Origin of the sequence: Natrinema altunense (assembly GCF_000731985.1) — an archaeon.
Taxonomy (GTDB): domain Archaea; phylum Halobacteriota; class Halobacteria; order Halobacteriales; family Natrialbaceae; genus Natrinema; species Natrinema altunense.
In genome coordinates, this window is record NZ_JNCS01000002.1 from 225,255 (window position 1) to 338,610 (window position 113,356).

Annotated in this window: 107 protein-coding genes, 2 tRNA genes, 1 other RNA gene and 3 pseudogenes (2 of these 113 only partly in view); 66 read left to right on the forward strand and 47 right to left on the reverse strand. The window is 65.2% G+C overall.

The window, feature by feature from the left end; translation table 11 throughout:
• The 3 genes from ALTAJ2_RS05340 to ALTAJ2_RS05350 form a co-directional block, all read right to left on the reverse strand.
• A protein-coding gene (locus ALTAJ2_RS05340; RefSeq protein ID WP_007108209.1) for an ABC transporter substrate-binding protein crosses the window boundary here: on the reverse strand, positions 1-602 show its beginning. The gene continues 1,105 nt to the left of window position 1, outside the view; 602 of the gene's 1,707 nt are visible here — the first part of the coding sequence; the start codon lies at positions 600-602; its stop codon lies beyond the left edge, outside the window.
• 231 nt (positions 603-833) lie between these two features.
• Entirely contained in the window at positions 834-1,688 is an 855-nt protein-coding gene (locus tag ALTAJ2_RS05345; RefSeq protein WP_007108210.1) for a phosphatase PAP2 family protein, read from the reverse strand.
• A gap of 5 nt (positions 1,689-1,693) precedes the next feature.
• Positions 1,694-3,493, reverse strand: a complete 1,800-nt coding sequence (locus ALTAJ2_RS05350; RefSeq protein ID WP_239647699.1) for an ABC transporter substrate-binding protein — start codon at positions 3,491-3,493, stop codon at positions 1,694-1,696.
• A gap of 211 nt (positions 3,494-3,704) precedes the next feature.
• Here ALTAJ2_RS05350 and ALTAJ2_RS05355 point away from each other — a divergent pair, with 211 nt between their 5' ends.
• The 3 genes from ALTAJ2_RS05355 to ALTAJ2_RS05365 all read left to right on the forward strand — a co-directional run bounded on the left by ALTAJ2_RS05355 (position 3,705) and on the right by ALTAJ2_RS05365 (position 5,239).
• Positions 3,705-3,983, forward strand: coding sequence for a ribonuclease P protein component 4 (locus tag ALTAJ2_RS05355; protein WP_007108212.1), 279 nt, complete (start codon positions 3,705-3,707; stop codon positions 3,981-3,983).
• A 96-nt stretch (positions 3,984-4,079) separates the two neighbouring features.
• Positions 4,080-4,328 (forward strand): YhbY family RNA-binding protein, encoded by a 249-nt coding sequence (locus ALTAJ2_RS05360; RefSeq protein ID WP_007108213.1) that lies wholly within the window; start codon positions 4,080-4,082, stop codon positions 4,326-4,328.
• The gene (locus tag ALTAJ2_RS05365; RefSeq protein WP_007108214.1) at positions 4,325-5,239 is read left to right on the forward strand and encodes a mechanosensitive ion channel family protein; all 915 of its coding nucleotides are present in this window, start codon (positions 4,325-4,327) and stop codon (positions 5,237-5,239) included. Before ALTAJ2_RS05360 ends, ALTAJ2_RS05365 begins: the two co-directional genes overlap by 4 nt.
• Before the next feature lie 435 nt (positions 5,240-5,674).
• On the opposite strand, the gene ffs is transcribed toward ALTAJ2_RS05365, so the two are convergent.
• Positions 5,675-5,988: signal recognition particle sRNA (ffs, locus tag ALTAJ2_RS18505), an RNA gene on the reverse strand.
• A gap of 199 nt (positions 5,989-6,187) precedes the next feature.
• Here ffs and ALTAJ2_RS05370 point away from each other — a divergent pair.
• Complete coding sequence (locus tag ALTAJ2_RS05370) at positions 6,188-6,598, forward strand: hypothetical protein (protein WP_007108215.1); 411 nt, start codon at positions 6,188-6,190, stop codon at positions 6,596-6,598.
• On the opposite strand, the gene ALTAJ2_RS05375 is transcribed toward ALTAJ2_RS05370, so the two are convergent.
• Positions 6,545-6,973: an Hsp20/alpha crystallin family protein gene (locus tag ALTAJ2_RS05375; protein ID WP_239647700.1), complete on the reverse strand. Its 429-nt coding sequence runs from the start codon at positions 6,971-6,973 to the stop codon at positions 6,545-6,547. The two genes, ALTAJ2_RS05370 and ALTAJ2_RS05375, sit on opposite strands and share 54 nt — an antisense overlap.
• A gap of 172 nt (positions 6,974-7,145) precedes the next feature.
• Between ALTAJ2_RS05375 and ALTAJ2_RS05380 the strand changes: the two genes are divergently transcribed.
• Together ALTAJ2_RS05380 and ALTAJ2_RS05385 are read left to right on the forward strand one after the other, a co-directional pair.
• Complete coding sequence (locus ALTAJ2_RS05380; protein ID WP_007108216.1) at positions 7,146-7,469, forward strand: DUF5798 family protein; 324 nt, start codon at positions 7,146-7,148, stop codon at positions 7,467-7,469.
• A gap of 95 nt (positions 7,470-7,564) precedes the next feature.
• The gene (locus ALTAJ2_RS05385) at positions 7,565-8,545 is read left to right on the forward strand and encodes a PLP-dependent cysteine synthase family protein (protein ID WP_007108217.1); all 981 of its coding nucleotides are present in this window, start codon (positions 7,565-7,567) and stop codon (positions 8,543-8,545) included.
• 24 nt (positions 8,546-8,569) lie between these two features.
• Here the strand turns inward: ALTAJ2_RS05385 and ALTAJ2_RS05390 are convergent, their stop codons facing one another.
• The 4 genes from ALTAJ2_RS05390 to ALTAJ2_RS05405 all read right to left on the reverse strand — a co-directional run bounded on the left by ALTAJ2_RS05390 (position 8,570) and on the right by ALTAJ2_RS05405 (position 11,062).
• A complete protein-coding gene (locus ALTAJ2_RS05390; protein WP_007108218.1) occupies positions 8,570-8,980 on the reverse strand; it encodes a CoA-binding protein in 411 nt (136 codons plus the stop codon).
• Between the two features lie 81 nt (positions 8,981-9,061).
• Positions 9,062-9,694 (reverse strand): RAD55 family ATPase, encoded by a 633-nt coding sequence (locus ALTAJ2_RS05395; RefSeq protein ID WP_007108219.1) that lies wholly within the window; start codon positions 9,692-9,694, stop codon positions 9,062-9,064.
• A gap of 173 nt (positions 9,695-9,867) precedes the next feature.
• A complete protein-coding gene (locus tag ALTAJ2_RS05400; RefSeq protein WP_007108220.1) occupies positions 9,868-10,722 on the reverse strand; it encodes a geranylgeranylglycerol-phosphate geranylgeranyltransferase in 855 nt (284 codons plus the stop codon).
• A gap of 157 nt (positions 10,723-10,879) precedes the next feature.
• On the reverse strand, positions 10,880-11,062 hold the full coding sequence (locus ALTAJ2_RS05405) for a DUF7511 domain-containing protein (RefSeq protein ID WP_007108221.1): 183 nt from the start codon (positions 11,060-11,062) through the stop codon (positions 10,880-10,882).
• A gap of 151 nt (positions 11,063-11,213) precedes the next feature.
• Here ALTAJ2_RS05405 and ALTAJ2_RS05410 point away from each other — a divergent pair.
• Positions 11,214-11,288, forward strand: a tRNA-Arg gene (locus ALTAJ2_RS05410).
• Between the two features lie 171 nt (positions 11,289-11,459).
• On the opposite strand, the pseudogene ALTAJ2_RS18510 reads toward ALTAJ2_RS05410, so the two are convergent.
• From ALTAJ2_RS18510 to ALTAJ2_RS05425, 4 genes and pseudogenes are all read right to left on the reverse strand, one after another.
• Positions 11,460-12,095 (reverse strand): annotated as a pseudogene (locus ALTAJ2_RS18510) (IS6 family transposase).
• 120 nt (positions 12,096-12,215) lie between these two features.
• Entirely contained in the window at positions 12,216-12,686 is a 471-nt protein-coding gene (locus ALTAJ2_RS05415) for an SMI1/KNR4 family protein (RefSeq protein WP_049899840.1), read from the reverse strand.
• On the reverse strand, positions 12,679-14,139 hold the full coding sequence (locus tag ALTAJ2_RS05420) for an eCIS core domain-containing protein (protein ID WP_160163676.1): 1,461 nt from the start codon (positions 14,137-14,139) through the stop codon (positions 12,679-12,681). The genes ALTAJ2_RS05415 and ALTAJ2_RS05420 overlap by 8 nt, the downstream gene beginning before the upstream one ends.
• 217 nt (positions 14,140-14,356) lie before the next feature.
• Positions 14,357-14,688, reverse strand: a pseudogene (locus ALTAJ2_RS05425) (hypothetical protein).
• A 485-nt stretch (positions 14,689-15,173) separates the two neighbouring features.
• On the opposite strand from ALTAJ2_RS05425, the gene ALTAJ2_RS19595 reads away from it, so the two are divergent.
• Positions 15,174-15,347 (forward strand): hypothetical protein, encoded by a 174-nt coding sequence (locus ALTAJ2_RS19595; RefSeq protein WP_168713800.1) that lies wholly within the window; start codon positions 15,174-15,176, stop codon positions 15,345-15,347.
• Positions 15,348-15,543: 196 nt separating this feature from the next.
• Here the strand turns inward: ALTAJ2_RS19595 and ALTAJ2_RS05430 are convergent, their stop codons facing one another.
• The 5 genes from ALTAJ2_RS05430 to ALTAJ2_RS05450 all read right to left on the reverse strand — a co-directional run bounded on the left by ALTAJ2_RS05430 (position 15,544) and on the right by ALTAJ2_RS05450 (position 21,674).
• Complete coding sequence (locus ALTAJ2_RS05430; protein WP_007108226.1) at positions 15,544-15,855, reverse strand: hypothetical protein; 312 nt, start codon at positions 15,853-15,855, stop codon at positions 15,544-15,546.
• Positions 15,856-16,012: 157 nt separating this feature from the next.
• On the reverse strand, positions 16,013-16,660 hold the full coding sequence (locus tag ALTAJ2_RS05435) for a MaoC family dehydratase (protein ID WP_007108227.1): 648 nt from the start codon (positions 16,658-16,660) through the stop codon (positions 16,013-16,015).
• Positions 16,661-16,872: 212 nt separating this feature from the next.
• Complete coding sequence (locus tag ALTAJ2_RS05440; protein ID WP_007108228.1) at positions 16,873-17,700, reverse strand: alpha/beta fold hydrolase; 828 nt, start codon at positions 17,698-17,700, stop codon at positions 16,873-16,875.
• A gap of 99 nt (positions 17,701-17,799) precedes the next feature.
• Positions 17,800-19,383 carry a uracil-xanthine permease family protein gene (locus ALTAJ2_RS05445; protein WP_007108229.1) on the reverse strand — a complete coding sequence of 528 codons (1,584 nt, stop codon included), beginning with the start codon at positions 19,381-19,383 and terminating at the stop codon, positions 17,800-17,802.
• 65 nt (positions 19,384-19,448) lie between these two features.
• Positions 19,449-21,674, reverse strand: coding sequence for a VWA domain-containing protein (locus ALTAJ2_RS05450; protein WP_007108230.1), 2,226 nt, complete (start codon positions 21,672-21,674; stop codon positions 19,449-19,451).
• Between the two features lie 34 nt (positions 21,675-21,708).
• Between ALTAJ2_RS05450 and cobN the strand changes: the two genes are divergently transcribed.
• From cobN to ALTAJ2_RS05465, 3 genes are all read left to right on the forward strand, one after another.
• Positions 21,709-25,599 carry a cobaltochelatase subunit CobN gene (gene cobN, locus ALTAJ2_RS05455; RefSeq protein ID WP_050031433.1) on the forward strand — a complete coding sequence of 1,297 codons (3,891 nt, stop codon included), beginning with the start codon at positions 21,709-21,711 and terminating at the stop codon, positions 25,597-25,599.
• Between the two features lie 69 nt (positions 25,600-25,668).
• Positions 25,669-26,415 (forward strand): precorrin-8X methylmutase, encoded by a 747-nt coding sequence (locus tag ALTAJ2_RS05460; protein ID WP_007108232.1) that lies wholly within the window; start codon positions 25,669-25,671, stop codon positions 26,413-26,415.
• Positions 26,412-27,197, forward strand: coding sequence for a cobalt-precorrin-7 (C(5))-methyltransferase (locus tag ALTAJ2_RS05465; RefSeq protein WP_007108233.1), 786 nt, complete (start codon positions 26,412-26,414; stop codon positions 27,195-27,197). Before ALTAJ2_RS05460 ends, ALTAJ2_RS05465 begins: the two co-directional genes overlap by 4 nt.
• 229 nt (positions 27,198-27,426) lie before the next feature.
• Here the strand turns inward: ALTAJ2_RS05465 and ALTAJ2_RS19600 are convergent, their stop codons facing one another.
• The 4 genes from ALTAJ2_RS19600 to ALTAJ2_RS05480 all read right to left on the reverse strand — a co-directional run bounded on the left by ALTAJ2_RS19600 (position 27,427) and on the right by ALTAJ2_RS05480 (position 30,255).
• Positions 27,427-27,594, reverse strand: a complete 168-nt coding sequence (locus ALTAJ2_RS19600) for a hypothetical protein (protein ID WP_007108234.1) — start codon at positions 27,592-27,594, stop codon at positions 27,427-27,429.
• Between the two features lie 90 nt (positions 27,595-27,684).
• Positions 27,685-28,563: a DUF7351 domain-containing protein gene (locus tag ALTAJ2_RS05470; RefSeq protein WP_007108235.1), complete on the reverse strand. Its 879-nt coding sequence runs from the start codon at positions 28,561-28,563 to the stop codon at positions 27,685-27,687.
• A 92-nt stretch (positions 28,564-28,655) separates the two neighbouring features.
• Positions 28,656-29,663, reverse strand: coding sequence for an NADP-dependent oxidoreductase (locus ALTAJ2_RS05475; protein WP_007108236.1), 1,008 nt, complete (start codon positions 29,661-29,663; stop codon positions 28,656-28,658).
• On the reverse strand, positions 29,656-30,255 hold the full coding sequence (locus tag ALTAJ2_RS05480) for an NADPH-dependent FMN reductase (RefSeq protein ID WP_007108237.1): 600 nt from the start codon (positions 30,253-30,255) through the stop codon (positions 29,656-29,658). The genes ALTAJ2_RS05475 and ALTAJ2_RS05480 overlap by 8 nt, the downstream gene beginning before the upstream one ends.
• 314 nt (positions 30,256-30,569) lie before the next feature.
• On the opposite strand from ALTAJ2_RS05480, the gene ALTAJ2_RS05485 reads away from it, so the two are divergent.
• From ALTAJ2_RS05485 to ALTAJ2_RS05640, 32 genes are all read left to right on the forward strand, one after another.
• Positions 30,570-31,877, forward strand: coding sequence for a cobyrinic acid a,c-diamide synthase (locus tag ALTAJ2_RS05485; RefSeq protein ID WP_007108238.1), 1,308 nt, complete (start codon positions 30,570-30,572; stop codon positions 31,875-31,877).
• A gap of 150 nt (positions 31,878-32,027) precedes the next feature.
• Complete coding sequence (locus tag ALTAJ2_RS05490; RefSeq protein WP_007108239.1) at positions 32,028-33,374, forward strand: RDD family protein; 1,347 nt, start codon at positions 32,028-32,030, stop codon at positions 33,372-33,374.
• Positions 33,375-33,401: 27 nt separating this feature from the next.
• Positions 33,402-34,181 (forward strand): 3-oxoacyl-ACP reductase family protein, encoded by a 780-nt coding sequence (locus tag ALTAJ2_RS05495; protein WP_007108240.1) that lies wholly within the window; start codon positions 33,402-33,404, stop codon positions 34,179-34,181.
• 230 nt (positions 34,182-34,411) lie between these two features.
• The gene (gene cbiT / locus ALTAJ2_RS05500) at positions 34,412-35,017 is read left to right on the forward strand and encodes a precorrin-6Y C5,15-methyltransferase (decarboxylating) subunit CbiT (protein WP_049899845.1); all 606 of its coding nucleotides are present in this window, start codon (positions 34,412-34,414) and stop codon (positions 35,015-35,017) included.
• Positions 35,014-35,820 carry a cobalt-factor II C(20)-methyltransferase gene (locus tag ALTAJ2_RS05505; RefSeq protein ID WP_007108242.1) on the forward strand — a complete coding sequence of 269 codons (807 nt, stop codon included), beginning with the start codon at positions 35,014-35,016 and terminating at the stop codon, positions 35,818-35,820. Before cbiT ends, ALTAJ2_RS05505 begins: the two co-directional genes overlap by 4 nt.
• Entirely contained in the window at positions 35,817-36,737 is a 921-nt protein-coding gene (locus ALTAJ2_RS05510) for a cobalt-precorrin-4/precorrin-4 C(11)-methyltransferase (RefSeq protein WP_007108243.1), read from the forward strand. The genes ALTAJ2_RS05505 and ALTAJ2_RS05510 overlap by 4 nt, the downstream gene beginning before the upstream one ends.
• A 3-nt stretch (positions 36,738-36,740) precedes the next feature.
• Positions 36,741-37,730 carry a cobalt-precorrin 5A hydrolase gene (cbiG, locus tag ALTAJ2_RS05515; protein ID WP_007108244.1) on the forward strand — a complete coding sequence of 330 codons (990 nt, stop codon included), beginning with the start codon at positions 36,741-36,743 and terminating at the stop codon, positions 37,728-37,730.
• Positions 37,727-38,623, forward strand: a complete 897-nt coding sequence (locus ALTAJ2_RS05520) for a precorrin-3B C(17)-methyltransferase (protein ID WP_007108245.1) — start codon at positions 37,727-37,729, stop codon at positions 38,621-38,623. The genes cbiG and ALTAJ2_RS05520 overlap by 4 nt, the downstream gene beginning before the upstream one ends.
• A 17-nt stretch (positions 38,624-38,640) precedes the next feature.
• Entirely contained in the window at positions 38,641-39,681 is a 1,041-nt protein-coding gene (gene cobJ, locus ALTAJ2_RS05525; protein WP_007108246.1) for a precorrin-3B C(17)-methyltransferase, read from the forward strand.
• A gap of 37 nt (positions 39,682-39,718) precedes the next feature.
• Positions 39,719-39,985 carry a ferredoxin gene (locus tag ALTAJ2_RS05530; RefSeq protein WP_007108247.1) on the forward strand — a complete coding sequence of 89 codons (267 nt, stop codon included), beginning with the start codon at positions 39,719-39,721 and terminating at the stop codon, positions 39,983-39,985.
• Positions 39,982-40,674, forward strand: coding sequence for a hypothetical protein (locus tag ALTAJ2_RS05535; RefSeq protein WP_007108248.1), 693 nt, complete (start codon positions 39,982-39,984; stop codon positions 40,672-40,674). Before ALTAJ2_RS05530 ends, ALTAJ2_RS05535 begins: the two co-directional genes overlap by 4 nt.
• A 30-nt stretch (positions 40,675-40,704) precedes the next feature.
• Positions 40,705-41,937, forward strand: a complete 1,233-nt coding sequence (locus ALTAJ2_RS05540) for a CbiX/SirB N-terminal domain-containing protein (RefSeq protein WP_007108249.1) — start codon at positions 40,705-40,707, stop codon at positions 41,935-41,937.
• A 43-nt stretch (positions 41,938-41,980) separates the two neighbouring features.
• On the forward strand, positions 41,981-42,352 hold the full coding sequence (locus tag ALTAJ2_RS05545) for a DUF3209 family protein (RefSeq protein WP_007108250.1): 372 nt from the start codon (positions 41,981-41,983) through the stop codon (positions 42,350-42,352).
• A gap of 2 nt (positions 42,353-42,354) precedes the next feature.
• Positions 42,355-43,632, forward strand: coding sequence for an outer membrane protein assembly factor BamB family protein (locus tag ALTAJ2_RS05550; protein ID WP_007108251.1), 1,278 nt, complete (start codon positions 42,355-42,357; stop codon positions 43,630-43,632).
• 108 nt (positions 43,633-43,740) lie between these two features.
• Positions 43,741-44,856: a hypothetical protein gene (locus ALTAJ2_RS05555; RefSeq protein WP_007108252.1), complete on the forward strand. Its 1,116-nt coding sequence runs from the start codon at positions 43,741-43,743 to the stop codon at positions 44,854-44,856.
• Positions 44,853-45,302, forward strand: coding sequence for a hypothetical protein (locus ALTAJ2_RS05560; protein ID WP_007108253.1), 450 nt, complete (start codon positions 44,853-44,855; stop codon positions 45,300-45,302). The genes ALTAJ2_RS05555 and ALTAJ2_RS05560 overlap by 4 nt, the downstream gene beginning before the upstream one ends.
• 44 nt (positions 45,303-45,346) lie before the next feature.
• On the forward strand, positions 45,347-46,156 hold the full coding sequence (locus ALTAJ2_RS05565) for a hypothetical protein (RefSeq protein ID WP_007108254.1): 810 nt from the start codon (positions 45,347-45,349) through the stop codon (positions 46,154-46,156).
• Between the two features lie 70 nt (positions 46,157-46,226).
• Positions 46,227-47,078, forward strand: a complete 852-nt coding sequence (locus ALTAJ2_RS05570) for a hypothetical protein (RefSeq protein WP_049899850.1) — start codon at positions 46,227-46,229, stop codon at positions 47,076-47,078.
• Positions 47,079-47,176: 98 nt separating this feature from the next.
• Entirely contained in the window at positions 47,177-47,425 is a 249-nt protein-coding gene (locus ALTAJ2_RS05575; protein WP_007108256.1) for a hypothetical protein, read from the forward strand.
• A gap of 224 nt (positions 47,426-47,649) precedes the next feature.
• Complete coding sequence (locus tag ALTAJ2_RS05580; RefSeq protein WP_007108257.1) at positions 47,650-48,567, forward strand: substrate-binding domain-containing protein; 918 nt, start codon at positions 47,650-47,652, stop codon at positions 48,565-48,567.
• A 36-nt stretch (positions 48,568-48,603) separates the two neighbouring features.
• On the forward strand, positions 48,604-49,275 hold the full coding sequence (locus ALTAJ2_RS05585; protein ID WP_007108258.1) for an ABC transporter permease: 672 nt from the start codon (positions 48,604-48,606) through the stop codon (positions 49,273-49,275).
• A 49-nt stretch (positions 49,276-49,324) separates the two neighbouring features.
• Positions 49,325-50,128 (forward strand): ABC transporter ATP-binding protein, encoded by an 804-nt coding sequence (locus ALTAJ2_RS05590; protein ID WP_007108259.1) that lies wholly within the window; start codon positions 49,325-49,327, stop codon positions 50,126-50,128.
• A 63-nt stretch (positions 50,129-50,191) separates the two neighbouring features.
• Positions 50,192-50,974: a TOBE domain-containing protein gene (locus tag ALTAJ2_RS05595; protein ID WP_007108260.1), complete on the forward strand. Its 783-nt coding sequence runs from the start codon at positions 50,192-50,194 to the stop codon at positions 50,972-50,974.
• Positions 50,975-51,053: 79 nt separating this feature from the next.
• Entirely contained in the window at positions 51,054-51,476 is a 423-nt protein-coding gene (locus ALTAJ2_RS05600) for a universal stress protein (protein WP_007108261.1), read from the forward strand.
• 50 nt (positions 51,477-51,526) lie between these two features.
• On the forward strand, positions 51,527-52,027 hold the full coding sequence (locus tag ALTAJ2_RS05605) for a universal stress protein (protein WP_007108262.1): 501 nt from the start codon (positions 51,527-51,529) through the stop codon (positions 52,025-52,027).
• Positions 52,028-52,129: 102 nt separating this feature from the next.
• On the forward strand, positions 52,130-54,130 hold the full coding sequence (gene acs / locus ALTAJ2_RS05610) for an acetate--CoA ligase (protein WP_007108263.1): 2,001 nt from the start codon (positions 52,130-52,132) through the stop codon (positions 54,128-54,130).
• A gap of 133 nt (positions 54,131-54,263) precedes the next feature.
• Positions 54,264-56,477 carry a bacterio-opsin activator domain-containing protein gene (locus ALTAJ2_RS05615; RefSeq protein ID WP_007108264.1) on the forward strand — a complete coding sequence of 738 codons (2,214 nt, stop codon included), beginning with the start codon at positions 54,264-54,266 and terminating at the stop codon, positions 56,475-56,477.
• Positions 56,478-56,744: 267 nt separating this feature from the next.
• Positions 56,745-58,724, forward strand: a complete 1,980-nt coding sequence (gene acs / locus ALTAJ2_RS05620; RefSeq protein ID WP_007108265.1) for an acetate--CoA ligase — start codon at positions 56,745-56,747, stop codon at positions 58,722-58,724.
• 69 nt (positions 58,725-58,793) lie between these two features.
• Positions 58,794-59,246, forward strand: coding sequence for a DUF4212 domain-containing protein (locus ALTAJ2_RS05625; protein ID WP_007108266.1), 453 nt, complete (start codon positions 58,794-58,796; stop codon positions 59,244-59,246).
• Positions 59,243-60,988, forward strand: coding sequence for a sodium:solute symporter family transporter (locus ALTAJ2_RS05630; protein ID WP_007108267.1), 1,746 nt, complete (start codon positions 59,243-59,245; stop codon positions 60,986-60,988). The genes ALTAJ2_RS05625 and ALTAJ2_RS05630 overlap by 4 nt, the downstream gene beginning before the upstream one ends.
• 2 nt (positions 60,989-60,990) lie before the next feature.
• A complete protein-coding gene (locus ALTAJ2_RS05635; protein ID WP_007108268.1) occupies positions 60,991-61,452 on the forward strand; it encodes a universal stress protein in 462 nt (153 codons plus the stop codon).
• Between the two features lie 85 nt (positions 61,453-61,537).
• Positions 61,538-61,756, forward strand: coding sequence for a hypothetical protein (locus ALTAJ2_RS05640; RefSeq protein WP_007108269.1), 219 nt, complete (start codon positions 61,538-61,540; stop codon positions 61,754-61,756).
• A gap of 53 nt (positions 61,757-61,809) precedes the next feature.
• Here ALTAJ2_RS05640 and ALTAJ2_RS05645 read toward each other — a convergent pair whose 3' ends face one another.
• A complete protein-coding gene (locus tag ALTAJ2_RS05645; protein ID WP_007108270.1) occupies positions 61,810-62,037 on the reverse strand; it encodes a hypothetical protein in 228 nt (75 codons plus the stop codon).
• Between the two features lie 86 nt (positions 62,038-62,123).
• Positions 62,124-62,597 (reverse strand): cupin domain-containing protein, encoded by a 474-nt coding sequence (locus tag ALTAJ2_RS05650; RefSeq protein ID WP_007108271.1) that lies wholly within the window; start codon positions 62,595-62,597, stop codon positions 62,124-62,126.
• A gap of 160 nt (positions 62,598-62,757) precedes the next feature.
• Here ALTAJ2_RS05650 and ALTAJ2_RS05655 point away from each other — a divergent pair, with 160 nt between their 5' ends.
• On the forward strand, positions 62,758-63,324 hold the full coding sequence (locus tag ALTAJ2_RS05655; protein WP_007108272.1) for a tRNA (cytidine(56)-2'-O)-methyltransferase: 567 nt from the start codon (positions 62,758-62,760) through the stop codon (positions 63,322-63,324).
• A 10-nt stretch (positions 63,325-63,334) separates the two neighbouring features.
• Here ALTAJ2_RS05655 and ALTAJ2_RS05660 read toward each other — a convergent pair whose 3' ends face one another.
• Positions 63,335-63,991 (reverse strand): hypothetical protein, encoded by a 657-nt coding sequence (locus ALTAJ2_RS05660; protein ID WP_007108273.1) that lies wholly within the window; start codon positions 63,989-63,991, stop codon positions 63,335-63,337.
• Between the two features lie 131 nt (positions 63,992-64,122).
• On the opposite strand from ALTAJ2_RS05660, the gene ALTAJ2_RS05665 reads away from it, so the two are divergent.
• Entirely contained in the window at positions 64,123-65,700 is a 1,578-nt protein-coding gene (locus tag ALTAJ2_RS05665) for a class I adenylate-forming enzyme family protein (protein WP_007108274.1), read from the forward strand.
• Positions 65,701-65,721: 21 nt separating this feature from the next.
• Here ALTAJ2_RS05665 and ALTAJ2_RS05670 read toward each other — a convergent pair whose 3' ends face one another.
• On the reverse strand, positions 65,722-66,732 hold the full coding sequence (locus ALTAJ2_RS05670) for an MBL fold metallo-hydrolase (protein ID WP_007108275.1): 1,011 nt from the start codon (positions 66,730-66,732) through the stop codon (positions 65,722-65,724).
• A 245-nt stretch (positions 66,733-66,977) separates the two neighbouring features.
• Here ALTAJ2_RS05670 and tfe point away from each other — a divergent pair, with 245 nt between their 5' ends.
• From tfe to ALTAJ2_RS05685, 3 genes are read left to right on the forward strand one after another with little or no spacing between them, the layout of a single operon-like run.
• Entirely contained in the window at positions 66,978-67,502 is a 525-nt protein-coding gene (gene tfe / locus ALTAJ2_RS05675; RefSeq protein WP_006186554.1) for a transcription factor E, read from the forward strand.
• Complete coding sequence (locus ALTAJ2_RS05680; RefSeq protein ID WP_007108276.1) at positions 67,502-68,188, forward strand: DUF2110 family protein; 687 nt, start codon at positions 67,502-67,504, stop codon at positions 68,186-68,188. The genes tfe and ALTAJ2_RS05680 overlap by 1 nt, the downstream gene beginning before the upstream one ends.
• Position 68,189: 1 nt before the next feature.
• On the forward strand, positions 68,190-68,960 hold the full coding sequence (locus tag ALTAJ2_RS05685) for a DUF5803 family protein (protein WP_007108277.1): 771 nt from the start codon (positions 68,190-68,192) through the stop codon (positions 68,958-68,960).
• Between the two features lie 152 nt (positions 68,961-69,112).
• Here ALTAJ2_RS05685 and ALTAJ2_RS05690 read toward each other — a convergent pair whose 3' ends face one another.
• Positions 69,113-69,568, reverse strand: a complete 456-nt coding sequence (locus ALTAJ2_RS05690) for a chemotaxis protein CheW (RefSeq protein ID WP_007108278.1) — start codon at positions 69,566-69,568, stop codon at positions 69,113-69,115.
• A gap of 232 nt (positions 69,569-69,800) precedes the next feature.
• On the opposite strand from ALTAJ2_RS05690, the gene ALTAJ2_RS05695 reads away from it, so the two are divergent.
• The 9 genes and pseudogenes from ALTAJ2_RS05695 (at position 69,801) to ALTAJ2_RS05735 (ending at position 80,452) form a co-directional block, all read left to right on the forward strand.
• Positions 69,801-70,589, forward strand: a complete 789-nt coding sequence (locus ALTAJ2_RS05695; RefSeq protein ID WP_007108279.1) for a chemotaxis protein CheW — start codon at positions 69,801-69,803, stop codon at positions 70,587-70,589.
• A 135-nt stretch (positions 70,590-70,724) separates the two neighbouring features.
• Positions 70,725-71,087 carry a chemotaxis protein CheY gene (gene cheY / locus ALTAJ2_RS05700; RefSeq protein ID WP_006181855.1) on the forward strand — a complete coding sequence of 121 codons (363 nt, stop codon included), beginning with the start codon at positions 70,725-70,727 and terminating at the stop codon, positions 71,085-71,087.
• Positions 71,084-72,301 carry a chemotaxis-specific protein-glutamate methyltransferase CheB gene (gene cheB / locus ALTAJ2_RS05705; RefSeq protein ID WP_049899856.1) on the forward strand — a complete coding sequence of 406 codons (1,218 nt, stop codon included), beginning with the start codon at positions 71,084-71,086 and terminating at the stop codon, positions 72,299-72,301. The genes cheY and cheB overlap by 4 nt, the downstream gene beginning before the upstream one ends.
• Positions 72,294-75,728 carry an ATP-binding protein gene (locus tag ALTAJ2_RS05710; RefSeq protein ID WP_007108281.1) on the forward strand — a complete coding sequence of 1,145 codons (3,435 nt, stop codon included), beginning with the start codon at positions 72,294-72,296 and terminating at the stop codon, positions 75,726-75,728. Before cheB ends, ALTAJ2_RS05710 begins: the two co-directional genes overlap by 8 nt.
• 34 nt (positions 75,729-75,762) lie before the next feature.
• On the forward strand, positions 75,763-76,368 hold the full coding sequence (locus ALTAJ2_RS05715) for a chemotaxis protein CheC (protein ID WP_006186561.1): 606 nt from the start codon (positions 75,763-75,765) through the stop codon (positions 76,366-76,368).
• Positions 76,365-77,631 (forward strand): annotated as a pseudogene (locus tag ALTAJ2_RS05720) (chemotaxis protein CheC). The gene ALTAJ2_RS05715 and the pseudogene ALTAJ2_RS05720 overlap by 4 nt, the downstream one beginning before the upstream one ends.
• Positions 77,628-78,143 carry a chemotaxis protein CheD gene (locus ALTAJ2_RS05725; protein WP_007108283.1) on the forward strand — a complete coding sequence of 172 codons (516 nt, stop codon included), beginning with the start codon at positions 77,628-77,630 and terminating at the stop codon, positions 78,141-78,143. The pseudogene ALTAJ2_RS05720 and the gene ALTAJ2_RS05725 overlap by 4 nt, the downstream one beginning before the upstream one ends.
• Positions 78,140-79,048, forward strand: coding sequence for a CheR family methyltransferase (locus ALTAJ2_RS05730; RefSeq protein WP_007108284.1), 909 nt, complete (start codon positions 78,140-78,142; stop codon positions 79,046-79,048). Before ALTAJ2_RS05725 ends, ALTAJ2_RS05730 begins: the two co-directional genes overlap by 4 nt.
• Before the next feature lie 114 nt (positions 79,049-79,162).
• On the forward strand, positions 79,163-80,452 hold the full coding sequence (locus ALTAJ2_RS05735; RefSeq protein WP_007108285.1) for a hypothetical protein: 1,290 nt from the start codon (positions 79,163-79,165) through the stop codon (positions 80,450-80,452).
• 100 nt (positions 80,453-80,552) lie between these two features.
• Here ALTAJ2_RS05735 and ALTAJ2_RS05740 read toward each other — a convergent pair whose 3' ends face one another.
• The 7 genes from ALTAJ2_RS05740 to ALTAJ2_RS05770 all read right to left on the reverse strand — a co-directional run bounded on the left by ALTAJ2_RS05740 (position 80,553) and on the right by ALTAJ2_RS05770 (position 90,399).
• The gene (locus ALTAJ2_RS05740) at positions 80,553-81,344 is read right to left on the reverse strand and encodes a DUF7289 family protein (RefSeq protein WP_007108286.1); all 792 of its coding nucleotides are present in this window, start codon (positions 81,342-81,344) and stop codon (positions 80,553-80,555) included.
• Positions 81,341-81,856: a DUF7266 family protein gene (locus tag ALTAJ2_RS05745; protein ID WP_007108287.1), complete on the reverse strand. Its 516-nt coding sequence runs from the start codon at positions 81,854-81,856 to the stop codon at positions 81,341-81,343. Before ALTAJ2_RS05745 ends, ALTAJ2_RS05740 begins: the two co-directional genes overlap by 4 nt.
• Before the next feature lie 74 nt (positions 81,857-81,930).
• Positions 81,931-83,283 carry a bactofilin family protein gene (locus ALTAJ2_RS05750; RefSeq protein ID WP_007108288.1) on the reverse strand — a complete coding sequence of 451 codons (1,353 nt, stop codon included), beginning with the start codon at positions 83,281-83,283 and terminating at the stop codon, positions 81,931-81,933.
• Positions 83,277-83,897, reverse strand: a complete 621-nt coding sequence (locus ALTAJ2_RS05755) for a DUF7288 family protein (protein ID WP_007108289.1) — start codon at positions 83,895-83,897, stop codon at positions 83,277-83,279. Before ALTAJ2_RS05755 ends, ALTAJ2_RS05750 begins: the two co-directional genes overlap by 7 nt.
• 4 nt (positions 83,898-83,901) lie before the next feature.
• Positions 83,902-84,429 carry a DUF7287 family protein gene (locus ALTAJ2_RS05760; protein ID WP_007108290.1) on the reverse strand — a complete coding sequence of 176 codons (528 nt, stop codon included), beginning with the start codon at positions 84,427-84,429 and terminating at the stop codon, positions 83,902-83,904.
• A gap of 1 nt (position 84,430) precedes the next feature.
• Positions 84,431-86,503: a type II secretion system F family protein gene (locus ALTAJ2_RS05765; RefSeq protein WP_007108291.1), complete on the reverse strand. Its 2,073-nt coding sequence runs from the start codon at positions 86,501-86,503 to the stop codon at positions 84,431-84,433.
• Complete coding sequence (locus tag ALTAJ2_RS05770) at positions 86,500-90,399, reverse strand: ATPase, T2SS/T4P/T4SS family (RefSeq protein WP_049899861.1); 3,900 nt, start codon at positions 90,397-90,399, stop codon at positions 86,500-86,502. Before ALTAJ2_RS05770 ends, ALTAJ2_RS05765 begins: the two co-directional genes overlap by 4 nt.
• Before the next feature lie 186 nt (positions 90,400-90,585).
• On the opposite strand from ALTAJ2_RS05770, the gene ALTAJ2_RS05775 reads away from it, so the two are divergent.
• On the forward strand, positions 90,586-91,353 hold the full coding sequence (locus ALTAJ2_RS05775; protein WP_007108293.1) for an SDR family NAD(P)-dependent oxidoreductase: 768 nt from the start codon (positions 90,586-90,588) through the stop codon (positions 91,351-91,353).
• Positions 91,354-91,516: 163 nt separating this feature from the next.
• Entirely contained in the window at positions 91,517-92,758 is a 1,242-nt protein-coding gene (locus tag ALTAJ2_RS05780; RefSeq protein ID WP_007108294.1) for an acyl-CoA dehydrogenase family protein, read from the forward strand.
• A 163-nt stretch (positions 92,759-92,921) separates the two neighbouring features.
• On the opposite strand, the gene ALTAJ2_RS05785 is transcribed toward ALTAJ2_RS05780, so the two are convergent.
• Both ALTAJ2_RS05785 and tatA read right to left on the reverse strand, forming a co-directional pair.
• Positions 92,922-92,994, reverse strand: a tRNA-Arg gene (locus ALTAJ2_RS05785).
• Between the two features lie 14 nt (positions 92,995-93,008).
• Positions 93,009-93,335: a twin-arginine translocase TatA/TatE family subunit gene (tatA, locus tag ALTAJ2_RS05790; RefSeq protein ID WP_007108295.1), complete on the reverse strand. Its 327-nt coding sequence runs from the start codon at positions 93,333-93,335 to the stop codon at positions 93,009-93,011.
• A 292-nt stretch (positions 93,336-93,627) separates the two neighbouring features.
• Between tatA and ALTAJ2_RS05795 the strand changes: the two genes are divergently transcribed.
• Positions 93,628-94,107 (forward strand): redoxin domain-containing protein, encoded by a 480-nt coding sequence (locus tag ALTAJ2_RS05795; protein ID WP_007108296.1) that lies wholly within the window; start codon positions 93,628-93,630, stop codon positions 94,105-94,107.
• A gap of 64 nt (positions 94,108-94,171) precedes the next feature.
• Positions 94,172-94,987: an HD domain-containing protein gene (locus tag ALTAJ2_RS05800; RefSeq protein WP_007108297.1), complete on the forward strand. Its 816-nt coding sequence runs from the start codon at positions 94,172-94,174 to the stop codon at positions 94,985-94,987.
• Positions 94,988-95,201: 214 nt separating this feature from the next.
• Here the strand turns inward: ALTAJ2_RS05800 and ALTAJ2_RS05805 are convergent, their stop codons facing one another.
• From ALTAJ2_RS05805 to ALTAJ2_RS05835, 7 genes are all read right to left on the reverse strand, one after another.
• Positions 95,202-95,426, reverse strand: coding sequence for a helix-turn-helix domain-containing protein (locus ALTAJ2_RS05805; protein ID WP_007108298.1), 225 nt, complete (start codon positions 95,424-95,426; stop codon positions 95,202-95,204).
• Between the two features lie 353 nt (positions 95,427-95,779).
• A complete protein-coding gene (locus ALTAJ2_RS05810) occupies positions 95,780-97,084 on the reverse strand; it encodes a 5'-deoxyadenosine deaminase (protein ID WP_007108299.1) in 1,305 nt (434 codons plus the stop codon).
• Between the two features lie 81 nt (positions 97,085-97,165).
• Entirely contained in the window at positions 97,166-99,004 is a 1,839-nt protein-coding gene (locus ALTAJ2_RS05815; RefSeq protein WP_007108300.1) for an FAD-binding protein, read from the reverse strand.
• Positions 99,005-99,006: 2 nt separating this feature from the next.
• Positions 99,007-99,879 carry a succinate dehydrogenase/fumarate reductase iron-sulfur subunit gene (locus ALTAJ2_RS05820; protein ID WP_006186579.1) on the reverse strand — a complete coding sequence of 291 codons (873 nt, stop codon included), beginning with the start codon at positions 99,877-99,879 and terminating at the stop codon, positions 99,007-99,009.
• A 1-nt stretch (position 99,880) separates the two neighbouring features.
• Entirely contained in the window at positions 99,881-100,246 is a 366-nt protein-coding gene (locus ALTAJ2_RS05825) for a succinate dehydrogenase hydrophobic membrane anchor subunit (protein ID WP_006186580.1), read from the reverse strand.
• Positions 100,246-100,677, reverse strand: a complete 432-nt coding sequence (gene sdhC, locus ALTAJ2_RS05830) for a succinate dehydrogenase, cytochrome b556 subunit (RefSeq protein WP_006186581.1) — start codon at positions 100,675-100,677, stop codon at positions 100,246-100,248. Before sdhC ends, ALTAJ2_RS05825 begins: the two co-directional genes overlap by 1 nt.
• A 162-nt stretch (positions 100,678-100,839) precedes the next feature.
• Positions 100,840-101,934 carry a succinylglutamate desuccinylase/aspartoacylase family protein gene (locus tag ALTAJ2_RS05835; RefSeq protein ID WP_007108301.1) on the reverse strand — a complete coding sequence of 365 codons (1,095 nt, stop codon included), beginning with the start codon at positions 101,932-101,934 and terminating at the stop codon, positions 100,840-100,842.
• A 182-nt stretch (positions 101,935-102,116) separates the two neighbouring features.
• On the opposite strand from ALTAJ2_RS05835, the gene ALTAJ2_RS05840 reads away from it, so the two are divergent.
• From ALTAJ2_RS05840 to katG, 5 genes are all read left to right on the forward strand, one after another.
• Positions 102,117-102,869, forward strand: coding sequence for a GNAT family N-acetyltransferase (locus ALTAJ2_RS05840; protein ID WP_007108302.1), 753 nt, complete (start codon positions 102,117-102,119; stop codon positions 102,867-102,869).
• Between the two features lie 355 nt (positions 102,870-103,224).
• Positions 103,225-104,694, forward strand: coding sequence for a flippase (locus ALTAJ2_RS05845; protein WP_007108303.1), 1,470 nt, complete (start codon positions 103,225-103,227; stop codon positions 104,692-104,694).
• 85 nt (positions 104,695-104,779) lie between these two features.
• Positions 104,780-106,126, forward strand: a complete 1,347-nt coding sequence (locus ALTAJ2_RS05850) for a RimK family alpha-L-glutamate ligase (protein WP_007108304.1) — start codon at positions 104,780-104,782, stop codon at positions 106,124-106,126.
• A gap of 91 nt (positions 106,127-106,217) precedes the next feature.
• The gene (locus ALTAJ2_RS05855; RefSeq protein WP_007108305.1) at positions 106,218-106,475 is read left to right on the forward strand and encodes a PRC-barrel domain-containing protein; all 258 of its coding nucleotides are present in this window, start codon (positions 106,218-106,220) and stop codon (positions 106,473-106,475) included.
• A 289-nt stretch (positions 106,476-106,764) separates the two neighbouring features.
• Complete coding sequence (gene katG / locus ALTAJ2_RS05860) at positions 106,765-108,903, forward strand: catalase/peroxidase HPI (RefSeq protein WP_007108306.1); 2,139 nt, start codon at positions 106,765-106,767, stop codon at positions 108,901-108,903.
• A 99-nt stretch (positions 108,904-109,002) separates the two neighbouring features.
• Here the strand turns inward: katG and ALTAJ2_RS05865 are convergent, their stop codons facing one another.
• The 4 genes from ALTAJ2_RS05865 to ALTAJ2_RS05880 all read right to left on the reverse strand — a co-directional run.
• On the reverse strand, positions 109,003-110,286 hold the full coding sequence (locus ALTAJ2_RS05865; RefSeq protein WP_007108307.1) for a hypothetical protein: 1,284 nt from the start codon (positions 110,284-110,286) through the stop codon (positions 109,003-109,005).
• Between the two features lie 228 nt (positions 110,287-110,514).
• The gene (locus tag ALTAJ2_RS05870) at positions 110,515-111,105 is read right to left on the reverse strand and encodes a DNA-3-methyladenine glycosylase family protein (RefSeq protein WP_007108308.1); all 591 of its coding nucleotides are present in this window, start codon (positions 111,103-111,105) and stop codon (positions 110,515-110,517) included.
• Positions 111,106-111,171: 66 nt separating this feature from the next.
• A complete protein-coding gene (locus tag ALTAJ2_RS05875) occupies positions 111,172-113,052 on the reverse strand; it encodes an L-aspartate oxidase (protein WP_007108309.1) in 1,881 nt (626 codons plus the stop codon).
• 283 nt (positions 113,053-113,335) lie between these two features.
• Positions 113,336-113,356 carry the final stretch of a heavy metal translocating P-type ATPase gene (locus tag ALTAJ2_RS05880; RefSeq protein ID WP_007108310.1) on the reverse strand. The gene runs 2,436 nt beyond the window's last position, so only the last 21 of its 2,457 coding nucleotides appear in the window; the start codon falls outside the window, past its right edge; its stop codon occupies positions 113,336-113,338.

Genomic DNA, 113,356 nt, shown 5'->3' on the forward strand with positions numbered 1-113,356 from the left:
CGAAGCGTATCGACGCCCGCGGCCGGCTCGAGGCCGAGATAGCCGTGGCGCGTCGCGAGGTGACCCTCGTCCCAGCCGTCGAACCGGTCCGTCCTGACGATCCGATGCTCCTCGGGGACACAGAGCGGGACGAACGGCTGCTCGGTCGCGATCGCCTCGAGCATCGCCGTGACCGCCTTGCGGCGCGCGTCACCCTCAGCGGTTCGCTGCGCCACGAGGTGGTCGTCGATGGTTCGGTCGGTGAAGCCGAACGGGTTCTGCCACCCCGATTCGTCGATGTACCGCGAGTACAACGCCTCGTAAAGGAAGTCGGGGTCGGTCCCGCCCGGATGGTGGCCGATACAGATCTCGAACTCGTGGTCGTACAGTACCGCTCGGCGGAACTCGATGTCCGAGCGCAGGTCGAGGGACACGTCGACCCCGACGGCCGTGAGGGTTTCCTCGAGATGCCGCGCGATGCGGATGGCCTGTCTGTCCGCGTCCGCGGGGACCGTCGTGATCGTCACGGAGAGCTGTTGGATGTCGTCCGTTCTGACGATGTTCCGGACCTGTCGAAGACAGCCGCTGCTCGAGACCGTCAGTCCCGCGGTCGCCGCCAACATGGCTCGCCGACCGAGGGACTTGCTGTCACCGCCGCGGCGCTCTCGATTCGGGGCGGTCCGTCTCCTGTTCATTTCGTTCGTCTATCATAGTTGGCGAGCCACGTTATAACAGTATTGTGCTCTTCCACCAGCACGCGACCGCCGTAATCGCGGTACCGGACGCGGTCGGAGCCGCGCCGTGGCTCTCGGCGCACGTTCACCGCCCGGACGTGTGACTCGCAGTTACTCGCTTCATTCCTGCCACGGTATCCGGTCCTCGAACTGCTCGAGGCGATCACCGAGGAGTTCCGATACCGACCAGCGACCGACGAGCCGGTCGGAGAGGACGACACAGAGCGCTGCAAGCAGCATTCCGGCGACGACGTCGATCCCCCAGTGGATGCCGAGGAACATCGTCGAAATCGCGACGCTGGCCGCCAGCGCGACCGCGACGGGGAACCACTTCGGAAACGTCGAGCGCGTTATCGCCGCGAACGTGGCGACGGTCGCCGAGAGCGACGTGTGAAGCGACGGGAAGACGTTGGTGTTACTGTTGACCTCGCGGGTGAGGTACTGAACCTGTGGCTTGTTCTCGAACAGCATCGTTTCCGCCACTTCGTGCGGCATCACGTTTCGAGGGCCGTACGCGATGACGAAGATGTAGAGGACGAGTCCGATCACGTAGTTGAGCGCGTACGCCGTTAACAGCCGGCGGAACATCCGCGTATCCGGCAGCGTGAAGTACGCCAGAACCGGGAAGACGATCAGGAAGACGTAGCCGTACACGTAGATCGACGAGAAGTACGCCGTCGTCTCCGGTGTTGCGATCGACTGGAAGAGCAGGATGAACTCCCCCTCGATGTTGTAAAAGCTCGCGGTGAGGTGAAACCCGATCTCCCGCGAGAGACGCGGTGCACGCTGTCTGGCGAAGCGGTTGATCAGCAAGACGACGAGTAAGACCGCGATCGTCGGTGCTGCCGTTTTGAGGCGAGTCCGCCACTCCGATCGCGTCCGCACGAGGCGCTCACGGCCGACGAAGAGAGCGAGCGAGATCGGGAGGAGAATCCCGACTACGACGACGAGCTGAATCAGCACCTCGGCGAGCATCGCTCCTAATAGCCCCCAAGCAGTCGCCCGTTATCATCGTATCGGAACCCAGCTCGTTCGAAGGCCACTTTCGCGGCTTCGACGTTGAGATCGCCGTCAGCGCCGGCAAACGGTGTCACTGGATCGTCGCCGTCCCACTGGAGTCGCTCCGGAACCCACTCGTCGCTGACGGGCGTCGCTACGGGCGTTGCGTTCCCGTAGAACACGTCCGTTACGATCCCTTCCTTGTCGATCAGTTGCGTAATCGCCCTGCGAACGTGTGGGTTGCTGAAGGGTGCGTTCCGGACGTTGAACCCGAGGTGATAGAACGTACGCGATGGGGATCGGAGTCGCTCGAGATCCGACGAGTCCGGGACCCTCGGCAACGAATGCGGACTGAGCATCGTCGCCGTGACGTCCGCGCCGCCGTCTTCGATGCGGGTAATCGACGAGTTGCTCGACGGATCGACGGAGAACCGCACCTCGTCGACCGTCGGCTCGGGGAGGTCGACGCCGTCCCGAAGCGTGAAGTGGTCCTCGAAGCGTGTGAGGACGAGCGACTCGTCCTCGGATCGACTCTCGAACTCGAATGGGCCGCTCCCGATCGGTGGGATGTTGTCGCCCGAGACGACGGCCCACCGTCCCTGTGGTGCGGTGAAATCGCCGCCCGTGGCGTGCTGATCGATCAACTCGAGCCAGACGTGTCTGGGCAAGACCGGTACGGTAAACGCCCGCTCGATGGCCTCTCGACCGCCCGACGCGGTGATCGTGACCTCGTAGTCCCCGTCGATGCTCACGGTTTCGATTACGTCTGCCCGGCCCCGATACCGCGGTGCCGGCGACCGAACCGGTGCTCGTCCCCACGACGTATCGTTGAGGAACTTATACGTGAAGGCGACGTCCGCGGCGGTCACGGGTTCCCCGTCGTGGAAGTGACACCCCTCTCGGAGCGTGACCGTGACCGTTCGCGTCGCTTCTCCGTCCGCCATCTCGGAGTCCGACTCCGCCGTCGTCTCCGCGATGTCCCACGACTCGGCGAGCCACGGTTGGACGTCGCCCCCGTGTTCGGTCCCCAGGGAGTCATAGAGCAGGTCGATGGTCGTCCCGCGGTTCCGGAACGTCGCCGAAAGCGGGTTGAGGTTCCGGGTGATCCGACTGTCGGTGACGAGCGCGTGCAATCGGTCGACGCCCGCGGCCGGCTCGAGACCGAGATAGCCGTGGCGCGTTGCGAGGTGGCCCTCGTCCCAGCCGTCGAACCGATTCGCTCGGGCGACGCGGTGCTCTTCGGGGATACAGATCGGGTCGAAGGGCTTCGCCCGTGCCAATCCCGTCAGGACGGCCTCGACGTGTCGCTTGCGCTCGTCGCCGTCGGTTCGACGCTGGTGCTCGAGATGCGTATCGAAGGCCATATTGGTGAACCCAAAGGGGTTCTGCCAGCCGGCCTCGTTTGCGTACGTGGAGTGGAGGGCTTCGTAGAGGAAGTCGGGATCGTAGTCGGCAGGATGACGGCCGACGTAGCAATCGAAATCGTGCTCGATCAGGACGGCTTCCAGCAGTTCGGACTGCGATCGCATGTCGAGCGAGACATCGATACCGACCTTCTCGAGGTTCGCCTCGAGCCGACGGGCGATACGGACGTTTTGCCGATCCGCGTCCGCCGGGACCGTCGTGATCGACAGCGAGAACTGCTCGTCACCGCCCTGATCGACGACGCTCTGGACGCGGTCGATACAGCCGCTCGTCGCGAGGGTCGCGCCGGTTACGCCGGCGGCCAGAAACGACCGTCTGCTCACGCCGTCGTCGGGCGGGGAGGGATTCCAATTCATACTGTTATGTAACACCCAATCTCATCTGATATATAACAATATTGCGTACTCCATCGAACACGAGGCCGAGTAAAGAATCTTTTCAATCAACAGCACAGTCGCCACGGCTGTGGGAAGCGTGCGATTCGCTCGCGGGCCGTCGGCGAAGGCCCGCGCTCTCATCCCGTCGTCGGAGCGCAACATCAATAGGCCGACCGACGAAAAGGCGGGTATGGATATCGCCGCCGAACGGATCGAGCGCCTGCACAGCCTGGCTCGAGCGGCGGCGGCGGACGGCGCGGACGACCGGGCTCGATACTACGTTCGGCTCGCTCGGCGGGTCGCGGAGCGAAACCGGCTGACGCTGCCGCGGGCGTTTCGCCAGTTCACCTGTGACCGGTGTGATACGTACCTTCGCCCGGGGAAGAACGCCCGTGTGAGGGTCCGGGACGGCCACGTCGTGATCACCTGCGACTGCGGTGCACACGCCCGGTATCCCTACGAGGGGTGATCGCCGTTCCACGCTCCAGGTCGGGCCCGACCGCCCGGTTCTCCGATCGCTACCGAATCGAGAAGATTGAAGCGCCTCGGTTCGTTACTCGAGGCCATGGATACACAGGAACTCAAGCAGCGAGCACACGATCTCGACGTGACCGTCTGGGTCGGTAAGAGCGGCGTCGACGCCGTCGTCGACGAGCTCGACGATCAACTCTCGAATCGCGACCTCGTGAAGGTCAAATTCCTCCGCGCCGCCCGTGCGGGGAGTTCGACCGAGGAGAAGGCGGCCGATCTCGCCGACCGCGTGACCGCCGAATTGATCGAGACGCGCGGTCACACGGCAGTCCTCCATCGATGAGCGGCTGGGTCGAACTGCTTCCACAGGCCCTCGGACCGATCGGTCGCGGCCTCGCCGGGTTCGGGTTCACCGCCGCGCAGGCCGCCGCCGCGGAGAGCGCGATCAAGTTCGTCATCGCGCTCGTCGTGATCTGGCTCGTCGGCCGAATCGTCCTCCTGCCGCTCGTTCGCCGAGCGCTCGACCGACGTGAGATCGACGAGCACGCCCAGAACCCGCTGTTGATGCTGACGCGGTTCGGCATCGGCTTCGGTGCCGTCGCGGTCGCCTTCGGGTTCGCCGACTACGGGAACTTCCTCGTCTCGATGGCCGGCATCGCGGCGGCCGGGGCGCTCGCCATCGGGCTCGCGATGCAGGACGTGATCTCGAATTTCGTCGCCGGCGTATTCATCTACACCGACAAGCCGTTCCGTATCGGCGACTGGATCGAGTGGGACGACGGCACCTACTCGGGTACCGTCGAAGACATCAGTCTTCGCGTGACCCGCGTCAGAACGTTTGACAACGAACTGCTGACCGTTCCCAACTCGGCGCTTACCGATGGGGTCCTCAAAAATCCGGTCGACGCCGACAAGCTCCGGCTGAAGTTCGTCTTCGGGATCGGCTACGACGACGATATCGAACGGGCGACCGAAATCATCGTCGAGGAAGCCAAGCGCCACCCCGACATCATGGACGACCCTGCACCGTCGGTGCGACTGACGGAACTCGGCAACTCCGACGTGGGCCTCCAGTCGCGGTTCTGGATCGTGAACCCGTCCCGCGCCGACTTCGTCCGGACGCGAGGCGAGTACGTTACCGCGGTCAAACAGCGCTTCGACGAGGAGGGGATCGACATCCCCTACCCCGTCCGCACGCTCGAGGGCGGACTCAACCTCGAGAGCGGCCAAAGCGTCGTACAGCCGGCCGAATAACGGGACTCGCAGGGACTGCCGGGTCGGTTCGTCGACGGCGGTCGAAGTGTCGATCGTTGCGTTTGTCGGCGGGTCGAACGCGAACGGGTCCGACGAATGCACCGAGAACGGCAGTCGACCCCCGAAATGTCACTGGGGTATTAGCTCCGGACCGTAATAGTAACAGCACCTCCGCCGACTTTTGTGCTACGATTCGAAGCTCGGGACGCTCGATCTCCGGCCGGGAGCACGGCTCGAACGACGGTGAGAGCAGTGCGAGCCGGAGGCGGGCAGGCTACTGCCCGTCCTCAGCCGCGAGCGACTGGAGAGCGAGCGGGCCGTCGACTGCGGTGAGTGAGGACTGGAAGGACGACCGAACGGCAGGAGGCGTGTTTGAACCGTTACCGAGCGAGCACGGCGCGCAGCGCCGCCGCTCGCCAGAGTGAAATGCCGTATGAATGCGGACGACCGCGGTTGCCCGGCGTTCCGGCCGGGGGAATCTCGGTTGCCTTCTCCACCCCGCGACCCGTCGAGCGACAGGTGTCCGGCGGTCCACTGCTCGCTTCCGCGCCTGATGGGCTGTCGCCGACTAACCACGATGGGTCGTCCCTGCGGACGGCCATCGTAGACCGCTGTCCCCGACGGACGAGGCTTCTCTGTTGGCTCCCGAGGCCCCGGTCGGTCTGACCGGACGCCCGCGGTGTTCGGTCCCCGCTAATGACCATAGCGCGGGTAACGAGCAGGGCCAAACTGCCCGACCTAGTCCATTCCGTAGTAGACGACTGATACTTAAGGGCCTTTCGCATTTTCAGTCGCCGGATACTGATCGAAATCCACCCGACGGATATCCGACCAACGAGGCCGGAGTCGTAATGCCAAAACTACAACCGATAAATATGTCTACTATCTACGGCCACCCAGCCCTCCCGATTTGCGCCAGTTTCACATCGGCGCAAATTCCTCCACTCCTTGGCCGTCGGTACGCTCCTGACACTGCAAGGCTGTCTCAGACCGCTCCTCGAGAGTCAGGAAGAGACGGATCCCGAGACGTACATCGATATTATGAACCTCGAAGGGGCGCCACTGCAAGCCGATCTCGTCGTCCGAGACGAGTCCGACGAGCGATTACACGACGCCACCCTCGAGATTGACGCGCGAAACCATGGCAAAACGGAGTCGTTTTCGGGCCAGGCGCGTACCGTCGAGTACACGATCGAAGAAACGCGACGCGACGCCGTCACGACCGAGACCGTCGACCTCCCGCCGGATCCGGGGAAGTTGCTGACCGACGACTACGAACAGAAGAAAATTCTCTTTCACTATACGTCACAGAGCGGTCTCGAGTACGTCCCCATCGAAACCGAGACTGACGCGTCCTGAAGTTCCTCGCTCGGGGCTCTCCAACGAGGTTGAAGGACGACCGGAAACGGCGACTCCGGTGAGGAATTCTCGAGCGCTTGCTCGAAGTGGTCGGCGGCGATCTCCTCGTCGTCGACCGTCTTGGGGAAGGAACCGGCGGTGGTCGGTCTTCTTGCGCCCGTGGTTCTCGTCGGTCTGTTCGGCGGTGACGTTCAGCACGCCGTCGTCCCACGCCACCTCGATCACCTCGGTCTCGAAGCCCCGCATGTCGATCGTGAGGACGAACTCGTCGTCCTTCTCGTATAGTTCGTAGTCGCTCCCGCCGGTGTCTCCGAATCGCTGGGACGGGATGTCGAGGCCTTGCATCCAGGTGCTGGGTGGGCTCGCTCGCACCATCGCTGATCACCTCGAGCATGATCGATGCTTGTTAACAGCCCACAATAAATTTGACTAATCATGTGGAATCTTAACTATTGCCATGGGCCTTGACGGGACGATCGCGGCTCGGCCGCGTTCTCGAGGGCGGTGGAGGAAAAGGCCCATTAGTACGTCGACACATCGTCTACCCATGGGACTCGGCAGCACTGCGAAGAAGATTCAGACCCTTTCGGATCGGGCCGAAGCGATGTACAAGCAGGTGAAGAAACTCCAGCAGCGGATCACCGGACTGGAAGAGGAGATGGACGAAACTCACACCACGGTCACGCGCATGGACCACCAGCTCACCGAGCAACGCGCGCTCTTGCTCGCGATCGCCGACGAGCAGGGTCTCGACGGCGAGCAGATTTTGGCCGACGCAGCGATCGACGAAGCCGAACGCGACGGGACGACGGAGGCCGACGACGGACCTGCGGCCGCCGAAGACGGGGCGACCGACGCCACGGCCGAATAGCGATCACACCGCGTCGAGCGCCGTCCGACCCCGGTTGCGTCCCCGAATTTCCCGCTGCGAAAAGCCTAACAACGCGGGCAACTTTTGCCGAATCGATGACGACCCACGACGAGCCGGTGGACTCGGTGCTCGAGACGATCGGCCGAACTCCGCTCGTTCGGCTCCAGGACGGACCCACGGACGTACCGATCTACGCGAAACTCGAGTCGTTCAATCCCGGAGCGAGCATCAAAGACCGGATCGGACAGTACATGCTCGAACGGATGCTCGAGCGCGGCGATGTCTCGCCGGGCGGGACGATTATCGAGCCGACGGCCGGCAACACGGGTATCGGGCTGGCGGTCGCGGCCGGACAACTGGGACTGGACGCGATTTTCGTCGTTCCCGAGCGGTTCAGTCTGGAGAAACAGCAGTTGATGTCGGCACTCGGCGGCGAGGTCATCAACACCCCCACCGAAGACGGGATGGATCGCGCGATCGAGCGCGCACACGAACTCGCGTCGGAACTCGATAACGCGGCCGTTCCCCAGCAGTTCTCGAATCCGCTGAACACCGAGGCACACTACGAACTGACGGCTCCCGAAATCTTCGACGCGCTGGACGGCGAGGTGGGAGCGGTCGTCGCCGGCTGTGGGACCGCTGGTACCCTCATGGGGATCGCCCGCTACGCCCTCGAACAGGACCCCGAGACCCACGTCGTCGCCGTCGAGCCCGAGGGGTCCGTCTACGGCGAACTCATCGGTGAAGGCCGCGACGAGGGCGAGTACAAGACCGAAGGGATCGGCACGCACGATACCGATACCAACGAGCTGTTCGATCCGGAACTGGTCGACGACATCGATGCCATCCCGGATCAGGACGCCCACGACGAACTCAAACGCCTCGCTCGCGAGGAGGGCCATCTCGTCGCCTCGAGCGCTGGTGCCGCGAGCGTGGCCGCGAAACGAGTCGCCCGCCGGATCGACGATGGTGACCTCGACGTCCCCCACGAGACGGTCGTCACGCTGTTCCCGGACTCGAGCGAACGCTACCTCTCGAAGGGCATCTATCGCTCGTTCGAGGAGTGGTCGTCGTAGAGCCGTCGACCGTCGAACACCCGTCTAGGCGACGAGCCGCCGGTGTTGGACCTTCATACACCGGTCCTGGACGACGTCCCGATCCTCGGACTCCGCGCGGGCCGCCGCCTCGTCGTCGCGAATCCCCTGCTGGGTCCAAATGACCGCCACGTCATCGCGCTCGAGGGCCGCGTCGACGATCCCGCTGACTTCCTCGCTGGGCCGGAAGATACAGACCACGTCGATCGCCGCTTCGACATCGGCCAGCGAGTCGTACACCTCGCGGCCGAAAATCTCGTCCGCGTAGGGGTTGACCGGGATCACGTCGTAGCCGTGATCGAGCAGGTACTTCGGCACGTCGTGGGCCGCTTTCCCGGGCGTACTCGAACAGCCGACGACGGCGATCGTTTCGTACTCGAGAATTTCCGCTATCTCCGCCGTGGATTCGACTGGCATACGTGAGCGTACGGGATCAAGGTGCTAAACGTCTCGGGGTACGGGACGGACCCGCGTGGCCGCGGACCGCCGTCTCAAGCCTTACGTCGACAGCCCGGCCGTCCGGATCGCGGGCTCTTCGCCGTCGGCCGTCTCCTCGAGTTCGATGACGGCGTCGAAAAGCTGTTTGAGCGTGTTCATCGTCTGATCGTCGTGAGACGTCGAGTCGATGACGTAGATACCGAGCGCATCGGCGCTCTGAATCCGGCCGGTAAACACGTGGAGGAACCGGAAAACGGTCTGGAGATCGGAGTACATCAGCAGCGTCGAGACGGAGTGGAGGAGGACGCGGTTTTCGGTGTGACCGCGGGTCTCGTAGAACTCCTGCAGGAACTCCGAGAGCTTGATCCCGATTCCGGTCATGTCGACGGGCGAGGAGGCGTACTTGATCCGCGGATCGTCGTCCGTCGTTCCGATGCCGCGCTGTTTCGTGACGCAGTCGACGATCCCGATATCCGGTTCGACGCCCTCGGCGACGTGGTCGTCGAAACTTCCGAGAACCTTGTCGGCGCTGTCCTTCGTAGTGACGACGATCGATCCGTCACCGCGGTTTGCGCCGCTCCCGAGGATATCGAACGCGATCCGTCGTTTCCCCGTCAGTGGCGGGCCCGCAACGAGTACGTTTGTCCCCGGCTCGAGTTCGGCGTCCGGAAGGACATCTGCGAGGTCATACATACGGGATACTCACATCGCCGTGGCGACGAGCTGGTACCACAGCCCACTCCGAAAGCCGGCGCGTTGTATGGAAATACGCAAAGCGGTTTATAGTACTTTTGATTATAAAACACACTGAGCACGTGTGTGGACGGGTCGAACCCGTCTTTCGTCGGCACTGTCATTTTTTCACGTTACACCGTTAGCGAAACGTCGAGGGCGGCACGGCCGACAATAAACGCCAGCGAGGCGAGGAACATCCCGTACTTGAGACGCGATTGCCCGACGGTCGGGTCCTCGAAGCTCTCGTAGGCCGCGGCGAGCATGACGGCATCGGCCGGCACGACGACCAATAGGTAGGCGATGCCGAACTCCCCGCGGAGGAACGGGACCGGACTCGCGACGACCGCGAGGACGAGGAGAACGGCGGCGACGACGAGCGCGCGGCGTTCACCGATCGCGATCGGGAGCGTGTTCAACCCCTCCTCGCGGTCCCCCTCGATGTCCTCGACGTCTTTGATGATCTCCCGGGTCAGCGTCGCCGTCCCCGCGAGCACGAAGAGGACGACCGCCGGGCCGATTTCGCCGACCGCCGCAGCCCCGAAGAGAAACGTGCTTCCGACCAGATAGGCCACGAGCGCGTTTCCGAGACCGGGCAGCCCCTTGAAGACCTCGGTGTACGCGATCAGCGCGAGGAGATTGATGGCCGCGATGGCGATCGCCCGCACCGGTAGCGTGAGCGCAAGCGCGACCGCCCCGGCAAAGAGGACGACGCTAAAGACGAGCGCACCGCGCGGACTTACCGCACCGCGGGGAATCGCCCGCTCGGGCTGGTTGATCCGATCGATCTCCCGATCGAAGTAGTCGTTGATCGCGTTTCCCGCACCGACCGCCAACCCCGTGGCGGCGACCGCCGCGACGACCGCCACCGGCTCCTCGCCCACCCCGCCCGCAACGAAGGCCCCGATAAACGTCAACACGCTCGCCGCGATCACGTTCACCGGCCGCATCAACTCGAGCATCCCGCGACCCGTCTCGCCGACAGTCATACGCGGGACTGGTCATGCGTGGTGGTTAAACGGTCCGGTCCGCCGTCGTGGGTTTTGGACGGTCACCGCTCACACGGTGTTCGAGAACGATCGAACGGCGACGAAAACACGGCTCGCGTGGGTCGCCCGCCTCGACCGGCCATCACCTGCCGGCGTTTCAGCGCCACTCCTCGAGATCACAGAGCACGTCGCCCTCGACCTCGAGCCACTTGCTCACCTGCTCGTCCCCGCTGGCGTCCGCGGGCACGGCCGTCCAGCTCCCCTCGTCGTCCGAGAGGAGCTCGAGCGGCGTCGCACCGGCCTGCGCCTCGTCTGAAACGGTGGCGTCGGTGTCGGTCATGACACACGTAGCAGTTGGAACTACATAACAAAGACCCCCGACGCCAATTATCATCGGCTGAGAACGACCGGACGGTGTGTGTGTGTCGTTGCCTGTCGAAATCGGTGCAAATCGAGTGACTTATACGGAACCGGCCGGAACAACACGATGCGGGCGCTTAGCTCAGTCTGGACAGAGTACTTGGCTTCGGACCAAGCTGTCACGGGTTCAAATCCTGTAGCGCCCATCCTGTTCCTGCCCGTTTCGGGACCAATATTACTCGGACAGTAGATGTTCTGAGAGTGCCGTTTTCGCCACTTCAGCCTGTTCTAAATCAAGGGGCTAAATCGGATACAACTTGCTGATTGTTTAATCGTTGGATGTGAACCCCGGTATTCGCCATCCGCCGAGGCATTGTTCAGATTAGCTGGTTCCAGCAGTATGCGTAGCTCTGTAGCCATGTTTCAGCGGTTGCTGGATCGGCGTTTCTGAAGCAGTTACCAAACTATGAGGTACGTCGTTTTATGTCTTGGAAAAGACGTTCAACGGCGTTCCGATTTCCATGTTTTTCGTATCGAAATCGGAGCACGAGGTGATGAAGTGCAGCTTTGAGCCACGGAGCTGAATCAACGAGAAATACGGCGACTTGGACATTGTGCTGCTCTCTCAGTTCATTCAGAAAGATCTCAATAAGTACAGTTGTACGCGCTGAATAGAGCTTAACATGGAGAAATTCGTTCGTTTCGGGATTGACAGCAGCGTACAGCCAGTAGCACTGATCGTCAAGTTAGATCACGGTTTCGTCGAGCGCAACGTGATCCGGCTGGCTTCCCGTTGTTGGCTGTAAATTTGCTTTCTGTACCCAATTATGGATCGGCGATCTCGCCCGCTCGACACCGAACCGTTCTAAGACTGAAACAGTATCTGTAAGTGACAGTCTCGACAAATCAATCTGGATTCTCAATCGCATCAGCTTGCGCGATGTCGCCTCTCGCTCCACAAAATCTAATTGAATGCCACTACTAGAGCCGTTGAAGCGGCTGAGTTCGGGCATGGATACCTAGAATTCTGACCGCCTCGCCTTTCCGATCTTATCTGAACAGCGCCTCTCGCTTAACCGCCACTTCGATTGGATGATCAACCCCTCTACAGTTCGGAGAGCGAGGTATTGAGATCAGTCATTACGGATGCGCCCATGACGCTTTATCTCTTCGAAGAGCCATTCGGAGAAAGAATCGGCTTTTTGCTCTACCTCCCCATGAGACATGAAGACGTACACGGGTGGATCATCCCCCTCCTCCGTATTGAAGAAGTAAAATGAATATCCTTGATGACCCATAAACACGAAATCATTAGTGTCAAATTCAAAATCAACCTCACCTTCTTTGATTTCCATCTCAGCAAACTCTTGCTGACGCTTCATTTCAGGATATGCGAACTCGCTTCCTCGACGAAACCCATTGGGATCTTTCCCGATGTGTTTCATACAGGACCTGTACACCTCTGGAAGCTCTATACCACGGTTCGCTTCGAGTTCTTGTATCTCCTCTTCTGTACATCCCTCGATTTGGTCTTCTGATCCAAGTTCATTTTTGACGAGTAATTCAACTGCTTGTCTTCCGACCGTCTTAGTATCCTCAGTCATCGTCTTCCTCCAAGTTTTCACAATTGCTTACGACAGTCTCAATTCCATCAAATTGCTCTTCAACTTTCGCCTTCCCCCCTTCCCATCCAAGTATCGATAGTATTCTGTCACAGGAAATACAAGGCGCTCGTTCAGTGAACAGTGTTATTCTCCCATCTGCTTCTTCTAAGTCAAAGCTACTTGCAGTGTGTTCGAGAATCTTTACTTCGCTGTCCCACATATTTTCGGCGAGTAGATTCTCGTCAGTTCTGTGATCGAATTCTCTCTCATCCTGAAATGGACCGGGAAGTAGCGGGTTATTCTCGTTATCCTCGTTTGATCGCCTTTTCCCACTGCTAGCAGCCGCCCAGAATGAGGATCCGTCTATCTCTATTTTTGCAAACGCAACGTTACGTCGGATATCGCCTACACTATCGGTCTCGTCTCTCGTGGGTAACGGTGCAACCTCTTCTCTCAACCCTCTCGTTATCTTCTCTCCAGCGTTGGGGGTGATCTTGTGCATACCAGCGTCTTCATCGTACTCGAGCAGGTCCGTTTCATCTTCGAGGTATGTATGAGCGTACTCGTTGATATCAAATCCAGCTGCCCACTTTTCCATCGAATCGTGGGTGACTTGCTGATTGTTTAATCGTTGGATGTGAACCCCGGTATCCGCCATCCGCTGAATTCCCAAATCCTCACCTGTCACCACACGTTTGGCAGTTTCCTCGGCCTCACGTTCGAGACGATCATCGGGATCGATCTCGAGTGCAGCATCCTGAGGCAGCATCGAAAGGGCACCACCCGTCTGCTGTCGGACGTGTGCGAGTTCGTGGGCGATGAGGTGTTGGCCGTCCGGAGAGTCGGGCTCGTACTCGCCGCTATTGAATGTGATGTGGGTGCCGACAGTGAACGCCCGCGCATTGAGTTCCTCACAGGCGTTGGCAGCGCTGGCTCCGGTGTGGATCGTGACATCGCTGAAGTCTTCGCCCATGCGCTCTTCCATCAGGTGCTGAAGTTCCGGGTTCAGCGACCGTCCCGACGACGAGATCACGTCCCGTACTGACTGAAGAACTCCAGTATCACCGGCGCTGTCGGTATTGCTGTGTTTCTGCGTGTTGCGATGGACGGATTTGGCGTTCTGGCGCTCGATGTCCGTGGGGACCTCGGGCGGACGTTCGTTCTGCCGTTCCCGGAACGCCTCCATCTCCTCGAAATCACCCAGAATTTCGATAGGCATTCCTTCCTCAATTCTTCTTCTGGTAAGCCCGATACCGCTCCTATGGACCATCTGCTGGATCTTCTCGATCTGGCCTTCAGCGTACGGCTCTACACCGTACCGCTCCTTGCACTCCTTGGGCGAGATATCCGGTCCCGACGAACTGGTACTCTTCGACGTGGATCGATATAACCGGTTCCCAGATGACGACGATGTCCGGCTCTTACTGCTTTTATTCAGCCGCCTGCGGGGCATACGTACACACTCTTGCGGCCTGTTATAAGGTCTTCCTTGGATGCATGGATGCAGTCGAGTGAATCTCATACAATAGTCTCGGTGATGAACTACCGCCGAGAATCAGCATATCGCTGCTACTCACACTTGGAAGCTGACACCCAAGTCTCACAGGAAGAATTTACGCCACCCGTATGGGACGATATGAGTTGGCTCTCGCTGTGATCAAACGATCGTCTTAGAAGACCACATCGATCGATATTTTTGCTTGCTCGGTTCCACGGTGATCTCCTCCCCCATGCCATCGAAGGAGCGGTAGGTCACTTGACGGACCATCTTGTCTTTGAGGACTGTGCAACCCGATTGCCCGTGTGACTGGTAGACGACAAAACAGTACCAGCCGTTGTGCCGACGGAGTTTCTCGTGGTACTCGCGGTAGACCTTCCAGTCCCCGGGCTGTCCATCGGCGTGTTCGTGCATCGTTGATTTGATTTCGACCGGCTTCCCGCTCCTGAACCGAGCATCGTGACGGCTGGCCCGCTCGAGGTCGAACCGTCGCTTCTCGGCCATCCGCTTTCGCGGAGTGCCCAAGTGATTCGCCCGCTTCGAGCGGAAGTTGGGGCTGTTTGACGCCAGCGACGAAAACCACAGCAGTATCGTGATCGTGTTTCTCGAGTGCGTCGTGTGCGACTCGTTCCGAGAATAGAGGCAGCCATCGTCAGCGAGCCGAAACTAGAATCGTTGGAGGGCGTACGACTGGGTCTGCGTAGCTGGGCCGTCGGGGAGTCCGGTCTCTTTCCCGGTAGCTAACAGTAGATATAAGTAACTCGTCCATCATAATTAGCATGGAAGCCACGCTCCATGTGTCGCAGGGGACATGCGCGCAAATGTCCCGGGTGGTGGAGCACCCGAGACGTGGCTTCCAAATCCCGCCACGGGATTTGCAAGCATGATTCCGTACATTCTACCGGGATATAAACGTCCCGCACGACGATCGGACGTATCGCCTCGAGGAGCTGCGCGACCAGGATGCAGACGTATTTCGGAGGGAGGGCATGTCCGATAGCCGCGACGCGGGCGGTGACACGCCGCCGGAGTGTCCCGACTGCGGGGAGCCGATGCTCGGGATGCGGGTCGTCGGGCCGACGGTGGCCTACGCCATGCCCTGTGGCTGTTCGTTCGCGCCCGGACTGCTCGCGGACGGGTTCGAGAACGAGCCGGGTCGCTGAAGCCGCCTCACACCCGATCGGACGACGGCTGTGCGATCGGGTCCGTGACGGCTATCGGCTCGCGCCCGCCGCTCGAGTCGCGGCGGACGGTCGGGCCGCCGACGGCGGTCGGTCGACACCCCATTCCCTTCGAACCCACCACCGAACGGCCGCGGTCGGCGATCGGCCCGTGAGCGCGACGCGAGCGCGCGCAGCCTTAGTTTTCGAGCCACGACGCGAGTCGATCGGCGACGGCCGTCGCGATGGCCGCGCCGATTCGGTCGGCGGATTCGGAGCAGTCCCAGACGTGGGCTCCGGTTCGGGTGACGGTCACCCAGTCGACGTAGCCGTGGCGGTCGAGTTCGAGCAGGAGGGACTCGAGCACGGCGTCGTCGGGACGACAGCCCAGCGCGTCCTCGATGGCCGCGGCCAGTTGGCCGGTCGTCGCGACGATGCCGGTTTCGCGGTCGATATCGTGGGTCTGCGGGCCGAGTGACGGGGTTGGCGGGGATGGCAGTCGATCGGTCATGGTCCGACACCGGGCGTAGCGGTAATAGGGCTGCCGGTCGGCACGGACACGAGGGAGCGGCGGGAACCGAAGCGCCGCGGTCGCGGGACAGCTCGAGAGACCGGACAATGCGTGTCGCAGCCGCTATCCCCACGGCGACCTCGACCCGACGCCCACCTTACGTCTCGGGCAGTTCGTTGATGATGACGACTGCCTCGCCGTCGATGACCGTCTCGTCAGCTTCGTCGACGACCCTCGTGTGCAACCGATAGCGGTCGCCACCGAGGGCCTCGACGATCTCGCACTCCGCCGTGACTCTCCCGCCGATCCGGACCGGACCCGTGAACTCGAGGGTCTGGGAGAGGTAGACCGTCACGCCGGGGAGCCGGGCCAGCGCGGCGCTGATCGTCCCGGCCACGAGCGTGCCGTGGGCGATCCGGCCGCTGAACTGGGTATCCTCGGCGAAGTCCGATTCGAGGTGGAGTCGGTTGGTGTCGCCGGAGACCTGTGCGAACGCGGTCACGTCGGTGTCCGCGATCGGCTTGCTGAACCGAACGTAGTCGCCGACGCCGAGCGAGTCGTAGTCGTCGGTCGAGCGCTCCATGACCCAGGTTTCGTCGCCGAACGAGACTTCGGCGGTTGGCGACGGCATCGTCGTCTCGGCCGCCGCTGACGCGTCCGTCCCCGCGGAACTGAACCCCATCGCGGCGAGGAGCGCGTTGTTCGCCTCGAGATAGCTATTGACGACGTGTTTCGAGATGTTGGACCACTGCTCGGCCGCTGGTGTGGCGGTGGCGCTGTCGGTGTCCGGACATTGGCTGCTCATGGGTGTGAATCTGGGACCGTCCCGATCGACGGGAGTCGATTCCGCATACAGCTAGTACGGTCCCCGTCTTCGAGATGTCGCCAAAGCATGTTGGGTGGCCGACGGGAAATTTCTCGAGCGGTGACTGATCCGGCAATGAACACCCGATCGGTCCGATTCGAACCGTCCTGCGACGCCCCACGGCGTTCCCCCGCGACGGCTTGCGGCCGGAGCTAGGCCGCGGGAAGCCGGTCGAGAAAGTCGGCCGTGATCGCGTTGAACGCCAGCGGCCGGTCCTGATTGACGAGGTGGCCGGAGCCGGCGAGTTCTCGCTGGTCGCCGTCGGCGACCGCCGCGGCGATCTGCCGGCCCTGTCGCTTGACCAGCGGCGCTTCCTGCTCGCCGTGGACCACGAGCGTCGGCGTTTCGACACCGGTCAGCGCCGGCGGATCGTACCGATAGAGCGCATCGAAGATCTTCCGGAACTCGGTCGACGGGATGTTGCCGACCGCCTCGAGCGCCTCGGCTCTGACCGCGGGGTCGACCGACAGCCACCGCTGGCCGGTCGTCGCCTGAATCGAGGACAGCATCGACCGGAACGTCCCTTTCGAGCCCGAGATCGACAGCGACATGGAGAGTGCCGGCAGCGGCGACCAGAACGACTTCAGTCCTGCCGGCAACTCGATCGGCGGCATCGACCGCACCGCGCCGCCGAGGATCGCGCCCGCCGCATCGTCCGGATGGCGGTCCAGGTACTCCTGGACGACCATCGAGCCCAGCGAGAGACCACAGAGGGTCGGCCGCTCGAGGTCGAGCGCCGACAGCAGGGCCTCGAGATCGTCGGTGAAGAGGCCGATCGAATACTCGTCCGGGTCGGTGCTGCCGGTCTCGCCGTGGCCCCGCACGTCGAGCGTGACGACGCGGTAGTCGTCGGCGAAGCGTTCGACCTGGGGGTCCCAGGCCCGGCCGTTCAGCCAGCCGCCGTGGACGAACACCAGCGGCGGGCCGTCGCCGCTCGTCTCGTACCAGATGGTCCCGTCCGCGAGTTCGAGTTCCGCCATACGCCCTCTGGAACGCGCGTGCTCTTACACTACCGGGTTGCGTTCGACGTGTTGCGAGGCTGCCAGAAGAATACCGGGGTCGAACGAGCGGCGACGCGGTCAGTCCTCGGTGCCCGCCTCGGTCCGCACCCAGCGGTCCCAAAACGAGTCGAAATCGGTCTCGTCCTCGGTGATCCGGTCCCACTCCGCGAGCCCGCGTTCCTCTCGAGAGCCGGGGATCGTGTTGTCGAGCACGAGCGCGGCGAGGCCGCCGACGGCCATGCCGGTCGAGCCGATGATGAAGACGGTATCGACGACGGCCTGTGCGGCGGCTTCGATCCAGATCGCACCCGATCCGCTCGTGCCGACCAGCGAATCGACCGTCGCCTCGAGCCCGACGGCCTCGCGGAACGCAAGCGTGCTCTCGAAGTTGCCCATGTACGCCGGGATCGCCAGCCCGACGAAGAGGGCAAAGCCGATGACGAAGGTGTTGCGCGAGGAGTCCAGATCGACGTGGCGCAGGTTCGAGACCCCGACGGCGACGATCTGGCCGAACATGGCGATGAAGAGGCCGCCGACGATCGGGTCCGGGATCGTCGCGATCAGTTGGCCGAAGTAGCCGATAAAGCCGACGAACAGCATGACGACGGCCCCGATCTGGACGACGTACCGCGAGGCGACGCCGGTCAGGCCGATCGCGCCGATGTTCTCGGAGTAGGAGGTCGAACCGCCGGTCCCCATCACGCCGGCGAAGACGTTCATCAACCCCTCCATGCCGATGCCGTGGTTGATCCGCTTCCCGCTCGGCGCGCCCGAGCCGGTGATGTTCGCCACCGCGTAGTAGTCGCCGATGCTCTCGACGATCGAGGCCAACACGCCGGCGAACATCCCGACGACGAACGCGGTCGTCACCTGTGGCACGCCCCACTGGAAGGGGTAGATCGGCAACAGCAGTCGAGTGTCCGCGACCTGCTCGAGGTCGACGAAGCCGGGATGACTCCCCCCGATGACGCCGGCGACCGAGAGCGCCGCCGCGACGACCCAGGCGATGACCAGCGCTAGAATGACCGGATACAGACGGAACGCCCTGTGTTTGACGTCGAGATACTGCGAGAACAGCAGGATGAGGCCGAGCGTGAGGCCGAGCAGCCACCAACTCTGATCGGGCGTCGTGATCTGCGGTGCGCTGAACAGCGACAGCCCGATCAGTGCGATCGTCGGCGCGATGACGACCGGGGAGAGGAACCGACGGAGTTTCCCGACCAGTCCGAAGTACCCCATCGCGACCTCGACGACCGCAGCGACGATGATCGCCCCCTGTAACTGCAGCAACGCGGCCTCCCAGCCCGAACCCCCGGAGACGCCGCCGGCGGTGACGACGCCGACGATCGCAAGCGCGGGGGCGAGCATCGAGAACGGCGCGCCCTGCACGATCGGGTACCGGTTCCCGAACGTCGTCTGCGCCAGCGTCGCGATCCCGGAGACGACGAAGAACGTCCCGATGAACCGCGCGGTCACGCCGGGATAGTCCGTCATTCCCATGGCACTCGCCAGGATCAACGGCACCGCGATGTTCGCACCCACCATCGTCAGATAGTGCTGGATGCCCAGCACGATCGATTCGCCGAGCGGCGGCTGCTCGTCGATTCCGTACTCGATATCGTCGCCGACGGGGCCGTCGGCGACTGGCTCGTCCCCCGTCATCGATTCTCGTCGGATAACGACGGAGGGTGTTCAAAGGGGTGTTGGTCCGTCCCTGGCGGTCCCGCCTATCGTCGTGTCTCGTCCGCGGCGGTCTCGGCGGCGGCTCGAACGGTCTCGACCGACAGCGAGTCGAGATCGACCAGTTCGCCGTCGGTTTCGGTCGCGACCAGTTCCGAGAGGCCGGCCCGGGACTCCTCGCCCGCGTCGACCACGATCACGCGGGCGTCGCTGGTCGCGAGCGCTCGAGCAGCCGTCCGCGTCGCCGCCGTCGGACTCCCGTCGGCGACGTTCGCCCGCCCGTCGGTGACGAGGACGACGACCGAGGCGTCGGTATCGGCGCGCTCGAGCACTCGGCGCGAGGTCTCGAGGCCGGCCGGAAGCGGCGTCCGGTCGCCGGAGGGGAGGTCCTTGAGGTGCCGGGCGGCCAGCGAGACGCTATCGGTCGGCGGCAGCAAGACGTCGGCGTCTTCGCCGGCGAACGCGACGAACGAGACCTGATCGCGGTGTTCGTAGCTGTCCCGCAGGAGTTCGAGCACGACGCCTTTCGCGGTGCGCATCGCCGGTCGCATCGAGGCGCTGGCGTCGACGGCGAAGACGATCGTCACCGATGTGTCGCCGGTCCGGACCGACTGCCGGAGGTCGTCCTCGCCGACGCGGGACGCCCCGCGAGCGGCGGCCGACCGGACCGACGCCGCGGCGTCGATCGAGCCCTCGCCCGAGGCGGGTTCGGTACGCACGCGAGCGCCCCGGTTGTCCGTACTCGGCGACGTGCTCGCACGGGAACCGGTCGCGGTCGCCGCTTCACCGTCGACGGTCGGCGACTCGAGGTCGGGCGCGGCCGCCTCGCCGACCCCGGCCCGCTGCTGGCCGGGCACGAGCGGCTGGGCAGTTTCCTCGTCCCCGTCGTCGGGTGACGCCTCCGAATCCGACTCCTCGTCGCTCGAGCCGTCCTCGGACCCGCCGTCGCCGGTTTCGGCGGGCGACTGGTCCGCCGAGTCGGGTCGGTCGCCGTCGTCGGGGCGGCGCTCGGGACCGTCGTCAGTGCCGGCGCTGTCTTCGTCGTCGGAACCCGCCCCGTCGCTCGAGTCCTCACCGTCCGCGCCGTCGTCGTGCCCGTTTCCCTCGTCGCGATCACCCCGGTCGTCACCGTCGTCCGGATCGGACTCGGCGTCGCCGTCCTCGCCGTCCGCTTTCTCCGCGCTGTCACCGTCGTCCGCGTCACCTCCCTCTTCCCCGTCGGCCTCGTCCGGCGACGCCTCGTCGAACCGATCCTCGAGCAGGTCATCGAGGTCGGGCTCGTCCTCGAAGGGCGTACTCCGGAGTCGGTGGGGCAGCGCGTAAGTCGCGGCTTCGTGGACATCGGACTCGATCACCATCTCGCGGCCCTCGAGCGCGGCCAGCGTCATGGCGGTCCGAGCCGTGGCCACGTCGCCCCGATGACCGTCAACGCCGGCCTCGAGACAGAGTTCGGCGATTGCGGCCTTGAAATCGCTCGGGAGATCGACGCTCGAGAGGCGGTCCCGGGCCGCGGCGAGATCGTTTCGGAGGGCCTCCACCGCGTCGGCGTACTCCCGTTCTGTGGCCGGTTCGGTGCCGCCGTCGGCCTCGAGCGCGCGGTCGATGATCTCGACTCGATCGTCGATCTCCCGGCAGCCCTCGACGCTGGCCTGGAGGGCAAAGCGGTCCCGCAACTGCGGGCGCAGGTCGCCCTCCTCGGGGTTCATCGTGCCGATCAGGGTGAACTCGGCCGGATGTGAGACGCTGATCCCGTCGCGCTCGACGGTGTTGACGCCGCTTGCGGCGGCGTCTAAGATGACGTCCACGAGGTGGTCGTCGAGCAGATTGACCTCGTCGACGTAGAGGAGGCCCCGATGGGCGCGGGCCAGCAGGCCGGGATCGAAGTCGGCCTCGCCGGCCAGCGCGTCCTCGACCGAGAGGGTGCCGACGACTCGGTCCCGTGTCGCTCCAAGCGGAAGCGTGACGAGCGGGACCGGTCGCGTCTCGACCGGCAGGTCCGCGGGATCACGTTCGCGGCAGTCGTCACACTGCAGGTCGGGATCGTCGGGCGAACAGCCGTACGGACAGTCCGCCACGGCCCGCTGGTCGGGCAGGAGATCGACGAGCGCCCGAACCGCGGTCGACTTCGCGGTCCCTTTCTCGCCGACGATCAGGGCTCCGTCGAGGCCGTCGTTGGCCGCGACGGCGAGCAGCACGCGCTTTAGCTCGTTCTGTCCGACGATCGCCGGAAACGGGAGTGACGACAGCTTTTTGCCCCCGGCGTTTACAACCATGCTTGAGCTAATACAACAGAGGTTTAAAAGTACGATGACACGGATCGGGATCTATACTGCGACGGAGAACGAACTCGGCTCGATCGGCCGGGCCGCCCAGCGACTCGAGGACGTTGACCTGGTCGTCCGCTCGGAGAGCGACCTCGAGGACGAGGCCGACGTCGAGGAGTTCGTCGAGGAATTGCACGACGCCGCGGCGGCGATCTTCTGGCTGCACGGGGCCGAAGACAGCATGCCGGGCTACGACTACGCGACGGGTGCGCTCGCCGAGGCGGGCGTCCCGCTGATCGTCAAGGCGACCGGCGACGCCTTCGCGTTCGAAGACACGACGGTCGCGGACGCCCACCGGGACCGGGTCTACGACTACCTCGAGAAGGGTGGCACGATCAACGTCGCGAACCTGTGTCGGTTCCTCGCCGCCGAGTACGAGGGCCACGATGTCGAATACGACGAGCCCACGGAACTCCTCACGGAGGGCGTCTATCATCCCGACCACCCGGGGATCGAGTACGAGGACCTGCTCGCGACCCACGACCCCGACGAGCCGACGGTCGCGGTCTGGTTCTACGAATCCCACTGGACCCACGAGAACACCCGGTACGTCGACGCGCAGGTCCGAGCGCTCGAGGAACAGGGGGCTAACGCCCTGCCGATCTTCTGTAATCCAGCGACCGACACCGACGAGCAGGAAGACGCGGAGTGGGTGACGGACAACTGGCTCCTCAACGACGCGGGCGAGCCGATCGTCGACGCCGTGCTGTCGTCCTTTATGTTCTCCCTCTCGATGGACGAGCGCGGCCGCAGTGCCGACGACGAAGGCAGCTCCGCGGAGGACGTCTTCCTCGACCGGCTCGGCGTGCCCGTCCTCCAGACGGTCACGACGATGCGCTCGCGCTCGCGCTACGAATCCAGCGACACGGGCGTGATGGGTTTCGAACTCGCGCTCTCGGTCGCGCTGCCGGAGTTCGACGGGAACGTGATCACGCACCCCATCTCCGGCAAGGAACGCACCGACGACGAGGCCGGCATCGGCTCCGCGCCGAAACACCACTTCCCGATCGAAGACCGGATCGACCACGCGACCCGGCTGGCCGTCAACTGGGCCGAGCTGCGCCACACGCCCAACGAGGACAAGCAAGTCGCCGTCGTCCTCCACAACTACCCGCCGAGCGACGACGGGATCGGGACTGCGTTCGGTCTCGATTCGCCCGAATCGACGGTGAACTTGCTCGAGGAACTCGCCGCCCGCGGCTACGATTTAGGCGACGAGATGCCCGAGGACGGCCAGACGCTGGTCGAGAAACTGACCGCCCAGCTCACGCTCGAGGACCGGTGGGTCGCCCCGGAGGACGTCCGTGATCTCTCGGTCGACGTGGTTTCGCCGGACACATACGCGGACTGGTTCTCGGAGACCGACGGGCGGTTCCAGGAAAACATCATCGAGGAGTGGGGCGACGTACCGGACCGCCCGTTCGCGATTCCAGGCGTCGAGTTCGGTAACGTCCTCGTTACCGTCCAACCCCCACGCGGGTTCGGCATGGACCCCTCGAAGGTCTACCACGACTCCGATCTCCAGCCGCCACACGACTACTTCGCCTTCTACGGTTGGCTTCGAAATACGTTCGAGACCGATGCAGTGGTTCACCTCGGAACCCACGGCAGCCTCGAGTGGCTGCCCGGGAAGACCGTCGGGCTGAACGGCGAGAGCGCGCCCGACCAGCTGGTGGACGACGTCCCGAACGTCTACCCGTACATCGTCAACAACCCCGGCGAGGGGACCCAGGCCAAGCGCCGTTCCTACGCCGCGATCGTCGACTACCTGACCCCCGTCATGCGGAACGCGGGCACCTACGACGAGTTATCGGAACTCGAGGAGCTGGCGAATCAGTACCGCGAGGCCGGGATGGAAGACGCCCGCGCCGACGACGGCCAGCACCTCGAAGACCTCATCCGCGAAAAAGTCGACGAACTCGATCTCGCCGTCGAGTTGGGGATCACGGGCTCTATCGACGAGCAAGTCGCCGTCCGCGGCCCCGACGAGGCCGGCTCGACGCTTGCGGAGGGTAACGTTGCCGGCGACGAGGTCGATATCGACGAACTCGTCGAACGCGTCCACGAGTACCTCACCGACGTCAAGACGACCCAGATCCGGCTGGGGCTGCACACGATGTCCGAGCCGCCGGCCGACGAGCGCCTCGTGGAGTACCTGGTCGCGCTGACCCGCCTCGAGAATCCCGGCGCGCCGAGCCTGCGCGAGAGCGTGGCGGGCGCGTTGGGCGTCGACTACGAGACGATGCTGAACGCGCCCGGCGAGTACGACGAGGCGCTGGGGATGACCTACGCCGAGGCCGCCGACGAGGTCTACGAGACCAGCGTCGACCTGATCGAGACGCTCGCCGAACACGACTTCGACATTCCGGTCTCGGAGCGTGAGGCCGGCCCCGACGACGAGGTGAACATGAACCTCCTCGTCGTCGACCTCGAGACGATCGGCGATGGGCGCGCGAAATCCGGTGCGCACAACGATCTCCGGGAGGCCCTCGCGTACATTTGCGAGGAAGCTCAACCCCGCGTGCAGGGGGCCGAAGACGAGATCCCCAGAACTGCCGACGCCCTCTCGGGCGAGTACGTGCCCCCGGGCGGCTCGGGCGCGCCGACCCGCGGCGGCGTCGACCTGCTACCGACCGCGCGGAACTTCTACACGCTCGACCCGCGCAAGGTACCGGCCAAGGCCGCCTGGCAGGTCGGCAGCGAGGTCGCCGAGGGCGTCCTCGAGCGCCACTACGACGAGAACGACGAGTACCCCGAGGAGATCGGCGTCGTCGCCTGGGGGACGCCGACCGTCCGCACCCGCGGCGAGACGATCGCACAGGTGCTCGCGATGATGGGCGTCGAACCGCAGTGGACGGACGCCGGCCGGATCGACGACGTCGAACCGATCCCGCTCGAGGAACTCGACAGGCCCCGAATCGACGTGACGACGCGCGTCTCCGGACTCTTCCGCGACGCCTTCCCGGCCGCGGCGGGTGTCATCCACGACGCCGTCGATGCGGTCGTCGACCTCGACGAACCGCACGAGATGAACTACGTGAAGAAACACGTCGCGGAGGAGCAGGCCGACCTCGAGGACGAGGAGGGTCTCGACGAATCGGACGCCCGCAAGGCGGCCAAATACCGCGTCTTCACGACCCGGCCCGGCGGCTACGGTGCCGGGACGAACAAGGCCGTCGACGAGGGCAACTGGGACGACCGCTCGGACCTCGCCGACGTCTACGTCCAGTGGGGCGGCTACGCGATGGGGTCTCGTGGTCGAGTGTCAGATGCCCACGACGCCTTCGAGCGCCGCCTCTCGTCCGTCGACGCGACGGTCAAGATCGAGGACACGATGGAACAGGACGAGTTCGACTCCTCGGACTGGTACGCCTTCCACGGCGGCTTCATCTCCGCCGTGAGCGAGATTTCGGGCGCAGAGCCCGCCTCCTACGTCGGCGACTCCTCCGATCCGGACAACGTCGACGTCTACACGAACGAGGAGAAGGTCCGCAAGGCCATGCGCTCGCGCGTGCTCAACCCCGACTGGCTCGAGTCCATGGAGGACCACGGCTACAAGGGCGCGGGCGACCTCTCGACGACGGTCGACGTGACGCTGGGGTGGGACGCGACCACCGGCGTCGTGAGCGACACCCTCTGGGAGGAGGTCGCCGAGAAGTTCGCCTTCGACGAGGAGCGACAGGACTGGCTGCGCGACGTGAACCCGTGGGCGCTCGAGTCCATCACGGAGACGCTGCTCGAGGCCGTCGAACGCGACCTGTGGGATGCCGACGACGAGACGGTCGACCGACTGCGCGATCTCAATCTCGAGGTCGAGGGCGACCTCGAAGCGCGGACGACAAACGAGGCCGTGGGGGCAGCGACCGATGACTGACGGACCCGAACCGCCGACCGAACTAATTCGGCCGACAGCCGATATCCGCCACCGAGCGAGTGATACCCGATGACTGATCAGGACTTCGAGGAGGAGTACGCCGATCTGGGAGCAACGACGCAGAACGCGATGGACATCGCGGAGACGAGCATGGACATCGTCAGGCAGTTCACGCCCGACGAGACGCTGGCCGACCGCGTGCGCCAGAAGTCGGTCCACTCGATGGGCGACATCGAGTTCCAGCACCTCGTCGAGTTCACCGGCGGCGACGACCTCGGCGACGACGAGGACGCGCCAGTTCGGGCCGGCGCGCGGGCCGTGCTCGACGAGGCCGATATCTTCACCGACATCACGATGGTGAAAGCCGGCGTCACGGGCCGGGGCCACGACTGTGAGGTCTCGAAAGCCATCGGCCACGGGAAGGAACTCGCCGCCGAGACCGGGATGACCCGGACCGCCGCGGCGATGCTCGAGTTGGACAAGGAGGACGCCTTCGAGGACGCGATCGTCACGATCGGCAACGCGCCGACGGCGGCGCTGGCGCTGGCGGACTGCATCGAGCAGGGGACCCGTCCGGCGGTCGTCGTCGCGAACCCGGTCGGCTTCGTCAAGGCTGAGGAGAGCCGGGGGCGCATTCGTGCGGTCAGCGAGGAGTACGGCGTACCGGCGATCACCCACGTCGGCCGCCGAGGTGGCAGCGGCCTCGCCGCCGCGCTGACGAACGAACTCATCCACGTCGCGAAGGACGTCCGGACCGACGAGATCGACCTCGAGATCGACGCCGAGACGCGGGCCGCGGACGGCCGAAACCGATGAGCGGCGAGTACGATCTCGACGCGGGGCCGGATCCGGCGACGTTCGCGGCGGCAGCGGCGGAACCGGATATTGACGAAGAAACGAACGATCCCGTCTACGCCGTCGGCGTCGGCCCCGGCAACCCCGAGTATCTCACGCCCCGGGGCGAACGGGCGATCCGCGAGGCCGACGTCGTCGTCGGCTTCACGACCGTCGTGGAGTTCGTCGAGGACGAGACGGACGCCGACCTGCTGACCTGCGGCTACAGGGACGAGGCCGAGGCGCTCGAGGAATTCGGCGAGCGCGTCGCGGCCGGCGAGTCGGGGACCGCCGTCGCGATGGGCGACCCGAACCACTCGGGCTACCAGTTCGTCGGCAAAGTGCAGGACACGGTCCAAGAGCACGATTCCGACATCCCGGTTCGCATCGTTCCCGGCATCTCCGCGATCCAAATGGCGGCGAGCCGTGCCCGAACGCCGATGGAGGACACCGAGTTCGTCACGCTGCACAAGAGCGGCGACCTCGAGTCGGACATGGATCGCCTCGCGGCCGCGGTGGCCGACCGTCATCTGCTCGTGCTCCCGCGGCCGTACGATCGGATGCCCGGCGACCTCGCTGCGTTCCTGCTCGAGGCGGGGGCCGATCCCGATCTCGAGGCGCTGGTGCTCGAGAAGCTGACCCACGACGACGAATCGATTCACCGGTTCACGCTCGCGGAGTTAGCGGCCCACGCCGGCGGGGACGGCAAAGACGACACGCCGTTTTCGGACCTGGTGGTGCTTGCGGTGCGGCAACCGGTGTAGCCGACCGCGCCCGTATCGCCCGATTCCCGTTCCCGAGACGAAACGGCAGCGGCCCGGAGACGGCAGCGAGTACGGGGCGGCTCGGATACGACGGTGACCGGTCGGCCGCTGGCGGTGGCGCGCGCTGGGTCGCGGCGAACGACGCGCGAGCTGCGACACGACGGCGCGACGATGCCGTGTCGCCGTCGTATCCGAGCCGCCCCGCTCTCGAGCGCGGTCGATCGCGTCGCTACCCGTCGCCTTCGTACTCCCGCAACACCGACGAGACGGTGTTCGACACTTCCTCGAGCGCGACGGCGTTCGTCTTCCGGAGGTCGTCGGCCGCCCGTGCCTCGCCTAAGTGTCTGAGTGCCTCGCGAAGGTGGCGTTCGGTGTCGGTTCCGTTGTCCCCGTTCATGGTTCGAGCGCCGGGTCGTAACCGACTCGAGCGGTTAAGTTCGTCGGTGGCTCGAACCCGTACTCGAGCGTGTCACGGACGGCCGACGGCTCACAGTCGCCGCGTCTCGATGACGGATAGTCCGCCGTCGAGCGTACTCTCGAGCGTGTCGTCCGCGAGCGGAATCGACACGGCGATTCGCCAGGGGTTCGTCGATCGGACGGTCGTGTACTCGTCGCTGACACACCAGTCGAACTGCCAGTACCGTGCGGACTCGAGGTCGATGCCGTGATCGCGATAGAACCCGACGACGGCGGACTGGTCGAGCAATGCGAGCCCGACCGTCGAACAGCGGCTGTGGTGGCACTGGTCACAGTTGTACTCCGCCCGAAGGTCGACGTCGAGACAGCAGTCCCCCTCACGGACGATTTCGGTCCGAACTCGGCCGCTACACGCCGGACAGATGCCGTCCCTGGCGAGACCGTGCAGACGACGGACGCGACGATCGAACGCGGTGAGAATCTCGTCGCGGTGCCGATCGAGGAGACCGCCGGGCGGAAACGAGTACTCGCCGTGTGTCCGTCCGCAAGCGGGACAGTCGATGGCGAGTCGTTCGTCGTCGTAGCTCGCTCGTAGCGGCGACCCACACTGGGTGCAGTCGTCGCCGGTCTCGAACGGCTCGAGGTGGGGATGAGCGTTGAACGACCCGGCGACGATCGCATGGACGACGTGCTTGCCGGCCGTTCGGAGTTCGTAGCCGGCATCGGTCTTCCGGACGAACTGTTCGGTGAGCCGCTTCAGGTGATAGTTGAACTGCGGGCTCGTGTCGCTTCCGACGGTTTCGTAGAGCCGTGAGAACGGGACTGGCGTGTCGTCGGCGTTCCAGAGGGCCTCGAGGATCTCGACCCTCGTTTCGTCGCCGATGAGGGAGAACGCCTCGGCAGGTCGGAGACAGTGTTCCGACTCCCGAGCGCGTCTCACCGCCTTCATTCGATTCATGATCGGACAGAGTGCGGGCAGTCGCTAAAGTGTTGCTTCCCGGCCACTTTCGGCCGCTATACAGCGCGGGCTGGAAGGGAAACTCACGCCGATCGATCACCGCCGACCTCGAGGACGAGTTTCCCGCGGACGTGGCCGTCTTCGCTCTCCCGATGGGCAGCGGCGGCATCGGAAAGCGGGTAGCTGCCGCTCACTGTCGGCCGGAGATGGCCGTCCTCGACGAGCGCATGGAGGTCCGCGAGCGTCGCCGCGTCCGGCTCGACGCTGAACCAGTCGACGGTCGCGTCGCGCTCCTGCCGGGCCGTCTCACACAGCGTCTCGGACGACGGTTCCGGCAGCGTCACGATGCGGCCACCGTCGGCCAGCACGGGTATCGATCGCTCGAGCGTGTCGCCGCCGACTGCGTCGAGTACGAGGTCGACGGAGCTCACGACACGCTCGAACCGCTCCGTCCGATAGTTCACGAAGCCGTCGACGCCGAGTTCCCGGAGGTACGCCTCGTTCTCTCCGGACGCAGTGCCGACGACGTGTGCCCCGGCGTGGGCTGCAAGCTGGACGGCGACATGACCGACGCCGCCGGCGGCGGCGTGGACGAGTACTCGCTGGCCGTCGCGGAGCGCTCCCACGTCGAAGAGAGCACGCCACGCAGTGAGCCCGACCATCGGCAGTCCGGCGGCTTCCGCGTGGCTGAGCGTCGGCGGCTTCGTGACGACCTCGGCCGCCGGAACGGCCACGTATTCGGCATAGGTTTCGCCCGGATCGGGCATCCCAACGAGACCGAAAACCTCGTCACCGGGCCCGAACTCGGAGACGGCCGGTCCGACCGTCTCGACGATGCCCGACAGATCCCAGCCGAGGATGGACGGCAGCGACGGTGAGAGCGCCTCGTCGGTGTAGCCCTCGCGGACCAGCCAGTCGATGGGGTTGACGCCGGCGGCACGAACGCGAACGAGCAGTTCGTCGTCGCCGGGTTCGGGTCGGGGAACCGTCTCCGGGGTCAGCACGTCCGAACCGCCGTGTTCGTGGATCCGAATCGCTCGCATCGTTTCCGCGGCCGACCGGTCGGACGTCGATACGCTGTGTTCAGTCATCGGCCTCGGGCTCCGTTCCCGCTGCCGTCTCTCGAGCGACCGTCTCGGGATAGCTCGATACGTCGGCGTACGCGACGAGGTCGCGACCGAGCTGGTGGACCCGTTCGGCGACCGCTTCGTCGGCGATCCCCTCGTCGGTAATCGTCGTGTGGGCGTTCGGGACGGCAACGTCGGTCGGCAGCGGCCACGCGTGCAGCGTCCGGCTGACGGTCCGGAGATGGTCAATCGCCGATCCCGGGAACTCGCCGCCGGCGACTTCGAGCAAGCCGACGGTCGTTCCGGCGAACTCCTCGCGACGACAGTAGTCGAGGGCGTTCTTCAGTGATCCGGCGTACGATCCGTGATAGTTGGGCGTCCCGAGCGCGACGCTGTCCGCGTCGGCGATCGTCGCGCGGAGGCGTCCGGCGTCCGGCGGCTCCGATTCGACGGCGTGCAGGCTCGGCAACTCGTACGGTCGGAGGTCGACGAGTTCCGTCGTCGCTCCCGTCTCCCGTGCGGTTGTGAGCAGCGATTCGAGGACGATTTTCGTTCTGCTCTCGTCGCGCAAACTGCCACAGAGTGCGACGATGTGGGGCGTAGATTCCCGTGTCATCACCGCCGGATACGACACCGGCACGCTAAAACAGTCGCCAAAACGACGTTTTGTAACCCGATTTCCAAAACGCCACTTTTGTTCTGTAGATGATAGTCTGTCGCTTGGAGCGGGTGCTGCCGGCCATCCGTCCTGGGGTTGGCACCCGTTCAGGGCGGATCGTCGCCGCCACGAGCGGTGCGCTGACCGGTCGACGCCACCGATGGGTTCAAGTCCAGTTGTTCTAATTCAATCGTAGTGATGACCGACTGCGAGACGACGACCCGATACGAACGGCTCGCCGGAGCGGCGGCTCGGCTCACGGGACACGGACGATGAAAGGGTTCGTCCTCGGCGGCGTCAGCTCCGGCATCGGGAAGACCGTTGCGACACTGTCGATCGTTCAGGCACTCGAGGACGCCGGCCACGAGGTCCAGCCAGCCAAAGCGGGGCCGGACTTCATCGATCCGAGCCACCACGAGGCGATCGCGGGCCGCCCCTCCCGTACCCTCGACCTGTGGCTCTGCGGCGCGGACGGCCTCCGCCGGAACTATCGGCGCGGTGAGGGCGACATCTGCGTCGTCGAGGGCGTGATGGGCCTCTACGACGGCGACGGCTCGAGCACCGCCATGGTCGCCGAAGCGCTCGACCTACCGGTCGTCCTCGTGGTCGACGCGAAAGCGGGGATGGAAAGCGTCGCGGCGACCGCGCTCGGCTTCCGCGAGTACGCCGACACGATCGGTCGCGATATCGAGGTCGCTGGCGTCGTCGCCCAGCGAGCCCACGGTGGCCGCCACGAGCAGGGGATCCGCGACGCGCTGCCCGACGATATGGAGTTCTTCGGTAGAATTCCCCCGAACGACGGCCTCGAGATCCCCGATCGACACCTCGGCCTCGAGATGGGCGCGGAGGCGGCGCTGCCGAAGGCGGCACTGCGGGAAGCCGCCGAGTCGCTCGCGGCCGATCGGCTGGCCGCAGTCGCCGGTGAGCCACCCGCCCCTGAAACCCCGATCGAGGCCGCCGAATCGGTCGACGCCACGATCGCCGTCGCCAGCGACGCCGCCTTTTGTTTCCGGTATCCGGCGACGATAGAGCGCTTCCGCGAACGGGCCGAACTGGTCACCTTCTCGCCGGTCGCTGGCGATCCCGTCCCCGACTGCGACGGCGTCTATCTGCCCGGCGGCTATCCGGAACTCCACGCCGACGCACTCGAATCCGCCGGCACACTCGACGAACTCGGCGAACGGGCCGGCGACGGACTGCCCGTACTAGGAGAGTGCGGGGGTCTGATGGCTATGAGTCAGTCGCTGACGACCGCCGAGGGCGACCGCAGCGAGATGGCTGGCATCCTCCCCGCGGACGTGACCATGCACGACCGCTATCAGGCGCTCGATCACGTCGAACTCGAGGCGACCGAGGGAACGCTGACCGCTGACGCTGGCAACACGATTCGCGGTCACGAGTTCCACTACTCGAGCGCCGACGTCGACGGCGACGCCCGGTTCGCATTCGAGACGGTTCGTGGCGACGGCATCGACGGGGACCACGATGGCCTGACCGAGTACGAGTCGCTCGGGACGTACGTTCACGTCCATGCCGAGAGCGGGGCGTTCGATCGGTTCCTCGAGCGCTGCGGCCGGTGACGACTCGCAGCGCTCGGTGGCGCGACGGTTCGCGATCCGCTCGAGCGCGTTTCGTCTGGGACTGTGCCGTCTCGCCCCTTCAGTGCCGACCAGTCGGCCCTGGCGCGAATGGCTGAATTTATGCCGCCCGTGTCGGTAAATTGTCCGGTAGTGACAACACTCAGGATTTTCGGGACGATCCATGCGAATACGCGACGCATCGTCGAAGACGATCTCCGGGAATTCGCGAGTGGAGCGGACGCGATCGCGGTCGAGCAGCCACGACTCGGGGGGACCGCTCGTTCGGCGATCGGCCTCGTCTGCCGGTATCCGCTCTTTTTCGTCGGCCTCCAGTTGCTTTTCGTGCTCCAGATGCCGCTGTACGTGCTGTGCAATCGTGACCTTCGGTCCGCCGAATTTCTCGTGGCGCGAACGGTGGCAGGGAAGCGGCCGGTACACGAGGTCGACCGTCATCCGCTCGACGTCCTGTCCGACCGCAGTCCCGGCTGGATCGTCGGCAACTGGCTCGCGTTCCTCGCGGTCGCGGTCGTGTTCCCGATCGAGACGCTCGTCGCGGTCGGACTCGCAGTCGGCCTGCTATCGGTGACGACGGTTCGATCCCGCTGTGGGTTCCGAATCCCGATGCTCGTCGCGGCGCTGTCGCTAGCCGCAGTTGCCTACGGCTCGGTGGTCGCCGGCATTTTCCTGTCCGACATCGCTGGAAGCGTCGTCCTGATCTATCTGGGGGCGGGGTACCTCCTCATCAGGCGCACGCTCGAGGCACGCAACGAGGCGATGCTCGCGGAGGTCGCCGCGCTGGCGACGGCCAACGGCTACGATCGGGTCTGTCTCGCGATCGGATATAAACACCTGCCTGGAATGGTCGAGCACGCATCTGGACACGGGTTACTGACGGCGGACGTCTTCGAGCCGCACTGGCGCGCCTCAGGTGAGGTACTCGAGTCGGAAGCGGTCCTCGACCGCGACGATTCCGACGCTCGGCCGAACATGGAAACGGCCGGAACGGTGCTCCGCCGCCGAGCCGCGGCGACCGGAATCGACTGGCTCGTGATCGCGTTGCTCGCGTTCTCCGCATCGGCGCTCCTCGCCGGGCTCGATGCGGACGCTTCGGGCGGCGGTGATGCGGTTATCGGCGGTCTCATCCTGCTCTGGTGGCTTCTATTGCCGCCGACGTACTTCGTCGTCGGGGAGGCGACGTACGGGCGGACCGTCGGCAAGTCACTCCTCGATCTCGCCGTCGTTCGAATCGACGGCTCGCCGTGTACGCTCGGCGACGCGATCGTTCGGACGGTGCTGCTCCCGCTCGATTTCCTTCCGGCCGGGTATTGCCTCGGTGCCATCATCGCTTCCACGACCGACTACGGCCAGCGACTCGGCGATATCGCGGCCGGGACGACCGTGGTGAAACGCGAGCGGGTGACCGATTCCGCGGCGTCGTCGCGCCGCTCGTGCTCCTCGAGTGGTGTTGATCCCGATGCGAACCGTACAAGTATTTAACACGATGTTCGTGGTAGCAGCCCTCGCATGTCGGAAACAGTCCAGCGTCTCGAACCGTTGTCGCATCGTCCACTGACAGACCGGACCTGTCTCGTAACGGGCTCTTCCCGGGGCATCGGTCGCGAAATCGCGTTCGAACTCGCCCGCTGCGGGGCCGACGTGGCCGTAAACTACCGCTCGTCCGACGAATCGGCGCGCGAAGTCACCGAGACGATCGCGGAGAACGGCGAAACGGCCGTCCCTGTACAGGCGGACGTCTCGGACCCGGCGGCGGTCGAGCGGATGGCAGCGGAGGTCCGCGAGGAACTCGGCGAAATCGACGTGCTCGTCAACAACGCGGGGATTACCATCGACCGCACGTTCGAGGAGATGACCTACGAGGACTGGCAGACGGTCATCGATATTAACCTGAACGGGACGTTCAACTGTACGAACGCGTTCTACGAGGACATCAAGACGTCCGACCACGGCCGACTCATCAACATCTCGAGCGTCGTCGGCCAGCAGGGCAACTACGGCCAGGCGAATTACGCGACCTCGAAGGGCGGTCTGTTTGCCTTTACGCGGACGCTGGCGCTGGAACTCGCCGACCACGGCTCCACGGCAAACTGCGTCGCACCGGGGTTCACCGAGACGGAGATGCTCGAGAAGGTTCCCGACCGAGTACAGGACAAGATCCGCGAGGAGATCCCGCTGGGCCGGTTCGCCGACCCCACGGACATCGTCGGCATGGTCCGCTTTCTCGCCGGCGATCAGGCGGAGTACATGACCGGCCAGGTGCTGGGGATCAACGGCGGGCTGGAGTAGTACCGAGTCGCTGCGAACCCGACTGGAGCCACCCCTTAGCCACGTCTCCGTTTCGCGGCTGTTCCGGTTCGAAGCCGCAATCGATGCGGTGTGAGATCCAGTTTAGGCCGAACTGACAGTCCGCTCGCGTTCGACAATTCTCGTTGTTTTACTCCAATCCAATGTGAGCAATCGCAGTTGTTCTACCCCAAACAAAATTGTTTTAGGGACGGGCTCTGTTCCAACGGATGATGCCACCCATCGCGCTTCCACACGACGCGAAGGCCGGACCGACGAAGTCCGAGGTCCGGGCCGTCGTCCGCTCGAAGCTCGCGCTCGAGCCGGACGACCACTTCGCGGAGGTCGGCTCCTGTACGGGAGCCGTCACCATCGAAGCCGCACAGCGAGCCGGGCGAGTGACCGCCGTCGAGCGGAAACCCGAGCGACTCGAGACGACGGAGAAGAACCTCGCCGCGAACGAGACGTCGGTACGGGCCGACGTCGACCTGCGCAACGCGGAAGCGCCCGACGGACTGCCCGACGACGCCGACGCGCTCTTTCTGGGCGGGAGTCGGAACTTCGAGGCGGTCCTCGACCACGCCGTCGACACCGAAATCGACCGCGTCGTCATGAACGTCTCCCGGCTCGAGGTCGCGGGCAAAGCAACGGACGCCTTCCGCGAGCGAGACCTGCTCGAGGAGGTCGTCCAGTTCCAGGTAAGTCACGGCTACGAACTCGCCGGCGCGACGAGCTTTAACTCGGATAACCCGGTCTACATGCTGGTCGGGAGCGCGACGCCGGACGACGAGGACGGCGAGCGAGTCGCCGCAGACGGAAGCGGGGGCGGTTCCCAGTGACGCTGTACGGCGTCGGACTCGGCCCCGGCGAGGCCGACCTCGTCACGGTTCGCGGGAAGGAGGTTCTCGAGAACGCGGACGTGGTCTACTCCCCGGGCCGTCTGTCGCGGACGGTCGCGCTGAACCACGTCGACGAGGCGAAGATCGGGGACCTCGATTTCCCGATGACGAAAGACGAGGAGAAGCTGCGAACGGCGTGGAAGGAAGCCGCCGCGGAGATCGCCCCGAACGCACGGGACGGCGACGTCGCCTTCGTCACGCTGGGCGATCCGAACGTCTACTCGACGTTCGGCCACCTGCGCCGGACGATCGACGCCTTTCATTCGGATGTCGAGTTGGAGATCGTCCCCGGCGTGAGCGCCGTCACGGCCTTCGCGACCGCGATGGGCGTCGAAATCGAGGCCGGCGCAGGGCTCTCCTTGCGAGAGGCCGCCGCCGGCCACAGCCCGACCGGCCCGGACCGGATGATCCTGTTCAAGGTCACCGACGCGCCGGCCACCCACGAGGGCCTCGTCGAGGCCGGCTACGACGTGACCTACGGCCGCCGGCTGTTCATGGAACAGGGCGAGACGATCGTCACTGACGACCCCGACGAGATCGACGAGCGCGATTACTACACGCTCGCCTACGCCGAGAAGGAGGGTCTCGAGGTCGAGCAGGCGACAGCGGCGTTCGAGACCGACGACGAGGCTGGGACGGACGAGACGACCGCGGACGGGGAGCCGGTGACTGACGGTGGAGAACGACGTGCACTCGAGCGTGCCGGAGGCCGTGACGGCAGCGACCGTGGAGGCAACCGATGACCGACGAGACGGGGAACGACCCACAGGACGCGATCGATTCGCAGGGCGAACACCGCCGCGAGGAACTGGACGACCGGATCTTCGAGCACAGCGCCGGCGACGAACAGGCCGGGATCCCCTTCGTCGGTGCCGGGCCGGGTAATCCGCGGCTGCTGACCGTCGCCGGGAAGGAACTGCTCGAGGCGGCCGACCTCGTCGTCCACGCCGGCTCGCTGGTCAACAGCGAACTGTTAGACGAGTACTGTGCCCACGCCGAACTGGTGAACTCCGTCGGGAAGGACCTCGAGGAGCTAATTCCGCTGATGCGGGACGCCTACGAGGAGGGCCGAAACGTGGTCCGTCTGCACAGCGGCGATCCCGCGATCTACGGTGCCGCCTTGGAGCAGATGGACGCGCTGGAACACGAGGGCGTACCGACTCACTTCGTGCCCGGCGTCACGTCGGCGTTCGCGGCCAGCGCGACGCTGCGGACGCAGCTGACGCTCAACGAGGTCTCGAACCACGTCGCCTTCACCCGGCCCCAGGGCAAGACCCTGACGCCCGAGGAGGACCACATCTCCGAGTTCGTCGAGATGGGCGACGTGACGACCTGCATCTATCTGGGGACCCACGCGGTCCGGGACACGATGGACCGCCTGCTCGAGGACGAGCACGACCCCGAGACGCCGGTCGCGGTGATCTACCACGCGTCGTGGCCCGACGAGGACGTGATCATCGGCTCGATCGGCGATATCGCGGACAAGGTCGAGGCAGCGGGCTACCGCGCCTCGGCGCTGGTCGTCATCGGCGACGCCGTGACCGGCGCGGGCTACGAGCGCTCGTTCCTCTACGGCGACTGGGCCGACCGCGGCCCCGACTCGAGCGACGCGGACGAATCGGACGCACAGGCGAACGAAACGCAAGCGGGAGACGACTGACTCATGAGTACGGACAACGCTGACAACGCGAACGACGAGTCGGGTTCCGACGGCGGCCACTGTTCGACGGCGGATTCGGACGGCGAGGTCGCCGAGGAGATCGCGATCATCTCCTTCGAACGGAAGATGGACACCGCCGAGGAGATCAAAGCCGAGATCGGCGATCGCTACGAGGCGATCGACATCATCGAGTACCACGGCGACGTCTTCGAGGAGCACTGGGGCGAGTACGACTGTTTCATCGGGCTGATGGCGTCGGGCATCGCGATGCGGAAGACGGCCCACCTGCTCGACGACAAGTGGGACGACCCCGCGATCTGCGTCGTCGACGAAGAACTGACGTGGGCCATCCCGATCACGGGCGGCCACCACGGCGCGAACCAGGTCGCACAGGACCTGGCGACGATGGGTGCCGTCCCGGCGATGACCACCGCCTCGGAGGCGGCCGGCAAGCAGGGCGTCGAGTCCCGCGCGAAGGCGATGGACACTCACGTCGTCAACGGCGACTCGACGGTCAAGACGAACCTCGCCGTCCTCGACGAGAACCTCGGCCCCGTTGCCAGACTCGACGGACCGAAGGCCGTCCTCGTCGGCGACGACGTGACGGTGCTCAAACGGAACAAGGACGACGGCGTCGTCCTCGGCACCGGCAGCGTCTCCGGTGCGAGCAAAGAGGCGTTCCTCGCAGCGTGGGAGGACGCACTCGAGCAAACGGACTACGACGTCGACGACGTGGAGTTCGTCGGCACCGCGACCCGAAAAGAGGACGAGGAGGGGCTGCTCGAGGCCGCACAGGAACTCGACCTCGGCGTCGTCGCCTTCGACAAGGAGACCCTGCTCGCACACGAGGGACCGACGCCCTCGAAGTCGAAGGAGCTGATCGGCTGGCCCGGCGTCTCCGAGGCCTCGGCGATCGCGGGCGGTGCCGAACAGGAACTGGTCCTCGAGAAGATCAGCTACGAAAACGAGGTCACGGTGGCGATCGGTCGATGAGTTCGGACGACGAATCCGCCGAGGCGGAGACGACTGCGGACGCGACGGCCGGCGGCACCCCCGACGACCACGGGACCCTCTACGTCGTCGGCATCGGCCCCGGCCTGCCCGACCACATGACCAAGCGTGCCAAGGAGGTCATCGAGTCCTCTGAGGTCGTCATCGCCTCGAGCCTCTACCAGGAGTTCCTGCGCGACGACGGTACCCTGCTGCCGGAAGAAGAGACGGACGAGGACGGCATCGCGATCCGAGACGACGGCTTCGAGCAGGAGATCGTCCGCTCGACGATGGGCCGCCAGATCGAACTCGCCCGCGCGGCGTTCGACCACGTCCGTGAGGGGAAGGACGTGGCCCACGTCTCGGGCGGCGATCCGTCGGTCTACGGCAAGTCCGACCTGATATTCAAGATGGCCGAGGAGGACGACGCGACGGATATTCCGATCGAGATCGTCCCCGGCATCACCGCGGCACTCGGCGGGTCGGCGAACGTCGGCGCGCCGCTGTGTAACGACTTCTGTACGGTCTCGCTGTCGGACAAGTGGCGCGGCTGGGACGAGATCGAGGAGAAGTTGCGCGCGACCGCAGTCAGCGACTTCGTGATCGTCCTCTACAACTGCTGGCGCAACTACGAGAAAGCGGTCGAGATCGTCCGCGAGGAACGGACGGACGACGCTTACGTGGCCATCGTCAACGACGCGGGCCGCGCGGATGCCGGCCGAAACGGCGAGAGCCAGTTCGTCACCACCCTCGGCGAGGCCGCCGACCACGACGACAAGGTGTCGGGGATGGGCACCTCGCTGATCATCGGCAACCACGAGACCGAAACCTGGCGCAACGACGATCGAACGTACCTCGTCACCCCGCGCGGCGGGCGTGACGTCGACGACTTCTGAAACCAGTATCATCAACCATGAGTACGGATACGAACGCGGACGCCGACGCTGACGCCGAATCGACTTCCAACTGCGGTGCCTCGAGCGGCGAGAGCACCAGCGAGGCGAGCACCGAGAGCTCGAGTAGCTGTGGCGCATCGAGCAGCAGCGACGACTCGAGCGGTTCCAAGTGCGGTGCGAGTTCGTCGAATTCCTCGTCGTCCTCGAGCTGCGGTGCCTCGAGTTCGGATGATGATAGCTCCAACGAGAAGGAGGTCGGCTCGACGGTCGACGACTTCGACGCCGAGCCGGGTAAACTGAGCGCCGTTGGCCTCGGTCCCGGTCATCCGGAAGGGATGACCGACCGGGCGAAGACCGCGCTGCTTGAGGCCGAGCACATCGTCGGCTACACGACCTACATCGACCTCATTCCCGACGAGATCACCGAGGAAGCCGACGAGCTGTACGACACCCCGATGTGCGGCGAGGTCTCCCGCACCGAGGAAGCCATCGACCGCGCGCTGGCGGGCAACGACGTCGCCATCGTCGGCAGCGGCGACCCCAACGTCTACGCGCTGGGCGGGCTGGCACTGGAGATCTTAGAGTCCAAGGGCGCGACGGCGTCGATGGTCGACTTCGAGGCCGTGCCGGGCGTCCCGGCAGCCCAGTCCTGTGCGGCCCGACTGGGCGCGCCGCTGGTCAACGACACCGTCTCGATCTCGCTGTCGGACCACCTCGTCCCGATGCCGGAAATCGAATCGCGGCTCCACTCCGCAGCCAAGGAGTCCTTTACGATCACGATCTACAACCCCTGGAGCCGCAAACGCCGGGAGAACTTCGAGAAGGCCTGTGAGATCCTGTTGGCACACCGCGACGAGGACACGCCCGTCGGCATCGTCCACGGTGCCGGCCGCGAGGACGAGCAGGTGCTGATCACCGAACTCGGCGAACTCGAGGAGTTAGGCGAGGACGAGATCATCGACATGACGACGACGATCGTCGTCGGCAACGAGGACACCTACGTCTGGGACGACCGGATGGTCACGCCGCGTGGCTACGAGACGAAGTACGACTACTGAACAGTTCGACCGACCGCCGATCAGCCGCAATTCACCAATGTCACGATACGAAGTTACGATCGAGAAAGACGCCTGCGACGGCATCTTCGCCTGTTTGACCCGCGACCCGCGCTTCGTCGAGGGCGGGGACGGCCTCGCGACGATCGATCCCGGCGCGGACCCGGTCTACGACTGCGAGGGCGAGGTCACCGACACCGCCGAGCGCGTCGTCGCGACGTTCGACGACGACCGAATCGACGAAGCCCGGCAGGCCGCCGCGGCCTGTCCGACGGACGCGATCGTCGTCGAGGAGGTGGGCGAATGAGCGACGCGGAATCCGCGACCGAGATCGAGGTGCCGTCGGATCCGCTGGCCGGCCACGCCGCGACCGCGTACTTCTGGGGCCACGTCGCCGGCAGCGGCGACGTTTCGGACGACGGCATCGAGGTCGTCGCCAACGACGAGGCGTCCGCACAGGTGCTGGCCGCCGTCGCCGGGGGCGACCTCGAGCACGACACGACCAGCCGCGAGTACGCCCACGACACGTCGATTACGCGGACGGAAGACGAATACACGCTCTCGATCGACGGTGACGACGACTCGGGCCTGCTCGGCCGGAGCGGTACGCTCGGGCTCCCCGTCGACGGCCGCGGGAACTACCGCTTCGGCGCGTTCTCGAACTACGACCGGGAACTGCTCCGCGGACTGCTCGAGGGCTGTGGCACCGTCTGCTTCAAATCAAAGAGCGGCACCGTCGGGATCTCGTTCGTCCACGACGACGCGGACCTGCTCGAACTCGTACGGGACCTGTTCGACGACTGCCCGGTCGACGCCCCGATGGGGGAGCTGTCGGAGACGTCTTCCGGCGGCTACTGGTTCGGCGTCGACGACGACGCCGCGCCCGACTTCGGCGCGTGGCTCTACGAGAACTGCGACGAAACGGGGCTGTTCGCGCCGAGTCGCCGCCGCAAGTTGGAGCGGAGCCTCGAGCAGGCCGAGGCGTACGACGAGTAACCATCCGACAGATCGACACCTACGATACCGATGAGCACACCCGACCAGACCACGCCCGCACCGACAGCCGGATTCGACGACGAGGCCGTCCTCCTGATCGGTCACGGCTCCCGACGCGAGAAGTCCAACGAACAGGTCCGCGAACTGGCCGCCGCTCTCGAGTCCCGACTCGGGATTCCGGTCGACGCCGCGTTCCTCGAGCTCGCGGAGCCGGCGATCGACGAGGCCTTCGCGGGACTCGCGGCCGTCACGTCGCAGGTGACGGTCGTCCACTGCTCGCTGTTCGCCGCGAGCCACGTCAAAAACGATGTCCCGCTGGCGATCGAGCAGGCCCGCGCCGAACACGACATCGAGATCAACAACGGCGCGCATCTGGGCGTCCATCCCGCGATTCTGGACCTGCTCGACGACCGCGCCGCCGCGGTCGAGGCCGACCTCGGCGTCGATCGTGCGGACGACGACGTAGCCGTCGTCGTCTGCGGGCGCGGCTCGAGCGATCCGGACGCCAACGGCGACGTTCACAAGCTGGCCCGACTGCTCTACGAGGGCCGTGCGTTCGACCGCGTGGAGGCGTCGTTCATCGGCGTGACGGAGCCGACGCTCGAGGAGACGCTCCACGGGCTCTCGAAACACCGGCCCGACGCGGTCGTCGTCCTGCCGTATATGCTCGGCGACGGCGTCCTCACCCAGCGGGTCCGGGACTGGACCGCCGACTTCGACGACGACTACCCCTACGTCGACGCGCTGGCCGGCGACCCGCTCGGGACCGACTCCCGGCTGCTCGACGTCTTCGCCGACCGCTGGGAGGAAGCCCGGACCGACAGCGTCGAGATGTCCTGTGACACCTGCAAGTACAAGGTCGATCTCGAGGGCTACGAGGAGGACGTCGGCGGCGCGCGGGCCATGCTGCGGGCGCTGGCCCATCAGGAGGCCCACGCCGACCGCGACGACATCGACGAGGAGCCCGACAGCCACGACGCGCCGGAAAAGCACGTCGCCGTCTGTACCAACCAGACCTGTGCCAAGATGGGGTCCCCGGCGGTCCTCGAGCGCCTGCGCCAGGAAGTGCGGGACTCCGACCACTGCGACGCCCGCATCACGCGGTCGTCCTGCCTGGGCCGTTGCGGCGACGGGCCGATGGTCGCGGTCTACCCGGACGGGATCTGGTACGGCGGCGTCGAGGACGCCGACGCCGAACGGATCGTCGGCGACCACCTCGATCGGGACCGCATCGTGAGCGAACTCGTCGATCAGACACTGTAACGCCGACCGAAACACACGAATTCGACACATCATACATCAACCCATGAGCTGCCACGAAATCGAAGCGCTACGACTCGGACTGATGAACGTCCTCGGCGTCGGGGACGACAGCACCCGCGATCACGCGGAGAAGGAACTCGAGGGCCACCTTGAGGGGCCGATCAAGGGCCTCGCGGAGGCCGACAGCCTCGCCGAGGTAGAACGCCATCTGGACGCGGCGTTGGTCGATCTGGAGGAGGAGGTCGCATCGATGGACGGCGACGACCCCGAGTACGACTACACGCGGGGGCGGCTGCTCGCGGTCCGCGACGCCGAGCGGGCGGTCCAGCGACTGCACGCGCAAGGCGAGAGCATCGTCGACGGGCTCGGCGACGCTCACGACACCCTCCACGAGACGTTCCCGGTCGAGGAGTAACGATGGCCGAAACTGTAGATACCGAACGCGAAAACGCCCTCGAGTGCCGGTCGGTTCCGCTCGGTGAGATCGAACCCGCCCGGAGCCGCCATATGTGGACCCGATCCGCGGTCGGCTTCGCCGCCGCCGGCGACCTCGTCGTCACCGCCGAGTGGGACGGCACCGTCACCGCCCGCGATGTCGACTCGCTCGAGACCCGCTGGTCGACCGCCCATCCGGACCACGCGGTCGGGATCGCGTCGCTCCCGGAGAGTGACATGATCGTCGTCGCGGGCCGCGGCCGGACGGGGACGATCGCGGCCTACGACGCCGAGACCGGCGACCGGCAGTGGCGGTACGACACCGCCGACGACGTCGGCGAGGCAGTCAAGGACACGGTCTTCTACCTGCCCTACGTCGTCGCCTGCGAGACCGGTACCGACGCCAAAGGGAACGAGCGCGTCTACGCCGCCGCGCGACGGTACGAGCGCGACGGCGAGAACCGACGGTGGCACAGCACGGTCTACGCGTTCGACCCCGACGGCGCGATCCGCTGGACATACGAAACCGACGCCTCGCCCATCGCGCTCGATCTCGACGCCGACGGCGAGCGGCTGGCGGTCGGCTACAACCGCTGTCTGGGCGACCACGACACCGGTCTCGTCGTCCTCGACCCCGAGTCGGGCGACCTCGAGTGGACCTGGGACCCCGGTACCGAAGGCGACCGCCGCGTCGGCGACGTCTCGTTCGACGGGGACGCGATCGCCGTCTCGAGCCACGGCGACAAACGCGGCTATCTGCTCGGACCCGGCGGTGCCGAGCGCTGGCGGGTCGACCTCGCGGTCGAAACCGAGATCGACGGCGAACGGCTGTACGCCTATCCGAACCACGCCTACGCGGACGACGGTCGCGTGGCGTTCGTGACCGGCAATACCTACGCGATCGAGAGCCGCGAGACGGAGCATCGTCATCCGAACGAACACCGGGTCGCCGCGTTCGACGCCGACGGCGACCCCCTGTGGGACGACGACGTTCGGGGCTTCGTCCACGGCCTCGCCGCCGACGGGGGGCGACTCGTCGCTCCCTGTGCCCAGAACTTCCGCGTTCGTGATCCGGACACCCACGCCGTCCGCTGGTTCGACTTCGAGTCCGGTGCGAGCGCCACCGAGCACCTCGACGGAATCGCGACGGCGGCCGCTGTCGAGGACGGAACGGTCGCAGCCATCGAGGAGCCCGTCGCATACCACGACGACGGCGAGACGCGCGGCGAGTACGCGCTTCGGGTCGGCTCGCTCGAGTAGCGCCGTCGATCGGTCGTTTTCGCGAACGGTTCTCCGGAGATCGTGTTGGCTAGTCGCACACGCAAGGACAACCCCCACAACGCTCACGAGCGTCCGTGTGCCCGTATAATGACCGAGAGTTCTGCACGCGACGGCCGCGAGGTGCGTTCGGATCTCGGGCGGGTCGAACGCTCCTCGAGCCGTCTCGACAAAACTGAGCGGACGACGGGACCGCCACGCCGGGTGATGACCGACGGCGGACAGGCGGAGATGGAGGGATCTGACGACCAACCCGAGGACGCGAGCGACGCCGACGCGGCCCCCGAGGAAGCGGACGCCGACGCCGAAGAAGGGGGGGCGGACCCTGCCGAAAGCGAGGAGCCCCAAGGAGGGGAAGACGAATCCGAAGGGGCAGTCGAAAGCGAAGACGAGGACGAAAAAGGAGACACCGAGGAAGAGGTGGCAGTCACGGAAGAGGAGGCCGAAGACGAAACGGAAGCCGAGGAGGGTGAGGGCGACGAAGAAACGGTTGAAACGGACGGGGAGGACGCCGACGGCGAGGAGGAAGACGAGTACCACGTCGAAGACGCCGAAGACGTCTACCAGGACGACGAAACGGCCGGCGTCCTCCACCTCGACCTCGACGGTCTCTTCTTGGACCTGCTCGGCCTCGAGGTGAACCTGAATCCGGTCACGCTCGACGTCTCGGCGCGACCTGGGGGGAACAACCTGCTCGGGAACTTGCTGTCGGCAGTCACGGGGCTTCTCGACGGTCCCGGTGCCGTGCTGGACAAAGTCCAGTCGCTCTTGGGCAAACCAAAAGAGCTGCTCGGTTCCCTGGTTAGCAAGCCAAAAAAGCTTCTCAGCAACGTGCTTGGAAAGCCCAGAGAATGGCTCAGTAGCGCACTCGGCAAGCCAAGGGAGTGGCTCAGTGGACTCTTTGGCGGTGGCACTGGCGAGCCGGCGGAAGCTGACGAACCGGACGCCGAGGAAACGAAACCAGCAGCAGCCGACGACGAGGAGGCGGAACCGAGCGAGGGCGACGAGACGCCGGGCCGCATCTCCAGGGCGGCCAGCTGGCTCAGAGGGAAGTTGTCCGGGCTCGTTCCCAGCTTCCCGACCGAGGAGATCGTGGCGGTGATCGTCAGCAAAGTGATCGAACAGCTAATCGAACGACTCGAGCCGGAGCGTGAGGAAGAGGCCGGCGGACAGGTGGAGCCGTCACAGGCGGAGGCATCATCATGAGCGACGATTCAATCACACAGCGGATCGATACCGAGAAGATCACCGAAAACGTCGACGTCGACGAACTGGTCGAGGGGACCCAGTGGGAAGAGGAGATCGACGGGGACAAGCCGCTCGGAGAAGCGCTTGGCGGACAGATCGGTGCGATCCTCGGGCGAGCGATCGGCGAATCCCTCGGGCGGACGATCGGGAACATGGTCGTCGACGAACTGCTCAGTTCCGGCGACGAAGACGGGGAGGAGGGCGAGGAGGCCGCTGAGGAAGGCGCGGAAACGGGTGAGGAAGGAGCGGAAGCGGACGAAGCGGCTACCGAAGCGGACGAGCCCGAGACCGAAGGGGACGACGAGAGCGGCGAAGACGTGGCCCAGGACGACTCCGAATCGGGCGAGGAAGGCGACGCATCGGCGGACGAAGAATCCGAACAGACGACCGACGCCGAGGAGTAACACCGTGACACAGCATACGCTCCCGCTCGATAACCCGACTCGAGGTGGTCGTCGTGAGTGACGGGACCGGACTGAAGGGACTGGTGGCCGACGAGGTGAGCAATCAACTCGAGGTCGCCGATATGCTCGGCGACGGAGCAATCGAGGACGGCATCGACGGCGGCGAGGTCGGCGCAGCGGTCGGTCGACGGTTCGGCGAACGGTTCGGACGGGAAGTCGGGGCGGCGATCGGCCGAGAAGTCCACGAGACGATCGCCGAAGGCGTCGACGAGGGAAAAGAACTCGGCGAGATCAGAACTGAAGTATCGGCGGCGATTCGGGACGCTCTCGAGGATTCGGTCTCGGAGATCACGGGTCGCGATTCGCTCGAGTCGGTAGCCAGGAGTGTGACCGACGGCAGCAGCGCCGCGGGACTTCTCGATAGCATCGGCGGCGACGGACGCGACGAACCTGCGGGAGACGAGTCGGAGAGCGATTCGCAGGCGACGCCAGAGGAGGACGTGTCCGAGAGCAACGCCGACGATGACGCCGAGACGGCTGCGGCCGAGCAGGAAGCGGCGGAAGACGATGGCGACGGATCTGATGGCGAGGCTGAGGCATCCGATGAAGCCGGCGCGTCCGACGAGGCCGAAGCGGAGCCGTCGATGGATAACCTCGAGGACCGCAGGGCCGACACCCTCGAGGACTTCCTCGGGGTGATGTCCTACAGCGACTTGCAGTCGGTCGCGAAGGACGTCGGCGTGAAGGCGAACCTCAGCCGGGAGGAGATGACCGACGCGATCATCGGGACAGTGATCGACGAAGAGGACGACGACTCGGGTTCGGAGTCAGAAGCCGAGGCGGCAGCCGAGTAGTCGACCGACACGACGCTCCCAATCACGGATCGCGGGACCGACGCCGGTGCGGCCATACCAGGAGACAGCTATGACCGACGCACAACTACGGGATCGAGTGGACGAGGTATTGAACCAGGCCGCCGCGTCGAGCAGTTCGATCGTCGCCGACGACGGCTCGGCTAGCGAGGGCGAGTCCCCCGAGATGACCCTGCTCGAGACCGCCGAGGAAGCGAACGAGCTACTCGAGACGGCCGACCCCGCCGCCCTGCTCGCAGCGGTGGGGCTGGACACGCTCGCGGACGGAACCGAACCGGAGTCGATTCCGGAGGCCATTGCTCGGGGCGACCAGGAGACCCTCAAGGACCTGCGGCGGTTGCTTCACCTCGCGAAACTCGCCGACCGGGCGAACGACCGCGATCTCGAGGCGACTGCCGACGGGCTTCGGGAGACGATCGGTGACCGTGAGACAGCCGGGAGGACGGACGCGGACACCACAGCGGATGCGGAAACGACGGCATCCGGAGGCGACACGGCGGAGGAGACGTCCGACGACCTCGGGGATCGACTCCGCTCGTCGATGCGGTCCTCCGTCGAGCGGTTCGGCGACGATGTCGTGCAACTCAGAGAACGACTCGAGTCCGCGAGTGAGGGGGCCGCCCGCAGCGACACGTCGGCGGCCGATGGGACGGCTGCCGACGCTGGGTCCGCGGACGAGAGCGGTACCGAAGAAGCGGCGGACGAAGCGGAAGCGGCAGACGAGGAAGAAACGGTGGGCGAAGCGAAAGACGAAGGGATTCTCGGATCGGGGCTCGGCGGCGACCGGACTCGCGGAACGTCGGGCGGTCCGAGCCGCCATTCGACGATGGCACCGCCCCCGTCCGAGCGGGCTGACATGCGGGGGGTCACACGTCACTCGACGATGCCGGACAAGCACGGGTAGCGGATCGGGTCGGCCTCGAGCGAGAACGACGCAGCCGGAACCACGGACAGGCCATCTCCCGCCGAAGCCGTCTCCAGACTTTCGTCGACGAGTCGTGTATGGCAAGACACGTTAGCGAGCGGCAGGTCCGTCACTGGCTGGACGAGACGGCGATCCAGAACGTGACGTCCAACGCCGACGAGGATACCGACCTCAACATCCAGGTCGAACTCTCACGGCTTCCGGTCCACGTCATCGAAGAAGACGAGTTCGGACCGTTCGAATCGTCGATCGAAGCGGATTCGACACGTTCCTCGACGAGGACGGTGCGTCCTGCCAGTTGGGCGAGGCGGAGACGGGACAGGTAGAGTATCGGATCTATCCCGACGCCGCCACCTAGCAGGCCCTGATAGACGGACTCATGGCGATCGCGACGGCCATGCGGGACCTCTAGAACGTCGTAGTCGCCGTGGCGGGTAATTGAATTCCATTACGCGTTCGCCCGCAGTGGATCCTCGAGAGCGGTTCATAACCGTCAACGGATACGATGAACGGTACGTTTATACGCCCGTATTCCATCGTTGTTCCCAATATGGAATATCGACGGAGGGCGCTACTCGGGGCGAGTGCCGCGGGGATTGCCGCGGCCGTCGGGGGCTGTCTCGGATCGGACGCCGAGGGTGAGGGATCGATCGCCGGGGAGGAACTCGCGCTCGCGACGACGACCAGCACGGAAGCGACGGGACTGCTCGACGAGATCAACGCGGCGTTCGAGGAGCGCTTCGGGACGCGCGTCGCGGCCAACGCGGAAGGGACGGGGGCCGCGATCCGCTCGGCTCGAGACGGGAACGCCGACGTCATTCTGGTCCACGCCCGTTCGCGCGAGGACGAGTTCATGCAGGAGGGCTATGGCGTCAACCGGCGGGACCTGATGTTCAACGATTTCGTGATCGTCGGCCCGAGCGACGATCCGGCGGGTGCAGGCGACGCTGGGGGGGCGGCGGCCGCCTTCGACGCCATCGCGAGTGCGCAAGCGCCGTTCGTCTCTCGCGGAGACGAATCCGGGACGCACACGAAAGAGCTCGTCATCTGGGAGCACGCGGACAACGAACCCGGCGGCGAGTGGTATCAGAGCCTCGGTCAGGGGATGGGCGAGACGCTGACCCACGCCAACGAGGCCGGGGCCTACACGCTCGCGGATCGAGGGACGTACCTCTCGCGGGACGATATCGACCTCGAGATTCTGGTTCAAGGCCCGATCGAGGACGGGCCGGCGTTGCTCGCGAACCCGTACGGGATCATGGCGGTCAACCCCGAGATCCACTCGAACGTCAACTACCAGCTCGCGATGACCTACATCGGCTTCGTTACGAGCCCCGAGGGACAGGAGATCATCGCGGAGTTTACGGCGAACGGGGAACAGTTGTTCTATCCCGAGGCGCTGTCCGCGGAACCGAACTTCCAGCAGTACGTGCCGGAGGGATGGCAGCCGGACTCCGCGGACGACTGACACAGCCGCCACCAGACCGGCTCCGGGGACGTACCAATGCCAATCGATGCCCTCTCCGATCCGACCTACCTCCGAAGCGTTATCCGGCTATCGCTAACGGTCAGTCTGCTCGCAGTCCTGCTGAGCACCGCCGTGAGCCTCCCGATCGCCTTCGCCGTCGGGTTCGCGGACTTCCGGGGAAAGCGGTTCGTCACCGCCGTCATCAACACTGGCATGGGGTTTCCGAGCGTCGTCGTCGGGCTCCTCGTCTGGTACGCTCTTTCGAACCGAGGCCCGCTGGGAACGCTGAACCTCATCTATACCCCGGAGGCCATGATCATTTCGCAACTCGTGCTCGCCACACCGGTGATCACCGGCGTCGCCCTCTCGGCGGTCGAGAGCGTCGACGACGCCGTCCGAGACGCAGCCTACGGGATCGGCGGGACTCGAGCGGACGTCGCTCTCATCACGCTCAAGGAGGCTCGGTACGGCGTCATCACCGGGATTCTCGCGGGCTTCGGCCGCGCGATCAGCGAGGTCGGCTCCGTTCTCATCGTGGGCGGCAACATCGCCTACGCCGACGGGACCTCGAAAACCCGGACGCTGACGACCGCGATCCAGTTCGAGGTCCGGAAAGGCGAGTTCGAGACGGCGCTGATCCTCGGTGCCGTGTTGCTCGTCCTCGTGTTGCTCGTCAACGGGGTCGTCCTGCGACTCGGGGGGCGATGACCGTGCGAGCGCACCCCGTCGACCCGTCCACGACCGCGGTGAGACGGCCATGAACTTCGAACTCGAGCGTGCGTCTTACGGCGTCGACGGGACGCCCATTCTGACCGACATCTCGCTGGCCGTCGGCGCGGGCGAGGTCGTGACAGTGATTGGCCCGTCGGGGGCCGGCAAGTCAACGCTCTTGCGGCTGGCTGCCCTATTCGAGCGACCGACCGACGGTGCGGTCCGCTGTGACGGGACGGAGCCGTGGTCGCTCCCGCGAGGCGATCGCCTCGCGCTCCGGCGGCGAATCGGGGTCGTCTTCCAGCAGGCGAGCCTGTTCGAGACCTCGGTGGCGCGCAACGTCGACGCCGGTCGGCGGATTCGTCGGCCGTGGTCCAGCCGGCTCCGGGGCTTCGCCGAACGGCTCACGGCCCGCTGGATTCACGGGTCGCCGACGGTCGACGATCGGACGCTCGAGGCCCTCGAACTCGTCGGTCTTAGGGACGAGTGGGACCGAGACGCGGCGTCGCTGTCGGGCGGGGAGGCCCAGCGGGTCTCGTTCGCCCGTGCGCTCGCACCCCGCCCGGAACTGCTCGTCCTCGACGAGCCGACGTCCGATCTCGACCCGCGGAACACGGCCATCCTCGAGCGGGCGATCGGGCGGGCGCGCGACCGCGATCACGGCGTGTTGCTCGCGACCCACGACATGCACCAGGCCGAGCGGATCTCGGATCGGGTCGCCTTCCTGCTCGATGGCGAACTGGTCGAGATCGGCCCGCCCGAGCGGGTGTTCGAGGAGCCGCGGGACGAACGGACCGCGCGGTTCGTCCGCGGCGATCTGCTGTACGATGAAAACGAACTTCTCGTCTGACCGCGAAGGGGGACTCGAGAACCCCGCCGGCCTCGGCGGGACTCCCACCGGCGACCGATACCCATGGAAAAGGAGTTCGACCCCTACCTGCGGATCGACGACGTGAGCGTCGACCGCAGCGACATCGCGATGTTACGCGCGATCGACGACCGTGGCTCGCTGTCGGGCGCGGCGGCGGCCCTCGAACGCTCGTACCCGCGCCTCCAGCAGCGCGTGGTCGAACTCGAGGCGGCGGCCGGACCGTTAGTCGAGCGGACCCGGGGCGGGGCCGACGGCGGCGGGAGCTCCTTGACGGAGACCGCCAGGGACCTGCTGGCGCGATTCGATCGGCTGGTCGCGGCCTACGAAGGCGTCGCCCGCGTCGACGAGACGGTGCTCACGGGACCGGTCGTCGACCGCGACGGTGAACTCGCGACCGTCGAAACCGGTGCCGGCGACGTGCTGGCTGTCGTCCCGACCGACGCCGCCACTGCGTCCGTGACGATCCGATCTGACGCGGTCAGTTTGCACGCGCCGACGGACGTCCCCCGAGCCGAGGGGACGAGCGTCCGGAACCGATTTTCGGGGACCGTCTCGTGGCTCGAGACCGGCGACGCGGTCGCGAGAGTGGGCGTCGAACTCGCGGACGGGGACAGTGGGGACGACGGCGTTGGTCGGGACGACGAGGATCGAAGTGGCGTCGGGAACGTCGGCCACGGGGACGGCGACGCGGGGAGCGACCTCGTGGCGCTGGTCACGCGGCGGAGCGTCGCGGCGTTGGGACTCGAGCCGGGGCGGTCGATCGTCGCTTCGGTAAAGGCGACGGCGGCGCGGGGCGTCGCGAGGGACGAACGGACCGAAGAGTGAGCGACGGCACACGCAACCGCAGTAGGTCGTCACCGTTCCGATCCCCAACGCTTTCTCGCGGGGACTCGTATCGACGCGCATGTACGACTCCATTCTGGTCGCGACCGACGGGAGCGAAGCCGCGGCGACCGCGGTCGAGCACGCGATCGCGCTCGCGGACCGATTCGACGCGTCGTTGTACGGCATCGCCGTCGTCGACGAGCGGACCGCGTACGATACCGGCATCGTCGATCCCGACGAGGCGCGACGGCACCTCGAAGAGCGCGCGGCGGCCCGGCTCGAGACCCTCGAGTCGACTGCGACAGCGGCCGAGGTGACCGTCGAGACGGCGGTTCGAGCGGGCGTCCCCCACGAGGAAATCCTCGAGTACGCGGCCGAACGGGACGCGAGCGCGATCGTGCTCGGTTCTCGCGGCCGGTCGTCGTTCAAGGGGGCGTTGCTCGGCAGTACCGTCGACAGGGTCGTCCGGACCGCGGATCGGCCGGTACTGGTCGTCGGCTAGCCGGTGTCACGGACCGAACGTTTACCTCGCCTGTCGTGTGACGTAGTCGTATGTCACTGCTCGTTCCCTTCGACGGGTCGGAACTGGCGACGCGAGCGCTCGAGCGGGCGTCGACGTTCGGCGACTTACTCGACGAGGAGATCGTCGTTCTGACGGTGATTCCGGACGACGCCGACTACGCGCGGGATCGAGGTTGGATCACGCAGGGCGAGCCGTTCGATACGGAAGCGATCGCCGCGGGGATGCAGCGCCGTGCCGACGAGGTCGCACCGGAGGCGACGGTCCGGACCGAGCGGGTCAGTTCGGACGAGCCGACCGCGACGTCGACGACGAACGTCGTCCGCGAGATACGACGCGTCGCCGCCGATATCGAGGCATCGGTCGTGTTCATCGGCTCGGAGAACGCGGGCTCGGTCATCGCGCCACAGTCGAGCGTCGGCGGGCCGGTCGCGAGCGATCACCGCTACGACGTCTACGTCGTTCGCGCACCCGGACACGAGGTCGATCCCGAGGAGATCGCCGACATCGATTCGACGCAGGACGGCCTCTGATCGGCGCGAGGACCGCCCCGGGGCGGCCGGGTACGACCTGACCACTGCACGGCGATTCGGAGGAACGTTTATTCCCCTGACCATCCACGGTTCGGACGAGACATGGTCGATCGGAACGGGTGGGGTCGAGACGCGTCCACGTCGATCGGCACCACCCACACCCCACCCGAGTCGTTCGTCGAGCAGGCGAACGTCTCGGACCCGGGCGTCCACGACGAGTTCGAGGCGAACTGGCCGGACTGTTGGGAGCGTGCGGCCGCCCTCCTCTCGTGGGACGAGCCCTACGAGACGGTCCTCGCGGACGGGGACGCGCCCTTCTATCGCTGGTTCGCCGACGGACGACTCAACGCCTCGTACAACTGCCTAGACCGGCACCTCGAGTCGGGGCGGAAGAACCACGCCGCGATCCGCTGGGAGGGCAAACAGGGCGAGCGCCGAACCTACACTTACCGGGACCTTTACGTCGAGGTCAACGAGTTCGCGGCGGCTCTGCGGGACCGCGGCGTCGAGGAAGACGACGTCGTGACGATCTACCTGCCGATGATCCCGGAGCTGCCGATCGCGATGCTCGCTTGCGCCCGGATCGGCGCGCCCCACAGCGTCGTCTTCGCCGGGCTCTCGTCGGACGCGCTCGCGACGCGGATGGACGCCGCCGACAGCGAGTATCTGGTCACCTGCGACGGCTACTACCGACGGGGTGATGCGTTCAACCAGAAGAGCAAGGCGGACAACGCCCGCATCGCGCTCGAACAGGACGTTCGAACCGTCGTCGTCGATCGGCTCGGCGACGACCTGCCCCACGTCCTCGGCGACGACGAGTGGGACTACCACGACCTCCGCGACGAGTTCGCGGGCGAGACCGTCGCGCCGGTCTCCCGGGACGCCGAAGATATGCTGTTCCTGATGTACACCTCGGGAACGACCGGTGAGCCGAAAGGCGTCGTTCACTCGACGGGCGGCTACCTCGCCCACGTCGCGTGGACGAGCCACGCCGTCCTCGACGTCAAGCCCGCCGATACCTACTGGTGTGCCGCCGACATCGGGTGGATCACCGGGCACTCCTATATCGTCTACGGCCCCCTCGCGCTCGGGACGACGACGGTGATGTACGAGGGGACGCCGGACTATCCCGACCGGGATCGGCTCTGGGAGATCGTCGACCGCAACGCCGTCGACGTCTTCTACACCGCGCCGACGGCGATCCGCGCGTTCATGAAGTGGGGGTCGGACTACCCCGACGACCACGATCTGTCCTCGCTGCGCCTGCTCGGGACGGTCGGCGAACCGATCAGCCCGCGCCCCTGGAACTGGTATCGCGAACACATCGGCGGCGGGGACTGCCCGGTCGTCGACACCTGGTGGCAGACCGAAACCGGCGCGGTGACGATCTCCACGCTCCCCGGCATCGACGAGATGAAGCCCGGGTCCGCCGGGCCGCCGCTGCCGGGGATCGACGCCCGGGTCGTCGACGAGGCCGGTGACGACGTCGCACCCGGCGAGACCGGCTACCTCACGATCGGCCGGCCCTGGCCCGGGATGGCCCGGACGCTGTACGACAACGACGAGCGCTTCGTCGCGGAGTACTGGCAGCGGTTTTCCGAACCCGCGTCCGACGACTGGCGCTACTTCAGCGGCGACACGGCCCGCGTCGACGAGGACGGCTACATCACCGTTCTCGGGCGGGTCGACGACGTGATCTCGGTCTCGGGCCACCGGCTGGGAACCGTGGAGATCGAGAGCGCGATCGCCGACGCCGACGGCGTCGCCGAGGCCGCCGTCGTCGGCCGCTCGAGCGAGACCGGCGAGACCGACATCTACGCCTACGTCAGCACGGAGCGCGGGCACGACTCCGGCCGGGAGATCCGACGGGCGATCCGCGACAACGTCGAGTCCGCGATCGGGCCGATCGCCCGACCCGAAGCGGTGATCTTCACCCCGGAACTCCCCAAGACGCGGTCGGGCAAGATCATGCGCCGCCTGCTCGAGGACGTCGCCAACGGCGAGGAACTGGGCGACACCTCGGCGCTTCGCAATCCCGAGATCGTCGGCGAGATCCAGGCCGAGATCGGCGACGAGGACGATCGCGAGGACGCGGACCGGTAGCGTTTCGCGGATTTCACGGACGCGAAACAGGTTACGCACCGGCTGCCGACGCTCTACCCGATTCCCTCTCATAGCCGCCCGCGATAGACGATACAATTATGTTCGCGTCCCCAGAATGACCGAATCAGATCCGATGGGCTTCGAGGGGACTCTGGGGGCGGTACTCACCCGGCGGGAGTACGAGTCGCTGCTCGATGCGGCCGAGACCTACCGTGAAGCGCTGGTGGTCCGACTCTGCGGTGATGTCGGGCTTCGACCGACCGAACTGACCCGCCTCTCGATCGACGACATCGAGCAGGTCCGGATCGATCCGCCGCGATACTTGATCCGCATCCCGATCGCCGACGATCGCGGCACTCGAACCGCGTACCTGCCGACCCGCGTCGAACGGGAACTCCGTCGATACGCCCGAAGCAACGATCTCTCGAGCGACGATCGGGTTTTCACCGTCACGCCCCGTCGGCTCCAGATGCTGGTCTCGGATGTCGCCGATCGGGCGAGCGAGCTGTTCGACGAGCCCTCGCTCGGCGACGTTTCGACGAGCGATCTCCGCCAGTACTTCGCCCACACCGCGCTGGTCGACCACGACGTCAATCCGCGCGTGGTCAAAACCGCGGGCGGCTGGCGCAGTTTCGAAGCCCTCGAGTCCTACCTCCCCGAGCCCACCGACGCCGAAATCGTCGACGCGTTCGACGCGGTGGAGGGGCCGTCCGGCCCGCGATCCGGCGAGCCCCAGTCGGGGCCCGCAGTGAGCGACGACAGCGTCGTTCGGCTCCTGTTGGCCGCCAGCGATCGGTACGCGCTCGTCCGTCTCGACGCGGACGGTTACGTCGAGCGCTGGAACCGCAGCGCGGCCGCGCTGTTCGGCTACCGGGCCGGCGAGATCGTCGGCACCCACGTCTCCGCGTTCTACACCGACGAGGCCGTCGAATCGGGCGCTCCCGAACGAACGCTCTCGACGGCGCTCGACGAGTCGGGCTGCGAAACCGAGGGGTGGCGCGTCCACGAGGACGGGTCGCGGTTTCGCGCGACCGAAGTCGTCTCGCCGCTCCGGGACGATCAGGGCCGCCACCGCGGCTTCGCCGTCTTCGTCCGCGACGGGACGGCCGCACACGAGACACTCGAGGCTGCCCGCCAGCGCCGTGACGAACTCGACCGACTGTACGCCGTCGCCCGGCGACATCGGGACCTGACCGCGGCGTTGCTCGAATCGACGGATCACGAGGGGGTGGAGACGCGGACGTGTGACGCGCTCGCCGACGGCCGGGCCTACGAGTTCGTCTGGATCGACCGGGCGACGATCGCGGACCGGCGAGGACGGCTCGCGTCCAGCGGGATCGATCCCGACGCGATCGAGCGCGTCGTCCCCGACGAATGGCGAGCGGACGAGCCGGCCGCGCCACTCGAGCGCTCGACGTCGGCGGCCGAGGCCGTTCCGGAGGAGGGGACGGTGCTGGTCGCGGACGACGTCACGGCGACGCTCGAGGGCGACGACCAGTTCGAGGGGGCCGTCGCGCGGGTCGCGCTCGCGTACGGTGATACCGTCTACGGGACGCTGTCGGTCGCGACCGAGCGCGCGGATGCGTTCGCGGACGACGAACGCACGTGGTTGGCGACGATCGGCCGGCAAGTCGGCTACGCGATCGGTGCCATCCGCCGCCGGAACCTGCTGCTGTCCGACCGCGTGCTCGAACTCGAGGTGGCCTGTCGGGACGAGCGCTCCTTTTTCGTCGATACCTCGCGTCGACTCGACTGCCGCTTCGAACTCGACTCGCTGGTGCCGATCGACGAATCGACTCACCTCTACTACGTTCGACTCGAGGGAGCGTCGCCGGCCGACGTTTTCGATCTCGCCGACACCGCCACCGGGATCGAGGACTGCCGGCTGATCGAGACCGACGAGGACGGTTGGCGCGTCGAGTTCGTCGTCGAGGGCTCCTGTCCGATCGTCACGCTGACCGAGTACGGCGTGACCGTCCACGAGGCGGTCTTCGAGGGCGGGTCGGCGTCGATCACCGGCGACTGCGCGGCCGACGCCGACCTCAGGACGACCCTCGACGGCCTCCGTTCGGCGTTCCCCGACTCCGAACTGGTCGGGAAACGCGAGACCGAGCGGACCGTCCAGACCGCCCGCGAGTTCCGCGAAGGGCTCGAGGATCGGTTGACCGACCGCCAGGAGGCCGCCCTTCGCGCGGCCTACTTCGGTGGCTACTACGACTGGCCACGGGAGAGCACGGCTGAAGAAGTCGCCGACGCCATGGGCGTTTCCTCCCCGACGCTGCACAATCACCTGCGGAAGGGCCAACACGAACTGCTCCGAACGTTCCTCGACGATCCCGAGGAGTAGGCGGCCGATCACGCGAGAGCGGTACTAAGTCTCTAGACGGTCCGTCCGATCCGGACGTCTCGCTTGCCAGACCGATCTATTGGTTGTCACGACCCGTCGTTCCGCGACGCGTCGCGCCCCGATACCAGGGAATCGGCCGGCCCACGAACCCCCTGTCACAGCCGCCGAGAGTCAATAAATGCGAGGGACCGTCGGGGAAGACCGGGTCGGTTTTGCACATCTAGAGGCCGGCTTTACTATGTGGGTACCCGATTGAGTGGGTGTACCATGTCACAGGAGGATGCCAACCTCGAGGCACGACTCGCGGAGCAGGAGGCCTTCGAGCCGCCCGAGTCGTTCGTCGAGCAGGCAAACGTCACTGAGCAGGGGATCTACGAGGAGTTCGAGGAGAACTGGCCGGAGTGTTGGGAGCGGGCGGCCGACCTCCTCTCGTGGGACGAGGCGTACGATACCGTCCTCGAGGACGGGAACGCCCCGTTCTACGAGTGGTTCACCGGCGGCGAACTCAACGCGTCGTACAACTGTCTCGACCGACACGTAGCGGAGGGTCGCGGCGACAGCGTGGCGATCGAGTGGGAAGGCGAACTCGGGGAGGAACGGACGTACACCTACGACGAACTCCTGGCCGAGGTCGAGGACTTCGCGGCGACGCTGCGGGGCCTCGGCGTCGAGGAGGACGATATCGTCACGTTGTACATGCCGATGATTCCGGAGTTGCCGATCGCGATGCTCGCCTGCGCCCGGATCGGCGCGCCCCACAGCGTCGTCTTCGCCGGCTTCTCGGCCGACGCCTTGGCGACCCGAATGAACTCGGCCGATAGCGAGTATCTGGTCACCTGCGACGGCTACTATCGCCGCGGCGACGCGCTCGATCACATCTCGAAGGCCAACGAGGGGCTCGCGGGCGTCGAGCACGCGGTCTCCGATGTCGTCGTCGTCGACAGACTGGGCGACGATCTCGAGCACGACCTCACGGACAACCAACACGACTACGACGAACTCGTCGCCGACCACGAGGGGTCGACGGTCGAACCGGTCTCCCGGGACGCCGAGGACATGCTGTTCCTGATGTATACGTCGGGCACGACCGGCAAGCCCAAGGGTGTCAAACACACCACCGGCGGCTACCTCGCCTACAGCGCCTGGACGAGCCACGCCGTCCTCGACATCGAGGCCGACGACACCTACTGGTGCTCGGCCGACATCGGCTGGATCACCGGCCACTCCTACATCGTCTACGGCCCGCTCGCGTTGGGCACGACGAGCGTGATGTACGAGGGAACCCCCGACTACCCAGACAAGGACCGGCTGTGGGAGATCGTCGAGAAGAACGGCGTCGACATCTTCTACACCGCGCCGACGGCGATCCGGGCGTTCATGAAGTGGGGCGAGGAGTACACGCAGAACCACGACCTCTCCTCGCTGCGCTTGCTCGGCACCGTCGGGGAGCCGATCAATCCGCGGGCGTGGAAGTGGTACTACAAGCACATCGGCAACGAGGAGTGTCCGATCGTCGACACCTGGTGGCAGACCGAGACCGGGGGAATGATGATCACGACGCTGCCGGGGATCAACACGATGAAACCCGGTTCGGCGGGGCCACCACTACCGGGAATCGACGCTCGCGTCGTCGACGCGCAGGGCGAGGAAGTCGACGCCGGTCAGGCCGGTTACGTCACGGTCAACAACCCGTGGCCCGGCATGCTCCGCACGCTGTACGACAACGACGAGCGGTTCATTCAGGAGTACTGGGACGAGTACTCGGACGAGGAAACCGACGAGTGGGTCTACTTCCCCGAGGACGGCGCAAAGATCGACGACGACGGCTACATCACCATCCTCGGCCGGGTCGACGACGTGATCAACGTCTCCGGCCACCGGCTGGGCACCATGGAGATCGAGTCGGCCGTCGTCGGCGTCGAGGGGATCGCCGAAGCCGCCGTCGTCGGCGGCGACCACGAGGTCAAAGGCGAGGCGGTCTACGTCTACGCCATCCCCGAAGACGGCTACGAGGACCGTGAAGCCGAACTCGAGGAGGAAGCCATGGAGGCCGTCCTCGACTCCATCGGGCCGATCGCCAAGCCCGAAGAGATCGTCTTCACGCACGAACTGCCCAAGACGCGGTCGGGCAAGATCATGCGCCGGTTGTTAGAGGACATCGCGAGCGGGAACGAACTCGGGAACACCTCGACGCTGCGCAATCCCGATGTCGTCGACGACATCGCAGCACAGGTCGAAACGGACTGAGACCGCCGATCGGAACTGCCGTTTTCCGACTCGAAACAACACGCTAACCGACGGACGATTGACGCACCCATGTCAGACAAACCCAACCACGATACGACGGACGGTACCCGCGACGTCGCGACCGACGGCGGGATAAGCGACGTTGAGCGCGAACAACAGATCGACTACATGAACGTCGAGATCAACCTACTCAAGCCGGCGACCCCGTTCATGCGGGATCACTTACGGATCATCTGGATCGGTTTCGGGATCTGGGTTCTAACGACGTTCGCACCGATCACGGCGACGCGTCTCGCACCCGATCTGATGACGCAGTCGATGCCGTTGATCGGGTTCCCGTTACACTACTTCCTGCTCGCCATCGTCGGGCCGGGGGCGGCGCTCGTCCTCTCGGTGTGGTACGCACGGAAGCGCGATCAGATCGACGAGAAGTACGGTATCGAACAGGGCGTTGGCGAACCGGAGACGACCGACACCGTCCCGGACGACGCGGCCGCGACTGACGGGGGTATCGACGAATGATCGACGCTACCCCACTCACGGCAAATCTCGCGATCGATGCGGCGGAATCGATGCCGCTGCAGGCGGGTTCCGAATTACTCCCGGAGAATCTGAACGTCTCGTTCAAACTCCTTCCGTCGATCATCGTCATCGGCATGATGCTGTTGTTCATCGTGGCCGGCTTCATGTTCAAGGTCGCCGACACGGACGACATGTGGGTGGCGGGCCGGTCGATCGGGAACCTCGAGAACGGAATGGCAATCGGTGCCAACTGGATGTCGGCCGCGACGTACCTCGGTGTGGCAGCGACCGTCGCCATCTCGGGCGTCTACGGGCTGGCGTACGTCATCGGCTGGACGACCGGCTACTTCATCCTGCTCATCTTCATGGCCGCCCAGATGCGCCGGTTCGGAAAGTACACCGCGCCGGACTTCGTCGGCGACCGGTTTAATTCCGACACCGCACGCGCCCTCGCGGCGGTCACCACGTTCCTGATCGGGTTCGTCTACGCACTCGGACAGGCTCGCGGGATGGGGCTCGTCGGGCTGTACATCCTCGGTGACTGGTCGGCGCTCACCGGTGGCTTGCTGACCGCGTACCAGACGATGATGGTGGTCTTCATGGTCATCACCGTCGGCTACCTCTCGCTGTCGGGGATGCTCGGCGCGACGAAGAACATGGTCCTCCAGTACGTCATCCTCATCGTCGCGTTCCTGCTCGGACTGGTCGTCACGGGCTGGTCCGCGGGGTACACGACCGTGTTGCCTCAACTCGAGTACGGGATGATGATCGACAGCCTCGGGACGCAGTTCTCGGCCCCGTTTGCGGGCGGGAGCTACTACCTGTGGGTCGCGACGTGTTTCAGTCTGGTCTTCGGGACGTGTGGCCTGCCCCACGTGCTGGTTAGGTTCTACACCGTCAAAAACGAACGCGTGGCCCGCTGGTCGTGTACCTGGGGGCTGTTCTTCATCTCGCTGCTGTACCTGAGCGCGCCCGCCTTCGCCGCGATCGGAACTGCACTGTACGGCGACGAGATCGGTGCCGTGTACGGGGACCCGGGTATGACCAGTGCCGCCGGCGACGTGCTCGTCGTGTTGGCCGCACAGCTCGCCGACTTACCGTCGTGGTTCGTCGGGTTCGTCGCGGCCGGCGGTATCGCCGCGGCCGTCGCGACGACGGCCGGGCTGTTCATCGCCGCCTCGTCCGCGATCTCCCACGACATCTACGCGAACATCATCAACGAGGACGCGACGCAGCGCCAGCAGGTTCTCGTCGGGCGTCTGAGCATCATCCTGATCGGCGCGCTCACGATCGTCTTCGCGCTGAACCCCCAGCAGCCGATCGCGGCCCTGGTCGGGTTCGCCTTCTCGCTTGCAGCCATCGTGCTGTTCCCGATGTTCTTCCTCGGGCTCTGGTGGGAGAACACGAACCGCCCGGGTGCGCTCAGCGGCATGGTGACCGGCCTGGTCGTCTGGTTCGTTCCCATGATCAACGAGGGGAACTTCGGCCTCGTCAACGGTGGCGCGGGACTTGGCATCGAGGTCATCTCGACGTGGATGCCGGCTATCGGCTCGGCGCTCGTCGGCACGCCGATCGTGTTCGCGGTGACGATCGCCGTCTCGCTCGTGACCACCGAGCCGCCGCTGCGGACCAAACAGATGGTCCGACAGTGTCACAGTCCCGATCCGATGCCAAGTGATAAGACTGCGGCGGACATCGTCGCCGAGAAGAACCGAGACGGAAGCGCACCTGCGGACGACTAACCATGTACGAACGCATACTCGTGCCGACGGACGGGAGCAACGTCGCGGAAGCAGCGGTCGAGCAGGCGATCGATATCGCCACGAAGTACGACGCGGAGATTCACGCGCTGTTCGTCGCCGACACCGACGCGATCGCGTACGGACTGGGGGCCGAACAGGTCGACCGAATCCGACAGGGCCAGTTCGAAGGCATGACGGAGCTACGCGAGGACGCCGAGGAGGCGACCGCTTACGTCACGAACGCGGCCGAGGCGGCCGGTCTGACTGCGACCGAGCGTCACGCCGGCGGCCAGCCCCACCGGATGATCGCCGACTACGCCGCGGACAACGATATCGACCTCATCGTGATCGGCAGTCACGGTCGCTCCGGCGTCCGCCGGGCGTTGCTCGGGAGCGTCACCGAGCGCGTGCTCCGCTCGACGCACGTTCCCGTCCTGGTCGTCGACTACACCGACGAGGACTGACGCGGCCACACACGACTGCGACACCATCGACACGATTCGTCACCATGAGAGACTCAGTATCACGGCGTTCGGGAGGGCAGCCTCGATGAGCGTTATCGACCGAGTACGCGAACACATCGCGGACAACGGGACCGGGATGATCTACGACCTGCTGTTCGCCGTCGTCTGGGTCGCACTCGTGCGATTCCTCTTCGATTTCGTCTTCGTCGACGCCCCCAGATGGGCCTTCTACATGTTCATGCTCGCAGGCATCGTCGCCTACTTCGGCTTCTTCTTCTCGCTCGAGCAGGCCACCCGGCAGTGACGGCGGGACCGGGCGTGAACCCGGTTCGACGGCGCGACATCGGTTCTTCCGTCTCAGTCGTCGTCTCGAGCCGCGACCGCCCGCTGGCGGATACGGAAACACAGGAGGGCCCCGCCGGCGAAAATGAGCGGTGTCAAGCGGTCCGACGCGGCGCCGGACAGGGCCGGTCGAACGGTCATGCCGGCCATGACGGCGAACAGAAGCGCCAACAGGCCGGCGATCGGAACGACGAACCCCTCGGTGAACGTCGCCCATCGGTCGTCGTCCCCCTCGTTGGTCATACCGGCGGTTAGTCGTATGCTATCAAATAGCTATGGGTGTCCACCGGCGGTTCCGGGGCAGGAACCGGCCGGAGGGCGGCGTGGCGCTATTCCCAGTAGTCCGTCTCGTCGTCGATGCGATAGTAGCCCTCGAGCGGCCGTTCGTCGCGGCCCCCCGGCGGCGAGCCGACGAAGACGCCGAATTTGTCCGATTCCGGGTAGACCGTCACGTCCGGCTCGTTCATCGTCGATATCGCCAGATACCGGAGCGGATCCGCGCCGTCGTTGACGACTCTGTGGCCGCCGCGTTCGTCCGCTGGGAGGGTCACGTAGTCGCCGGCCGTCAGCGGCTCGAGGCCGTTCTCCGTTTTCAATCGGCCGTCGCCCGCCAGCACGTAGAGCGCTTCCTCGTTTGCCGTGTGGTAGTGGTAGGGCCAGGAGCGTGCGCCGGGCGGGAGTTCGTAGAGGCTACAGCCGAGGGCCGAAGCGTCGACGGCGTTCGAGAGCTCCTTCCGGCGGAACGCGGGTTCCTCGTGGTCGTACTCGTTCCACTCGATGTCGGCCTCGTTGCGTTTCTCCATACCGCGGGCGTACGTCACCTCGAATAGTGAAGGTTCGTGACCGGTTCGGACTCGAGCGACACGCGAGCCGTCTGCGCCGGGGGTCGCACGGAGCGAACTCGATCGATCGTCGGCAGCGGAAAACGAAACCCCCTAACCTCGCCCGAGAGTGAATACGGACATGCACGACGACACCGAGGTCGCCGTCCTTCGACTCGGCCACCGCCCCGGCCGGGACGACCGGATGACGACCCACGTCGGACTGACCGCGCGGGCGCTGGGGGCCGACCGCGTGCTCTTTCCCGACAACGCCGGCCAGTCGCTCGAGACCGTCGCGGACATCACCGATCGCTTCGGCGGCCCCTTCGAAGCCGAACTCATCGAGGGCCCACAGGGGATCATCCGCAACTGGGAGGGGAACGTCGTCCACCTCACGATGTACGGCGAGCGCGTCCAGGACATCGAGGACGAGATCCGGGCGACTCACGCCGACGCGGGCGAGCCGCTCTTGCTCGTCGTCGGCTCCGAGAAGGTCCCGTTCGACGTCTACGAGGAAGCCGACTGGAACGTCGGCGTCACGAACCAGCCCCACTCCGAAGTGGCCGGACTGGCGGTCTTCCTCGACCGCCTGTTCGAGGGGCGGGAACTCGAGCGGGAGTGGGCCGACGCCGACCGGCACGTGATCCCGATGGAGACGGGCAAGCGCGTCGAAGCGACGGGGGACGAGTCCGCGTCCGACGCGGAGTAACGAGCGGGTGTCACCGACGAGAGGCGACCAGTCGAACCGGCCGGACGAGCCGGTCCCAGATCATCCCGACGGCCGTCCGGGCAGCCGCGAGGACCCCGGTTTCGTCCTTGGCGAGTCCGTAGCCGTTGCCCACCCGTTCGATCGGGCCCGAGCCACCGTGGACCGCGAGCAGTCGCTCGAAGTCCGCCTCCATGAGTCCGGTTCGGTCGCAGATCTCCGCCTTCGTGAGCGGCCGGTCGGCCTCGCGCAGTTCCTCGAGCAGCCAGCGGCTGTGCAGTGCGACGAGGTGGTACTCGTCGTCCGTCAGGTCGGGTTCGTCGGTCTCCGCCGTGTCGTCGTCGGTCCGCCGGGCGGCCAGGCCGTCGAGGCAGATCCAGCAGCCAGCCGCCAGCAGCGCAGGACCGACCCAGCGGCTCCCTGCCCGTAACTGGACGATACCCGCCGCCACGGCGACTACCCCGAAGGCGAGCCAGCACAGCGCCGGATCGACGTCGACCTCGTCGAGCGCGGCCTCGAAAAGTGCTCCACCGACCGCGAACCCGAGGACCGATCCGATCACGCTCGGCGCCACGTCGAGACCGGTGGCCGCTCCGGTGCCGACGGCGGCGACGGCGACATCGACTCGGTCGATGCAGTCACGCAGTCGAGTCACCGACTCGAGATCCATCTATCGGCAATACAACAGTATCGCTCCTAAGTGTATCGCTCGTCACGGTTCGGCCGGGCTCGCCAACTTGCTTCCGACCGTCGGGTGTTAGAGATATAAGGTTTTAAACGTGGTCGGCGGTACCACAATGCATGGACCTGACGGCGATCGACGACGCCGCGCGAACGGGCAACGTCGCGAAACTGTTCGATCGGACGGCCGCCCACCACGGGGACGCACAGGCGATGGAACATCACGGCCGGCGCTGGACCCACGCGGACGTCCGCGACTGGACCGCCGAACTCGCCGGCGGATTCCACGAGATCGGCCTCGAGCCCGGCGATCGAGCCCTGCTCTTCTTGCCGAACTGTCCGCAGTACCTGATCGCCTCGATCGGCGCGTTCAAGGCCGGCGTCGAAATTTCGCCGGTCAATCCTCAGTACAAGCGCCGCGAAGTGGCCTACCAGCTGACGGATACGGACGCGAGCGCCGTCATCACCCACCCCGCGCTCCGGGACGTCGTGGCCCAGGCGACCGCGGACGCCGACGTGGAGCCCGCGGTGATCACCATCCGGAGCGAGGACTGGGAGCGGGACCCGGACGATCACGCGTTCGAGGAGTTGCGTGGCGAGCCGACGCTGGTCGAGCGGGCCGACGACGACGTAGCGCTGTTGCCCTACACCTCGGGGACGACCGGCGATCCGAAGGGAGTCAAGCTCACCCACGAAAACACCCGCGCACAGCTGCTGTGGCCGCTGACAGCCTCGAACGTCGACGTCGAGCCGGCGGACGTTCGCAGCCTGACCTGGCTCCCACTCTATCACATCACCGGCTTCACCCACACCGCCCTCCAGCCGCTGGTCGGCGGCGGACGGCTCTACTTCCGGAGCGCACTCGAGTGGGACGCCCAGGAGTGCCTGCAACTCATCGAGGACGAGGTGATCACTCACTTCGTCGGCGTCACGACGATGTACGCGGATATGGTCGAGACCGACGACTTCGGCGAGTACGATCTCACCAGCCTCGAGTCGGCCTCCGAGGGCGGCGCGAAGCTTTCGACGGCAGTTCAGGAGCGGTTCGAGGAGACCGCGGGCGTCGATATCGCCGAGGGATACGGCCTCACCGAGACCCACGGCGCAACCCACACGCAGTCGGGGTCGACCTTCGGACTGAAACACGGGACGATCGGCCAACCGCTCCGGATGACCGACTGCAAGATCGTCGACGATTCGGGTACGGAAGTCGGCCCCGGCGAGGAGGGCGAACTCCTCGTCCGCGGCCCGCAGGTCATGGCGGGCTATCTCGAGTTGCCCGAGGCGACCGCGGCCGCCTTCACCGAGAACGGGTTCCTTCGCACGGGCGATATCGCCCGTCGCGATGGGAACAACTACTACGAAATCGTCGACCGGAAGAAACACATGATCAACACCGCCGGCTACAACGTCTATCCCAGCGAACTCGAGGACCTCATCCTGGAGCACGAGGCCGTCGCGGACGTCGCCGTCGTCGGGATTCCGGACGAGCGGCGCAACGAGGTGCCGAAGGCGTTCGTGGTCACGTCCGAGGGCATTGCTCCCGGCAGCGACGTCACCGCCGAGGAGATCACGGAGTTCTGTCTGGCGGCGGTGGCCAGCTACAAACATCCCCGCGAGGTCGAGTTCGTCGCGGAACTGCCCCGGACGACGAGCGGCAAGATTCAGAAGTACAAACTCGAGGAGCGCGAGGAGTAGGACACCGGTTGTCTCGAGGTCCTACGCCGTCTCGTAGTATCGGACGCCCTCTTCGGTCTCGTAGGAAACCCGACCGCGCGTCTCGAGCGTCCCCAGCGCCCCGAGCGTATCGAGTACGGGCGCGTGATAGCGGACGTTGCCGACGCGCTCTTCGGCGATCGCACGCGGCGTCGCCGGCTCGATCGCCTCGAGCGCCGTCGCCGTCTCCGCGAGCAGCGTATCCAATCGGTCGCGCGTCGTCTCGACGACTCGCTGGGGGTCCTCGAAGACGGGGCCGTGGCCGGGGAAGACGTGCGTCGCGGACGTTCCCTGTAGTCGGTCCATGGCCTCGTAGTAGGCGTCGACGGCCTCGTAGGCACCGCGGTCGAAGCCGACGTGGAAGGCCCCCGCGCGAAACGGCTCGATGAGCGCGTCGCCGGCGAAAAGCACGTCGGTCCCCTCGACGGTCGTCTCGAAGCACAGGTGATCGATCTCGTGGCCCGGCGTCTCGAAGACCCGGAACTCGCGGCCGCCGACGGCGAACGGCTCGGTCGGATCGATCGGCCGGGCACTCTCGCCGTCGACCAGCCGACGGTCCCGACGACGCGAGTCGAGTTCCTCCTCGAGTACCGTCTCGAGGTCGTCGTCGTAGCCCGCCGACCGCGCCGTCTCCCGGAGGCCGGCCCGGACGGTGTCCAGGTCGGTCTCGAGCCGGGCGAGCCCCGCTTTCGGCGCGTGAACCGTCGCGCCGGCCGCCCGGAGTGCGGGGAGTTGGCCGATGTGGTCGCTGTGGATGTGGGTCACGAGAACGTGGTCGATGTCGGCTGGGACGGCGTCGACCTCGGCGAGCCCCTCGCGCAGTTCCGTCTCGCCGACGCGGTCCGAGCCGCCCGTCTCGTCGGGTGCGCCCGCGTCGATCAGGATCGGTTCGGGTCCCTCGAGCAGGTAGGCGGCGACGTGTTTGGGTGGCCAGGGAACGTCGAACTCGAGGCGATGAATCCGCGAGCAGACGGTCTCCAGACGAGCGCCACCGCAGGAAGCGTCGGGAGTCATTGTCTCGAAAACGCCGAGCCAGCATCATAAGCGTCGCGCTCGAACGCGCCGGCGGTCGTGTCGGGAAGTCCCTTCCCGACCGGGCGATGAGGGCTTCCGTACTGCTTTTGCCGCCTTCCTCCGACGGGTGTGGCTCTCCGCAGCGGCGGCTGCCGTCGGTTCTCACGCAGGCGGCCGTAGCGCGCGCCACCGGGGGCGGGTCCACTTGACAAGCTTTAATGGCTCCATGCCGTTACATGCGGGTAATGGCTTTTGAGGACCTGCTCGAGGACCCGGTGATCCAGAAATATTTGCACGAGCTGGTCGGTCCGAAGGGGATGCCCGTCGCGGCGGCCCCCCCTGACGGCGAGGTGACCGACGAGGAGCTCGCGGAGGAACTCGACCTCGAGTTGAACGACGTGCGGCGCGCGCTGTTCATTCTCTACGAGAACGATCTCGCCACGTATCGGCGACTGCGCGACGAGGACTCGGGGTGGCTGACCTATCTCTGGACCTTCGAGTACGACAACATCCCGGAGAACTTAGAAGAGGAGATGTATCGGCTCCACGAGGCCCTCGACGAGCGCCGGGAGTACGAGCGCAACCACGAGTTCTACCTCTGTGAGATCTGCTCTATCCGGTTCGAGTTCGGCGAGGCGATGGACTTCAACTTCGAGTGTCCCGAATGTGGCTCCCCGCTGGAATCGATGGATAACAACCGACTGGTCGACGCGATGGACGACCGCCTCGACGCCCTCGAGGACGAACTCAACATCGACGCGGACGCCTAATGGTCGTACTTGCAACGAAACTCTACGTCGAAGGCGAGGCCCGCGAGCGGTCGCTGGATTCGCTGCGCTCGCTGGTGACCAACGAGATCGGCGAACTCGACGCGGAGTTCGAGATCGGGATCCGTCACGACGACTTCCCGTCGGTAACGATCGACGGCGACGACGCCACGGTCGCGCGTAACGTCCTCCGCGAGGAGTTCGGCGAGATCGTCCCCGATCTCCAGGCCGGCGACACCTACGTCGGCACCCTCGAGTCCTGGGACGAAGACGGGTTCGTCCTCGACGCCGGACAGGGCGACGGCGTCCGGATCCCGACCGACGAACTCGGGCTCGGCCCGGGGTCGGCGACGCAGATCCGCGAACGGTACGGACTGGTCCAACATCTGCCCCTGCGGTTCGTCTACGGCGGTGCCGACGGCGAGGAGCCGTCGCGACTCGCCGAGACGGAGCAGGATCGCCTCTACGAGTGGACCCGCGGCGACGGGCGGCTCAACGTCAACAGCGCGACCCGAGCGGAAGTCCGCGCCACGCTCAACCGGGCGGGGCACGCACAGGACTACGTCACCGTCGAGCGGCTCGGCCTGCTCGAGCAGAGCGTCATCTGTACCGAACACACCGATCCACCGGGACTGCTCGCGAGCGTGGGCGAGTATCTCCCGGCCGAACTCCGGTGTGTCGTTCCCTAGTATGAATCGACGGCTCGTTCTCGCGGCGATCGCGATCGCACTGCTCGCGACGCTAGCGGGCTGTTCGGCATTTTCCGGCGGTATTTCGGACGAACAGCTCGATCAGGATGGGAACTACAGCGAGCTGCGTGACAGCGAGGCGGACGTCGCGATCGATCTCGACGACGGCAATCTGATCAGCGACGGCGAATTCCGGGCGGTCTACGATCTCAACGGGTCCGAAGAACTGTCGCTGTACCGGTCTACGCTCTTCCGCGAGGAACCCTTGGAGATCAACAGCGTCCGCTACTGGTATCCCAACGGGACCGAGCTCACGGGCTCGGAACTCGACGTCGAACAGGGCCGGTCGAAGACGACCGTCCAGGTACCCGACGAGAACGGGACGCTCGCGTTCTCCGGCGACGCCGGCCGGAAGACGTTCCGATTGCCGGCCTACGTCGAGGGGTCGTACGAAGTGACGGTTCCGGAGGGCCATCGGACGTCGAACTTCCTGTTCGGCGATGTCTCGCCGAACGGGTACGAACGAGAGGTCGTCGACGGCCGGGAGCGCCTCTCTTGGGACGACCTCGACAGCACGATCTCGCTCCGGTACTACCTCGCGCGGGACGTTCCGCTGTTCCTCGGCCTCATCGGGGCCGTCGTCCTGCTCGGCGGCGTCGGCATCGGCTACTACTACCGACAGGTCAAGCGACTCCAAAAGGAACGCGAGGAGTTCGGTCTCGATATCGACACCGACGACGATTCGGACGGCGGCCCGCCCGGACTCCTGTGAAGGCCCGCCCGGACTAACGGATCGAGACGCTGCGGCTCCCATCATTACGGACCGCATCGATTTCCGTCCGACCCCAGATCCCCTTCTCGTTCTGCCCGTCGAACCCGGGCGATCGCTCGTCGGTTCCGGTCCTCGGCCTCGACACCCGGACGTTACCCGTGAATCGCCTGCTCGTCGAGCCAGATGACTTCGCGCTCGTCGATCTCGAGCCGTCCCCTGACGTGGCGCGTCTCTATCCGTGGGGGCTCGAGCGAGGCGGTGTGGATGTCCGTGGTCACGTCGACGCCATCGACGAGCCAGCCGTAGTTGCGGTCGTCGCCGTCGGTGGCCGAAAAGACGAGCAGTTTCGGATGATCGACTCGAGCCGCCGTCTCGAACGACGACCCGAACACCCGCGGTAAATCGACGACTCTGATCCGTTCCCCGGCGACGTGGACGGTCCCCGCGTTCCACGGATCGTCGGCGTCGACGAGGGAGTCGTCCTCCGTGACACCGAGCACGGAGGTGATCGATGTAGCCGTGACGCAGTACAGCTTTTCCTCGAGGGCGAACGTCAGGACTGTGACGCGCTCGTCGCGCTCGGCCCGCTCGGTCGAAACCGGATCCATTTCGGCTAACGGATGGGTGGTCGGAAAATAAGCCTTCTGATGGGCGATCTGTTCGTGCGAAACCGCACTCGGGAACCCCGAATGAGCGATCGCGCCGATCGGCGAGGTCGATCCCCGTCAGACGAGGAAACGCGTGCGGTTGAGTTCGGTCCGCGAGCGGAGTCGTCAGCAATCGGAACAATCACGGTGGAGTCAACGTTTTATTGGTGGACCCTGATACACGAACAGGACCATGGCCCCGGACCTCTCGGAAAAGCTTCTCGGACTCGATATCGACGACGCCGATCGGAGCGGCGATGCAACCGCCGGCGACGGCGAGGAGGAACTCCATCTCCAGTTTCTCTTCGTCGGCCTCGGCGAACACCGACTCGCGCTGCCGGTCGGCGCGGTCAGGACCATCACCGAACCGCCGACGGAGCTCACTCGAGTCCCGCGGTCACCCTCGGCTATCGAGGGACTGATGGACCTCCGTGGGGAGGTCACCGCGGTTATCGACCCGTCCGTACACTTCCCCGTCACCGAATCCCGGTCGGGCCGTGAGCGACTCCTCGTGCTCGACCGGGCGAGCGACCAGCAATCGGTTGCGATCCGGGTCGACGAGGTCATGGGCGTCGAGTCGATCCCCGAAAGCAACATTTTCGACGAGGACACCGTCGAGAACAGCGACCTCTCCGGTGACGTCCTCGAGCATCCCCTGATCGCCGCGCTCGTTACACAGGAACGGGAACTCCACACCGACGCCGACGATGTCGTAACGGACGACGCCGCCGACGCGACGGCCGGACCCGCACTCGGCGGCCCTGCGGGGACGGGCGGATCGACGACGCTGTCGTCGGCACGCGGGACGAGCGGTGGCATCGAGGAGTCGATGGGGGAGGCCTTCGAGGTCGAACCGACCGACGAGGCGGCCCCCGAACCGGCCGAAGAGGAGGACGACGATTCGACGCGGGAAGTCGTCGTCGAGGCGACTGCGCTGATCGATGTCAACAAGCTGTTATTAGCGTCCGGGCAGCCGCAATAATTTCCGCAACCCGTAGATCGGGATCCCCCGCGGTGACTGGGCTCTCCGGGGCGTATTCAACGCTTATCACGTCTGATAATCGAGAGACAGCATTTATGGTAGTTGTATCTCTACGGGAGTTTGGTGTACTACTGAATGTCGACAGGGGTGCTCATCGTGGACGACTCTCATTTTATGCGGAATCTATTGCGCCAGATCTTGGAACAAGATTACCGCATTCTCGGAGAGGCGTCCAACGGCGCTGAGGCCGTCAAACTGTACAAAGAACACGATCCCGACATCGTCATGATGGACATCGTGATGCCCAAATGCAACGGCATCAAGGCGACCGCGGCGATCAAGAAGATCGACCCGGACGCCCGCGTCATCATGTGTACGAGCGTCGGACAGCGTGAGAAAATGAAACTCGCCGTGAAAGCTGGCGCGGACGGCTACGTCACGAAACCGTTCGAGGAACCCAGCGTCAGAAAGGCCCTTTCAGACGTCGTCGCTGCATGACGAGAGTACTCGTTGTCGACGACTCGAGGTTTATGCGGACAGTCATCGGCAACGCGCTCGAGGCGGCTGGCTACGATATCGAAACGGCTTCGAACGGTTCCGAGGCCGTCGAGACCGTCGCCACGTTCGATCCGGATGTCGTGACGATGGACGTCGAGATGCCCGAAATGGGCGGTATCGACGCCGTCGAGCGAATCATGACGACGAACCCGACCCCGATTCTCATGCTCAGCGTGCACACCGAACGCGGTGCTGAGGCGACGCTCGATGCCTTGGAGCGGGGGGCCGTTGACTTCCTTCACAAGCCCGACGGTTCGGACTCACGAAACATCGCCCACCTCAGCGACGATGTCGTCGACGCGGTCGACGAACTCGCCGAGGCCGACGTCTCGTCGGTAGCACTCGCGCGGGCCTCGGCGGCGGCCTACGCGACTCGCTCGGGGCGCGCCGACAGTGCGGGTCGAGGAACGACGACCGGCAACGCGGTCGCCGGCGGCGGGGCGGAGACCCGACTGAATCCCGACTCCGGGACGATCGATCCCGAGGCGGGACCGGGGATCGGCGCTCCCATCGATCCTGACGAGGACGCGGCTCCGGTCGCCGTCGACGGGGACCGCGCCGATGCACCGACGGTCGTCCTCGGCGCGTCGACCGGCGGGCCAAAGATCGTCGAGCGACTGTTCGAACGACTCCCGGCCGATCTCGAGGCGAAAGTGCTGGTCGTCCAGCATATGCCACCCGGATTCACCGAGCGATTCGCCGACCGACTCGACGCGAACAGCGCGTACGACGTCAGCGAGGCGGCGGACCGGGACTGGGTCCGCGCCGGCGAGGTTGCGGTTGCACCGGGCAACCACCATCTCGAGGTAGCGCGCAACGTCAACGGTGCCCTTCGCCTGCGACTCGACGACGGCAAGCGCGTCCACGGCGTGCGACCGTCGATCGACGTGACGATGGAGAGCGCCGCCGAACGGGTCTCCGATGCGCTCTGTGGCATCGTCCTGACCGGAATGGGCCGCGACGGGGCGGCCGGGATCGAGGCGATCAAGGCCGCCGGCGGTCGGACCATCGCACAGGACGAGGCGACGAGTCCGGTCTTTGGCATCCCCTGTCAGGCAATCGAAACGGGCTGTGTCGATACGATCGCGCCCGCAAACGGCATCGCCGAGGCGATCGTCGACGCGTTCACGACGGACGGTGAGAACGATGAGTGATTATCTGACAGACTTCGTTCAGGAGAGCGAAGAACGGATTACGGAACTGAACAACGCCTTGCTCACCCTCGAGCGCGAGCCCGACGACGAGGAGGCGATGGAGAACATCTTCCGGATCGCACACACCCTCAAGGGGAACTGCGGGGCGATGGGACTGGAGTCGGCCAGCGACCTCGCCCACGCGATCGAGGACCTGCTCGATGCCGTCCGCCGCGACGAACTCGATGTGACCGCGTCGTTGATGGACGTCGTCTTCGACGCCGTCGACGAACTCGAGACGATGATCGGCGAGGTCGCCGAAACCGGCGAGATCCGGACCGACCCGTCGGCGACGATCGAATCGCTTCGTGACCACCTCCCCGATGCTGACGGGACGAACGCGGGAGTCGAACCGCCGACGGCGGACGAAATCGACGACGTCTGTGCCCGGTTCGAGCCGCCGGCCGACGACGGTCACGACGTCTATCTCGCCCGCCTCGAGATCGCACAGGAAGCGGGCATCAACAACGGGGAACTGGTCGTCGATGCACTGATCGACGCCTTCGATCTGATCGGAACCGACCCGCCCCGCGAAACGATCGAGACCGGGGACTACGGCGGGAGTTTCGACGCGGTCTTCGGGACCGCGGTCGGCGAGGCTGCGATCGCCTCGGGACTCGATCCGGTCGAGGAGGTCGACGAGTTCGAAATCGTCGACGTCTCCGATCGGTTCGAGGGCGAAAATGCAGTCGCAGGCGCGCCCGGGGCGGAGTCGGCGGCCGATTCCGAACCGGGTGAGGGGATCTCCTCCGACGAGGCCCAGGACCTCGAAGTCGACGACCTCTTGGACGAGTTCGACGAGTTCGATAACTTAGACGAGATGGTCGACGACGTCGAGGACGAGGACCTCGACGCGTTCGAGGACATGGGCGAAGCCGGGTCGTTCGACGATCTGCTGGACGAAGAGGACATCGACGAACTCGACGCCGATCCGGGCGAACCGCCGGGTGGGGCCCGCGATGCGGATGACGGCCCGACCGACGGGACCGCGGAGTCGACGGCCGACGACGCGGCCGGAGACGCGTCGTCTCCGTCCGATGCCGACGACGACGAAGTCGACGACGCCGGCGCGGTCTTCGACGAACTCAAAGACGAGGTCGAGATGGTCGGGTTCGACGAACTCCAGGACGAACTCGAGGAACTCGAGTTCGACGAGTTCGACGAAGAGGAGGAGGTCGATATGGACGAACTCCTCGGCGAAGACGCCGCCGACGACTCGTTCCTCGACGACGAGGAGCCGTCGGCGGACGCGGTCGACGATATCCTGGTCGGCTCGGAACCGGACGCTGAGCCGGAGACGGAGGAGGGGATCGACGAGATCGAAGCCGACGACGTGCTCGACGATGCCGTCGACGAGGTGACGTTCGATGCCGACGAGACTGCGGCGTCGATGGCCGACGACGCGGGATCGAGCGACGAAGCGACCGCCGCGCCCGATCCGGACGCGGAGACGGTCGCCGAAGACGGCGTCGACGATTCGGCGGCGGCCGACGCGGAGCGCGGTGAGACGGGAACCCACGAAGCGGGTCCCGACGGGTCGGCCACTGCTGCGGCCGGTTCCGACGAAACTGTCGTTTCCGACGAACGTCCCGATGCGGACGACGACGGGTCGGCCGAGGACACAGCTGTCCCTGCAGCCGACGAACCCGCAGCGTCCGACGGCTCGTCCCCGCAGACCGATCCCGAGGCCGACGACGCGATGGCCGACGCGGGAGACGGGGCCGTCGCCGACGGACCCGAGGACGGTACGGAGTCCGGGGCCGACGGCAGCTTCGCGGCCGACTCGTTCGGCGGGACCGGCGACGAGGTCGAGCCGACGCCGGCCGTCGACGACGACTTCGGGACGGCCGACGACGAGTCGGACCCCTTCGACGACGGCAGCTTCGCGGCCGACGTCGACGACTCGTTCGCGGACTTCTCGCCCGATACGACCGACGCCGAGCCGGAGTCGGACGATAGCTTCGACAGCGGGTTCGACGAGCAACTGGGCGGACAGTCCGACGACGAGACGTTCCCCGGAACCACCGAGTTCGACACCGACGAGACTGACTTCGAGGAACCCGCGTCGGACGTCGAGACCGATTCGGACTCGAGCCTGTCGGCCGCCGCATCGTTCGGTGACGACGGGAGCGGGTCCGAAACCGACGACTCCGCCGACGTCGTCCGGACCATCGACGAGCCCGAGATGGAAATTCCGGACGTTTCGCTTCCGGAGACGAGCGACCGGTCGGACGCCGACGACGAGGACGACGAGATCCAGTCGGTTCGCGTCGACATCGAACAAGTCGACTCCCTGCTCACGCTCGTGGAGGGACTGGTGACCAGTCGCGTCCGCCTCCGCCACGCGGCCGATGCGGACGACGATGGCACGGCTCTCGACAAGGAACTCGACGCGCTGTCGGATCTGACGAGCGATCTGCAGGAGACAGTGATGGACATCCGACTGGTGCCGCTCCAGACGGTGACGAGTCGCCTGCCGCGGGTCGTTCGCGATATCGCCCGCGATCAGGACAAGCAGGTGGCCTTCGAGATAAGCGGCGAAACCGTCGAACTGGACCGGAGTATCCTCGATCGGATCGGCGATCCGCTGATCCATCTGGTTCGCAACGCCGTCGACCACGGGATCGAAGCCCCGGAGCGACGCGAGGAGATCGGCAAACCGCGCGAAGGGACCGTCGAGGTCCACGCCGATCGCTCGAGCGACCGCGTGACGATCACGGTCGCGGACGACGGGAGCGGACTCGATCCGGATCGGCTCCGCGACGAAGCCGTCGACGCGGGGGTTCTCGACGCGGAGGAGGCCGCCGCCCTCTCCGAGGGGGAGGCGTACGACCTCATCTTCCATCCCGGGCTTTCGACGGCCGACGAAGTGACGGACGTCAGCGGCCGCGGCGTCGGCATGGACGTCGTCAAGCGGACGATCGAGGACCTGGACGGCACGGTCTCGATCGACAGCGACGAGGGCGAGGGGACGACCGTCACGATGACGCTTCCGGTGACGGTTGCGATCGACGAAATCCTGTTCATCGAAAGCGGCGGCGAGGAGTTCGGTATCCCGACGAAGGCCGTACAGGACATCGAAGCCGCGACCGCGATCGAAACGGCCGCCGGCGAACCCACGCTCCACGGCGACGACGGCGAGTATCCCGTCATCGAACTGGCCGACGTCCTCGAGACGCCGGCTCCCGGTGCGAACGGCGACGGGATGGTCGTCCGCATTCGCGACGAGGTCCGCGAGGTGGCGCTGCACTGCGATCACGTGCAGGGTCAACAGGAGGTCGTCGTCAAGCCCTACGAGGGCGTTATGAGCGGTATTCCGGGTCTCAGCGGTGCAACGGTGCGGGGGAGGGGGGAAGTAGTCAACATCCTGGACGTGACGACACTATGAACGAACGCGAACACCCACACCTACGGAGGAATTCATGACGATGATGGTCGATATACGAAAGCTGAGCTTCATAAACGAGATGGCGAAAGTCGGGACGAACGGCGTCGCCGACAACATGAGCAAACTGACCGGCGAGGACGCCCAGATGGAGGTGACCAAGACCAACTTCATCGACGTCGACGACATCGAGTCACAGCTCGATGCCGGGAAACGGGTCGGCGTCCGCGTCCGACTGCTCGATCCCCCACACGGGCACATCCTCATCCTCTTCCCGGAGGCGAGCGCGAAGAAGATCACGGCGATCATGCTTCGTGACGTCGTCGACGACATGGGCGATGTCTCCGGAAAGATGGCCCGCAGCGCCGTCGAAGAGATGGGCAACATGATGGCAAGTGGCTTCATCGACGGCTGGGCGGACGTGCTCGGCCGCGCGATCGATATCGCCGCGCCACAGCTCGTCTACGCACAGACGGGTGACATCGTCACCCGGACGGCCAGTCTCGGCGGCGACGATCTGGCCCTGTTCTTCGACTCCGATCTGTCGGTCCCCAGCTACCAGATCGAAGCCGAGATTTACGCCTTCCCCGACTTGGGAGAGTTCGTGGAAATGGTCAACGGCATCGAAGTCCAATCCGCATGAAACTCGACGTCAACGCACTCGGCACGTTCTACCGGATGGCTCGAGAGGGAGCCGGACTGGCGGCGGGCCGACTCACCCATATGCTGGGCGTCGAGACGAAAGTCGGCGTGACGAAGCTCAACTTCATGCGCGGCCAGGAGATCCGGCGCGACTTCGAGGACTCGACGGAGAAGGTCGGCGTCCGCGTCAAGCTGACCGGCGGGATCGAGGGCTACTCGGTCGTCGTCTTCGAGCGCGAGAACGCGCTCCGAATCGTCGAAACCCTGCTCGCGGAAGCCGGTCCCGACGCGGATGTCGACGCCGATGTCGACGAACTCGACGGCTTCGACGAGATGACCGAGAGCGCGGCCACCGAGGTCGGTCACATCATGAACAGCGGCTTCATCGACGGCTGGGCCGACGTCTTGGAAACCGTCATCGACGTCTCCACGCCGGAGTTCGTCGAGGGACAGACCGCCGAGCCCTTCTTCGGCGACATCGACGAGGCACCGGCCGACGACGATCTCGCCTTGCTCTTCCAGAGCCAGATCGAAACCGTCGGGACCGAGGTCGGCTTCAGTCACTACCTCTTCCCGAAACGCGAGTCGATGTCGAAGCTCCTGGAGCAACTGCGCACCAGCGAGGGCATCGAGTACGACAAACTCGACGGCTTCGATCGAATGGCGGAACGCGGTGCCGAGGAGGTCGCCAAGACGGCGACCACGCTGACCGGCATCGATACCAGCGTCGACATCCGCCGGCTGAACTTCGTCTCGCTCGAGGCGATCCCCGAGCAGGTGGCAAACGAGAAACTCGTCGGGGTCGCCTTCGAATTCGACGGTGCCAAGCGGCTATCTCCTCTTCCTGTTCGACGAGGAGTCGGCCCACGAGATCGTCGACGCGATGGTTCCCATGGAGGTCGACGAGGACGGGTTCGGCGAGATGGGCACCAGCGCGATCAAGGAACTCGGGAACATCATGGCAAGCGGGTTCCTCGACGGGTGGGCGAACGTCCTCGATACGACGATCGACCACTCGACGCCGGAGTTCATCCACGACATCGGTGCCGCGGCCGTCGACCCGGTCATCATCCAACTCGGTGAGAATCAGGACTTCGCGTTCGTCTTCGACACGGTCGTCATGGCCGACGGTCGGGAGTTCGACTGCGAAGTGTACGCCATCCCCGACGAGTCCGATCTCGAGCGGGCGCTGAACAACTTAGACGTCGATCGGATCGAGGAGACGCCGACGACGGCGGAGTTCCAGGAAGTCGATAACACATGAAAACGTACGGCACCGAACCGGGCGCACCGACGCCGGTCCAGGTCGGCATCTCCGAACTCGTCGTCAGCGACGGCGACGACACGCTCAAGTCCTACGGCCTCGGGTCGTGTCTGGCCATCGCTCTGTACGACCCGAACACCAATATCGGCGGCTTGGCACACGTCATGTTACCCGACGGCGACACTGCGGACAACAGCGATCGCAAACCCGGCAAGTACGCCGATACGGCGATCCGTGCGCTCCTCCGACGCATGGTCGAGCAGGGCGCAAACTACACCGCCGTCGAAGCGAAAATCGCCGGCGGCAGCGACATGTTCGAGTTCGAGAGTTTCGGCGACGGCGTCGGACAGCGAAACATCGCCGCCGCGAAGACGGAACTCGAGAAACTCGGCGTCCCGCTTGAGGCGGAAGACGTCGGTGGCGAATACGGTCGCACCGTCGAATTCACGCCCGGGACGGGCACGCTCGTGGTGAAAACGTCCGACGGCGAGAACGGAGTGACGGAACTGTGATCGGCGACGGCGCTGGCGACGCCGGCACCGACCCCGACGACGGTAACCGTGACGACGAGGTGTTCGCGGATCTCCTCGCGTTCGTCGAAGACGAACTGTCGTTCGCGACCAGCCACTACAACGACAGCTACCTCGACCGGCGTATCTCCTCGCGGATGCGGCGGACCAGAAACGAGACGTACCAGGAGTACTTCGAGTACCTGCGAGGCGATGCCGACGAACAGGAGGCGTTGCTCGAGGCGATGAGCATCAACGTGACCGGCTTTTTTCGGAATCCGGATGTCTGGTCGGGGATTCGGACCGTGCTCCGGAAACTGTCCGCGAAAGAGACGACCGTCCGAGTCTGGAGTGCCGCGTGTGCCGACGGCCGAGAACCGTACTCGCTTGCGATGCTCGCGCGTGACGATCCTCAGATCGACGAGTCCAGCGTCTACGTTCTCGGGACCGACATCAGTACACCGGCGCTCGAAACGGCTCGGAACGGCGTCTACGAGGAATCCCGGACGGTCGACCTCGACGAGCAACTCTCCTTTCTCGACGACTACCGGCGGTACGTCGATGTCGATGGGCGGACCTACCGTATCAGCGACGAGATCAAGCGAAACGTGCGCTTTCAGCGCCACGACCTGATCAACGACGACCCGAAGTCGGGGTTCGATCTCGTCACGTGCCGGAATCTCTTCATATACATCGACAACGCGTACAAACGACCGATGCTCGAAACGATCGCCCGGTCGCTTCGAACGAACGGCTACCTCGTCATCGGCAAGGCCGAGACGATCCCGCCGTCGCTCCAGTCGGCGTTCGCCGTCCGCGAGGCTCGCTTGCGAATCTATCAGCGGGACGGCCGCAACACGGGTGGTGGGACGACCGACCGCCGCACGGACTCGAACTTCACGTCGTAGCGGAGACGAGACGTGCGAGGCGATGTCGGGCTTCCCGCGAGAACCCATTGCTACTGTTCACAGTTCGGAGCACAACCACTCGTTACATGACGGTTCACCGAATACTCCCGACGAATGCCTCCGCTCGACCTTCGACCGTTCATCGCCCGCACTGCGGCGCTGATCGATTCGTCGCCGCCGACGTCCCGCGGTGAAACCCGCACGTGGCTCGTCGAACCCTTCCTCGAGACCCTTGGCTGGGACTGTCGTGACGACTCGTGTGTGACCGACCGGACCGTCGACGGGACGCGAGTCGAATACGTGCCGATGATCGAGTCGGTGCCCGCGCTGCTCGTTGCCGTCGAGGCCTACGATGCGTCCCTCGAGGAGTCACGCGCCACCGCGCTTCGGGGGGCGATGACCTGGACGGGTATCGACCGCGCGATCTACACGAACGGCCGCGAGTACCTCCTGCTTGCGGGCGCGTCCGATATCGACTACCACGCACTCACCCTCTCCGAACTCGCCGACACGGAGTCGACACTGGACAACTACTCGCGGGCGGCCCTGGCTCGCCGACTCGAGCACCACTCGCGGGATCACGTCGCCCGGCGACTCGCACTCGAGCGGCCGCGTCTCGTCGACGCGATCGTCGAGCAACTGACGACGGCCGCCGTGCAGGGCGATGCCTACGCCGACGAGTTCGACTCCGCGGTCGATCGATTCCTCGATCAACTCGTCGTCGCGTTCGCCGACAGCAGGCCGCAATCGGGGGAGACACGGGCGGACGTCTCGATTCGCTTCAGCGAATCGGCGGTGACCGGAGACGGGGAGACGAATGATACCCGCGAACCCGGCTCTCGGTCCGGATTGGCAGCCGACTCCGGCGGCGACGCCACCGAGCCGAGAACGGACGCGACTCGAGCCGAGCGCGGGAGCGCTGCGGGCTCGAACGCCGACGCTGCCCGCGAAGCCGGTACGCACGACGCGACAGGGACGGAATCGGACGACCCGTCGGCGTCGACTCCCGACGACGGATCGGACGGACCGACCGCCGATGCCGACACCGGTACCGACGGCGGCGAATACGTCGTCCGATTCTTCAACGATCGCGGTTCGATCGGCGCGATCGGCCACTCGACGGCGGAGGGGGCACTCGTCGAGGCCGCCGAGTACCTATTCGAGCGCGGCCTCTCCGGTATCGAGGTCCCGTGGAGCCCCGACGACGCCGACGGCACGGTTCTGAACGCTGCCCCCACTCACGCCGACGGCTCGCCGATGGCCGCCCCGACACAGCTCTCGAACGGCCTCTACCTCGCGACCGGGGGTGAACCGGACGAACGCGCCGCACGCGTCGAGGCGCTCGCCGCTCGAGCGGGATTGCGGGCGATGCTCACGGGAGACTGGGATGATCGAACCTCCTGAAACGATTGCTACGCCGATCGGCCGGTCGTCTGCGGTCGGGGCGCAGTGACGGTCAGTGCTCGATTGCCCTCGACGACTCCTCGGAGGAACGACGGCGCGGTCAGTACCTGACGTTGGTCTCGACGACCGTTATGACGACTCGGAGGTCGCTGCCCGTGCTTTCACCACAGGTCGCTTTGGGGGTCGCACCGGCGGTGTCGCGTTCCCAGCCCGACCGTTCGAACGTCGCGTTCCAGGCGTTGCCGTAGTTCGTATCCGCCGTTACCGTCACTTCGTCGACACCGCTTTCGATCTGTGTCTTGCGGTCCGTTTCGTTCATCATGACCTCGAGCGTGCCGCTACTCTGTATCGACCCGTTGTTGGCCTGGACTGAAGGAACGGTAATAAGGACCGATTCGTTCCCCTCGTCACACGCCAGCTGTGGTCGTTTGAGAACGACGCTCCCGCCGTTTTCGGCGGAACGAACGACGCCGCCACCCTCGTACACGATCCTGTCGGACCCGGTCGTGTACGCGAATTCGCCGAGCGTCACGGGACTGGCGTCGGCGGGAGCAGTACCGGCACCGGTATCGAGTTCGATCTCGAGTGTCGTCCCATCGGGGTCGGCCACAAACGTCCCTTCCCGAAGCGATAGTTCGCCGCGTCGCTTGTCGATCCCATCGTATCGCAACACGTCGTTGAAGTTCTCCGTGAGTGCTTCCATCGCCCGTTCGGAGTTCCGTAGTTGCTCGCCGTCGCTGTAATCGGTCATCGCTTGGAAGCCAGTCATGGACAGCAACATGACGGAGCCGATGACGATCGCGAACACGAGGACGAACGCGAGGACGTCGGAGACTGCACGATCGGTGCCGGTACGCCCAGCGCTCGTCTCGACGGTTCGGGTACGTCTCATCGTGTTCCCCCGTGGATCGATATTTCACTGGTGGTCGGGTCACCGGTATCCGACCGATGGCGGATTTCGATCGTGCCGCCCGGTACTGTCTTCGAGTCGTCGTCGATTTCCGCGTCGATCTTGACCGGGACGTAGACGACGGTATCGGCGTCCGTCGCCGTCAGCTTCAGACACTCGGTCGAGCCGTCGAGAAACCGTCCATCTCCGCACTCGCTCGCAGGCAGTAATTCGACCGTGTACGACGATCCTGCAACCGTTCGCGGATGGTCGGCAGTGGCGGTCACCTCGTCGTTCGTCCCGATCGCCGCCTGGTCGACGTTCGACAGTTCGTCGCTCAGACGCTCGCCGACCGTCTCGAGTGACAGCCGCGCGCTCTTTTCCTTTTGATTCTCGAGGAGCGTGCCGCCTGCCATCAGGAGCATCGTGATGAGGACCGTCGTGATGGCGATGGTCAGCGCGTGCGTGACCGTGATCGAAACGCCGCGGTCGGCCCGATGGAACCGGTCACGCATCGACCGCCACCTCCGATCGGTGAGTCGCGGTCGAACGGTCCCGACGCAGCCGAACAGTAGTCGTAAACATGGTCTTATCTGTGGTTATCAATGTCAGAGACCCCCTCCTTGACCGTTCCGTGGACGGTTCCGGACCCGGAATTGAGGTCGACCGATCCTTCGGCGATGACGTCTCCGTGAACGACGCCGCCGTCGATATCGGCATTCCCTCTGGTGTAGACGTCCCCGTAGACGACGCTGTCCGAACTCATATCGACGTCACCGTCGGCGACGAGTTCACCGGTGACGGTCCCGTCATCGATATCGACCGTCGATGACGTGATGGCGGTTCCGTAAAACGAACCGCCGTTGTCGACATCGAGGCCATCGTCGATATCCAGATCGCCTATCAGCACGCCATCGCTATTGTATCCGACACTAATACCGTCCCCGTCATCAACGATATCGCACTCGATTATTTCATCGGCGGGGATATCGGGTGAATTACTGTCGATATCGAGGTTACTGCAGGTCCCAGTCGGAACCAGTCCGAGCGGGTTCTGTGGTCCGTCGGTGTAGATCGGGACTCGCTGTAACCGCGTATACGAAGCCTCGTTCGAGGTATACGTGACGTCCGCCGCGATGTCCCACGCGCCGTAGTCGACATCGCCGATCCCATCGATATCCTGGTCCCCTTTGACCACGAGTTCGTACGAGCCGTCGGCGTCGTCCCCCTGAGAGAGTTCGACTTCGTCGTACGACTCGTCCGGATCGATCAACTCGAGTCCGCACTCCCGTTCGGTGCCGTTGATCGTTCCGTGAACGAAGTCGATTCGAACGGGTTGAGACATGGAACACGGCTCGGATTGGACCTCATAGCCGCTGCCGGTCTCTTCGATCGTAACCTCCTTGATTCCGCCACTGCTGTTAACGGACCGGACGGTTATGTCGCCGTCACTGTCGTCCGGGTCGAACTCGAGGGCGAAGTGACCGACGCGTCGCGTCGTGTTGATCGCGGACTCGTTGTTCAGCAAGTCGACGGATTCGTTTCCGATGGGGTTCGTTGCAACCCGTGCCTCCATGACGACATCGACGGTCTCGATCTGCGTGGCCGTCGGACGGCTACTCGCCGTCGTGTTCAGGTACGACTCCGCGTATTCCGAATCCCCGGTGATCACCGCGTCGAGAGTGTTGCCGTAGCTACCGCCGCTACTGCTGTCCCAGTCGATATTCCCGCGATGGGCGAGGCCCCCGAGTCCGTTCTCAAGTTCCTCGTTCGTCACTTTGGCATCGGGGCCGGTCTGGCCGGTCGGACCGGAGGCGACGGTTTCGGTGGCGAGCACACCGTTGTAGACGACGACGGCTCCCAGAATGATGAACGCGAGGGTAATCGCGCCGACGAGGAGCAACTGCCCGCGATCGCGGTGTCGGTCGGGGACGGTTACCATGCGACCACCCGCACTTCGACGACGTTGTAGACCGGGTTATTCGAGCCGTTGTCCAACTCCGAAATCGCCGACTCGCTCTCGTTGAGGTCGCTCAGCGTTCGGTCCCGGTCCGGAGTTACGTACTGGTCGTCGTACAGCGTCACGGTATAACTGGCCGTGACGCTCGACGGTGGGGGTCCGGACTGGTGGACCAGCGTTTTGTTCTCGCTCCCTTTCGGATGAATCTCGACGTTGTATCCGCCGCCACGCGCGTTGAATCGATCGTCCAGTATCCTCCCGAGCGTCGATTTATTGGCGAAGGTGTCGGGATGGTACCGTCGGTAGTCCCCGCTCTGTGCCAACTGTCCGTCGGTCCCTTCGAATCCACCCTCACCGTTCCAGCGACGGAGCGTCTCCGAGAGGTTGCCGTCTTCTGCCGCGACGACCAGTGCGTCCAGTGCTTCCTGTTGCCTCTGTGCCTGATCGGAGCGGTCGACTCCGCCGGTCGACGGCATGATCACGACCGACTGCAGTGCGAACAGGGTCGCCATCAGCACGACCATCGCACCGATGAACCCCTCGAGCGTGTAGGCCTGTCCACGATCACCGCCGGATGGAATATCAGTTCCGGCCATGCTATCACCAGACCCTCACGACGAGTCGACAGGCGGGCTCACACTCGTCGACATCGCCCTCGAGCGTTACGATCCGTGCCGAACTGGCTGCCGACTGGTTGCTATACGGTTCCCCGGCGGTGGTATCGGGGTGTTTGAGCGTCGTACTATTGTTCACGTATTTTATCGTCACGTTCAGACTATCGTACACGTGATCCTGGTCACCGCTCGCCCGGAGTCCGAGCTGGTGGGTCAGGTTCTCCTCTCCGGCATACTCCGTAAAGTCGATCTCGTTACCCGATCCCGTCCCGAGATCGTCGACGATCCGGTCCGCGATCCGGTCGGCCTGTGCCGTCTTCGCGCCGTTCGACGACTCGTACGGGGTTACGAGCGACGGGAGAAACGAGAAGACGAAGGCGATCGCCAGCAGGAACACACCGATCCCGACGGCGAAATCCTGCGTGGTCTGGCCCCGATCCGCAAGCGAGATCGAGATCGTCCGGGGTCGTCGTTGTCGGTCCCGCTCTCGGTCGCGTGAACGTTGTTCGCTCATGTCAGGCCACCAGAGTCCAGCCGATGAGTGCGATCGCGGACAGTCCGACCGCGTATTTCAACCCGCTCAATATACTGGCGTCCCGCATATATCCGCAGATAAACCCGGAGATGATCGCCTGCAGGGTCACCGCGTGGAAGAACAACACCGACAGCATGTCGACGTTGATGTTCTCGCTGAGGTTCGCACCCTGCATTGCACCGCCGGCACCGCCGGGGGCTCCGGAACCACCACCGCCACCGCCGCTGCTTTCGAGACCCGCCATCGTGTCGATGAACTGGGTCTTGAGAATGGCGATCACTGCGAGCACCGTCATGAACGTCATGATGATAATCACGATCTGCATCCGGGTCCGGGACTTGCGTTCGCGCTGGATATCGTCGTGATTCTCGCTCGCCGTTGCGGCCGTCCGGAGAACGTCCGAAATCTCGTTCGACGCCTCCTGCGCTTCGGTAATCAGGCGCATCGTTCGGGCGAGGCGCGGAATGTGGTACTTGTTGTTGAACTCGATGAGCGCTTCCTTCATGCTCGTCCCGTAGTTGACCTTCGTGTGAACGATCTCGAACTCGCGGGCCAACTTGCCGCTCGTCGTGTCGGAGACGGCCTTGAACGACTCGAGCAGCGTGAGCCCAGTGTCGTTCGAACTCGAGAGCTTCCGGAGGTCTTCTGAGAGTTTGTTGACGACGGCGGTTCGGTGGCGGAAGTTCCACTCGCGGAAAATCGCCAGCGGCAGGGCGACGATGTACAGCGGGACGTAGAGGTAGATGACCGTCCCCCAGATCGGTTTCTCGAGGAGTTCCTCCCACGACATCGGTGTCGCCCCGTTTACCACGGCCGTAACGACGACGACGAGTGCCATCGGGACGGTCAACGCAAGCGTGATCAGCGGATTGTCCCTGAAGAAGTGATGGGGCTTCCGCAGAACCTCTATCGTCTCGTAGGTCCCCTCGCGGTTCTTGATTCGATCGAACACGCTGTGATCGCCGGTGAACTGTTCGACGAGTCCGAGGCCCAACAGTCCGTCGTCCTTGCCGGTTTCGGTTCGCTGGTCCGTGTTCTCCATCGTGAGGAAGCCGTCGCCGGGCTCGTCGTGTTTGACCGTCGAAACGAGGACGATGAAGGCGACGCCGATCATCGGGATCAATCCGTACACGGTCATATAGAGCATCTGATTCGAGACGCCCGCGCCCGGAATCATCTGCATGATGACCATGATGATGATCAGGAGAAGCGGGAACAGCGACAGCGTCATGTACATCTCCCCGAACAGTTCGAGCGTCTCGAGGGTGAGTTCCTGTTCCTGCTTTGCGGTGCGCATGTGCTTTTCTTTCTTGTCCTCGAGGAAGCTCTGCATGTCACCGCCGCTGTTGACGATCGAGAGCATGTCGGTCAGGAACTGCGCGAGGTCGTCGCTCGGCGTCTCCAGCGCTTGTTTCCGGATGGCCGTGCGGTAGTCGATGTCGAAGTATTCGGTCTCTTTGACGATGCTCTGGAACTCCTTTGCGACCTCGCCGTAGGTGTCGTCGGCCTGGGCCATCGCCTCGATGATCTCGAGTTGGTTCAGGCCACCGACCGACAGGGCGTACATAAACGAGACCGAGTCGGTCAGGAGCATGTTGATCTCGCGCTTGCGCGAGGACGCACGTGAGTAGGGAATCGCGACCATCGAACCGAAGCCGATCCCGAAGCCGATCGTACCGAGTAGCAGCCCGGTAAAGAAGATGACGGCCGGAACGCGAAGCATCTCGATGATCCGGAGGAGGAGTCCGTTGCCGACCGGAATGCCGATGAGCGTCTCGTTCGAGAGGAGCCCGATGGCGAAGACGCCGTAGCCGAGCATCAGCCCGATCAGCCAGAGGGTGAGTCCGCTGATGAACCCGATCCCGAGCGCTCGCGAGAGGTAGAGTTCGACCGTATCCGTCATCCGGGCCTGCGCGAGTTTCGTCTCGACATCGGCGACGAACTCGCTGTCGTCCCCGAACAGCCGTTCGTAGAGCGGGTAGAACCGATCACCGAGTGCGTCGGAGCTTCCCGACATTCCCGACCCGCCGCTGTCCTTCGTTTGGAGGCTCATGAGTCGGTCTCCTCGTCACTTCCGTCGGCATCGAAAATGCCGTCGTTTCCGTCCGCCGCGTCCCCGTCGTCGTCTTTAAAAATCGACTCGTCGTCGCTCGAGTCGGCGTCGAACAGTGACCCGTCATCGTCGACCGTCTCGGCCTCGTCGTCGGTGAAGACCGACGCCGAATCGTCGCCGAATATCGAGTCGTCGCCGGCTTCGTCTTCCGGGTCCGCTTTCGGTTCGCGCCCGTCGGTCGGCTCGTCATCGGCGGCCTCGGCCGACGAATCGGCTCCCCCGTCGTCGATATCGATCGTCGGCGGGTCAGTGCTCCCGGCTTCGGGTGTCGCCGACTGGGCGTCGCTTCCCGTGTCCGTGTCGCCGGTTCCATCGTCCCGACGACCGGCAGGCGAACCGTCCGTCTCCGTTGCATCCGCCGCAGGCGAACTCGATTCAGTGCCATCCGAATCCGTCGCCCCGTCATCGAGGGCTATCGTCGGTGGTTCCGGCTCGTCGTCAGCGGCCGTATCCGCCGCAGACGTGTCGGAACCCGTTGCATCCGAGTCCGTTACCCCGGTATCGAGATCGATCGTCGGCGGTTCCGGTTCGTCGTCCGAGGCCGCGTCCGCCGCAGGGGAATCGGACTCCGCCACATCCGACTCGGTCGACCCGGTCCCGAGGTCGATCGTCGGCGGCTCCGGGTCGTCGTCCGAGGCCGCATCCGTCTCGGCTGCGGGTTGCTCCTCGGGCGCAGCCGTCGACGTGCGGTCCTCGGAGTCGGGATCGAAGATGGAATCGAGATCACCGTCCGGGAACATCGAATCGAGTCCCGACGTTTCCCCGTGATCGCTCGCCGTCGAGTCGGGATCGCCGGCCGCTTGCCCCGGTTGCGGATCGTCGATCCCGTCGATCGTCTCTCCCATATCGTCGAACAGCCCACCCAGATCGCTGTCATCGGCGTCATCGGACGGCAGTATCGTCGAGTCGCTCCCCGTCGATTCGGTCCCGCCGCTCGAGTCGGTCGTCCCGTCCGCCGGGAGCCGGTCGCCCCCCGCGTTCGACGGGGCGGCTTGGGCCGCCGTCTCCGTCGGTGCCCCGCTCGCTGCGGGCGATTCACCGGCAGGCGCGCGTTCGTCGGCTTCCTCCGGTCCCGGTCCGGCATCGGGGTCGGTAGCGACGCCGGCCTCGGCCCCTTCGCTCAGCCACGCCGGCTCGTCACCGCCGCCGTCGTCGCCGTCGATGGCGAACGCGGTCGAACTGTCGCCCAGTTCCCACTCGTCTTCGTCGACGGTCTCGTCGATCTCGCCGCCGAACTCGAACTCGTCGCTGTCGGCGCGGTCGACCTCGATCGTGCTCTCGGCTTCGACCTCCCCGAGCGAACTCGCGAGCCCGCTGGGAACCTCGCCGCGGAACTCCTCGAACAGCGACTCTTCGGCCCGTTCCAAGATGTCCGTCGAAAGGTTGTACGTCTCGCTGGTCGCCTCGGGTCGCGGAACGAGTTCCTCTTTCTCCGGATCGACATCGATCAGGACGCTCTCCATCTCCCGGAGGTCCTCGAGACTGTCCTCGAGTTGGCCGTTCGCGATGAGCGTGAGGATGGTCTCCGGATCGTTGATAAACGCCTGCACGGTCGCGGCGACTTGCGCGTACGTGTTCAGTTCGTTTTTGATGAGGTACGCGAGGATGACCTCCCGCTTGAACAGTTCGTCCTCGAGTTTCTCCCGACTCCACCCGCGGTCGAACTGAATCTCCTCCAAGGTGTTCGAATCCCCCATCTTGAGGAACTCGTCGGTCTCGGCCTGCCACTGGTAGACGTCCTGAACGTTGATCTCGTCGTGTTCGGCCTCGTAGTGGTTGATCTCGGTCAGGGATTTGTTCCGGCGGACCTTCCGACCCTGCACGCGGGTCTGGGTCTGGATCGACACCAGATCCAGCGCGGTGAACATCGTCTTCGAGACGTTGATCGGGTCCGTCGTGAACCGCTTGAGCACCTCGTCGACGGAGTCGGCGTGGAAGGTCGTATAGGTGGTGTGACCCGTCGACATGACCTGGAAGAGCGTTCGACCCTCCTCACCACGGATCTCACCCATCACGATGTAGTCGGGTCGCTGGCGCAGTGCGGCCTCGAGCAGGTCGAATTCGTCGACGTCACCCTGTTCGTCGTCGGAGAACGAGGGGCGGGTGACGCTGGCGATCCAGTTTCGCTGTGGCAGTTCGACCTCGCGGGTGTCCTCGATGGAGACGATTTTCGCGCTCGAGGGGATAAACAGCGAGACGGCGTTCAGCGATGTCGTCTTCCCGGATGCGGTACCGCCGGCGAAGATCAGGCTCTTGTGGTTCTCGATGGCGAGCCAGAGGAACGCCATCTCGTCGAGCGAGAACGTGTTCCAGTTGATGAGGTCGATCGGGGTGAACGGAACGTCCTTGAACTGACGGATGGTGTAGTTAGTCCCGTGATCGGAGACCTCTTTGCCGAGGGTCAACTGCGCACGCGAGCCGTCGGGCAACGTCGCGTCGACCTGCGGGAGCCGTTTGCTGATCCCTTTGCCCGACCGCTGGGCGAGTTTGACGACGAAGTCGTCCAGTTCGTCCTCGCCGTGGTAGATGTTCGAGATGATCTGTTCGTACTCGGAGTGATAGACGAAGACCGGCGAGTTGTAGCCGTCGACGGAGATGTCTTCGACGTTGATGTCGTGTTTGATCCCGTCGATGCGTTCGTAGCCGATGAAGTCCCGCGTAAGCAGGTACAGGAGCTTTTCGACCTGATACTCGCTCAGCGTGTCCGGATCGTCCGCGAGGATGGCCGGTTCGGGTCGGGCCTCGATCCCGCCGAGTCGGCTCGGGCCGGTGTCCTCGGTCTCGACCACGGTCGCCTCGTCATCGTCGAGCAGTCCCCGAATCGTCTCGACGACGCCTTCCGACGTGCTTCCGGACGTCGCTTCGAAGAGATCGTACCGTTTCAGCAACCGTCTGGTTTCGTCCTCGATGACCGTTCGACGACCACCCTCCGTCGCCTTCTCCTTGATGCCGTCTTCGGAGTACTTGATCGCCTTCCTGAGTTTCCCCGAGAGGAACTCCTTGAGTTCCGCCTCGATCTCGTTCTGGTAGGGCTCGATCATGTAGTACTTCTTCTCGTTTTCCTTCTCCGAGTGGAAGATGACGACGTAGGCGTAGGGCTTGTTCACCCAGTAGCGCTCGACCTCCCGGAAGTGGGTCTTCTTTTCGAAGGGGACCGCCTTCTCGAGATCGTAGCGATTGGAGACGGTCGTGTTCCCCCCGGCCGTCGAGAAGAACTCGTCTTCGTCGAGGTCCTCCTGAACGTTGACGGTGCGTTCTTCCACGACGTCGTCGAGTTCCAGGGCAACGTCGTTGGCGGCGGCGAGACGGCCCTCTAACGTCTCGGGATCGAAGCCGAGCGCTTCGGATTTGTCCAGCGGCGACGAATCGTCGTGACCGTACTCCCGCTTGTAGTGTTCCCAGGTCCAGACGTCCTTGACGACCGGCGTCGTCTCCGGATCGAGGTACTCGTCGACGATCGACCGGAGCGTGGCAGCGCTGTCGCCGGCGGTCGGCAGGACCTGCTCCTCGAGGTTGTCGGGATGATACCCGAGGTACGATTCCGGATCGAACGTCACTCGGTCCCAGTCGTCCCCGCTCGGGCTCGATCCGACATCTTCGCCGGTATCGAGTCCGAGTTGGTCCGACTCGGTCCCGTCGTCGGGGTACAGGTCGGCCACTTCGTCGCCGTACCCGTACTCGTTCATGAACTCTTCCCAGGTGTACGTACCAACTCTGATCGCCGAATTCGACGTCAGGTCAGCTTCTTGAGACCGCTCGTCTTCCGACGCAGGGTCGGATGCCTCCCCCTCAGAAAAGTCCCCAGCATCCGATTGGTCGGCCTCGTCAATAGCCATTGCATCCACGCTGACGTTCACCCCTCAAAAAATTCATCCGCCGATTACCATTTCTGATAACTCAGCACCCGCTCGTTTTCGATCGATTCGGCTACTCGTAAGGACGTTATTGGTTTTCATTTGATACGATATTGCAGGGGGCGTGCGCGAAAAACTTGACATCGGTACCGACGAAACGGAAGAGCGATGAGCGAGCTATTCGATCTCGACGGACGGGTCGCAGTGGTCACGGGCGGGGGACGCGGAATCGGCCGCGCGATCGCGGTCGAACTGGCAAACGCGGGGGCTGCGGTCGTTCCGAGCGCCCGCTCGAGGGACGAAATCGAATCCGTCGCCGCCGATATCGAAGACGCCGGCGGTGACGCACTCGCCGTTCCCGCGGACGTGACCGACAGCGACGCAGTCAGCGACGTCATCGACAGCGCCGTCGACGAGTTCGGCGGCATCGATATCGTCGTCAACAACGCCGGCTTCAACCCTGACGACGCGCTCGGCCGACCGGAGACGGTCGAACCCGAGAGTCTCGACCGCGTGCTCGATGTCAATCTAAACGGTGCGTACGAAGTCACCCGCGCTGCCGCGGACCACCTCCTCGCGAGCGATGGCGGGTCGGTCATTAACGTCGCCAGCGTCGGCGGGCTGGTCGGCCTGCCGCGGCAACACCCCTACGTCGCCTCGAAGCACGGACTCGCCGGCCTCACCAAGAGCATGTCGCTGGACTGGGCACCCGCAGTCAGAGTCAACGCCGTCGCACCGGGCTACGTCTCGACGGCACTCACCGAGGAGCTCGAGGACGACGATCATCTGCGTCGATCGATCATCGATCGGACCCCGCTCGAGCGGTTCGCCGACCCCGAGGAGATCGCCGGCCCCGTCGTTTTCCTCGCGAGCGACGCCGCGACCTACGTGACCGGCTCCGTACTCGCGGCCGACGGGGGGTGGACGGCGCGGTAGACCCAGTCCGATCGCCACTGACTCTCCGGTCCACACTGATCGAGACGTCGTCCCGCACCGATCTGGTTCGGTCGTGTTCGTTCACCATCAAAAATCACGGGGATAGTTGCGACTCCGTGGGCGTTTTCCGAACGCTTAGCCATCGATCGGGAGTACCCCCACTATGCGCTACAATGACAGTGACCAGGCCCGTGAGGTCGCCGACCGTGCCGCCGACCTGATGGAAGAGGTCGTCCTGCCGATCGAGCGCGAGCGAGCCGGCGGGATGGCCGTCTCGAGCGGCACCGTCGCGGACCTTCGCGCGGCCGCCCGCGAGTACGACGTTTATGCACCCCAGATCCCCGAGGAGTACGGCGGCATGGGGCTTTCCTTCCGCGACTCGCTGCCGGCCTTCGAAGAAGCGGGCCGAAGCCTGCTCGGACAGGTCGCCATGCGCGTCGACGCCCCCGACGAGGGGAACATGCACCTGCTCGAGTTAGCGGGTAACGAGTTGCAAAAAGAGACTTATCTCGAGCCGCTGGTCGCCGGTGAGATCAAGTCCGGCTTCTCGATGACCGAGCCGATGCAGGGCGCAGGCTCGGACCCGAAAATGATCCGGACGACCGCCGAGAAAGACGGCGACGAATGGGTCATCGACGGCCACAAGTGGTGGACGACGCAGGGCGTCGAGGCCGACGTCCTGATCGTCCTCGCCCGAACCGATCCCGAGGCCCACCCCTACGAGGCCTGTTCGCTCTTCCTCGTGCCTGCCGACGCCGACGGCGTCGAAGTCATCCGCGATGTCCCCCACATGGGCGGCGGCAATCACGGCGTGTCCCACGCCGAGATCCGCTACGAGAACGTCCGCGTTCCCGGGGAACACCTGCTGGGCGAACTGAACGAAGGCTTCACCCACGCGCAGGAACGGCTCGGCCCCGCCCGACTCACCCACTGCATGCGCTACTCCGGGATGGCCCAGCGGTCGCTGGACATCGCGAAGGCCTACATCAGCGACCGACGCGGCTTCGACGCGACGCTGTCGGACAAGCAGTCGCTACGCCACCGGATCGCCGACGCCGAGACGAAACTCCACATGGCCCGGACCGGCATCCGCGACGCCGCCGACCGGATCGCCGCCGGCGACGAGGCCCGCGTCCCCGTCTCGATGTGTAAGGTCTTCACCGCTAACATCACTCAGGACGCCATCGACCTCGCGGTACAGTGTTGCGGTGCCAACGGCATCGGGAAGGACCTCCCCCTGTCGGACTTCTACGAATCCGTCCGCCAGTTCCGCATCGTCGACGGTGCCGACGAGGTCCACCGCCGCGTCATCGCCCGCGCCGCCTTCGAGGACGTCCCCGAGGAGGAACTCGAGCCGCTGACCCGCTTCGGCGATCCGAACCGGGACCGAAGCGCGGACCACTGACGGGCCGTTCGCTACGCTGCTTTTTCACTCGACGACTCGCTCCGCTCTTCGTCTCGTTGCACGGGCGTGGCGGGATTCGAACCACGCGAACGGCTCGCATCGCTCGCCGTTCTCTCCTTCGAACTCCGTGCCCGTTCGCTCGTCGCGTCCGTTCCTCGCTGCACGGGCGTGGCGGGATTCGAACCCACGATCAGAAGGTTAGGAACCTCCTGCCCTGTCCGCTAGGCCACACGCCCCGCCGCAAAAAAACTTAGTTGGTTTCCGTTTCAGTTCCGGTTTCGGTTCCGGTCTCGGTGCTCGTCTCCTCCTCGGTGGTGACGGGTTCCGTATCGACGAACTCCTCGTCGTCCTCGAGGTTACTCTCGCTGACGTTGCCGCTTCCGTCGCGCATTTCCTCGAGTTCCGATTCGACTTTCTCGCGCCCCTTCTGGAACTCACCCATGGCCTCGCCGGTCGAGCGTGCCAGTTTTGGGATCTTGTTGGCCCCGAAGAGCAAAATCGCGATGATGAGGATAATCGCGAGCTCGGGAGGCCCCATTCCGCCGGGGATGAACAGCGGTGCGGTTTCGGCTACCATCTCTATACGTGGCTTATCCGCTGGCAATTATAACCTTTTTGGACCACTAAGGTAAGCAAGCGGCCGCGACAGTCCGTTTGCGGAGGAAATTCGTCCAACTGGACAGCGAACTGTTCGCTATCCGATGGCGACCCCTGATTTTACCCCGCCGACCGGCGTATCGTGCCACCGTGGACGCGGCCGCGCGGTCGTCGTCGTCGGCCGTTTCGAGGTATCCGTTCCCGATGCGCCCCGGTCTCAGTCGCTTCCGATAACGAAACTGTCTTTCGGCGTTACACGCAATACCGAGACGATGGTAGCAACCGGAGATGCCGCACCCGACTTCACCGCACCGCTCGCAAACGGCGACATCGAGGAGTTTACGCTGTCCGAGCGCCTCGCGGACGAGGCACCGGTCGTCCTCGCGTTCTTCCCCGGGGCCTTCACCGGCGTCTGTACGACCGAGATGTGTACGTTCCAGGACCGACTCGCCGCGTTCAACGACCTCGACGCCGCCGTCTACGGGGTCAGCCGCGACTCGCCGTTCACGCTGAACGAGTTCCGCGAACAGAACGACCTCGAGTTCGGCCTCATCAGCGACTACAACAAGGACATCGTCGACGACTACGGGCTCTCGATGGACTTCGCCGACCTGGGCGTCCACGGCGTCGCCAAGCGTTCGGTGTTCGTCATCGACGGCGACGGCGAGGTCGCCTACTCCTGGGTCAGCGACGACCCCGGCGTCGAACCCGACTACGACGAGGTCGAGGCCGCGGTCGAGGACCTCTCCTAACTCGCCTCGAGACCGCCGAGACGACCGTCGCAGGGCTTTTTTAGTCCGCACCCCACGTTCCGGTATGAGCGATTCCGCCGCCGACGAGGATCCTCGCCGCGTCTACGTTCCCGACGACGACCACAACTTCCCCGACGAGAAACTAAACGCCGTCCTCGCGTACATCGAAGACGACGCGGAGATCACGGCCTATCTCGAGGCGCAGAACGTCAACGCGGTCGACCGGATGCGGTACAACGATCACGGAACGAAGCACATCGAGATCGTTCGCAACCGGGCGCTGTGTCTGTACGACCTCCTCAAGGCCGGTGACGTCGACTTCAACGGGGCACGCCAGCAGGGTCTCGACGAGGAAGACGAGGCGGTCATCATCGCGCTCGCTGCGACCCTCCACGACGTCGGCCACGTCGTCCACCGCGACAGCCACGCCTACTACTCGATTCCGCTGGCCGCGGACATCCTCGAGCGGATCCTCCCCGAGTTCTACGACGCCGCCGACACCGTCCGGATGAAAGGCGAGACTCTCCATGCGATCCTCTGCCATCACACCGCCGAGACGCCCCTGACGACCGAAGCCGGCGTCATCCGCGTCGCCGACGCTCTCGACATGGAACGAGGGCGTTCCCGAATCCCCTACGAGTCCGGCGGCCGGGGGATCAACACCCTCTCGAGTCAGGCCATCAGTCGCGTCTCGCTCCAGGGGGGCGACACCACCCCCGTCATGGTCGAAATCGAGATGACCAACGCCGCGGGCGTCTACCAGGTCGACAACCTGCTCAAGGCCAAACTCAAGGATTCGGGACTCGAGGATCAGATCCGGATCGTCGCGCTCAACACGAACGAAAACCGCGAGCAACTGGTCGAGCGAATCGAACTCTAGGTGCCCTCGCCGTTGCCCACGGTCTGTACGCTGGGTTCAGTTCTACAACGAGACATCCTTCGGCGAACGACGAGCCGGCCGCACTCCGTTCGGATGCATCGAAAGCGAGTGAGTTGCCGTCGGACCGCAGCAGTCCCACAGTAGCTGACCGTTTCCCGTCGACCGGGGTCCTAAGCGCCGGTCGAATTCCCGCCGTTCCCGACGGGGGGCTCCCTCAGGCGAGTTCGTACCCGCCGTCCCGCCGCTCGAGGTAGCCGCGATCCCGAAGCGTTCCGGCGATCGAGAGGACGGTTCCCTTGTTGAGTGCGAGCGCCGTACAGATATCCCCCGGCGTCGCGGCCGGCCACACGGAGATGTAGAGGTAGACGAGTTTCGCCTGTGCGGACTCGATGTCGTCGGGAATCGATACCGTCGATCGTGACTTTCCGCTCTGAGTCATATTACTGGTTCGATGGTTCGACGATATTAAAATTGTGCATCGTCAGTTGTCGAAATCGAGTGTCCGACACCGGTTCCGTCCGGCGGAGCCGTGACTCGAGCGGACCACGACAGCCGGGCCTGCTCCGCGTGAGGGGCCTGCACCAACTGGTCAACACTCGGAGTACTGAACGGTACGTCCAGCGTCGTCTTTCCACCCTTCCGACGGTCGAACTCCGGTATTGCCGGCGCTATCGGGGGTTCGCGGGTCGGCGGTATCGATTCGGGAGCCAAAATCGGACGGCCGGCGACCGGCGCGAGCACCGGCGTCGGGAGCTCTCCGCCACCGAACGTCGATCGTCGAATCGGGTCTCGTCAGCAGGTGACATCCAGTTCGGCAGCGAATTCGCGGGCTCGTGACCTGATTGCCCCGGCGTCTGCGACGAGCACCTCGCCATCGCGCATCAACGCGGTTCCATCGACCATCGTGAACTGCACGTCGTCGCCGTGTGCGGCGAACGTCAGATGTGAGAGGACATCGTGAATCGGCGTCGCACGGGTAACCTCCGTCTCGAGGCCGATGATGTCGGCGCTCCAGCCCTCGCGCAGTTTCCCGACGCGATCGAATCCCGCCGCCCGTGCGCCATTGATCGTCGCCATTTCGAACACCGTCCGCGCCGGCAGCGCTTCGGGCTCGAGTCGATCGACCTTCTGGAGGAGGCTCGCCTGTCGCATCTCCGTGAACGGATCGAGCGTGTTGTTACACGGCGGCCCGTCGTTGCCCAGCGCGACGTTGATCCCCCGATCCAGATAGTCGAGCACCGGTGCGACGCCACTGGCGAGTTTCATATTCGAAGAGGGACAATAGGTGACGTTCGTTCCGGTTTCCGCGAGCAGTTCGCGTTCGGACTCGTCGGTCCAGACACAGTGTGCGAGCACGACATCCTCGCCGGTCAACCCGACCTCGTCGAGCCACTGGATATTCCGGCGGCCGGTTTCGTCCTCGACGGTCTCGATTTCACCCCGGTTCTCGCTCGCGTGCGTGTGAATCATCACGCCGTCGTAGTCGTCGGCGAGGTGTCGAGCCCCGCGCAGACAGGCCTCGGTACAGCTCACGGCGAACCGCGGTGTCACGGCGTACCGGATGCGGCCGCCATCGACGCCGTGGTACCGGCGAATGAGCCGCTCGCTCTCCTCGAGCGCCTCGTCGGTGTCCTCGAGCAGCCCCGGCGGCGCGTCCTTGTCCATCATGACCTTCCCGAGGCGGCCGCGGATGCCGAGTTCGCGAGCCGCCTCGAACGCCTGTGCCGCGTGATCGACGGAGAGGTGATCGATACAGGTCGTGGTCCCGCTCTCGATCATCTCGAGGTAGCCGAGTTCGGCGGCAGTTCGCATCGCGGCCGGTGACAGCGACGCTTCCATCGGCAGCACGTACTCGTAGAGCCATTCGAGTAACTCGGTGTCGTCGGCGATGCCGCGCCCGAGGCTCTGGACGGAGTGGACGTGTGCGCCGACGGTGCCCGGTGCGAGCACGTCGTACGAGTCGCGGTCGTGATCGGGATACTCCTCGAGACACGTCGACCGGTCTCCGACGGCAACGATCAGGTCGTCCTCGACGACGACGGCACCGTCGTGAATCACGGTTTCGGCGTCAGCAACGACCGTTCCCGACAATAACATACCGAGCCACGATAGCGTGGCGTGCCGTTTAGCTTTGCTGGTACGGCAGGGCGGAACCGGCCGAGCGGCCGGCCTACGGCGTCAGTAGCTGCGCTCTTTCGGCTCGTAGGTCTTGTTCTCGCCCTCGAGAATGACCGGTCGGTAGAAGATCGAGGGTTCGCCGTCGTCCCACGAGATGAGCGTGTGTTTGAGCCACTCCTCGTCCTTGCGTTCTTGGTGTTCCTTGCGCCAGTGTGCGCCGCGGAACTCGTCGCGGACGAGCGCGCCGAGCGCGATCGTTTCGGCGACGTCGATCAGGTTGCGCGTCTCGATGGTCTGTTGGAGGTCAGTGTTGAACGTCCGCGACGGGTCGTCGACGTAGACGTCCTGGTACTCCTGTCGGCACTCGCGGATGAGCCGCAGCGCCTTCTTGACGCCCTCCTCGGTCCGGAAGACGTTGACGTAGTCGGTCATCGCCTTCTGGAGCTTCGCGCGGATTTCGGCGTGCTGGACGCCGTCTTCCTTGTCCATGAGGCGATCGACGCGCTGGCGAGCGGTCTCGACGGTGCGCTCGAGAACCCCTTCGGCGTCGGCCGTGACGCCGCCGTCCGCGGCGACGCCGCCGGACGTGTCGACTCCCGCGTCGCCCGGCGTGACGGGCAGGTCGGTCTCGGTCTCGTCCTCGACGTCGTCACCGTAGCCGGTCCGGATCTCGGGGTCGCCCAGATCCTCGCCGGCGGCGTGGCGACCGGCGCGTTTGCCGAAGACGATCAGTTCCGGCAGGGCGTTCCCGCCGAGCCGGTTGCCGCCGTGGACGGAGACGCAGGCACACTCGCCGGCGGCGTAGAGGCCGTTGACGCAGGTCTGGCCGTTCTCGTCGACTTCGATGCCGCCCATCGCGTAGTGCTGGCCGGGCTTGACCGGCATCGGCTCGACGAGGCCGTCGACGCCCTCGAAGTCCTCCGCGAGGTGGAGGATGTTCTCGAGGCGGTCCATGATGCGTTCCTCGCCGAGGTGGCGCATGTCCAGATGGACGTACTCGTCCTCGACGCCGCGGCCCTCGTCGACTTCGGTGAGTTCGGCGCGGGCGACGACGTCGCGTGAGGCGAGTTCGCCGGAGTTGTTCGCGTAGCCGTGCTCGAACATGAACCGCTCGCCCTCGCTGTTGTAGAGGATGCCGCCCTCGCCGCGGACGCCCTCACTGATGAGGACGCCCGTCGACGGCAGCGACGTGGGGTGGAACTGGATGAACTCCATGTCCTCGAGCGGTGCGCCGGCGCGATAGGCCATCGCGTGGCCGTCGCCGGTACAGGAGACGGCATTGGTGGTGTGATCGAAGGCCTGGCCGGGGCCGCCGGTCGCGAGGACGACGCCCTGGTTCGCTTTGAAGCCCTCGATGTTGCCGGATTGAACGTCGTAGGCGACGACGCCGTGGCACTCGCGGTCGTTGGGATCGGCCTCGTCGGTCGTCGCGAGGTTCATCACGTACCACTCGTCGTAGACTTGAATGCCCCGTTTGACGACCTGCTCGTACATCGTGTGCAGCAGGTGATGCCCCGTCTCGGCTCCGGCGTACGTGGTTCGGGGATAGGAGAGCCCGCCGAACGGCCGCTGGGAGACGGTGCCGTCTTCCTCGCGGGAGAAGGGCATGCCCCAGTGTTCCAGGTTGATCGTCTCCTCGGGGGAGTTCTTGGCGAGGGTCTCGACCGCCGGCGCGTCGCCGAGGTAGTCCGACCCCTTCATCGTGTCGTAGGCGTGGAGTTCCCAGTCGTCCCCCTCCTGGAGGGCGGCGTTGATGCCACCCTCCGCCGCGCCAGTGTGGCTGCGGACGGGATGGAGCTTCGAGACCATCGCCACGTCCGCTCCTGCTTCGTGCGCTGCGATCGCGGCCCGGAGGCCGGCGCCGCCGGCGCCGACCACGATAACGTCGTGTTCGTACATGATTACCAGAATTTCAGGTTCTTCTTGACTGCTTCCCGCTTGAGCTCCTGAATGTGCTCGGTGAGCGGAATGTCCTTCGGACACACCTCGGTACAGGAGAACTGTGTCTGGCACCGCCAGACGCCGTGTTCCTGCTCGAGAATGCGGAGTCGATGCTCCTTGATCTGCTCGTCCTCGCGGTCGTCCATCGCGAACTTGTAGGCCTTGTTGATCGCCGCGGGACCGAGATACTCGTTGTCGCCGGCCGCGATGTTACACGAGGACATACACGCGCCACACCAGATACACCGCGAGGACATCTTGATCTTCTCGCGGTTCTCGGGGGTCTGGCGCTGCTCCTCGAGGTCCTCGGTCGCGGGCGTGTCCTCGTCCTGGAAGTACGGCTCGACGGTGTGCATCTGGTCGTAGAAGTGGTCCATGTCGACGACCAGGTCCTTGACGACCTCCTGATGGGGCAGCGGCTCGATGCGAACCGGCTGCTCCAAGTCGGAAATCTGGGTCTTACAGCCGAGTCGCTGCTTGCCGTTGACGAAGAAGGCGTCGGAGCCACAGACGGCCTGCCGACAGGAGTGTCGGAAGGTAAGCGACGAATCGTACTCGTCGCGGGCGTACATGACCGCGTCGAGAACGGTCATCCCCTTCTCGAAGGGAACGTGGAAGTCGTCGAAGCGGGGTTCCTGCTTGCCCTCGACCTCTGGGTCGTACCGGAACACCTTGATGTGGACCGTCTCCCCCTCGAGTTCCGCTCGTTTTTCGGCGTGGTCGTCGACCATCCCGCCGCCGGTCTGTTCGTCGGCCGCCGGCGATTCTGCCCCTTTCATCGCCGGGTCCTCCGGTGCCTCTTGGCTTTCGGGTTCGGCTTGTTGTGTACTCATATTAGATCATGCCTCGCATCGCGAGCGCGACGTAGATACCCTGTGCGACGAGTGCGACGCTGGCGAGGGTCAGTACTGCCAGCACGGCCTTCTTCCGTCCCCCCTCGAGTCCCTGATTGACGAGGGCGTTGTAGACGCCGTTGACGCCGTGGAACGTGGCGGTGATCAGGAACAGGACCATCGTCAGGAAGTATCCGACGTTCTGCATTCGGGTCTGTGTCCCCATGAAGGTTACTTCGTACGCGTGGTTGACGAAGTGCAGGAGGAAGAAGTGGAAGGCGAGAACGACGACGAGAAACGCCGCCGTGATCCGCTGGAGGAACCAGCCGGTGCCGCCGGGGGTAAACGAGGAGTATCGTTCCGCCATTAGATGGTCACCCCCGTCAGGAAGGTCGGGACGCTCGCGACGGTGATCGCGCCCGTCAACACCAGCGAGGCGTAGAAACTCTTGTCCTGGGCCTCGAGCCCGACGCCGAGATCGACCATCAACAGGCGCAGCCCGTTCAGGATGTGGAAGACGGCGACCGCGAGCAGGCCGACCTCGAGCAGTCGGATGAGGAACAGCCCCTCGAGTCCCTGCAGCGTCGCAGTGTACACGTTGAGTTCCTCGCCGCCGACCATCGTCGTTTCGCCCTGTGCGCCACCGATAGAAGTGCTCAACACGGCGATGTGGGTGAACAGGTAGCCGATTAACACCCACCCGGTGAACTTGTGGAAGATCCACGCCCACATGCCGGCCGAGAACTCCTTCCAGCGACCGAAGTCCTCGACGAGACCGCGATTGTAAGACTGACTCATGCGCTCATGTGGACCGTTTGACCGTGGGGGTATAGAAGTTACTTTTATCGCTCCGCTCGCAGCCTCGGGCCGGCCCAATAGAGACGGAACGGGACCGCCGTCGCGGCGGATTCCCGAATTCGTTCGGGCGGCAGTTACCGCCCGATCCATCGCCGGGGATCGTCAGTCGTTCTGCCGGAGTTCGGATCGCGAACTCTCCGGTGTCCGCTCGCGCTCGAGGGCGGTGAGCGTGTCCGGCGAGAGCTCGACGAGGTGACAGAGGGGGTTCCCCGGATAGACGACGGGGTTCTCGAGGACGCCGACGATGAGGCCGGTAAACGGCGCTTCGACGGTAACGATGTCTTCCTCTTCCTTGAACGGGTTGGTGATGGTACAGATCGCTTCGCCGGCCTCGACGAGCGCGCCGCGGCCGCGTTTCATGTCGACGATGCCGCCGGCGTCCGCGCGGAGCCAGGTTTTCTCGTTGTCGTCGTCGATGACGGTCCGCCAGCCGGGCCAGTGGACCGACGATTCGCGATGAAATCCGAATTCGGCCAGGACGCTCGCGACGCCGGTGAGCGCGCGGTCGATCAGGCGGCGCTGAAACCGGTGGGCCTCGCCCATTTCGACGGTGATCGTCGGGATGTCGTCTTCGGTCGCCTCCCGTCGGAGCGTCCCGGAGGGTCCCTCGCCCGCGATGATGACGTTGGAACTGAACGCCTTCGCGAGCCTGGCGACGTCCGACTGTTCCATGTTCGCGCGGACGTGGAGCATGTTCGTTCGGCCGCGCGTCGACGTGTGGAAGTCGATCCCGATGTCACACGGTTCGATGAAGTTCGTGTAGATCCGGTGGGCCATCCGTCTGGCGCTGGTCGACCCCTCCCGACCGGGAAACGACCGGTTCAGATCCCGGTCGTAGATCGGCAAGTACCGCTCCTGTGCGAGAAAGCCCGGCACGTTCATCACCGGGAGACAGACTAACGTCCCGTGGAGTACGGAGTGGTCCCAGTCGTGGGCCACCTCACGGACGACTTCGATCCCGTTGAGTTCGTCGCCGTGTGCCGCCGCGGAGAGAAAGATCGTCGGCCCCGGATGCTCGCCGTTGATGACCGTGACCGGAATCCTGACCGGGTCCCCGAGATACGTTTCGCTGATCCCGTAGCGAATGTTCGCCGATTCGCCGGGGTCGACCCGGCCGCCGTTGTACGTAAACGCTTCGGCCATCGGCTCGGAGTCCGCCGCCCGGTCGGGCGGTTCGGTCGCCGCGTCGTCGCTCATATGACGTTCTCCGGGGGCACCACCGTGAATCTTCTCCCTTCACCGTCCACGATGAGCGTCCGGCCCGGCCTCGAGTCGTCGGTGGTGCTTTTCGCGGAGAACGGGGCGTTCCCCCGAACAACGGCGATCAAAATTTGCGGCCGTGGGCATACGTTTTGTATCTCGGTGTGATATGGACACGCATGGATATCCGCGAAGCGACCCGTTCGGACGCCGATGCGATTCGCTCGATCGCCCGCGATTCGCTCAGTTCCACGTACACGGCCTTCATCGACGAGGGAACCATCGACGACGCGATCGAGCAATGGTACGGCGACGCGTTTCCCGACGAACTCGCAGACGACCGCTCGCTCTTCCAGATCGTCGAACGCGACGGCGACGTCGTCGGGTTCTCCCAGAGCGAACTGGTCGGCCAGCAGTCGAAGACGGGACACCTCCTCTGGCTGCACGTCCATCCCGACCACCGCGGCGACGCCACGGGCGTGCGACTGCTCGTCCGCACTCGCGAGGCACTCCTCGAGACGGGCGCGGATCAGATTCGCTGTTTCGTCCTCGAGGACAACGAGGGCGGCAACGAGTTTTACCGGAGCCACGGCTTCGAACAGGCCGGCCAGCGCGAGGTCGAGATCGGCGACGAAACGTTCACCGAGAACGTCTACGTCGAGTCCGATCTCGAGGACGACGGCGAGTGGGGCGCGATCGACGAAGTCACGGTCGACGGCCGGACGCTCTACGTGAGCTACGGCGAGGCCACCCGCGGGACGCGCGCCCCGTTTTACACGGCCTACGAGAGCCCGGACCGACACGAACTGTACGCGTGGTTCTGCGGGAACTGTGACTCGATCGATAACGCGATGGACGCGATGGGACGGATCGAGTGCAACGAGTGTGGCAATCGGCGGAAAGCGACGCGGTGGGACGCCTCGTACCTGTAGGTCGCCGCCCCCGTCGTACGCCACGGACGGGACACGGACGCGGTCGCCGCTTCACTGATCCCGCCGTTCAGTTCAACCCGCGTCTCTGTCCGCTACGGCGGAATTGTTGTCTCAGCCACCTGTATGTGCGTGTTTCGGCAATTTGAGTGGCATTACAGGGGATCCGCCCCCGGTTGCAGTCGAACCGTCGCCGACGACGGAGCCACGACCCGGAACGAACTCCCCCGCCGATTCTGTTGTGGCCGCTTTCGGGCTGTTGGCTCCCCATTACAATTGACCGATGCCGCGAGTCTCCGACCACGTTGGTCGCTCTCGACTTCGGTCAGTCACGAGTGTCGCACCGTCCGCGTCGACTATGAACAGGGAAGACCACATCATCCACGGTTTCAAAGCAACGCTCGTTGCGCGCGCCATCTACATGCTCTCGAGCGCGCTGTTGATGTTCGTGCTGGCGCGGTACCTGCTCGACCCGGACGGGTACGGCGCGCTGTACTGGGCGATCGGCATCCTGGCTATCGTCCAGTTGTTCGCGGACCTCGGGCTCAGCAGGTCCGTCGCGCGGTACATCTCGGAGTACCGGGAGTCCGATCCGGGGCAGGTTCCACACCTCCTCAGATCGGTGGTCACCGCCAAGATCGTCCTGCTGACGGTCGTCGGCTACGCCCTGTTGCTCTTTCACGAGCGGATCGCGGCCGTGCTCGGTGATCCCGGCGCGGCCCCGTTTCTCGCCGCGGGCGTCCTCTATCTGGTCGTCTTCTCGGGCAGCACCTTCGCACAGGTGGCGTTACAGGGGTTCAACCACCTCGGCTACAGCGCGATCGTCCAGGCGATCAGCGGGGCCGGTCGGCTCCTCTTTGCCGTCGCCTTCGTCCTGGCGGGCCTCGGTGCCCTCGGCGCGTTCTTCGGCTATATCGTCGGCTACGCGATCGCCGCCGCCGTCGGCATGGGTATCCTCTACTACGGGTTCTACAGGCGATACGAGACCGCCGCGGAGTACGAAGACGGACTCTCACGTCGGCTGCTCGAGTACAGTATCCCGCTGACGGCGACCCGAAGCGCGAACGTCATCGACAAGCAGATCGACATCGTGTTGGTGGGCGTGTTCCTCAATCCCGCCGCGGTCGCCTTCTACACCCTCGCGAAGCAGATCACCGACTTCGTGCTCGCGCCCGCGGAGTCGCTCGGATTCACCATCTCGCCGAACTTCGGCGAACAGAAGGCGGCCGGCGAACTCGAGGAGGCCAGACGGATCTATCAGACGTCGTTGACGAACGTCCTGTTGCTCTATATTCCGGCGGCGGTCGGCCTCGCGATCGTCGCGGAGCCGTTCCTGACGATGGTTATCGGGGAGGACTACGCCGGGGCCGCCCCCGTGTTGCAGGTGCTCGCCGGCTTCGTCGTCCTCCAGGCGATCACGAACCTGACCAGCGACAGCCTCGATTACCTCGGACGCGCTCGAGCGCGCGCCGTCGCGAAGGGCGGGACGGCGCTGGCCAACCTCGGGCTGAACGTCCTGTTGATCCCGACGATCGGCGTCGTCGGCGCCGCGATCGCGACGGTCGCGACGCATTCGGTGTACGTCGCCGTGAACCTCTATATCGTCCACACCGAACTCGGCCTGAACGTGGTGGGGATCGCCCGGACGACCGCGATGATCTGTGCCATTACGGGCGTGATGGCGGTCACGGTGTTGCTCGTGACGCCGCTGGTCTCGAGTCTGCTCATGCTGGGCGGCGCGATCGCCGTGGGTGCGATCACGTGGGGTGCGCTGGCGGTACTGAGCGGACTCGTCGACCCCGGACAGGTACGGTCCGTCATCGGCTGAGCGGTCCGGCCGTCGGCCTATCAGTCACGCAACCGAAACTGAACGAACTGCCAATGCTTATCCGGGGAGTCGGCGTCTAGTTCGTATGGCTGTTGCCGATCCCGTGACCGTTGGGGTACTGAGTCTGCATACGAGCAAGGAAACGAAGGCGATTCTCAACGCCGTCGAGGAGCTCGGGCACGACAGCGAGTGGCTCCGGAGCGAAAACACGTCGATCAGCGTCGCCGACGGGAGTCCGCTCCTCGAGCCCGAGGTCGACGTGATCGCGAACCGAATGCTGCTGTCGAACACCGAACAGCCCGCCGAGGAACTCGGGCTGGTCAACGCCTTTTCCCAGTTGGTGCCGACGCTCAACGAACCGAGCGCGGTGATGACGGCAATGCATAAGCTCTCGACGGCGACCGCGCTGGCATCGAACGACGTTCGAACCCCGGACGTGACGCTCGCGCTCAGCGGCGAGAAGCTCAACGCCGCACGCGAACGGTACGGCGAAGAAGCGGTGTACAAGACGGCGATCGGCACTCACGGCGGCGGGACCTGGAAGGTGGGGCCCGACGATCCGGTCAACGCGAAGGTCGGCAACCGCTATGCCTTCCTGCAGGAACTCGTCGATCAGGAGGACGTTCGCCACCGCGACCTACGGGTCTACGTCGTCGGCGGCGAGATCGTCGCCGCGATGTACCGCTACGCGCCGGACAACGACTGGCGAACCAACGTCGCTCTCGGCGGCTCCGTCGAGGACGCGACCGAGGACCTCCCCGCGGAAGCAAGCGAGATGGCCAAGCGAGCGGCGGATATCGTCGATCTCGACTATGCTGGCGTCGACCTCGTCGAGGGCGACGAGGGATGGTTCGTCCTCGAGGTCAACCCGACGGCGGGGTTCAAAGGGCTGTACGAGGCGACCCAGGTGAGCCCGGCACCTTACATCGCGAAACTGGCGATCGAACGCGCCGGCGGGGAGGTGGACGACGACCGCGTGCGCGACATCGCGAACGTCCTCGACGATTCCCGACCGACCGCCCAGCCCCCGGAATCGGTGTCGAAGGATACGGAGCCCGCCGTCATCGGGTATACCGAGGAGGTCGTACTCTCCGGCACGAGCGGCTCGAAGTCGGTGCTCGCGAAGTCCGACACGGGCGCGACGCGGACGAGCATCGATACCAGCCTCGCCGCCGACATCGGTGCCGGGCCGATCAAGTCCATCACCCGGATTCGCTCCGGCAGCAGCAAACAGTCCAAGAGCCGACCCGTCGTCGACGTCGTCGTCGGCGTCGGCGGCAACCAACACACCGTCACGGCCAGCGTCGAGGACCGCAGTCACATGGATTACCCCGTCTTGCTCGGTCGTGACATTCTCGGGAACTATCAGGTCGACGTCAGCCGTCGGATCGATAGCGACGCCGCCGATACGCCGGAAGAGGAAGAAGAGTAAGCCACAGGGACGGACCGCCTACCCGTGAGCCGTCGGTCGGCGCCTCCGCTTCCGGTTATTTTATTGATCTGTTTTGCGAAAGGCGACTCACATGACGACGGTCCTCGCTTCCACGCTCTCCGACACGCCGGTGATGGGCTCCGACGGGACGAAAATCGGGACGGTTCACAACATCACGATGAACGTCGAAACCGGCGAACTCCAACGACTGCTCGTTACCCCGACGACCGACGACGTTCGCGGGTTCGACACGAACGACGACGGCAAACTCGTCGTCCCGGCCAGCCGCATGAACGACATCGACGACTACCTGATCGTCGACCTGACGGGCCGCAAACCCGGCACGTAATCGGCTGTTACGGTCTGTCCCTGCCGTCTCGGGACGCCACCCGGCCGATCCGTCCCGACTCGAGACCGAGCGCCGCCTCGATCGGGGTAGCTGTACTGGCCGACAGCGTATTGCTCGCGCTCTCGGGTGGGCGCACTCGCGTAATATCGTCCGCTGCCGCGCCGCACCTCTCGTGGCCAGGCACTTCGCTTTCCGCAATCGAAAATATAGTGTCCGAAACCTGAAGCTGAAGTTGTGATCGGTACATATATTATTACTCAATCCGTTTTCCCATCCGTACGAACCATCTATGAGCGACAACAAACGGAAGCGGAACCACGAGTGGTGGCCGAATCAGTTGAACCTGGACGTTCTCGATCAGAACGCGACCGATGTCAGTCCGTACGGCGAGGAGTTCGATTACGCCGAGGAGTTCCAGCAACTCGACCTCGAAGAGGTAAAAGCGGACCTCAAAGACCTGATGACAACGTCCCAGGACTGGTGGCCCGCCGACTACGGCCACTACGGTCCGCTGTTCATCCGGATGGCCTGGCACAGCGCCGGCACGTACCGCACCACCGACGGCCGCGGCGGTGCCTCCGGCGGGACCCAGCGCTTCGCGCCGCTCAATAGCTGGCCCGACAACGGGAACCTCGACAAGGCGCGACGCCTGCTCGAGCCGATCAAGCAGAAGTACGGCCGCAAGCTCTCGTGGGGCGACCTGATCGTCCTCGCCGGGAACACCGCCCTCGAGTCGATGGGCATGGAGACCCTCGGCTGGGCCGGCGGACGCGAGGACAAATTCGAGCCCGACGAAGCCGTCTACTGGGGGCCCGAAAGCGAGTGGGAAGCGCCCCAGGACGCCCGCTTCGACGAGGACGACGAACTCGATGAGCCGCTCGGCGCGACCGTGATGGGGCTCATCTACGTGGACCCCGAGGGACCGGACGGCAACCCCGAGCCCCTCGAGTCGGCGACGCGGATCCGGCAGGCGTTCGGCCGCATGGCGATGGACGACGAGGAGACCGCCGCCCTCATCGCCGGCGGACACACGTTCGGCAAGGCCCACGGTGCCGCCAACGACGACATGGGTCCCGAGCCCGAAGCCGCGCCCATCGAGGAGCAGGGTCTCGGCTGGCCCGACTCCGGCACGGGTTCCGAAACGACCACCAGCGGCATCGAGGGTGCGTGGAACGCCTGGCCGACGATGTGGGATACCTCCTACCTCGACAACCTGCTCGACTACGAGTGGGAGCTGACGGAAAGTCCCGCCGGCGCAAAGCAGTGGGAACCGAAAGACGAGGAGGCGAAAGACACCGTGCCGGACGCCCACGATCCGTCGGAGAAGCACGCCCCTATGATGATGACGACGGACGTCGCCCTCAAGCGCGATCCGGAGTTCCGGGAGATCATCGAGAACTTCCGCGACAACCCACCGGCGTTCCTGGACGCCTTCGCGCGGGCGTGGTACAAGCTGATCCACCGCGACATGGGTCCACCGGAGCGATTCCTCGGACCGGACGTGCCCGAGGAGACGTTCGTCTGGCAGGACCCCGTCCCCGATGCCGACTACGAACTGATCGGGGAGGAAGAAGCCGCCGACCTCAAGGCGGAGATCCTCGACTCGGAACTGTCCGTCTCCGAACTGGTCACGACCGCCTGGGCGGCGGCGTCGACCTACCGCGACAGCGACAAGCGCGGCGGCGCGAACGGCGCTCGCATCCGCCTCGAGCCTCAGCGCAGCTGGGAGGTCAACGAGCCGGAGCAACTGGAGACGGTGTTGGCGACCTACGAAGCGATCCAGGAGGAGTTCAACGGCTCGCGATCCGACGACGTTCGGGTCTCGCTCGCCGATCTCATCGTGCTGGGCGGCAACGCGGCCGTCGAACGGGCTGCGGCGGACGCCGGCTACGACGTGACGGTTCCGTTCGAACCCGGACGGACGGACGCCTCGCAGGAGCAGACCGACGAGGAGTCGTTCGAGGCGCTCAAACCGGAAGTCGACGGGTTCCGTAACTACTTCGGCGGCGAATACGACCAGCCGGCCGAGGACCTGCTGGTCGACCACGCTGACCTGCTGGACTTGACGCCCGCGGAAATGACGGTGCTGGTCGGCGGCATGCGCGTACTGAACGCGACCTACCAGGCCTCCGACCACGGCGTCTTCACGGACGAGCCGGAGACGCTGACCAACGACTTCTTCGTGACCCTGCTCGACATGGACTACGAGTGGGAGCAGGCCGCGGGGTCCGCGGAGATCTACGAACTGCGTGACCGCGAGACGGGCGAGGTCGAGTGGACGGGCACCCGTGCCGACCTCATCTTCGGTTCGAACTCCCGACTGCGGACCATCGCGGACGTCTACGCGAGCGAGGAGGAGAAGTTCGTCGAGGACTTCGTCGACGCCTGGCACACGGTCATGACCAACGACCGCTTCGACCTCGAGTGAGCGAGCGATCGCGCCGCCGCTGACGCATCGCCGACGAACCGTCTCGTTCGCTGGGACCGATCGTCGCCCGGTCGCGGTTCCCCGTCGCGACCGATTTCTCTACTCGCTGCGGATGACGACCTCGTCGGCCGTGATCTCCGTGATCTGAGCGGCGTCGACCGGATAGTCGTCGTCGCCGTGACCGCCCCAGTCCATGCGCGCTTTGAGCCGGTCCGTCAGCCCGGGCTCCGGATCGACGTAGGCAGTCTGGCCCTCGACCTCGGCGACCATACCGATCTGCTGGCCCGACTCGTCGATGACGTCTTTCCCCTGCTCGTCCTGTGAGAGTTCGACCGTCGGCGCCGTCCCGCCGGTCGCCGTCGCTTCCTCGCCATCGATACCTGTGGCGTCGGAGCCGGCGTCCGCCATCGTCTCGTCACCCGCGATTTCGGCGGTCTCACCGGTCACCATCGAGCCGTACTCCTCGACGTCGATGATCTCGCCCTCGAGCATCTCGCTGCGGACCACGTCGGACTCGACCAGTTCGGACTCCTCGAGGACGTATCGCATCTCCAGCCGCTCGTCGAGTTCCTCCTCGAGGGTGCGACGCTCGATGAGTTCGCTCCGGACGGCGTCGCCCTCGGTGCGCTGGCTCTGGATGACCTCCCGCTCGAGGACGTCGTCGGCTGTCACGCTCGACCGGAGGACGTCGCTCTCGAGGATCGAGCGCTGGACACTCTCGAGTTCGATGTCCGTTTCGACGACGTCGCGTTCCATCTCCTGGTCCTGTTCGATGTCGATATCGACGATGCGGCTCTCGACGATGTAGCGTTCGATCTCCTCGATCGTATCGAGGCGCGTCTCGTCGACGGCCACCTCGATGGTGTCGTCGGCGACGAACTCGGTGTCGACGATATCGCGGGACAGGCGTTCGGAGTCGACGACCTCGCGTTCGACCAGTTCCGTGTCGATCACCTCGCTCTCGATCGTATCGCGCTCGACGACTTCGGTCTCGACGACCTGCGTCTCGACGATCTCCGTCGTCACCGTCTCGCCGCGTCGCAGCGAATCCTCGAGTTCGTCCCGGCCGAGGTCGGCGCGTTCGAACGCCCGGTCGCGCTCGACGAGTTCGAAAAAGCCCATCCCCTCCCCGGTCGGCTCTTCCTCGTGGTAGGCGAATACGAGGTCGTCGTCTTCGAACCGCTCTACGAACTCGTCCCAGGTGACCTCCTCGTGGTGCTCGCCCATCTCGTCGCGGCGAGCGAAGGAGTGGCCGTGCCCCTCGCCGTCCCGGACCCTGATCGGGACGGCGTCGCGGGCCTCGGCCCACTCCCTGATGCGCTCGGGATCGGTCGTCAGTCGTCGCTGCGCCGGCGTCTCGGACGGGGGTGTATCGTCTGCCATCTCGCTAGGCCATGTGACCGACCCCACACTTGAGTCACCAGGGCCGTCCCGTCGGGTCAGTGTCTCGTTTCTCGACCACCCTCTGGCGGCCGGCACGAGCCGGGTCGTAATCCGCTATTGCCGTCGCCGCCGGCAACCGTTTCATTGCCCGACTCGCGTGTAGCACGTGCTTACCGCTGGCAGCGGTCGGGCCACGTCTCGCACAGTGGACGAGACGCGTTCCCCGTTTCAATCGGACTCGTATTCGGCCCAGATGTACCGCGTCGCGGCGCTCCGATACGGTTGCCACGGCTCGGCGATCTCTCGCATCTCCGCGCGGGTCAACTCGTCGCCGCCGGCGTACAACTCCTCGATCCCGCGCCGAACCGCGAGATCGCCGAGGGGAAGCACGTCGGGTCGCTCGAGAACGAACAGGAGGTACATCCGCGCGGTCCACTCGCCGATCCCTTTGATCTCGGTCAGCAGGTCGACGACCGCCGCGTCGGAGTGGCCGGCGAGCCCCGCTCGAGTGTAATCGTTCTCTTGGAAGGCGCGGGCGGCGTTTCGCACGTACTCGACCTTGCGCCCGGAGAGGCCGGCGTCGCGAAGCGCCGCCTCGTCGGCGGCCAGCACCGATTCCGGCGTCACCGCTCCCTCCAAGACCTCGAAGACCCGCTCCCGGACGGCTGCAGCGCTCGCGGTCGAGAGCTGCTGGTTGATGATCGAGATACAGAGTCGTTCGTACTCGGACCAGTCCGGTTCGACGTAGGGGTCGTGTCGGTCGAGCAGCCCGGCCATCACGGGGTCCTCCCGGAGGACGGCGTGTGCCTCGTCGTTCATGGACAGGTATGAGACGGTGTAGGGGACCGGAGCCCAATAGGCGTCTCGGTGACTCGCTCGCGGCCCTCACTCGAGGTGATGGTAGTCGAGTTGGTGGTCCGCCTCGAGGGCTGCGCGGACGGCCGGGCTGGGGTCGCCGACGCCGCGCCGCCCGAACGAGAGCCCCGCCGGTTCGGCCGTGAGCACGAGGTTCACCCGCCAGTCGTCGGCCGTCTCGGGGTAGTCGGTCCGGTAGTGTGCGCCCCGGGACTCGGTTCGCTCGCGGGCGGCCCGGAGCATCGCCTCGGCGACGGTGAGACTCGCCGAGAGGTCCACGGCGTACTCGAACGACTTCGAGGTCCGGTCGCCCTCGACGCGGAGGTCGGCGGTACGTTCCCGCAGGGCGTCCAGCTTCGCGAGCCCCTCCCGGAGCCCCGCGTCGTCGCGGAGGATGCCGGCGTGGTCCCACAGCAGGTCGCCGAGGTCCTCGAGCAGTTCCGTCGGCGTGACGGTGCCGTCCGAGGCGGCGAGGTCACGGAGGGCCTCGAACTCCCGTTCGGCCAGCGCCCGCTGGCTGTCGGTGACGGCGGGGTCCTCGTCGGCGTCGGTCAGTACGGTCGCGACGTGGTCGCCGACGAGCTTGCCGATCGCGACGGTCTCGGCCAGCGAGTTCCCGCCGAGGCGGTTCGCGCCGTGGACGCCGGCGACCGTCTCGCCGACGGCGTAGAGGCCGCCCACGCCGGTCTCGCCGGTTCGGAAGTCGATGTCGACCCCGCCCATCGTGTAATGGGCCGTCGGCCCGACCACCATCGGTTCCGCGGTGATGTCGACACCCAGCGACTCGAAGCGCTCGACCATCGACGGCAGCCGGTCGCGGACGTATTGGTCGTCCCGGTGGGAGATGTCGAGGGACACGCCGCCGTCCTCGGTGCCGCGGCCCTCGCGGACTTCGCGGGCGATGGCGCGCGCGACGACGTCGCGGGCGTCGAGTTCCATCTGGTCGGGCGAGTACCGCTCCATGAACCGCTCGCCCGCCGCGTTGTACAGTCGGCCGCCCTCGCCCCGGACCGCCTCCGTGACCAGTCGACCGTCCCACTCCTCGCCGTAGCGGTCGCCGACCATCCCGGTCGGATGGAACTGAACGAACTCGAGATCCATGAGCCGCGCCCCCGCCTCGAGCGCCAGCGCCTGTCCGTCGCCGTTGTTCTCGTCGTCCCGCGAGGAGTGGCGGTGATAGAGCGCCGAGAACCCGCCGGCCGCGAGGACGACGTGATTCGTTCGGAAGAGCAGTCCCTCGCCGGTCTCCATATCGAAGCCGACGGCCCCGTCGACGCGTTCCCCGTCCGAGAGCAAGCGCGTGATCATCACGTTCTCGCGGTAGGGGACGTCGAGGGCCTGCGCTCGTTCGATGAGCGTCTCGAGCATGGCCTCGCCGGTCCGGTCGCCGACGAAGCAGGTCCGCCGGTAGGACTGCGCGCCGAAGTACCGCTGGTTGACGTCGCCGTCCGCGGTCCGGTCGAACGGCATCCCCCACGCCTCGAGTTCGCGGATGCGGTCGGGCATCTCCCGAGTCGTCAGCTCGACCGCGTCAGGATCGTTCAGGTGATGGCCCTCGTTGAACGTGTCCGCCGCGTGGATCGTCCAGTCGTCCTCGGGGTCGAGCGAGCCCAGCGCGGCGTTGACGCCGCCGGCGGCCCACGTCGTGTGGGCGTCGCCGTGATCGCGCTTGCCGATCACGAGCGGCTCGACCCCCGACTCGGCGAGTTCGATCGCCACGCGGGCACCCGCCGCCCCGGCCCCAATGACGAGTACCGGTGTCGTCACGACCTCGTACTCAAGGTCGCCACCGGAGCCGGGATCGCCCTCGGTCTCGATGCGGTTCTCGATGCCTGCAGTCGACGGGTCGTGGCTCGTCGATCGGCGCTCGTCGCCCGTCGTGTCGGTACCGTTCGATGGTGCTTTTGTCATCGAGTGGATGTAATCGTCGGCCGGGTTTAGGCCTCGTCCCGAACGATGCAGAACGTACGCTGCAACGCATCTGGGGCCGATATTCTGGTTTTGGTCTTCGCCAAAAGCACCGGAGAAAGTCGACTCGCGTACCGGTCTCCCGATTTCGAGGCCCGTCAGCGACACCCGACGCGTCCGGTCGGCTTACCCGTCCACGGAGACGCGAGCCACGGCAGTCGTGTCGCCGGGTGTCTCGAGGTCCCGCCGCCTCTCACTCCGGCCCGGGCGGACGGACGATGCGGCGTTAGCGAGCGTCCCTCGCGGC

Bases quoted from the DNA above. Each gene is read 5' to 3' on its own strand.
- ALTAJ2_RS05570 (WP_049899850.1), top strand. From the start codon at position 46,227: ATGACCGACGCACAACTACGGGATCGAGTGGACGAGGTATTGAACCAG.
- sdhC (WP_006186581.1), bottom strand. From the start codon at position 100,677: ATGAGTCAGTCTTACAATCGCGGTCTCGTCGAGGACTTCGGTCGCTGG.
- ALTAJ2_RS05520 (WP_007108245.1), top strand. From the start codon at position 37,727: ATGAGTTCGGACGACGAATCCGCCGAGGCGGAGACGACTGCGGACGCG.
- cobJ (WP_007108246.1), top strand. From the start codon at position 38,641: ATGAGTACGGATACGAACGCGGACGCCGACGCTGACGCCGAATCGACT.
- ALTAJ2_RS05680 (WP_007108276.1), top strand. From the start codon at position 67,502: ATGGTCGTACTTGCAACGAAACTCTACGTCGAAGGCGAGGCCCGCGAG.
- ALTAJ2_RS05690 (WP_007108278.1), bottom strand. From the start codon at position 69,568: ATGGATCCGGTTTCGACCGAGCGGGCCGAGCGCGACGAGCGCGTCACA.
- ALTAJ2_RS05855 (WP_007108305.1), top strand. From the start codon at position 106,218: ATGACGACGGTCCTCGCTTCCACGCTCTCCGACACGCCGGTGATGGGC.
- ALTAJ2_RS05655 (WP_007108272.1), top strand. From the start codon at position 62,758: ATGCACGACGACACCGAGGTCGCCGTCCTTCGACTCGGCCACCGCCCC.
- ALTAJ2_RS05870 (WP_007108308.1), bottom strand. From the start codon at position 111,105: ATGAACGACGAGGCACACGCCGTCCTCCGGGAGGACCCCGTGATGGCC.
- ALTAJ2_RS05795 (WP_007108296.1), top strand. From the start codon at position 93,628: ATGGTAGCAACCGGAGATGCCGCACCCGACTTCACCGCACCGCTCGCA.
- ALTAJ2_RS05345 (WP_007108210.1), bottom strand. From the start codon at position 1,688: ATGCTCGCCGAGGTGCTGATTCAGCTCGTCGTCGTAGTCGGGATTCTC.
- ALTAJ2_RS05420 (WP_160163676.1), bottom strand. From the start codon at position 14,139: ATGCCCCGCAGGCGGCTGAATAAAAGCAGTAAGAGCCGGACATCGTCG.
- ALTAJ2_RS05355 (WP_007108212.1), top strand. From the start codon at position 3,705: ATGGATATCGCCGCCGAACGGATCGAGCGCCTGCACAGCCTGGCTCGA.
- ALTAJ2_RS05545 (WP_007108250.1), top strand. From the start codon at position 41,981: ATGAGCTGCCACGAAATCGAAGCGCTACGACTCGGACTGATGAACGTC.
- cobN (WP_050031433.1), top strand. From the start codon at position 21,709: ATGACACGGATCGGGATCTATACTGCGACGGAGAACGAACTCGGCTCG.
- ALTAJ2_RS05575 (WP_007108256.1), top strand. From the start codon at position 47,177: ATGGCAAGACACGTTAGCGAGCGGCAGGTCCGTCACTGGCTGGACGAG.
- ALTAJ2_RS05660 (WP_007108273.1), bottom strand. From the start codon at position 63,991: ATGGATCTCGAGTCGGTGACTCGACTGCGTGACTGCATCGACCGAGTC.
- ALTAJ2_RS05760 (WP_007108290.1), bottom strand. From the start codon at position 84,429: ATGAGCGAACAACGTTCACGCGACCGAGAGCGGGACCGACAACGACGA.
- ALTAJ2_RS05375 (WP_239647700.1), bottom strand. From the start codon at position 6,973: ATGGTGCGAGCGAGCCCACCCAGCACCTGGATGCAAGGCCTCGACATC.
- ALTAJ2_RS05840 (WP_007108302.1), top strand. From the start codon at position 102,117: ATGGATATCCGCGAAGCGACCCGTTCGGACGCCGATGCGATTCGCTCG.
- ALTAJ2_RS05715 (WP_006186561.1), top strand. From the start codon at position 75,763: ATGACGATGATGGTCGATATACGAAAGCTGAGCTTCATAAACGAGATG.
- ALTAJ2_RS05585 (WP_007108258.1), top strand. From the start codon at position 48,604: ATGCCAATCGATGCCCTCTCCGATCCGACCTACCTCCGAAGCGTTATC.
- ALTAJ2_RS05850 (WP_007108304.1), top strand. From the start codon at position 104,780: ATGGCTGTTGCCGATCCCGTGACCGTTGGGGTACTGAGTCTGCATACG.
- ALTAJ2_RS05415 (WP_049899840.1), bottom strand. From the start codon at position 12,686: ATGACTGAGGATACTAAGACGGTCGGAAGACAAGCAGTTGAATTACTC.
- ALTAJ2_RS05800 (WP_007108297.1), top strand. From the start codon at position 94,172: ATGAGCGATTCCGCCGCCGACGAGGATCCTCGCCGCGTCTACGTTCCC.
- ALTAJ2_RS05685 (WP_007108277.1), top strand. From the start codon at position 68,190: ATGAATCGACGGCTCGTTCTCGCGGCGATCGCGATCGCACTGCTCGCG.
- ALTAJ2_RS05475 (WP_007108236.1), bottom strand. From the start codon at position 29,663: ATGACTGAACACAGCGTATCGACGTCCGACCGGTCGGCCGCGGAAACG.
- ALTAJ2_RS05670 (WP_007108275.1), bottom strand. From the start codon at position 66,732: ATGACTCCCGACGCTTCCTGCGGTGGCGCTCGTCTGGAGACCGTCTGC.
- ALTAJ2_RS05640 (WP_007108269.1), top strand. From the start codon at position 61,538: ATGAGCGTTATCGACCGAGTACGCGAACACATCGCGGACAACGGGACC.
- tfe (WP_006186554.1), top strand. From the start codon at position 66,978: ATGGCTTTTGAGGACCTGCTCGAGGACCCGGTGATCCAGAAATATTTG.
- tatA (WP_007108295.1), bottom strand. From the start codon at position 93,335: ATGGTAGCCGAAACCGCACCGCTGTTCATCCCCGGCGGAATGGGGCCT.
- ALTAJ2_RS05615 (WP_007108264.1), top strand. From the start codon at position 54,264: ATGGGCTTCGAGGGGACTCTGGGGGCGGTACTCACCCGGCGGGAGTAC.
- ALTAJ2_RS05810 (WP_007108299.1), bottom strand. From the start codon at position 97,084: ATGTTATTGTCGGGAACGGTCGTTGCTGACGCCGAAACCGTGATTCAC.
- acs (WP_007108265.1), top strand. From the start codon at position 56,745: ATGTCACAGGAGGATGCCAACCTCGAGGCACGACTCGCGGAGCAGGAG.
- ALTAJ2_RS05395 (WP_007108219.1), bottom strand. From the start codon at position 9,694: ATGTATGACCTCGCAGATGTCCTTCCGGACGCCGAACTCGAGCCGGGG.
- ALTAJ2_RS05775 (WP_007108293.1), top strand. From the start codon at position 90,586: ATGAGCGAGCTATTCGATCTCGACGGACGGGTCGCAGTGGTCACGGGC.
- cbiT (WP_049899845.1), top strand. From the start codon at position 34,412: ATGCCACCCATCGCGCTTCCACACGACGCGAAGGCCGGACCGACGAAG.
- ALTAJ2_RS05875 (WP_007108309.1), bottom strand. From the start codon at position 113,052: ATGACAAAAGCACCATCGAACGGTACCGACACGACGGGCGACGAGCGC.
- ALTAJ2_RS19600 (WP_007108234.1), bottom strand. From the start codon at position 27,594: ATGAACGGGGACAACGGAACCGACACCGAACGCCACCTTCGCGAGGCA.
- ALTAJ2_RS05450 (WP_007108230.1), bottom strand. From the start codon at position 21,674: ATGGTTGTAAACGCCGGGGGCAAAAAGCTGTCGTCACTCCCGTTTCCG.
- ALTAJ2_RS05740 (WP_007108286.1), bottom strand. From the start codon at position 81,344: ATGAGACGTACCCGAACCGTCGAGACGAGCGCTGGGCGTACCGGCACC.
- ALTAJ2_RS05590 (WP_007108259.1), top strand. From the start codon at position 49,325: ATGAACTTCGAACTCGAGCGTGCGTCTTACGGCGTCGACGGGACGCCC.
- ALTAJ2_RS05440 (WP_007108228.1), bottom strand. From the start codon at position 17,700: ATGGCGGAACTCGAACTCGCGGACGGGACCATCTGGTACGAGACGAGC.
- ALTAJ2_RS19595 (WP_168713800.1), top strand. From the start codon at position 15,174: ATGTCCGATAGCCGCGACGCGGGCGGTGACACGCCGCCGGAGTGTCCC.
- ALTAJ2_RS05630 (WP_007108267.1), top strand. From the start codon at position 59,243: ATGATCGACGCTACCCCACTCACGGCAAATCTCGCGATCGATGCGGCG.
- ALTAJ2_RS05735 (WP_007108285.1), top strand. From the start codon at position 79,163: ATGCCTCCGCTCGACCTTCGACCGTTCATCGCCCGCACTGCGGCGCTG.
- ALTAJ2_RS05745 (WP_007108287.1), bottom strand. From the start codon at position 81,856: ATGCGTGACCGGTTCCATCGGGCCGACCGCGGCGTTTCGATCACGGTC.
- cheY (WP_006181855.1), top strand. From the start codon at position 70,725: ATGTCGACAGGGGTGCTCATCGTGGACGACTCTCATTTTATGCGGAAT.
- ALTAJ2_RS05540 (WP_007108249.1), top strand. From the start codon at position 40,705: ATGAGCACACCCGACCAGACCACGCCCGCACCGACAGCCGGATTCGAC.
- ALTAJ2_RS05380 (WP_007108216.1), top strand. From the start codon at position 7,146: ATGGGACTCGGCAGCACTGCGAAGAAGATTCAGACCCTTTCGGATCGG.
- ALTAJ2_RS05555 (WP_007108252.1), top strand. From the start codon at position 43,741: ATGACCGAGAGTTCTGCACGCGACGGCCGCGAGGTGCGTTCGGATCTC.
- ALTAJ2_RS05495 (WP_007108240.1), top strand. From the start codon at position 33,402: ATGTCGGAAACAGTCCAGCGTCTCGAACCGTTGTCGCATCGTCCACTG.
- ALTAJ2_RS05635 (WP_007108268.1), top strand. From the start codon at position 60,991: ATGTACGAACGCATACTCGTGCCGACGGACGGGAGCAACGTCGCGGAA.
- ALTAJ2_RS05865 (WP_007108307.1), bottom strand. From the start codon at position 110,286: ATGGCAGACGATACACCCCCGTCCGAGACGCCGGCGCAGCGACGACTG.
- ALTAJ2_RS05815 (WP_007108300.1), bottom strand. From the start codon at position 99,004: ATGTACGAACACGACGTTATCGTGGTCGGCGCCGGCGGCGCCGGCCTC.
- ALTAJ2_RS05550 (WP_007108251.1), top strand. From the start codon at position 42,355: ATGGCCGAAACTGTAGATACCGAACGCGAAAACGCCCTCGAGTGCCGG.
- ALTAJ2_RS05625 (WP_007108266.1), top strand. From the start codon at position 58,794: ATGTCAGACAAACCCAACCACGATACGACGGACGGTACCCGCGACGTC.
- ALTAJ2_RS05405 (WP_007108221.1), bottom strand. From the start codon at position 11,062: ATGACCGACACCGACGCCACCGTTTCAGACGAGGCGCAGGCCGGTGCG.
- ALTAJ2_RS05750 (WP_007108288.1), bottom strand. From the start codon at position 83,283: ATGGTAACCGTCCCCGACCGACACCGCGATCGCGGGCAGTTGCTCCTC.
- ALTAJ2_RS05650 (WP_007108271.1), bottom strand. From the start codon at position 62,597: ATGGAGAAACGCAACGAGGCCGACATCGAGTGGAACGAGTACGACCAC.
- ALTAJ2_RS05535 (WP_007108248.1), top strand. From the start codon at position 39,982: ATGAGCGACGCGGAATCCGCGACCGAGATCGAGGTGCCGTCGGATCCG.
- ALTAJ2_RS05580 (WP_007108257.1), top strand. From the start codon at position 47,650: ATGGAATATCGACGGAGGGCGCTACTCGGGGCGAGTGCCGCGGGGATT.
- ALTAJ2_RS05430 (WP_007108226.1), bottom strand. From the start codon at position 15,855: ATGACCGATCGACTGCCATCCCCGCCAACCCCGTCACTCGGCCCGCAG.
- ALTAJ2_RS05845 (WP_007108303.1), top strand. From the start codon at position 103,225: ATGAACAGGGAAGACCACATCATCCACGGTTTCAAAGCAACGCTCGTT.
- ALTAJ2_RS05665 (WP_007108274.1), top strand. From the start codon at position 64,123: ATGGACCTGACGGCGATCGACGACGCCGCGCGAACGGGCAACGTCGCG.
- ALTAJ2_RS05765 (WP_007108291.1), bottom strand. From the start codon at position 86,503: ATGAGCCTCCAAACGAAGGACAGCGGCGGGTCGGGAATGTCGGGAAGC.
- ALTAJ2_RS05485 (WP_007108238.1), top strand. From the start codon at position 30,570: ATGAAAGGGTTCGTCCTCGGCGGCGTCAGCTCCGGCATCGGGAAGACC.
- ALTAJ2_RS05825 (WP_006186580.1), bottom strand. From the start codon at position 100,246: ATGGCGGAACGATACTCCTCGTTTACCCCCGGCGGCACCGGCTGGTTC.
- ALTAJ2_RS05460 (WP_007108232.1), top strand. From the start codon at position 25,669: ATGACTGATCAGGACTTCGAGGAGGAGTACGCCGATCTGGGAGCAACG.
- ALTAJ2_RS05780 (WP_007108294.1), top strand. From the start codon at position 91,517: ATGCGCTACAATGACAGTGACCAGGCCCGTGAGGTCGCCGACCGTGCC.
- ALTAJ2_RS05470 (WP_007108235.1), bottom strand. From the start codon at position 28,563: ATGAAGGCGGTGAGACGCGCTCGGGAGTCGGAACACTGTCTCCGACCT.
- ALTAJ2_RS05820 (WP_006186579.1), bottom strand. From the start codon at position 99,879: ATGAGTACACAACAAGCCGAACCCGAAAGCCAAGAGGCACCGGAGGAC.
- ALTAJ2_RS05605 (WP_007108262.1), top strand. From the start codon at position 51,527: ATGTCACTGCTCGTTCCCTTCGACGGGTCGGAACTGGCGACGCGAGCG.
- ALTAJ2_RS05805 (WP_007108298.1), bottom strand. From the start codon at position 95,426: ATGACTCAGAGCGGAAAGTCACGATCGACGGTATCGATTCCCGACGAC.
- ALTAJ2_RS05530 (WP_007108247.1), top strand. From the start codon at position 39,719: ATGTCACGATACGAAGTTACGATCGAGAAAGACGCCTGCGACGGCATC.
- ALTAJ2_RS05390 (WP_007108218.1), bottom strand. From the start codon at position 8,980: ATGCCAGTCGAATCCACGGCGGAGATAGCGGAAATTCTCGAGTACGAA.
- ALTAJ2_RS05510 (WP_007108243.1), top strand. From the start codon at position 35,817: ATGACCGACGAGACGGGGAACGACCCACAGGACGCGATCGATTCGCAG.
- ALTAJ2_RS05445 (WP_007108229.1), bottom strand. From the start codon at position 19,383: ATGACGGGGGACGAGCCAGTCGCCGACGGCCCCGTCGGCGACGATATC.
- cheB (WP_049899856.1), top strand. From the start codon at position 71,084: ATGACGAGAGTACTCGTTGTCGACGACTCGAGGTTTATGCGGACAGTC.
- ALTAJ2_RS05695 (WP_007108279.1), top strand. From the start codon at position 69,801: ATGGCCCCGGACCTCTCGGAAAAGCTTCTCGGACTCGATATCGACGAC.
- ALTAJ2_RS05725 (WP_007108283.1), top strand. From the start codon at position 77,628: ATGAAAACGTACGGCACCGAACCGGGCGCACCGACGCCGGTCCAGGTC.
- ALTAJ2_RS05435 (WP_007108227.1), bottom strand. From the start codon at position 16,660: ATGAGCAGCCAATGTCCGGACACCGACAGCGCCACCGCCACACCAGCG.
- ALTAJ2_RS05835 (WP_007108301.1), bottom strand. From the start codon at position 101,934: ATGAGCGACGACGCGGCGACCGAACCGCCCGACCGGGCGGCGGACTCC.
- ALTAJ2_RS05600 (WP_007108261.1), top strand. From the start codon at position 51,054: ATGTACGACTCCATTCTGGTCGCGACCGACGGGAGCGAAGCCGCGGCG.
- ALTAJ2_RS05560 (WP_007108253.1), top strand. From the start codon at position 44,853: ATGAGCGACGATTCAATCACACAGCGGATCGATACCGAGAAGATCACC.
- ALTAJ2_RS05360 (WP_007108213.1), top strand. From the start codon at position 4,080: ATGGATACACAGGAACTCAAGCAGCGAGCACACGATCTCGACGTGACC.
- ALTAJ2_RS05770 (WP_049899861.1), bottom strand. From the start codon at position 90,399: ATGGCTATTGACGAGGCCGACCAATCGGATGCTGGGGACTTTTCTGAG.
- ALTAJ2_RS05710 (WP_007108281.1), top strand. From the start codon at position 72,294: ATGAGTGATTATCTGACAGACTTCGTTCAGGAGAGCGAAGAACGGATT.
- ALTAJ2_RS05400 (WP_007108220.1), bottom strand. From the start codon at position 10,722: ATGACTGTCGGCGAGACGGGTCGCGGGATGCTCGAGTTGATGCGGCCG.
- acs (WP_007108263.1), top strand. From the start codon at position 52,130: ATGGTCGATCGGAACGGGTGGGGTCGAGACGCGTCCACGTCGATCGGC.
- ALTAJ2_RS05595 (WP_007108260.1), top strand. From the start codon at position 50,192: ATGGAAAAGGAGTTCGACCCCTACCTGCGGATCGACGACGTGAGCGTC.
- ALTAJ2_RS05465 (WP_007108233.1), top strand. From the start codon at position 26,412: ATGAGCGGCGAGTACGATCTCGACGCGGGGCCGGATCCGGCGACGTTC.
- katG (WP_007108306.1), top strand. From the start codon at position 106,765: ATGAGCGACAACAAACGGAAGCGGAACCACGAGTGGTGGCCGAATCAG.
- ALTAJ2_RS05365 (WP_007108214.1), top strand. From the start codon at position 4,325: ATGAGCGGCTGGGTCGAACTGCTTCCACAGGCCCTCGGACCGATCGGT.
- ALTAJ2_RS05755 (WP_007108289.1), bottom strand. From the start codon at position 83,897: ATGGCCGGAACTGATATTCCATCCGGCGGTGATCGTGGACAGGCCTAC.
- ALTAJ2_RS05385 (WP_007108217.1), top strand. From the start codon at position 7,565: ATGACGACCCACGACGAGCCGGTGGACTCGGTGCTCGAGACGATCGGC.
- ALTAJ2_RS05480 (WP_007108237.1), bottom strand. From the start codon at position 30,255: ATGACACGGGAATCTACGCCCCACATCGTCGCACTCTGTGGCAGTTTG.
- cbiG (WP_007108244.1), top strand. From the start codon at position 36,741: ATGAGTACGGACAACGCTGACAACGCGAACGACGAGTCGGGTTCCGAC.
- ALTAJ2_RS05645 (WP_007108270.1), bottom strand. From the start codon at position 62,037: ATGACCAACGAGGGGGACGACGACCGATGGGCGACGTTCACCGAGGGG.
- ALTAJ2_RS05350 (WP_239647699.1), bottom strand. From the start codon at position 3,493: ATGAATTGGAATCCCTCCCCGCCCGACGACGGCGTGAGCAGACGGTCG.